The sequence below is a fragment of the candidate division KSB1 bacterium genome, assembly GCA_024655945.1.
Lineage (GTDB): Bacteria > Zhuqueibacterota > Zhuqueibacteria > JANLFK01 > Oleimicrobiaceae > Oleimicrobium.
In genome coordinates, this window is sequence record JANLFK010000008.1 from 57,672 (window position 1) to 153,717 (window position 96,046).

The 96,046-nt window shown below is 62.1% G+C and carries 63 protein-coding genes and 4 pseudogenes (1 of these 67 running past the window's edge); 6 read left to right on the forward strand and 61 right to left on the reverse strand.

The window, feature by feature from the left end:
* Positions 1-2,092, forward strand: the 3' portion of a protein-coding gene (locus NUW13_10950; GenBank protein ID MCR4439541.1) for a DUF5110 domain-containing protein. It extends 1,142 nt beyond the left edge of the window; 2,092 of the gene's 3,234 nt are visible here — the last part of the coding sequence; its start codon lies beyond the left edge, outside the window; it ends in the stop codon at positions 2,090-2,092.
* A gap of 24 nt (positions 2,093-2,116) precedes the next feature.
* The gene (locus NUW13_10955; GenBank protein ID MCR4439542.1) at positions 2,117-4,522 is read left to right on the forward strand and encodes an SMC family ATPase; all 2,406 of its coding nucleotides are present in this window, start codon (positions 2,117-2,119) and stop codon (positions 4,520-4,522) included.
* Here the strand turns inward: NUW13_10955 and NUW13_10960 are convergent.
* From NUW13_10960 to NUW13_10975, 4 genes are all read right to left on the reverse strand, one after another.
* Complete coding sequence (locus NUW13_10960) at positions 4,519-5,574, reverse strand: flippase-like domain-containing protein (GenBank protein MCR4439543.1); 1,056 nt, start codon at positions 5,572-5,574, stop codon at positions 4,519-4,521. The genes NUW13_10955 and NUW13_10960 overlap by 4 nt on opposite strands.
* Before the next feature lie 53 nt (positions 5,575-5,627).
* Positions 5,628-6,719, reverse strand: coding sequence for a redox-regulated ATPase YchF (ychF, locus tag NUW13_10965; protein ID MCR4439544.1), 1,092 nt, complete (start codon positions 6,717-6,719; stop codon positions 5,628-5,630).
* A gap of 287 nt (positions 6,720-7,006) precedes the next feature.
* On the reverse strand, positions 7,007-9,670 hold the full coding sequence (locus NUW13_10970) for a T9SS type A sorting domain-containing protein (GenBank protein MCR4439545.1): 2,664 nt from the start codon (positions 9,668-9,670) through the stop codon (positions 7,007-7,009).
* A gap of 73 nt (positions 9,671-9,743) precedes the next feature.
* Positions 9,744-11,054, reverse strand: a complete 1,311-nt coding sequence (locus tag NUW13_10975) for a dicarboxylate/amino acid:cation symporter (GenBank protein MCR4439546.1) — start codon at positions 11,052-11,054, stop codon at positions 9,744-9,746.
* Positions 11,055-11,238: 184 nt separating this feature from the next.
* On the opposite strand from NUW13_10975, the gene pyrF reads away from it, so the two are divergent.
* The 3 genes from pyrF to NUW13_10990 are packed head-to-tail and all read left to right on the forward strand — an operon-like array spanning position 11,239 to position 13,645.
* The gene (gene pyrF, locus NUW13_10980) at positions 11,239-12,075 is read left to right on the forward strand and encodes an orotidine-5'-phosphate decarboxylase (GenBank protein MCR4439547.1); all 837 of its coding nucleotides are present in this window, start codon (positions 11,239-11,241) and stop codon (positions 12,073-12,075) included.
* Between the two features lie 42 nt (positions 12,076-12,117).
* Positions 12,118-12,690, forward strand: coding sequence for an orotate phosphoribosyltransferase (pyrE, locus tag NUW13_10985; protein ID MCR4439548.1), 573 nt, complete (start codon positions 12,118-12,120; stop codon positions 12,688-12,690).
* Between the two features lie 40 nt (positions 12,691-12,730).
* Positions 12,731-13,645, forward strand: coding sequence for a diacylglycerol kinase family lipid kinase (locus NUW13_10990; GenBank protein MCR4439549.1), 915 nt, complete (start codon positions 12,731-12,733; stop codon positions 13,643-13,645).
* Between the two features lie 60 nt (positions 13,646-13,705).
* On the opposite strand, the gene NUW13_10995 is transcribed toward NUW13_10990, so the two are convergent.
* From NUW13_10995 to NUW13_11130, 28 genes and pseudogenes are all read right to left on the reverse strand, one after another.
* On the reverse strand, positions 13,706-14,563 hold the full coding sequence (locus NUW13_10995) for an RNA polymerase sigma factor RpoD/SigA (GenBank protein ID MCR4439550.1): 858 nt from the start codon (positions 14,561-14,563) through the stop codon (positions 13,706-13,708).
* Between the two features lie 195 nt (positions 14,564-14,758).
* Complete coding sequence (locus NUW13_11000; protein MCR4439551.1) at positions 14,759-15,136, reverse strand: hypothetical protein; 378 nt, start codon at positions 15,134-15,136, stop codon at positions 14,759-14,761.
* A 529-nt stretch (positions 15,137-15,665) separates the two neighbouring features.
* A pseudogene (locus NUW13_11005) lies at positions 15,666-17,471 on the reverse strand (DUF3387 domain-containing protein).
* The gene (locus NUW13_11010; protein MCR4439552.1) at positions 17,468-18,085 is read right to left on the reverse strand and encodes a hypothetical protein; all 618 of its coding nucleotides are present in this window, start codon (positions 18,083-18,085) and stop codon (positions 17,468-17,470) included. The pseudogene NUW13_11005 and the gene NUW13_11010 overlap by 4 nt, the downstream one beginning before the upstream one ends.
* Positions 18,086-18,120: 35 nt before the next feature.
* Positions 18,121-18,438 (reverse strand): annotated as a pseudogene (locus NUW13_11015) (type I restriction-modification system subunit M N-terminal domain-containing protein).
* 522 nt (positions 18,439-18,960) lie between these two features.
* On the reverse strand, positions 18,961-21,702 hold the full coding sequence (locus tag NUW13_11020; protein ID MCR4439553.1) for a T9SS type A sorting domain-containing protein: 2,742 nt from the start codon (positions 21,700-21,702) through the stop codon (positions 18,961-18,963).
* A gap of 366 nt (positions 21,703-22,068) precedes the next feature.
* Positions 22,069-23,616, reverse strand: a complete 1,548-nt coding sequence (locus NUW13_11025; protein MCR4439554.1) for a hypothetical protein — start codon at positions 23,614-23,616, stop codon at positions 22,069-22,071.
* A gap of 32 nt (positions 23,617-23,648) precedes the next feature.
* Positions 23,649-24,449 carry a PQQ-like beta-propeller repeat protein gene (locus NUW13_11030; GenBank protein ID MCR4439555.1) on the reverse strand — a complete coding sequence of 267 codons (801 nt, stop codon included), beginning with the start codon at positions 24,447-24,449 and terminating at the stop codon, positions 23,649-23,651.
* Between the two features lie 224 nt (positions 24,450-24,673).
* Entirely contained in the window at positions 24,674-24,886 is a 213-nt protein-coding gene (locus NUW13_11035) for a hypothetical protein (protein ID MCR4439556.1), read from the reverse strand.
* Positions 24,887-25,088: 202 nt separating this feature from the next.
* Positions 25,089-26,267: a hypothetical protein gene (locus NUW13_11040; protein ID MCR4439557.1), complete on the reverse strand. Its 1,179-nt coding sequence runs from the start codon at positions 26,265-26,267 to the stop codon at positions 25,089-25,091.
* Between the two features lie 263 nt (positions 26,268-26,530).
* Positions 26,531-27,385 carry a T9SS type A sorting domain-containing protein gene (locus NUW13_11045; protein MCR4439558.1) on the reverse strand — a complete coding sequence of 285 codons (855 nt, stop codon included), beginning with the start codon at positions 27,383-27,385 and terminating at the stop codon, positions 26,531-26,533.
* A 6-nt stretch (positions 27,386-27,391) separates the two neighbouring features.
* Complete coding sequence (locus NUW13_11050) at positions 27,392-28,048, reverse strand: hypothetical protein (protein ID MCR4439559.1); 657 nt, start codon at positions 28,046-28,048, stop codon at positions 27,392-27,394.
* A 53-nt stretch (positions 28,049-28,101) separates the two neighbouring features.
* Positions 28,102-30,243: a T9SS type A sorting domain-containing protein gene (locus tag NUW13_11055; protein MCR4439560.1), complete on the reverse strand. Its 2,142-nt coding sequence runs from the start codon at positions 30,241-30,243 to the stop codon at positions 28,102-28,104.
* Positions 30,244-30,271: 28 nt separating this feature from the next.
* Entirely contained in the window at positions 30,272-32,989 is a 2,718-nt protein-coding gene (locus tag NUW13_11060; GenBank protein ID MCR4439561.1) for a DUF3160 domain-containing protein, read from the reverse strand.
* A gap of 346 nt (positions 32,990-33,335) precedes the next feature.
* The gene (locus tag NUW13_11065) at positions 33,336-34,499 is read right to left on the reverse strand and encodes a hypothetical protein (GenBank protein ID MCR4439562.1); all 1,164 of its coding nucleotides are present in this window, start codon (positions 34,497-34,499) and stop codon (positions 33,336-33,338) included.
* Positions 34,500-34,551: 52 nt separating this feature from the next.
* A complete protein-coding gene (locus NUW13_11070; protein MCR4439563.1) occupies positions 34,552-35,784 on the reverse strand; it encodes a serpin family protein in 1,233 nt (410 codons plus the stop codon).
* Between the two features lie 19 nt (positions 35,785-35,803).
* Positions 35,804-37,627 carry a hypothetical protein gene (locus NUW13_11075; protein ID MCR4439564.1) on the reverse strand — a complete coding sequence of 608 codons (1,824 nt, stop codon included), beginning with the start codon at positions 37,625-37,627 and terminating at the stop codon, positions 35,804-35,806.
* An 88-nt stretch (positions 37,628-37,715) separates the two neighbouring features.
* On the reverse strand, positions 37,716-38,681 hold the full coding sequence (locus NUW13_11080) for a hypothetical protein (GenBank protein ID MCR4439565.1): 966 nt from the start codon (positions 38,679-38,681) through the stop codon (positions 37,716-37,718).
* A 221-nt stretch (positions 38,682-38,902) separates the two neighbouring features.
* Positions 38,903-40,291 (reverse strand): peptidylprolyl isomerase, encoded by a 1,389-nt coding sequence (locus NUW13_11085; GenBank protein ID MCR4439566.1) that lies wholly within the window; start codon positions 40,289-40,291, stop codon positions 38,903-38,905.
* A gap of 149 nt (positions 40,292-40,440) precedes the next feature.
* Positions 40,441-40,602, reverse strand: a complete 162-nt coding sequence (locus tag NUW13_11090) for a DUF5989 family protein (protein ID MCR4439567.1) — start codon at positions 40,600-40,602, stop codon at positions 40,441-40,443.
* A gap of 14 nt (positions 40,603-40,616) precedes the next feature.
* Entirely contained in the window at positions 40,617-41,207 is a 591-nt protein-coding gene (locus NUW13_11095) for a PqiC family protein (protein ID MCR4439568.1), read from the reverse strand.
* Positions 41,208-41,224: 17 nt separating this feature from the next.
* Entirely contained in the window at positions 41,225-42,124 is a 900-nt protein-coding gene (locus NUW13_11100; GenBank protein ID MCR4439569.1) for an MlaD family protein, read from the reverse strand.
* A gap of 1 nt (position 42,125) precedes the next feature.
* Complete coding sequence (locus NUW13_11105; GenBank protein MCR4439570.1) at positions 42,126-42,923, reverse strand: ABC transporter ATP-binding protein; 798 nt, start codon at positions 42,921-42,923, stop codon at positions 42,126-42,128.
* Positions 42,924-42,939: 16 nt separating this feature from the next.
* Positions 42,940-43,722, reverse strand: coding sequence for an ABC transporter permease (locus NUW13_11110; protein MCR4439571.1), 783 nt, complete (start codon positions 43,720-43,722; stop codon positions 42,940-42,942).
* Entirely contained in the window at positions 43,715-44,071 is a 357-nt protein-coding gene (locus NUW13_11115; protein MCR4439572.1) for an STAS domain-containing protein, read from the reverse strand. Before NUW13_11115 ends, NUW13_11110 begins: the two co-directional genes overlap by 8 nt.
* Positions 44,055-44,522, reverse strand: coding sequence for an ATP-binding protein (locus tag NUW13_11120; protein ID MCR4439573.1), 468 nt, complete (start codon positions 44,520-44,522; stop codon positions 44,055-44,057). Before NUW13_11120 ends, NUW13_11115 begins: the two co-directional genes overlap by 17 nt.
* 94 nt (positions 44,523-44,616) lie before the next feature.
* Positions 44,617-47,310 (reverse strand): DNA polymerase I, encoded by a 2,694-nt coding sequence (polA, locus tag NUW13_11125; GenBank protein MCR4439574.1) that lies wholly within the window; start codon positions 47,308-47,310, stop codon positions 44,617-44,619.
* Positions 47,311-47,432: 122 nt separating this feature from the next.
* Positions 47,433-47,582, reverse strand: coding sequence for a hypothetical protein (locus NUW13_11130; protein MCR4439575.1), 150 nt, complete (start codon positions 47,580-47,582; stop codon positions 47,433-47,435).
* 301 nt (positions 47,583-47,883) lie between these two features.
* On the opposite strand from NUW13_11130, the gene NUW13_11135 reads away from it, so the two are divergent.
* Positions 47,884-49,695 carry a peptidylprolyl isomerase gene (locus NUW13_11135; protein ID MCR4439576.1) on the forward strand — a complete coding sequence of 604 codons (1,812 nt, stop codon included), beginning with the start codon at positions 47,884-47,886 and terminating at the stop codon, positions 49,693-49,695.
* Positions 49,696-49,797: 102 nt separating this feature from the next.
* Here NUW13_11135 and NUW13_11140 read toward each other — a convergent pair whose 3' ends face one another.
* The 29 genes and pseudogenes from NUW13_11140 to NUW13_11280 form a co-directional block, all read right to left on the reverse strand.
* A complete protein-coding gene (locus NUW13_11140; protein ID MCR4439577.1) occupies positions 49,798-50,493 on the reverse strand; it encodes a transglycosylase SLT domain-containing protein in 696 nt (231 codons plus the stop codon).
* Positions 50,494-50,877: 384 nt separating this feature from the next.
* Entirely contained in the window at positions 50,878-52,086 is a 1,209-nt protein-coding gene (locus NUW13_11145) for a hypothetical protein (GenBank protein MCR4439578.1), read from the reverse strand.
* A 62-nt stretch (positions 52,087-52,148) separates the two neighbouring features.
* Positions 52,149-53,441, reverse strand: coding sequence for a hypothetical protein (locus NUW13_11150; protein ID MCR4439579.1), 1,293 nt, complete (start codon positions 53,439-53,441; stop codon positions 52,149-52,151).
* Between the two features lie 48 nt (positions 53,442-53,489).
* Positions 53,490-54,146, reverse strand: coding sequence for a zf-HC2 domain-containing protein (locus tag NUW13_11155; protein MCR4439580.1), 657 nt, complete (start codon positions 54,144-54,146; stop codon positions 53,490-53,492).
* Positions 54,136-54,732, reverse strand: coding sequence for a sigma-70 family RNA polymerase sigma factor (locus NUW13_11160; protein ID MCR4439581.1), 597 nt, complete (start codon positions 54,730-54,732; stop codon positions 54,136-54,138). Before NUW13_11160 ends, NUW13_11155 begins: the two co-directional genes overlap by 11 nt.
* 122 nt (positions 54,733-54,854) lie before the next feature.
* Complete coding sequence (locus tag NUW13_11165) at positions 54,855-56,141, reverse strand: glucose-1-phosphate adenylyltransferase (GenBank protein MCR4439582.1); 1,287 nt, start codon at positions 56,139-56,141, stop codon at positions 54,855-54,857.
* Between the two features lie 686 nt (positions 56,142-56,827).
* A complete protein-coding gene (locus tag NUW13_11170; GenBank protein ID MCR4439583.1) occupies positions 56,828-57,301 on the reverse strand; it encodes a DUF4276 family protein in 474 nt (157 codons plus the stop codon).
* Between the two features lie 2 nt (positions 57,302-57,303).
* Complete coding sequence (locus NUW13_11175) at positions 57,304-58,464, reverse strand: ATP-binding protein (GenBank protein ID MCR4439584.1); 1,161 nt, start codon at positions 58,462-58,464, stop codon at positions 57,304-57,306.
* Positions 58,465-58,668: 204 nt separating this feature from the next.
* Positions 58,669-60,333: a ribulokinase gene (locus NUW13_11180; protein MCR4439585.1), complete on the reverse strand. Its 1,665-nt coding sequence runs from the start codon at positions 60,331-60,333 to the stop codon at positions 58,669-58,671.
* Between the two features lie 30 nt (positions 60,334-60,363).
* A complete protein-coding gene (locus NUW13_11185; GenBank protein ID MCR4439586.1) occupies positions 60,364-61,458 on the reverse strand; it encodes an ATP-dependent 6-phosphofructokinase in 1,095 nt (364 codons plus the stop codon).
* Between the two features lie 330 nt (positions 61,459-61,788).
* Positions 61,789-63,597: a family 16 glycosylhydrolase gene (locus NUW13_11190; GenBank protein ID MCR4439587.1), complete on the reverse strand. Its 1,809-nt coding sequence runs from the start codon at positions 63,595-63,597 to the stop codon at positions 61,789-61,791.
* Positions 63,598-63,639: 42 nt separating this feature from the next.
* Positions 63,640-65,190 carry a hypothetical protein gene (locus tag NUW13_11195; GenBank protein MCR4439588.1) on the reverse strand — a complete coding sequence of 517 codons (1,551 nt, stop codon included), beginning with the start codon at positions 65,188-65,190 and terminating at the stop codon, positions 63,640-63,642.
* Positions 65,191-65,198: 8 nt separating this feature from the next.
* Entirely contained in the window at positions 65,199-66,269 is a 1,071-nt protein-coding gene (locus tag NUW13_11200) for a PorV/PorQ family protein (GenBank protein MCR4439589.1), read from the reverse strand.
* Between the two features lie 35 nt (positions 66,270-66,304).
* The gene (locus NUW13_11205; protein ID MCR4439590.1) at positions 66,305-69,766 is read right to left on the reverse strand and encodes a hypothetical protein; all 3,462 of its coding nucleotides are present in this window, start codon (positions 69,764-69,766) and stop codon (positions 66,305-66,307) included.
* Between the two features lie 67 nt (positions 69,767-69,833).
* Entirely contained in the window at positions 69,834-72,524 is a 2,691-nt protein-coding gene (locus NUW13_11210; GenBank protein ID MCR4439591.1) for a TonB-dependent receptor, read from the reverse strand.
* A gap of 172 nt (positions 72,525-72,696) precedes the next feature.
* The gene (locus NUW13_11215) at positions 72,697-75,297 is read right to left on the reverse strand and encodes a T9SS type A sorting domain-containing protein (GenBank protein ID MCR4439592.1); all 2,601 of its coding nucleotides are present in this window, start codon (positions 75,295-75,297) and stop codon (positions 72,697-72,699) included.
* A gap of 193 nt (positions 75,298-75,490) precedes the next feature.
* Positions 75,491-77,794: a hypothetical protein gene (locus NUW13_11220; GenBank protein MCR4439593.1), complete on the reverse strand. Its 2,304-nt coding sequence runs from the start codon at positions 77,792-77,794 to the stop codon at positions 75,491-75,493.
* Positions 77,776-78,567: a hypothetical protein gene (locus NUW13_11225; GenBank protein MCR4439594.1), complete on the reverse strand. Its 792-nt coding sequence runs from the start codon at positions 78,565-78,567 to the stop codon at positions 77,776-77,778. The genes NUW13_11220 and NUW13_11225 overlap by 19 nt, the downstream gene beginning before the upstream one ends.
* Before the next feature lie 6 nt (positions 78,568-78,573).
* Complete coding sequence (locus NUW13_11230; GenBank protein MCR4439595.1) at positions 78,574-80,196, reverse strand: sodium:solute symporter; 1,623 nt, start codon at positions 80,194-80,196, stop codon at positions 78,574-78,576.
* 126 nt (positions 80,197-80,322) lie between these two features.
* On the reverse strand, positions 80,323-82,569 hold the full coding sequence (locus NUW13_11235) for a glycoside hydrolase family 3 C-terminal domain-containing protein (protein MCR4439596.1): 2,247 nt from the start codon (positions 82,567-82,569) through the stop codon (positions 80,323-80,325).
* A 39-nt stretch (positions 82,570-82,608) separates the two neighbouring features.
* Entirely contained in the window at positions 82,609-86,040 is a 3,432-nt protein-coding gene (locus NUW13_11240; protein ID MCR4439597.1) for a GH116 family glycosyl hydrolase, read from the reverse strand.
* A gap of 6 nt (positions 86,041-86,046) precedes the next feature.
* Positions 86,047-88,056 (reverse strand): cellulase family glycosylhydrolase, encoded by a 2,010-nt coding sequence (locus NUW13_11245; protein MCR4439598.1) that lies wholly within the window; start codon positions 88,054-88,056, stop codon positions 86,047-86,049.
* Positions 88,057-88,244: 188 nt separating this feature from the next.
* Positions 88,245-89,705: a sigma-54 dependent transcriptional regulator gene (locus NUW13_11250; GenBank protein ID MCR4439599.1), complete on the reverse strand. Its 1,461-nt coding sequence runs from the start codon at positions 89,703-89,705 to the stop codon at positions 88,245-88,247.
* Positions 89,677-91,194 (reverse strand): ATP-binding protein, encoded by a 1,518-nt coding sequence (locus NUW13_11255; GenBank protein MCR4439600.1) that lies wholly within the window; start codon positions 91,192-91,194, stop codon positions 89,677-89,679. The genes NUW13_11250 and NUW13_11255 overlap by 29 nt, the downstream gene beginning before the upstream one ends.
* Before the next feature lie 12 nt (positions 91,195-91,206).
* Complete coding sequence (locus NUW13_11260; GenBank protein ID MCR4439601.1) at positions 91,207-92,565, reverse strand: extracellular solute-binding protein; 1,359 nt, start codon at positions 92,563-92,565, stop codon at positions 91,207-91,209.
* A 1,016-nt stretch (positions 92,566-93,581) separates the two neighbouring features.
* Positions 93,582-93,950 (reverse strand): annotated as a pseudogene (locus NUW13_11265) (GyrI-like domain-containing protein).
* A 43-nt stretch (positions 93,951-93,993) separates the two neighbouring features.
* The gene (locus NUW13_11270) at positions 93,994-94,674 is read right to left on the reverse strand and encodes a DNA alkylation repair protein (protein MCR4439602.1); all 681 of its coding nucleotides are present in this window, start codon (positions 94,672-94,674) and stop codon (positions 93,994-93,996) included.
* A 213-nt stretch (positions 94,675-94,887) separates the two neighbouring features.
* Complete coding sequence (locus NUW13_11275) at positions 94,888-95,631, reverse strand: hypothetical protein (protein ID MCR4439603.1); 744 nt, start codon at positions 95,629-95,631, stop codon at positions 94,888-94,890.
* 88 nt (positions 95,632-95,719) lie between these two features.
* Positions 95,720-95,998, reverse strand: a pseudogene (locus NUW13_11280) (DUF86 domain-containing protein).
* Positions 95,999-96,046 lie beyond the last annotated feature (48 nt).

The following is a 96,046-nucleotide window of genomic DNA, read 5'->3' on the forward strand; positions in this document are numbered from 1 at the left end:
GATTGCCTTCACACCCACTGCCGGCAATGTCTTGGTCCCTTATTGGACACACGACATAGGCGGCTTCTTCGGCAACAGGCTGGATGACGAACTCTACGTGCGGTGGGTGCAGTTCGGGGCTTTCAGCCCATTTCTGCGCTTGCATAGTGACCATGGCATTCGCGAGCCGTGGCGGTACAGCCGCGCTGCACAGCGTGTCGTACGCGCCTTCTTCCATTTGCGCTACCGGCTACTCCCTTACATCTACACTTACTCCCGGCAGGTCCACGAGCAAGCCTTGCCTCTGTGCCGGCCTCTCTACCTCGAGTGGCCCCACCTCCAGGAAGCGTACGCTTACCGTCACCAGTACCTCTTCGGGCGCGAGCTGCTGGTAGCTCCCATTGACGAGCCTGGAGAGTTCGGCGTGGCCGCCAAGGAGATCTACTTCCCGCCGGGCACATGGGTGGACCTGTTCACCGGCAGGCGAATTGGCGGACCCAAGGTGGCGGTCTGGCGTACGCCTTTGGCACGGATGCCCCTTTTCGCCCGCGCGGGGGCCATCGTGCCCCAGGCGCCCCTGGACATGCCGCGCGAGATGCTGGTCGTCGACGTTTACACCGGAGCCGAGGGCGAGTTCGAACTGTACGAAGACGACGGGGAATCCCTCGGCTACCGCGACGGTGCATACCGCACAACGCCAATACGCTATTCGATGGTAGCTGGCCAGCACTGCGTGGATGTGGGCCCTGCGCGGGGAACGTACCAGGGCGCTCCTGCAAGTCGCGCGTACCTGATCCGGCTACTTTCCCTTCCTCGACCAAAGGTGGTCGAGCTCGATGGCCAGCCCCTCCGGCACGTGCGAAGCAAGAAGGCCCTGTCCGCGAGCCAAGGGGCCTGGCGTTATGACAGGGCCAGGCACTGCATCGAAGTCAAAACGCCACTCCGCGACTCCTCGGCGCCCGTCAAGCTCGCCGTGCACACGCATGCGGATGCCGCTTACCTCGATCTCCTGGCCGCGGCCGACCGGCACGTGCAGCTCCTTTCCGACCTTCGCCAAGCGGCTGGGCAGGTAGCCGCTCGCGGACCTCTTCCGGACAAGCTCGCCGCCTTGCTCACCCGGGCAGAGCAGCACCGGCTGCACGCCGGAGAAGGCACCGTGACCACGAGGCAGTTGCACGAGGCCCTGGCAGCCGTGGAACAGGACTTGCGCGCCCTGGCGGGCGAAATTGCCTGCCAGGACACAGTGCAGAGCCGACGGCGAGTGCTCGAGGCGCTCTTTGAGTTGGTGGTCTGTGCCCGCGCCGGCGAGATGCATGGCGACCAGGCAGTTCTGCCCATCGTCTGCACCTTTGCCTCCGGCGAATTAGCGCCCCCGCTGCGGGTCACCAGCACCTTGCGCGCCCCCCAGGAATGGCTGCAAGGGCTGCAGGGGCCAGCGGTCATGAGCGGGGAACTTGCCCCCGGTGGTGTGTTCACCGCAAAGTTTCTGCTGCTGGCGCCATCTCGTTTCCCGGTGGACAGAACCACCTTCAAGGTGGACAATCGCCTGCATTGGAACGGCAACGACTTTCAGTACCCGGCAGTCTTCGAGTTCCCCGCCACCTTCCTGCAGGCCTACCACCTCATTGGGCCGTTCGACAACGCAGATCATCAGGCCCTTGACCGCGCAGACCCGCCGGAACGGGAGATCGACCTTGCTGCCTGCTACCCTGGCAAGTCAGGACCGGTGCACTGGCAGAAGTGGCAGTGGTGCCCGCCGCGGCGCACCACCGGCTCAGTGTTCATCAACTTGCGTAACACCATCTACTCCGGCCACGACGTGGCAGCCTACGCGGTGACCGATCTGCACAGCCCGCAGGACATGGAGGTCCTCTTCGCGCTTGGCTCAACTGGCGGCTACCGCCTGTGGGTCAATGGCGAGCTCGTCCATGTGCATCGCCAGCAGCGCTCCGCAGTGCCAGGGCAAGACAAAGTCCCGGCCCGACTGCGCGCTGGGCGGAATCGGGTGCTCATCAAGTCCGTGCATATTGGTGGGAGCTGGGGCTTCTTCCTGGAGGTGACCGACCTGGCAGGGAGGCCTGTCCCCCCCTTGGTAAACGCCTACGTGGAGTGAGCGTCCCACTCCGGAGGCACGTCCATGGTGATCCAAACTCTGCGCTTACGCAACTACCGGCGATTCCGCACGCTGGAACTGGAGTTTCCGGAAAACGTGATCGGCATCATCGGCCGCAATGGCGTGGGCAAGACCACCATCGTCGAGGCCCTGGGCTGGGCCCTGTATGGCAACCGCGTCAAACGCACCGACAAGACCGACATCCGCTCGCAGTTTGCCTCCCCCAAGGAGGTCTGCGCTGCGGAGTTGCTGTTCACCTGCGGGGGTGAGCACTACCGCATAGTGCGGCAGCTGCGGGGAAAGGACGCCATTGCCGAAGCGGCGGCATATCGCGGTGCAGCAGAGGCGCCGGTTGCCGTGCTAGACACCGGCGTGACCGAATTCATCGAGAACCTGCTCGGCCTGGACTACCAGTCCTTCTTCGCTTCGGTCTTTGCCCAACAGAAGGAGCTCGATGCTCTCTCCCGCCTGAAGACTCCTGCCGAGCGCCTGAAGTGCATCAACCGGCTGATCAACATCGACCTGGTGGATCGCGCACGGGAGCTGGCACGCCAGGACTGGCGAGATCGCAGCAAATACGTTGAGGGCTTACGCAAAGGCCTCAAGGACGAGGCTCTGCTCCGCCAGAACCTTGCCCAGGCTGCGGCCGCCCTTCAGGAAAAGCGCCGATCAGAGGAAACGGCAAAGGCGGCACTCGCTGCGGCAAAAGAGGCCTTGCACCGCGCCAAGAACAAGCTCGACGCCCTCAGCGCCACGCGCGATCGCTTCATGCAGCTATCCTCCCGCCGCGAATCCTTGACTCAGCGACTGGCCGAGGCGGAGCAATCCCTGCGAAGGGCACGAGGTGACCTTGCCACCATCGACGAGGCAGCCGAAAAGCTCAGGAAGATTGCCCCGCTGTTCGACGAGATAGCACGCGTCCGTCCCGAGAAGGAGCGGATGGACAGCGCCGCAAGAGAAGCCGCCATGCTCCAGGCAAAGAAGGAGGAGCTCGCCCGCCTCCGCCCGCAGATGGCTGAACTCCAGCGAAAACTTGCCGATCTCCGGGAGAAAGCCGCCACTCTGCAGCAGTTGGGCACCGACCTCCAGCAGGCCCGCACAAAGATTTCCCACCTGGAGAAGGAAGTTGAGCAGGCCGAGGAGCAACTCCGCCAGGTGGCTGCGGACCGGGAGGCAATCGCTGCCAAGGGCCGGGAGGTGCGCGGCAAACGTGAGCAGGTAGAAAAGCTCGGCCCCTCGGGCCCCTGCCCGGTGTGCACCCGTCCCCTCGGTGAGCAGCACGCGGCCGTGTTGCACAGATACGATGAGGAGCTGAAGCAGCTCCGCGAGGAATACCACGCTCGCCAACAACAGGAAGAGCTGGCCAAGCAAGGCCTTGCACAACTGAAGCGGCAACTGACGGAAATGCGGGAGGCCGAACGCGGGCTTGCGCTCCGGGAGCAATCTGCTGCAGAAGCGGCACGCCAGCTCCAGGAGGTTGAGCGACAACTGACACAGTGGGATCAGCACGGCGCGCGCTTGGAGGAGGAAATCGCCTCCTTGAGTAAAGTGCAGTACGACCAGACCACGCATCAAGCGCTCAAGCGGCGCCTGGATGAACTTCTCGAGGTAGAGAAAGAGGCATCCGCACTCCGTGCCGAGGCGCGGCGGCGCGAAAGGGTGGCGGCGGAAATCTCCCGCCTCGAAGCGAGCGTTCAGGACCTCACTGCACAACTTGCAGAAGTGGAACAAGACTTGGCCGGTGTCGCTTTTGACGAGGACCAGTACCGGCAGGCGCAACAGCTGGTCGAGCGGTGCTCACAGGAACAGGACCAACAGCAGGAAGCACACACCCAGGTGCGCGAAGAGCGGGCTGCCCTGGAGAAAGGACACAAGGACCTTGTTGCTGACCTCGAGGAGCACCGCCGCCAGGTACAAGAAATCGCAACCGCTGAGGAGGAAATGCACTACCTCGAGCTTCTGGACCACCACTTCGACTGCTTCCGGCAGGAGCTTGCCAACCGCCTTCGCCCCCTGATTGCCAGTCGCGCCTCCGAGCTCTTGCGCCTGACCACCGAAGGCCGCTATTCCCTCCTTGAGCTGGACGAGGACTACACCATCCGCCTTTATGACGGAACGACCCCCTACCAGTTGGAGCGCTTTTCCGGAGGCGAACAGGACCTCACCAACCTCTGCCTGCGCATAGCCATCAGCCAGGTTGTGGCCGAGCGCAGCGGGGTCACCCCGATGAACCTTATGGTGCTGGACGAGATCTTTGGCTCCCAGGACGAGCAGCGCCGCCAGCTGATTCTCAGCGCCCTCAATCAGCTCTCCACGCGCTTCCGGCAGATCTTCATCATCACCCACATCGAGGACGTGCGGGACAGCCTGCCCGTGGTCATCGGCGTTGAGCAAGAAAACGAACAGGAAAGTGTGGCCCGCTTCCTTTAGCCCTTAGCAACCTCGGTCGCAGACTGGCCCGCGGCGGCAAGCTCCTCGCGATGCGACATGGTGGTTATGGTCACCCCTTCCTTCCAGGCGCATGCCATGCCGACCAGAGTGACGGTGAGCACGGCAGTGGCGTGCGCAACCACCGCAAAGCTCAGCGCCGTGCTCTTGTCCACGCCAAACAGGCTGAGCGAAAGCACCGCCAAGTAGTGGTAGGTGCCCACATACCCGGGCGAGGAGGGGACGACAATGCTGATGGTAGTGATTACCAAGACCACCAGCGCCGCAGAAAGTCCCACCCCGTAAGCCGACAGACCGAAGGCGAGAATCACACAGTATAGGTTCACCAAATAGCCCGCCCACACCAGCCCAGAGGTCAGTGCCACCACGAGGTAGTCCGAGGGTCGCGCAAGGGGGACCAGGCCCGTGACAAAGTCGCGCAGCAGCCGCTGCCCCCGTTCTGCCAGTCGCCGACCCAATGGGCGCAGCGGCAGCCCGACAAGGCGTAACGCGATCTCTGTCCTCATCTTGAGAAAGAGCAAGAAGGCAAAAAGCAGTGCGGTGGCGAGGAACATAAGGTAGCCGCTGGTGGTCACCTCGTCGGGTATGGCCACCGTGCGCGGAAACGGCTTGAGTGTCAAAGTGAGGGCGGTGATGAGCAGCAACGACAGCATGTCGATAACCCGCTCTAAGGCGATAGTGGCAAAGGCCGCGCTGCCGGAGATCTTCTCGCGGCGGCCGATGACGTAGGCGCGCACCAGCTCGCCTAGGTGGGCAGGCAGGAGCGTGTTGGCAAAATAGCCCACCATCAGCGCGGAAAAGAGTGGCCAGACGTGCACGCGCTTAATGGGATCCAGCAGGTAGCGCCAGCGCAGCGCCCGTAACCAATGCGCCACAAACAGCACCGCCACCCCTGGCAGCAGGTACCAGTAGTCCGCCTCGCGAAAGGCCTCCTGCATCCTGTGCACATCGACCTTGCGAAAGGCCACCCAGAGAAACAGCACGCTGAGCGCCACGCCCACCAGCATCTTCCACCGATTTCCCGCGCGTGCCACCTTTGTCCTCCTCTGCTCCTATCCTTGGGCGCTGCTGCCCGCTTGCTTCTCCTCTACACGTGGAAGCGGAAGGTGATGACATCGCCATCTTGCACAATGTAGTCCTTCCCTTCCAGGCGCAGGAGCCCCAGCTCGCGGCAGCGGGCCAGAGAACCGTGCGCGTTGAGATCCGCGTAGCTGACCACCTCGGCGCGGATGAAGCCCCGCTCGATATCGGTGTGCACCGCTCCCGCGGCCAGCTTGGCGGTCGTGCCCCGGGGGATTGTCCAGGCGCGCACCTCCTCGCTCACATAGGTGAAGAACGTCACCAAGCGCAGCAGCTCGTATGACGTGCGCACCAGGCGAAACATGGCCGGCTCCTTAAGGCCCATTTCCTCTGAGAAGACCTGTGCATCTTCAGGCGCCAGCTGGGCAATCTCCATTTCCAGCTTTGCAGAGACTGCATCCATTGCGCACCATGGCCCACCTGCCATGTCGGCATGGGAGGCGACGATGGCCTGAGCATCAGGTATCTGCTCTTCGCCGAGGTTGAGCACGATGAGGAGCGGCTTCAGGGTGAGGAATTGATAGGGCCGCGCCAGGCGCTCTTCTTCATGGCTCAGGATGAGGGCGCGCAAGGGGCGCTCATTTTCCAGCTCTTCGAGGCAGCGCTCCATGAGCTGCAGCTCCTGTTGTTCTTCCAGGCTATGCGTCTTCAATACGCTCTTGCGAAGCTTTTCCAGGCGATGCTCCACGATGCTCAGGTCCGAAAGCACAAACTCCGTGTGGAGGATGGAAAAGTCCCGCCGCGCGTCGATGCTCCCTTCCGGATGTAGGACCTGCGCATCGGCGAACAAGCGCAGCACCACCAGTAAGGCATCCACGGTGCGCAGCCTGCCCAGCAGCTGGTCGCCGAGACCGCTCTTCTTGCTCACGCCCTTCTCGAGGCCGGCCACATCAACGTACTCGACAGTGGTGGCGGTCACCTTCTTCGGTTGGAACAGTTGCGCCAGAAAGTCCAGGCGCGGATCGGGCACTTTGACGACGCCGACGTGCGCCTCCTCCTTGGCCCCCAGGAAGCTGTCCACCTTGACATGCCCCCTGGTAAGGGCGTTGAACAGGGTGGTCTTCCCTGACAGTGGCAAACCGACAATGCCTATCCGCACGGCAAGCCCTCCTACACTGATAGGCCAACCGCCCCGTGACGGCCTAACAGAGCCTTCCCGAGCTGGCTCCCCGGGAGGCCCATTTCTCTTGTTTTGTACAGGCAACAGCCCACCGGCGCGTGCCAATTCTCTGCCGAGCGCCTGGGAAAGATCGCAAACAGGCAGGTCAGCAAGCGCACCCTGGCCACTCTTCAGCCGCCAAGACGCGTACCAGCTCATGCTGACGGCACTCACGTTTGCCCCGTCACCAACAGAGGGACTCGCGCAGCTGGAAGAGCCTTTCCCGCTCAGCGGCAGAGCACTATCTTCTGCTGCGCCTGACTGCCGGCGGCGCTGAGCTTGAGCACATAGACCCCGCTCGGCACAGGCACTCCCGCCTGGTCGCACCCCAGCCAGTGCACCGTGTGCAGCCCTGGGAAAGCGGCGGCAAGAGACAACGTCCAGACCGTCCGTCCATTGGCATCGTAGACCGCCAGGCGCACAGGACTCTGCGTGGGGAGCACAAATCTGATGGTTGCTCTGGCGTTGCACGGGTTGGGAAAGGCCGGGTACAGGCTCAACTGCCGCACCTCGTGCGGGGGGAGCTGGTCGCGGCGCACTCCGGTGAGCACCTCCCCATTGAGCGCGTCGAGCACAACTTGGAGGGTGGCACCTCCATCCGGCGCTCTGTAGCTTACCACCCACAGCGTCCGTTCCCGATAGGCTGCAAGCCAGCCCCGCGCCAGCGTAGCCGAGCACAACGCGCCAGGATAGACGGCGCGAAACGCCTGTCCTCCACCGGCCTCGGCTCGGGCAAGGGCCTCTGGGCTGTCGATGCACGCAGCCGGAATCTGGCCCTTCCCCGGCAGCGACGGCGCGAAATACTGCGCCACCAGCATGCTATCGGCAGCAACGAGAACCAGGCAACTGTCCACCTGGGGGCGGGCAAAAAGATACGCCCACCCAGCACAGGCACCCGTGGTGTCCACGTCCTCGCCCCAGGAAAGCGCACCCACCAGGGTAGTGCGCGCGCCCCAGCCTCGTGCCCGTTCCTGTGCCACAGCAAGACCGTGGTGCGCCGCGCTCGGCCCATGTCGGAAGCGATGCGTCACGGCCGCACGCAGCGGGTCAACCAAGAAGAGCAAGAAGTCGTGCCCATCCTCCGTGGCGAAGGTCATCCGCCAGAAGCTGGTGCTCGTGTCGCTGCCGATCGCAGCTGGCACCAGCTCTATCCCCCAACCCTCCAGCAGGCCACGTGGCACAGGCACACGCACGGCAGGCGCCAGCTCCGTGCAGACTTCGAGGGGACTTTGCGGGTCGACTCGGAGGAGCTCGGCCGCAACGACCGCCCCTTGGTGACCCTCCAAGAATTGCTCTCCGCCTGCGGCCAGCGCTGCAGCCAGGGCCTGGTCGCTATCGAGCCAACCAGCAGCCAAGGGTCCCTCTTTTAATCCGACTGCGAGGGTGTCTGGCCGCACGCCATACGGGGAGACGCGCACATCAAGTCGCCCTGCTGCACCCAGAAAGCCAAACGACCACCGCCAGGCTGTGCCATCGCCCTCTACATGTGCTCCCGCATAGCAGCAACCAACTTCGCCTTCCGAGAATTCTTTTGCCGCTTGCGCCGCGCTTGTGTACGCCTCCCGCGCCGTGAGTGTCATCCGGTTGAACGTCCTCAGGTGGCGGCCGCTCAAAGCGTCCAACACCACCGCACAGAACTCATCTTCCGCGCCGAACCAGGTGACTCTCCACAGGGCCTCCAGTTCCTGGCCCCAAAGGGCCTCACCGCCTGCATAGGGCAGCGGCAAGTGTCTGCTCGACCAGCCCACCTCCATGACCACGCTGTCAAAGCTTGCCTGCCGGACAAACTCGGCGGCGTGGGCGCGGGCGCTGTCGAGCACCACCGGGCTATCCATCCAGCCTGAAGGGAGAGCGGCAAGGCGCTCGCCATGCCGCGGGCCCGGGGCGTATCCCGCCAGCTTTCCCACAGAAGCTAAAGAGACCGCGGCGTTCTGGGCCCCACATGCGAACTGGCCGCGCCATTCCCAGGCTTTTCCCACGCTGTCAGGGTCACGGCCGGCCAGGAAAAACAGCCTCGCATCGGCTGCCCAGCCCGTGGCGACCATCGACTGCCGTTCCGCCGCTTCCCGCGCTGTGACCGGCACCAACAGGCGCGCCACGGTCAAGTCAACCTCTGTGCGGGCCTCGCCTTCGACGAGCACGAGGCTGTCCGGTCGCAGGTCAAGGTCGGCGTCCAGAAAGCCCCAGGCATCATCGAAGAGGCTCAGCTCGCCGTCGCCGTTGAGGTCCTTGGCGGCGAGCGGGTACCATGTCCCTGCCGGCACATAGTCAATCGCGTACTGCCCGCCGCCGTGCGTCACCACTGCCGCGCACACTGCCTGTCCGGCGTGCACATAGAACTGACCGCCGTGCGCTATTGCCGCCAGCGACCTCCCCTTGAATGGGTCCTCTTGATACAGCGCCACGAACGTCCCCCACGGCGAACCGCCTGGACAAGTCACCACTCCGGAGACGGAGCCGCTGGGCATTATCGCACCGGTGGTGAAGGCCAGAGTGGAGGGGCGATCGAGCCTCTGCCCATCAGCGCTGCGGGCGCCAAGCAGGGAGTATTGGACGCGACTCTCAGGGGCCAGCTTGAGCTGAACGAAAAGCGTGCGACGGTCACTGCTGAGGCTGAGCGTCGGAGGCGCCGTAAGCGCCCCAGGAGGCGCCGGCCCAGCGTTGACAAAGGTGCCGCTACTCGCAAAGAGCGCCTCTGCGTCGAGCGCCTGCGTAAAGACCATGACCACGGTCATGCTCGTGTTGACCCCTACACAGCCATGCTGGGGCGTCACCGACAAAACCTGCAGTTGCGCCTGGGATGAGCGAGCACCAGCGCACACTATTGCCCACCCCAGAGCTGCGCAAAGGACCCACTTGTGGCCCACTCTGCGCTCCTTTGCCTTAGCCATCCTCACCACTCCTTCCCTCCGCCCTCAGAAGGTAGATCTTCTGCCGCAGTCTCGGCCCCGTGGGTAGCCCCCTCTATTCGCGAAGGGTAAACCCCTCGGAACGGGCGACGTACGCGGCACAAGTGATGTCGCCGGTCACGTTGAGCACCGTGCGGCCCATGTCCAACAGCCGGTCCACCCCAAGGATGATGGCAATCCCTTCCGCCGGCACGTGCACCATGCCCAGGACGATGATGAGCAGCGGGATCGAACCCGATGGCACCCCAGCCGCACCGACCGCGGTCAGCACACTCATGATTATCACGATAATCTGCATCGTCAGCGAAAGGGGCACGCCAAAGACTTGGGCCAGGAAGAGAACCGTTACGCCCTCAAACAGCGCCGTGCCGTTCATGTTCATCGTCGCCCCAAGGGGCAAGACAAAACCGGCGATCTTCTGCGGAATACCCAGGTTCTCCTGGGCGACCGCCATGGTCGTCGGCAGGGTCGCGCCGCTGGAGCTCGTCGAAAAGGCGGTAAGCATCACGGTCTCCACCTTGCGAAAGAACTTCAGCGGGTTGTAGCGGCTGAACAGGCCCACCAAGACTGAGAACGTCCCGAACAGGTGGATGGCAAGTCCAGCTACCACCGTCAGGACGTACACCGCCAGCGCAGAGAGCAGGTCATAACCAAAACGCGAGGTCACGCTGAAGATCAGGGCTGCCACCCCGTAGGGAGCAAGGCGCATGGCAATGCGGATCAACACAATGGTGACGTCGTTGATTGCCTCGAGGAGGTGGATGAGCGGCAGAGCGCGCGGCTTGGCCACCAGGGTCAGAGCGATGCCCACCATGAGCGCGACGAATATCAAGGCGAGCATGTCGGGATTGGGCCGAGCAATGGCGGCAAAGGGGTTGCGCGGCACAATGTTCACCAGGGTCTGAATGCCAAACTGGGTCTGCTCGGCAGCTCCCTTCACCTCCGCTGCCTGCGTGGAATAGGTCGCCAGCAACTGCTCCTTGGTGCTCTGCGGCAGCCGATCGCCCGGCCGTATCGCGTTCACCAGCACCAGGCCAATGACCACGGCCACCGCCGTCACTGTCAGGAAGTAGACCATTGTGCGGAGCCCGACCCGCCCCAACTGGCGCAAATCGCCAATCTGTGCCACCCCCAATGCGAGACTCGAGAAGACCAAGGGGATGACCACCATGACGAGCATGTTCAGGAAGATCCTCCCCAAGGGGTCGCTGAGGTACTTCTGCACCGCCTGCACCACCGGGGCGTCCGGGAACAGGGCATTGCAGAGCACACCGGTGCTGGCTCCCACAATCAATCCCAAGAAGATCTTCGTGTGTCGCTGCATGCGACGACGGGGCGGCCTTTCAAGAGTTGCTGTCTCGCTCATGAGTGACTCCCATGCTCAGCTTCTGTGACGAACAGCGGCGACCTTTGGCCGGTAGAATTTCCGGAAAATCCGACAAAGATGCAAGGGAAAAATCCTCCGCGCATTTTTCTGTTGATTATTTGGGCCGATTCTGCTAACTTGACATCGGGGCGAACGCGGTACGTTCAGAATAGAGACGGCAGAGATGGCGACCAACTTTGTACAAGATCTTCAACAGCTGGCGCAAGAAAAGGACAGCTTGCTCTGCGTGGGCCTGGACATCGAGCAGGAGCGGCTCCCCAGGCATTTGGGACAAGGACATGCGGCGATGGTGGACTTTGGCCGTGCCATTATCGACGCTACGGCCGACCTGGCCCTGGCCTACAAGCTGAACTTTGCCTTTTTCGAGGCCTATGGCCTCGACGGGTGGCGAGCCTTGGAGCAGCTCAGGGCTGCCATCCCCTCCGACTGCCTGGCCATTGCCGATGCCAAGCGGGGCGACATTGGCAATACTATGCGCATGTACGCCCGCGCCATCTTTGCCACGCTCGGCTTCGACGCCACGACCGCCAGCCCCTATCTGGGCCGCGACGCAGTGGAGCCGCTGCTTACCGATCCCAGCCACGGGGTCTTCTTCCTCTGCCTCACCTCCAATCCCGGCGCCAGAGACTTCCAATACTTCTCCGACGGCCGCAAGCGCCTGTTCGAGCACACCGCGGCCACGGTGGCCAGCTGGAATAGCGCCGGCAATTGTGGCCTGGTCGTTGGCGCCACGCACTCTGAGGAATTGGCAGGCGTGCGCACCTTGGCTCCGGCTCTCCCCTTTCTCATCCCCGGCATCGGGGCGCAAGGCGGCGATCTGGAGATGGCGGTCCTCTACGGTACCGACGCCCGTGGGGAGTTGGCCCTATTCAATTCGAGCAGGGGGATCATTTTCAAGTCCTCAGGCCCAGACTTTGCGGAAGCGGCACGGAGTGAGGCGCAAGCCCTTCGCGACGCCATCAATGCCGCACGCGCCCCCAAACGGCGCCCGCCCGCCTGATGGGCAACGCCAGCAAGCAACATCCAGCACAGGAGGCTCATGGTGGAAAAGGAACAGGTGATGCGCATCTTTCGCAGCAGTGGCGGGTTGTTGGAAGGCCATTTCCTGCTCAGCTCCGGGCTGCACAGCCCCCAGTACTTTCAGTGCGCCAAGGTGCTGCAGTACCCTCACTACGCCGAACTGTTGTGCGGCGAGATCGCCGAGCACTTTGCCGGCGAAGATGTCGACGTGGTCATTGCGCCGGCCATTGGCGGCATCGTAGTGGCGCAGGAGGTGGGACGCCAACTGTGCAGACGTTCCATTTGGGCCGAACGCGAAGAGGACAAGATGAGCCTCCGCCGCGGCTTTGAACTGCAACCGGGAGAACGAGTGCTGGTGGTGGAAGATGTGGTTACCACGGGTGGTTCGGTACGTGAGGTGGTCGCGCTGGCGACTGACGCCGGATGCGAGGTCGTCGGCATCGGCGCCATCGTGGACCGCAGCGGCCGTAAGGCCACCTTCGATGTTGACCTCTTCTCCGTGATGAAGCTGGAGGTAGTTACCTACCCGCCGGACAAATGCCCCCTGTGCAAACGAGGCGTGCCCGTGGTAAAGCCCGGCAGTCGCAAGCGATAATCCCACCCACCGTGGCCGTCATCGGGAGGCGCTGTTCCCCATGCCTGCGTTCATCATCGTCAATCCCAAGGCAGCAAACGGCAGGGCCGGCCGCATTTGGCCTGCGTGCGCAAGACTGCTCGACGAAGCGCTGGGTGGCCAGTATGAGGCCCGCCTGACTGAGGGGCCCGGGCACGCGGTGGAGCTGGCCAAGGAGGCGGCAGCACATGGCTATGAGCTGGTGGTCGCCGCTGGCGGCGATGGTACGGTCAACGAGGTGGTCAACGGCCTCGCCGACGCCCTCGCCCGCACCCAATTGGGTATCCTTTCCCTGGGAACCGGCAAAGACCTGATCAAGACCCTTGGCATTCCTGCGGACCTGCGGCAGGCAGCCCAGGTGCTGGCCAGCGGCACGGTGCGCCACATCGATCTCGGCCGCGCCCTGTTCGTGGACCACCATGGTCGCCGGGCAGAGCGCCTGTTTGTAAACGTCGGCGATGTGGGCTTTAGCGGCGCTGTGGTGCAACGCGTCAACCGCTCCAGTAAGGCACTCGGGGGCTTTGTCTCCTATCTTGGCGGGCTGGTGGCCACCCTGGTCACCTACTCCAACAAGTTGGTGCACATCACTGTGGATCAAGCAGTCGACGAAATTCTGGTGGCAAACGCCGTGGTGGTGGCCAATGGCCAGTACTTTGGCGGCGGCATGTGGGTCGCCCCCAGCGCCAAGGCTGATGACGGCCTGTTCGAAGTGGCGGTCATCGGGGATGTCGGCAAGACGGAGGTCATTGCCAACGTGCCTAGGTTGTACCGCGGCACCTTAGCCTCTCACCCCAAGGTGCGCTACTTCCGCGGCCGCACGGTGACGGTCAACTCCGGTGATGAGGTGCTGCTGGACCTGGACGGCGAGCAGCCGGGGCGCGTCCCCGTCACCTTCGAACTTCTCCCCCAGGCACTTGCCTGTCTCACGCCGGCATGAGTCAGATCTCCGCAAACGAAAAAGCCTCCACCGCCTGTGTGGAGGCTTGACCGATTTGGGCTATCCTAAGTACTTACGCAAAGGTTCAAGGCGTGAGCGGTGGCGGAGACGATGCAGGGCCTTCTCCTTGATCTGCCGCACGCGCTCGCGGGTGAGGCGGAAGTGGGCGCCAATCTCCTCCAACGTCAGCGGCCGGTCCCCGTCGAAGCCGAAGTAGAGGCGGACTATCTCCGCCTCGCGTGGCCGCAAGGTAGCCAGCACCTTGTCGATCTCGTTGCGCAGGGACTCGCGCATCAAGGGGCCGTCCGGCGGGTCGTAGCGGTCGCTCTCCAAGACGTCCAAGAGACTGGTGCCCTCGTCTTGCTGGAAGGGCTCATCCAGTGACACATGGCGGGCGGCGTTTCTTAGCACTTCGGCCACCTCACGCGTGCTCAAGTCCATCTCATCGGCAATCTCCTCCATGCTCGGCTCGCGGCCGTAGGCCTTCTCCAACGCCTCAAAGGTGCGCCCCACCCGGTTGATGGCGCCCACTCGGTTCAAGGGCAGACGGACCACACGCGCCTGCTCGGCAAGGGCTTGGAGAATGGACTGCCGAATCCACCACACGGCGTAGGATATGAACTTGAAGCCGCGCGTCTCATCGAAACGCTGCGCCGCCTTGATGAGCCCCAAGTTCCCTTCGCTGATGAGGTCCTGCAGCGGCAACCCCTGCCCCTGATACTCCTTGGCGACGCTGATGACGAAACGCAGATTGGCTTTGACCAACTGTTCCAGCGCCTGCGTATCCGAGTTTCGAATGCGTCGCGCCAGCTCGATCTCTTCTTGTGGAGGGAGCGGAGAGAAGTTCGCGATCTCCTCCAGGTACTTCTCGATGGACTGTTTGAAGGGAGGTTCCGTATCCTGTCTCTTCTTGGCCATAGACCTACCTTGGGACAAAACCGCAGGGTCTTGTTGACCCGTTCTGTCTGTGCTCAGAGTCGCAACAATCGCTTCACAGCGTGCGGCTCACAACTGCGGTAGGGGGCGGCTTCTCACCTCCTTTGCTCAGCTAAGGCCGGTTTTCCAAAGGGGAGGAGTGCAACGAAAGGTTTTCCGGCATCTCTCCCATTGTCCTCAGGGGATGCCCAGGCTCTCAATGAGCCTCTTTTCACCAAGGCGGGAGAATGCAACCACGATCATGTGCTGTCCACCGCTGGTCACCTCCTTCCTAATGACTTCCCCCGTGTCGTCCCATTTCGGATGGTACACAGACTGACCGATGGCAAAGGTAGCGGTAGGGTCGTATTCGGTCACGGAGGACTGCCCTTCGGGTTGACGCCCGGCAATGAGTTCCTCCCACTCCCGCGCGTTGACAAGAGTCATCTTGCCGCAGGCGGTGCAGCGCAGCCAGATGATTTCGCCAGCAAGTCCTCTGCCTGCGCGCTTCATCGGGCGGTCTGCTCGACACCGCTTGCAGAACGCAATGACCGCCTTCTTGCTTTTTGTTCCCATGAGGCCTACCTCGGCCTGAAGCACACTTGCCAGAGCAGAGAATCGTGTAAGGCGGACGACGTGCCGCATTCGCGCCGACGCGGGCGGCGGCACGCACGGGCATCTAAAAATATAGTAAACTCCTGCCGGTTTGTCAACCCCGAAAACGCAAGATTGCTGGCTGGCACGGCAAGGAGTCCCTGCATGCCCTGGAGACGAATCGATTTCCCTTTGGGCAATCCCGTGGCCTGCTTTCGGCAGGTGCACCATCTGTCCACGCACCTGTGCCCCAGCACGCCTCCCTTCGCCGACCATTAACGCGGTGCATATGAGTGACGAGCTGTCTGCCGACGAGCTCCGAAGCGAGAAAGGATCCTGCTCGGCCATCGTTCAAGACGGGAAGTCCTTGACAGGCACCGTCGCGCAGGTTTGCGTGACTGCCCCAGTTCGCGAGGTGGAGAGGTATGCACATTGCCGCCCACCACAAGGGTGGTCGCAATCGCGGCCGGTGCCGGCCGTGAGGCGGAGCAGTCCAGTACCATGCGGCGACTGCCCATGCAGCGGAGAGCACCTCCGCCTGTTCCAGCACTGTCTGGGTGGCCTTTTTCCTGCTTGTCGGGTGGATAGCCATCTTTGCGCAGGACGCGCTTGACAACGCCGGAGATTCGCCCGCACCTTCTCGCGCACGGTCCAATCGATGGAAACATTCTCTGGCACCGTGTGCACCAACTCTTGAGCGACAAGCCGGAGCGTTGGTTCGCCGAACACTCTCACGGGGCTGTCATTGGTCTCCAACGCGTCGTAGAAAGCAAGCTCCTCCTCAGATAGCCCCAGCTACTCGCCGCGTCGGTCTGCCTCGCGCATCTCCTTGGCAAGGGCCACAAATTCTTCGATGACTTGTGCGGCTTCAATGGCGCGGTTCTGGTAGCGCCGAAGCGCCTGTTCCAGGAGCCGGGCAAAGGAGCGGGCCTGAACGACATTCCTCCTGCGCCGTGTGCGAATCTCCCCATCGAGGAGCTTCCGCAGGAGTTCTGCTGCCAGATGCTTTTGCTGCATTCCGCGCACCTCAGCCAGAAACTCCTCAGAGAGAATACAGATGTCGGGCTTCCTAACACCGGCGGCAGCAAAGAGGCCTAGGACTCCCTCCGTCACCTCCTCAAGATCGGGGTCGATTCTGGGCCGCTCGCGCTCGTCCAGGTCCAGTTTGGCCAGGCGGCTCTCGTAGTAGATGGGCACCGTCGCGCCGTCCTCCACCGCCCGCTGGATGTCGTAGATGCTTATGTAGTCGCCAAAGACGTGGGGCGTGTTCCGGTCCGCCAGTTCTAGCGGGGTACCTGTCAAGGCGATGGATGAAGGAGGGGTTTGGCAGCGGATCGCGCATCTGGCGGGCGATGGGGCGACCCTGGTGGTCGCCCCCTAATGGGCAGGCGTACAAATGGGCCCGGCTTTCGGCGTGGACAGACGGCTGGCGCAAGAGTTCCTGGCAGCGGGAGAAGGTGCCGAACAACTGGACGTCCAGGTCGTTGCGGTCGGTGATGACCACGACAGCCGGATCCCCAATGGCCGGCTCGGAAATGATCCTCCCTGCGTAGAAAGCAACGGTGAGGTTCTTGTCCGACCCCTGGGTATGCCAAACCACACCGATGCGTCCGTCGCCAGGTTGCCCTCCTGCAGGTCTTGGGGCCTCGTAACGACCAATGCCGTCGACTATTCTTTTCGGCCGAAGTCTGGCAGCCCGCAGAGCCTCTTCCACCGCCACCGGCACGGCGTGGAACTGGGGGTAGCCGGCGACCTTCTTCTCCAGCCTGCCGGTCGTCCTCAAAGACGATAACATCCCGGAGGATTTCCAGCAGGTACTTCCTGGCGAACACGCCTCTCAGGAGCACCTCCAGTTGCGGGACACCCCCGTCCTCAACGGCTGCGCCGGTCATCGCGCGCCAGGGCTTCAACCACTCCCGCGCCCCGCCGTGAGCGTCCCCAGGCGCGCCTCCAGGCCGCCGGAGATGACCGGAAGTTCGTTGAAGGTAAAGAGGGGGGCAATTCGGCCTTGTAGGTCTGGAGCTGGTACGCCCTCCACGAGCATGCGGTGAAAGGTGCGGTTGCGGGCCTCCAGGGTGGCGCCTTTGGGATGGGTGAGGCGGTGGAAGGCATCCTCCAGGGCCTCGGCGGGCAGGCCGGGATTGAGACGCGCCAGGGCGTCGCACAGCCGCTGGGCCAGGATGACCTCGCCGTAATCGGCGCGCTCGGCAAACGGGGTGTCCGGCGCGATGTCCGGGCCGTGTCTCACTTGCCAGCCCAGGAATTCCAGCCAGGCGGGGGCCAGCGATTCAATGTCCGATTCTGTCAGATGAGTCATGGTTTATCCTTCGGAGGGATACCGCACGGCGCCCGCTGACTTTCCCGGTCCGTTTCCCATCGCAACGGGTTGTTGAGGATGTATTCCCGGACGCGATTCAGGGATTTTTCGTTGCGGATGATGTGTTCGTAGTAGTTGCGTTGCCACAACCGGCCACGAAACGGCGGCCAGCCGCAATATTTGACGCCGTACGTGTATTGTACCGTGGTGATGGATTTGAACGCCCCCACGATATCCCCGACCGTCGGCGCAACCCCATTGTGGGCATCCGTAGCATCCGTAGGGGCGACCCTTGTGGTTGCCCCATTATGGGCAGGCACAAGACCAGCCCCTACAGGTTTGACGTCGGTGATGATAATGATAACGTGAACGTGGTTGGGCATTATGATGAACGCGTCCAAATGAATGTTCGGGAACCGGTTTGACAGGTTGGCCCATTCCCGGCGTACCATGTGGCCGACCTCATTTAGCCGCATTTGGCCATTCACAACCTCACCGAACAGGCATCGCCGATCCTGTGTGACGACGGTGATGAAATAGGCGCCGGGTTGGGAATAATCGTATTCCCGCAGCCGGATGCTGCGGCGATGGTGCTTTTCCGGGTCGTATTTCATAACCCCCTCTCCTCCAAAAACCCCTCCGCTTTGGACCGGGCGTAGTCTTTGGGGAGCACGCCTCTCAGCGAGGGGTTATCCCGCTCCACCGCGTCCATCGCTTCGTCTATGCCCTGGCCGATGGTGGGCTGGCGGGCGGCGGCCTGGAGGCGGGACCAGCGGGCCTCCGGCGGCACCCAGAAGACGTTGACCGCCGGCTACTCGTCGGGGTCTTCGGGGTCAGCGTAGGGCTCCTCCTGCAGGCGCTGGTAGTGCTTCTCAAAGGCATCGGGGATGTACTTGAGGAAGGTGAGTCCGAGGACGACGTGCTTGTACTCGGCGGCGTCCATGGAGCCGCGCAGCGCGTCGGCCATGCACCACAGCTCCGCCTCTTAGCCGACAGTAGCACCGGTGACTTGGCTGCTCAGGCCCGTGATGTCGTGCCCATGACCGTTCTCCCCAACTCCAACGAGACACGCTCGCAATGCATTGCTCGTCCAGCGATCTCCAAGCCGGGACAGCCGGTCATCTCCAACGAATCGTTCCGGCGCGTTCCAAAGCCCAAGGCTTGGTCGCACACTGCCCTGCCAGGCGCAGCAGCCTGGGCCTTCCCTTTCCCTGGTCACCTGCTCAACCACAGCAGCGTATTGCGGTTGCCACAGTCCGCAATCGCCCGTCTACTCCGCATGTCTTCCACCCTGACTTGCACATACACATAAAACCTCGCCTGGGGAGTCGGGGTCAGGTCTGAGGGTACCGATTCGCCCCCCCAGACACGAACGGCCAAAGAAAGGGCACACAAAGGACATCCTGGCACTCAGGAGTCGTCATTCCACAACACACCTGGGAATGTAGGGAATTGCCGAGAGAAAGTCCGCCTTTCGCAGGTCCGGTGGTCAACGCAGAAGCACCACCTTCTGCACCTGGCGACCGCTCCTCCCACTCAGCACACACAGGTACTGGCCGCTGGGAAGGAGCCAGCCCAGGTCGTCCTTCCCGTCCCAGGTGACCTGGTGCGTGCCCGCTGCCCTTCGCCCAGATATAAGGGTGCGCTGTTTGCGGCCCAGCAGGTCGTAGACTACCAACGTCACCTGCTCGTCGGCAGGCAGCTGGTAACTGAGCAAGGCAGTGCCTACAAGTGGATTCGGTTGCGGCGGCAGCAGACGGAACTCGCCGGGTGCGTCCGCTCCCGCGGGCGATGGTATCGCGGCCGGCAGTTCCACACCGTTGACTGAAGCAACCTCCAGCAGATAGTGGATCACGGCAAAACCGTACAGCGTCCGCTTCACCGGTCCAACGCCGGGTGCGTACCATTCCACCCAATCGTTGTCACTCCCGGAAAACCTGAAGAGGAAACGATAACAGTGCGTGAACGTGCCCGCGGGAACGGTCACGGTGTCTGAGGTGCTTTCCAGCGACACCGTCCAGCGGGCCGCGGAGCCGGGCACAGAAACCACCCATGGTTGGTCGCTGTCCGCAGCAAAGTCCAACCAGCACATCGCGATGCCGGTCGTGGCAAGTACCAATTTGTTGTCCTCTCCGAATCGCACGAAGGCCCGTCCTACCTGCGCCAGGCCATCCACCTGGAAGAAAAGCTGCCCACCGAGGCGCAGGGTATCCCTCACCTCCGAACGCTGCCCACCGGTGAACCGCCACCAGTTACCAACGGCCAGCGGGAAGTAGCAGGCCAAATCGCCGCCCTCCAGTCCCAGCACTCTCGTGAGCGCCAGGCGAGCAGAGGCGCGCACGTCCTCGTCCGGGTCACCGAAGCAGCCGCGCACCAGGGAGATGACCTCCTCACGGCGCTGCCTGACCCCCTGGCGGAGTTGGGCAAACAGCAAGGGGTTTGCCAAGTCCTCTCCAACCGAGGGGTTCGGGTAGGCGAAGAGCCGACCGATAACCTCCAGCGCGTGCCGCCGCACCCACCACTCGGGTGCACCCACTGCCAGAAGAAGCTCCTCTGTGCTCTTGAACACGGTCGCTGCGTATCGAGGCGGGATATTCCACAGGTGAATGCGCGGGGAGGAAAAATCTTGTTGCCACTCGGCAACCAGCCGTGCGGAGAGGTCGTGGCTCACCGTCACATACCAGTAGTAGCGATCAATGCATCCTGCCCGGCAGTCTCCCCATCCCTTAGAGAAGACGAAATGCCACATTTCGTCTTTCTTGAAGGCTTGGATATTGTCCCCGTCTCCGGTGTAGCCGTTTGGCTCCGCTGCCAGTACTCCGGCGCAGGCCTGGTAGAGGCGGGCAAGGAGTGGCACTTTCAGCGGCGCGGCAAAGGTGAGCACCCACCATTGTGGCTGCCCGGATGGCAACAGAGGCCGTGCGCCCGTCAACAAGAACTGGCGCCCAAGGGCATCCACGGCTTGGTTGCCCGTCCACAGCTGGCCTACCGCCCAGGCTCGTGTCCAGGGGGCATCCGCCTTCACCAGCAGTTCCGTGGGCACATACTCCGGAAAGGCATGGATCCCGTCTAGCGCACTCACCGCTTCGCGCGCCGCTTTCAGTGCCGCCTCGATTTCTTCTGCCAAGGCCATGTCCAGCGGAATGCCTTCTTGCAGTCGCAGGGTAAGGACGATGGCGTCCTGGCTGACGGGCGAAGCATGGTTCTCGTAGCGCCACACGCCGTTGTGGGATGTCGCTATGTACACGACTCCCGCAGCGAGGGGGTCGAAAACCAGGCGGACAACGCCTGAGGCGAGCCTCTCTTCCACCTTCCGCATGCGAAACCACTGGCGACCTCCGTCAAAGCTCTCCCAGAATCGGCACGAGCCGCGGCCTCCGCTCCCTGCTGCCCACACGTGCAGTGGCCCGCCCGTGTCAATGGCCAGGCCCTTGAAATCGGTCCCTTCCTCCTGCAGCGCGAAGCGCCACCCCTCTCCGCCGTCGGTGGTCTGCACCACGGCTCCGGTCATTCCCGCGAACAGGGTGTCGGAAAAGTGCGGATGGAAGGCCAAAGAAAGGCAACTGTTCGATAACAAGGGGGCCGGAGAGGGAGGAAGGAGGTACTCCCAAGTGTCACCCGCGTCCGTCGACTTGGCCGCCAAAGGGATGAAGGCGCAGGTCCCACCGCCAACCGCCCAGACGGTACGCCTCGCCGGATTCACCTTGAGGTCGTAGACCGTGGCGAAGTGCCACTCGGAGACTCTTTCCCATGCCTCACTGCCCAGTGTTCTCCGGTAAACACCCTCACCCCCGCCGGCGAAAGTCTCCCCGCAGATCCGGGGATCAAGAAAGCCGTCGAGTGCGTAGACGGCTCGCACCTCCGAGCGCTCGAGCCCCTTGTCCATGGGGGTCCACTGGGAGTCGGTCGGCGTCCAGCAGTAGATGAGGGTGGTGTCGGCGCCGGAACCAGATGGTTCGGCACCAGCGGCCACGCACCAACCGAGGGGGCCAACGTCGTGAGGATAGAGGGAGAGGACAGTGGCCCCTTCCAAACCGAGGGAGCGCCAGTTTCCGCCCTGCGCATCCCGGACAAACACGCCCTGTCCCGGGGTACCGACGAAGAGGCGTCCTTCATGGGAGGCCAGGCACGTCAGTTCGTACCCTGCCATCCCCAGGGGCTCCAAGGTCTGTGCCAAGGCTGATGTAGCAAGGCCGATGGCCAGCATCCCAACAGAAAGCCTTCCACGCATTTCACTCGCCTCCTCGAAGCCACATTTGCTCAGGCGGGAGAGGCGGTGTCTCGTAGTGGCCACTCGAATCAACGGCTGTCCACTGCCCACCTCTCGGCCCCGTCTCCTCCGGTGTAGATCGCTAAAACCGGAGTTCGGCAGCTTGTCCCGCCCATAAAGGCGCAGCTACGGGGCGCACAAGGTTCTCTGAGAGCAGCAGCCAGTGCTCATCGCGACAACACAATTCGCCTGCTCTTTCTCAATCCGCTTCTCTCAATCAGCTAGAAGTAAACACCACTTGCCACCGGCTTGCCAACAACGGAGCATCGCCCCCATCAGTGCGGCGAAGCATCGGGTTTGTCTCACGAGGGCTCTCCAGGGGCACCTTCACCGCAGCAACACAAGCTTGGTGGTTGTCGCCCAAGACCCTGCCACCAGCCGGCAGAGGTAAACCCCGCCCGGCAGGTTGCTTCCCTGTTCGTCGCGACCATCCCAGCCCACCTGATACGCACCCGTCGTCTCGGGCCGGTCCACCAGCGTCCGCACCCTCTGGCCCAGCACGTTGAGGACCTCAAGCCGCACCCCGCAGGGTGCCGGGAGTTCGTAGCGAACGACCGTTCCGGCACGGAACGGATTCGGGTGGCTCGATAACAGCGCGAAACGCCTGGGCCCGCTGGTCGCCGGCTGGTCCGCCGATTGCCCGGGGTAGATCTTTGCCATGCGCCGGTACAAGATGCGGTAGGGCGGCTCGCTGCCATCGGTCCACACCACGTCGAGGGAGTCGGCGCGGAACTGTTTGTAGCACACGCTTGGGTAACGACTTGGCACCCCATCGCGCTCGCTTACCGGCACTGGGTCAGGATGGAGCAAGGCTCCATCCCGCGCCTGCATGTAGTAGACCTCGTCCTGGCTCACCCAGACCAGCGCACTGTACTTGAGGTACACGTCATCCACGCAGACCATGGCATCTCCCCATGTGGGCACCTCGTGGTCGAAACGGGCTTGCGCGATGTCGGCAAAGAGCAGACTATGGAAGCCGCCGCCGCTTCCGTGGTCCCACACCACGTGTGCAATCTCCCCGTTCCCCACGGAAATCGCAGGGTGGCGGTGTGTGGACGCGGACGTCCCTGACGATAAGTCCAGGGCTAGGGAGTCGAGGGGAGGGGTCCAGAGATGGGTCCTCTCATCCATGTGGCGGTAACAGATTCTCTCGGCACCGGTGGCGGTCGACTCGGCCCACACGACGTGCACGCTGCCGTCGTCAAGAAAGCCGAGATTGCACGCCAGCGCGGGGAACCGCGCATCCACAGTTAGCTGGGAAATCCTCCAGAGGTAAGACCCCCAGGGCCGGAGCAAATCTTTTGGCAGCGCGGCAAAGAAGATCACGTGCCACGTACCTGCCGGGGCGGTGGCCCCCTGCTGCCAGGCGAAATATACATACCTGGCGCCTGCCTCCACCACGGGGTATTGGACGACCGGCTCGTCGTCATTAGACGATGGAATGGGGTTCAGCCGGCAGGGACTTTCCCAGGTGTCACCACCGTCGGTGCTCCGGCTACAATATATCCCTGTACTGCTTGGGTCTTGCCACAGGTCTTGCCACACCAAGAAGAGGTGGTCATGCTCATCAATGGCCAGCGAGGGAAAGCACCCAAAGGCCGGGGTCACCGGCGTCGACCAGACCTTGCCGTCACTGCTCCGCACGAAACAAACTATGGGCAGGCCGTCGCTGACGTCCTGGTAGACCAGATAACGGTTGTCCCTGCTATCCCTCACCATGCGGCGGCCGTTGTTGAAGGCAGTGGCCAGTGGCGAGGAAGAGGTAGCCACCAGCACGGGCGATTCCCCCGTTTGCTCACCCCCAGCATGTGGAGCCGCCCCCGCCGGGGATGCCACAAGGGCAAGGGCGACCGCAAAGAGCGTTTTGCTTCTCATGGTGCCTCCTTCTGCTGCAGGAGCAGTGTGTGCTACCGCTGCTGCGGCAGCGCAGCCTGAGAGGGCCGGAACGGCTTGCCAGTGGCGGCTTCGTGCAGCCAATAGGTGCCGTCCGCCAGGCCGACTTGCACATAGTCCTCGTCGCCGCTGAGTGACTGAACGGCGGAAGGGTAGTGCCTTTCCCACAAGATGTTCCCGGTTCGCCGGTCCAGGACACGCAGACCGCATTCGGTACCCAGCACGACGTAGCGCATGGAAAAGTGGCGAGGACGCTCCTCCGGCCGCAGAGGGAGCCGCCAGACCAGCTTGGCATTCTGGTCGAAACCGAAGGCGGTTGCAGAGGAAAAGGCAACCTCGATCAGCTCCTCGAGCGCCTGCACCGGGCATGCAGCCCCTTGGCGCGGCTGTGGCCACGGAAGCTCGTTGGGGCGCGTCCAGCGGGCGAGCAAATGACCAGTGCGTGGGTGCAGGCGCATGTGCACCATCGCAGTGGCAGTCTCCACGGTACAGGCCACCAGGGTACAATCGGGCGGAATGCTGTCCAGGGCGGCTCCGACCAGTAGGCCCTCGCCAGACCAGCGCCACAGCTCCTTGCCCGTCGTGGGCTCGATGGCCACCAGCACTGCCGGCACGAGGCTGCAAGCAAGCCAGATCGAGTCAGAGAAGGCCCATGTCCGAAACCCCGGCATGGGAGTTTTCCAGAGCACCTTGCCTTTCTCGTCGAACCCGAATACGAACGTTTCGGTGGAAGCGACATACGCCGGCCCCTGCGGCTGCCTGGCACAGCTGAGGCCAAGCAACAAAACGCACAACCAGCACTTTCGCGCACTCATCGGTTGCGCCTCCTGGTACAGTCTTTCCGCCTGGCCGCCTCAGGAGGACTGCCCCAGCTTGGTTTCCCCGTCTCTACGCCCCCTCGGCTCCCAGGCCACTTTCTTCGTGCGGAGGGAGAACCCCTCTGCCACACAACGCCATTCTCACTCTACGGCCACGTTTCCCTCGCTCTCGGACCGGACCCACGCTTTTTCCCCTCTCCCCTTGCGCCGCCTCTTTGCGGCTACGGCAGAAAGAGACTCTTGATCGACTTGTCGAACACCCTGCCTTTCAGGCGACAGAAGTAGACCCCCCGCGGGAGAGGGCCACCCCTGTCATCCCGGCCATCCCAGCGCAGCTGGTGCCAGCCGGCCGCCTGAAGGCCCTCTGCCAGCGTGCGCACCTTGCGGCCGGCCACGTTGTAGAGATCCACTGCGAGGTGGGCCACCTTGGCCAAGCGGAAGGAAATCCTCCTCGTCCGCAAAGTCTATGGTGATAAGCTCGACAGCGGACCACCGACACTGCTCATGGGTCGCGTACCTCAGGTCCGCGTTGTCGCGCCGGGTGCTTTCTCACATAACAATCGCACAATCCCCCGCCAACTCGAGCACCGCATTCTGATCCGTCGCCGGATCGAAGGCGAGACACAGCGGCTCGCCTCACGCAGTCTGTCCCGTGCGGCCATGAGCGAACAGTCCTGCGTTCCCGGGCTTTACTTGCCAATCATAGGGCAAAGAATCGTGTCCACCGCACCCAAGAACCCTCTGCAGAAGTAAGGGTGCCAGTCGTCCTTGGGCCATTGGGCAGGCGGGACAACAGGCAATGGTCCCGAGGACTGGCCTGACACTTCCGCCAAAGAGAGCACGACGAGCGGCAGCAGGTGAGTTTGTCTGTGCGACACTGGTTTCCTTCTTGCTTAGCTGCTCCCCGCCTAGTCCTGGGAGTGTGCCTGCCAGAATGGTGCGAGCAAGGCCACAAGCACCACCAACGAACCTCGCATGCGCTTTTCCTCCGGCACTCGAGTTCACGTAATTCCTCCCTCGGAGCCCCCAACCGCCTCCTTGGCGGGCCTCGAAAGGTTTGCCGGTGGCCGCTTCGTGTCGTCGGAAGGTGCCATCCGCCAGCCTTATTTCCACAAAATTGCCGCCATCTATGACGCCTGTGATCTTCTTGTCATAGCTGGCTTGCCACGCCACTTTCCCGGTGGAGCGGTCTACCACCCGCAGCCCGGTGCCGTGCCTGAGAACCACATGCTGCGCTGTGGACAAGCAGTGGGTCTCCTCCGGCAGGAGCGGCAGTCGCCACACCAGCTTGGCGTCGGGATCAAAGCCAAGAGCGAATGAGGAGGAGCAGCAGACGTGCACCTGTTTTTCCAGTGGCGCCGCAGGGCAGGCGGCGCCAGCCCGGGGTTCGCGCCAGGGGCGCTCGTTGGGGCGCATCCTGCTGGCCAGTAGCTGACCAGTGCGAGGATGGAGCTCGACGTGCTCCACCTCTGTGGCTCTTTCCACAGTGCAGGCCACCACGGTGCAATCGGGCGAAATGCTGTCTGTGCCCACTCCGACGAGCACCCCTTCGGCAGTCCAACGCCACAACTCCTTGCCGGTCCTCACGTCACCAGCCACGAGCGATGCCGGTTGAGACCTCCCGGCGAAGAAAACCGAATCGGTGATCAAGCGCACGTGGAAACCGGGCAGAGACCATTTCCACATTAGCTCCCCTTTGTCGTTGAAGCCGAATACCAAGTTATCGGTCGCGCCGACATAGACTCTCTCTTGCCGCTGGCAGCCGGCGGCAAGGCACAGGAGCAAGAGTGTGACGAGCGATGTTCGCATCTTCATGACGCACCTCCCCGTCTGGTGAGGGTTCTTCACGCCGCTGGTGAGCAGGCGCAACGTGCTCTGCCTATGCGGCGTGGGCCTGTCAAGAGGCAGCGTCATCACCGCAGTGCAGAAGACCAGGAAGCGTCCTCGCTGCACATGCCCGCAAGGGGGAACGTCCGGAGCGAGCCCTCATCCGGTCAGTCTGCGCCCACGTGTAATGACCAGCGTGCAGTCTTTCTACTTCAAGCACTTGTCGCAGCACACCGCACGAAGCGCCATTCCTAGGGCAGATAAAGCACCTGGATGGCCTGCTGCGCGCCACCCGCCCAGAGTCGGCAGGAGTAAACGCCGGTGGGCACGGGCCTTCTGCTCTGGTCTCTGCCGTCCCAGCGCACCTGGTGGCTCCCTTGCGCCTTCCATTCCTCCGGCAGCGTGCGCACCTTCTGCCCGAGGATGTTGTATATTTCCACCCTCACCAAGCCCGGCGTACGCATGTCGTACCGGATTGCCGTGGAGACGTGGAAAGGGTTGGGATAGTTTTGATACAGAACAAGGTCACCTGGCACCAAGGGCCTCTCGTCAACCACGAGGCCCCTTTGTTCGGGAATGCCCGCAGCCAAAATGTCCCAGTTGCCATCGCGAAAACTCTCCCAGGCGTCCCAGCTGGTATCAGGAGGATTGGGGAAGGGGAAGGCGACGGAAATGATCGGGGAGCGGTCCGGAAAGGCGTCTTGGGTAATCCGAAACTCTGGAGACATTGTGCCACCATAGATGTCAAAATGGCCATCGATGTTTGAAGCCCATACCAGCAGCGGGGAGCCAAGGCAGCCAAAAGGCAAGAACAAGCCATAGGGATCAATGTCAACGGCTTCGTTCTCGGTCAGCTTTGTCGTCTCCCACAGGTAGACGGAATCTTCACAGCTCCACCATCTCCGTGCATAAAGCTCTTCATCGCCATCTGCATCGGATTGCCATACGACGCTCCTCGCACCCGCATCGAAAGGCCAGCCCTCGGACAGGAGTACCGGGTGGGAATCCCGATGGCCGCCGGGACTCAACGGCAGCGGAGCAGCCCACTGCTGGTTGTTGCCCCTGCGCAGCCAGCTCCCCCAGATCTGAGAGCTGGCGCCTTCCACGAGCTCTCATGCTATGAACAGCACCTCCCCCCGCGAGAGGAAGTCTGCCAGCAGAAAGGCATTTCTTTGCACCCCCGACTGCGGCGCCACTGGACCGACAATGCGCCAGTCTTCCCCGCCATATTCGCCCCAATAGAGTTGACCAGCGCGCTCCCAAGCCAGCACCAGCCAGGGCTTGCCGTTTAAACAGGGCGGATAACGCCAGTGGGTGGGGTGACGATCATCGATCTCATCTCGCCTTATGGACTGTGGCAGAGACCACCCCACCGAATCATGCCTGCAGAAGACCAGCTCAAAGCTATGTTCCCCCTGCGTCTCCCATACGACAATGGGGTCATCCCGAAAAATGGCCACCGCTGGGAACTGATCCAGGCAGGGATTTTTACTCAGACGGATGCTCTCGCCCCATCCGCTAACCCCGCGAGAGCGCTGTCGCAGGAAAACCTCCGTATTGCCGCTGTCTATTTGCGAGTCCCACACGCGGTAAAGTCGGTCGGCCTCTTCGCGGCTGAAATAGGGGTGGCAATCATCACCAGGGCCCTCTGCCAGTGGGACGATCCGGAGACCAGGCAACACCGGTTGCGCGCCACCCTCGCTGGCGAGTGCGCAGAACAGCATAGCTACCGGCACCGCACGCGGCAGCACAAAAGCCCTTGCCCACATGTCTGTTTTCCCCGTCTGTGTGGAGACATCAGCCAGAGGAGGCGGATATCCCTCTACCTGACGAACACCACTCTGGACACCTGGCTCCGCCCACCGACTCTTAGGCAGCAGAGGTAAAGGCCGCTGGGCAAGGTCTCACCTCCTTCGTCCAGGCCGTTCCAAAGCACGCGGTAGCTCCCGGCCTGCGTCCACCCCGATGCAAGTGTGCGCACCTTCTGGCCGAGCAGGTTGTAGATCGCCAGCTCAGCCACCCCAGGCTCTGACAATTCGTAGGACAGCACCGTCACCGAATTGAAGGGGTTGGGGTGAACAGCGACGAGCCGAGAACGACGCGGCAGAGGTGACTGGTTTTCTGCGACCGCGGTTTGCACGCCAAGTAGCCAGGCCAGCCGCACCGGGTCCAGGCGTCCCGCACCATGAAGGCTGCCGTCATAGGTGAAGGCACCGTGCTCCAGTGCGTGGACGGCGATGTACGGCACGTCCAGTGAGTCGCTTCGGGTGGGGTTCACCAATCTGGCAAAGCCCATGTTCACCCACTGGCCGCACACGGCGCACTGCTCCACCCCGCGCTGCAGGTAATGGCGCAGGTAGGGGCCATCAGGCCGCGGCTCGGTGGGCAGACCCTGGAACGCCTGGTGCAGTTCCCAGGCAAGGGCCGCGCCGTCTGGGATCCCATCGCCGTCGGTGTCGCGTGCAGTGGGGTTCGTGCCAAGTCCGGCCTCTTCGTCATCCTGCAGGCCATCGCCATCGGCATCGCCGGCAACGGGCTGCTGGTGGTAGCCGCCGGGCGAATGGAGCACGCAGTCGAGGGTACGCGGCTCCTCCAGGCCACGGCCATGCACGTCGCCCTCGTAGGCAAAACTGCCATGTTCCAAGTAGTGCAGGGCGATGTAGGGCATCTCCACTACGAATCGCTCCATCGGGTTGACGATTTCCACGTAGCCCATGTTGACCAGTTCCCCGCAGATGGCGCAAGTCTCCAGACCTTTGGCTTGATGCTCGATGCGGTAGACGCGATCCCCAGGAGGCGCGCAGCCGCACGCGCTGGGCAGCGCATTGATCTCCGCCGCCCAATCCAAGCTCACTTCCAAGCCGTCGACCACGCCATTGCTATCGGTGTCGGCCACCTGCGGCGAAAAGCTGAGGCGGGCCTCGGCGGCGTCCACGAGCCCGTCGTCGTCCCCGTCTGCGGAAGGCTCAACTTGCAGCACGTGGACTCGATCCGACAGGCCCAGAACCCGGAGGAGGCGCAGCAGGTGCACGCGTCCCTGATGCAGCTCTCCGGAAAAGGAAAAACTCCCGTGCTCGAGATAGTGCAGGGCCATGTAAGGAAGGGTAATCGCCTCCTTCAAGTTGTCATTGCTGATCAGCACAAACCCCATGTTGACGTCAGCACCGCAGATGCTGCACTTTTCCAGTCCATACTGCGGGAAGTGCTCGATGTAGATCCCTCCAGGCGTCTGGCCCTGGGGCAGAGCCGCGATTTTCTGCATCACCATGCGTGCGAGGCTGCTGGCGGTGGTGTCGGGGGCCAGACCGAGGAGGCCTTCCTCCACGCGGTCAAGCAGGTAGTTGCCGTTGCGGTCTAGGCCTGAGGCAAGGGGGAGCCAGTGGGCATCCTGGGCGAACAGGCGGTCCAGGGCACCGGCGGACAGGGCAGCCACCATCGCCGCAGCCGCAGCTAAGCGGGGCAGCCTTGGCCAACTGCGGCCGGTCTCGGCTTGAGAACGGAACTCCTGCTGGCACTCCTCGAACACCGCCCGGTAGTGCGGCACCAGCAACGGGGTCACCGGGCAACCGGCACAGGCCCAGTGGAAGAAGAGCCGCTGCTCCTCTGCCGCCAGGCCGTTCGGCTGGTAGCCATTGCGGATGAAGGATTCCACGCAGCAAGGCGGATAGCCGAACAGGAACCCTTCCACGCGCTGCTCCTCAGCCGACTTGGTGATGGGGCGGCCTGCAAAGCGGTGCAGGTAGAGACGGATGGGGAGCTCGACGCGCGCGAAGATCAGTTCGGTAGTGCGGCCCCCGTTCTGCAGGAGCCGTTCGGCAGTGGCCGTGCGCAGGCCCAGGCGGCGAAGAAGGCGGTGCCCCTGCGGCGCAAGCGGCTTCTCCCACCTGCTGAGCGGCTTCAACCCGGCCTTGGTGAGACGCGCCAGATAGACAAAGTCGAATTCGAGATTGCAGGTTCTCGCCATGACTTCACCTTTCTTGTTGAGCTCCTGTTCAGCGGGTGACAATTAGCTTCTGCCATGCCTTCTGCGTACCTGCGCGGAGACGGACCAGGTAGACCCCTGCCGGGACGTCCCGCGCATCCCAAGCCGCCACATGTTCGCCTGCAGTCTGCGGGCCAACTGCCAGCGTGCGCACCATCCTACCTTTGAGGTCAAACACCACCAGCTCCACTTCTTGCGCAGCAGGGATCGTGTAGCGCAGGGCAGCCACGCCAGCCGTGGGATTCGGATAGCCGGGGAGCAGAGCGAAACCTGTAGGCCCCTGCCTCTCCCCTTCGACTCCTTGCGCCCCGCGTACCACAAAGCTGGTGCGGTAGCCGAGTGTGTCGGGCATTTCCCAGCCACCGGGCAGGGTAGCTACCACGCTCACCCAGATTCGCCCGCACGGAAAGCCAGCGGTGGGGATGGTAGCCACATAGGCATCGCCCTGTGCCGTGGCGCGCAAGGACATCAGCACGATGCCGTCCCGGGTCTCAGCCGTCACCTCGGCCCCGCTCAGCCGTGGGTAGCCAAAGTTGCTCTGGATGCTCACCTGCACCGCGCCTCCGGCTGCCACACTGTCCGGGTTGACCGCCACCAGCAGGGCCACCATGCCCGACTTGTGCGGGTAGTAGGCCATGGGGTTGCTGTTTGGCCAGCCGGCCTCAGCTACAAATGAGGCCGCCCACTCCGGATGGGGCGGCTGCTGGCCCTTCTTCAACATCTCCCGCCACTGTTCGTCGGTCAACCGTTCGGGAGAGATAAACTCGTAGTAGGCAAATCCCACGCCCTTGGCGATCTTTAGCTGGCCCTCCACCGGGCAGATGGCGTAGATGGCGTACGGATAGCCGACGCCCACCTCGAGGAACCGAGCGGTGTTGTGCTCGGTGTGCACATCGGCGATGACGGGCATTTCGTCCTCCTCTCCGAAACCAGGGCCTCCTCCGGGCCATAGGGAGAATGTGACGATGGTCTCGATGGTTTCGCCGATGTTGCAGATGAGCCGGTACTCGTCGAAGGTCAGGGATTCGGCGCGGAGTTCCTTCTCCGCGATCCCCTTCAAGTTCAGGAGTAGGTCCTCCATGCTCTGCAGGGACGGCCGGAAGTTCTCAAACAGGAGCCCGCGTGCCTGGAGCCCGGCCCTCAGGTAGCTGGCCAAGGCCGCCAGGCGGGCGTACAGCCAGGGATTCGGCTCCACGTAGCCTTGCTCCAGCGCGTTTAGTGGGCGCACCCCAGTCTCGGTGCCACTCTGCTTGGCATAGAGAATGGTATCATGGCGGAGCTCGGCCCAGGAGGCCAGCGCGGCAAACAGCTCCTTATCCACCCAGGCAAGGGCTTGCATGAACGCGGGAAAGCCCTGACCCTTGGGGAAGAGCAGCGGCAGCAGGCAGTAGAGCCAGTTCCAGTAGACGTTCTGCGCCCAGGTAGCAGGTGGATAGGCAGCAAACTCGGCGCGCAGTTCGTTCAAGCGCTTTTCATAGCCGGTGAATGTTCGTCGATCATGCGCCAACAGGTCGTAGGCGCGCTGCGAGCCAAGCACCGCCATGACGTCCAATCCCCGGGGCCAGATGCGGTCGGGTAACTGGTTGTAGACCAACTGGTCCATGACCCAGGAGTCAGGGATGAAGCGCTGTCCCATCAAGCGGAACCCCTTGGGAATGGTATCGCCGCTGACGATCTTCGAGCCTGGCAGCTTCTGCGCCAGCCGCATGAAGGGGCCGAGACCCGCGCTGTCGGCCAGCGCATCCACGTCCAAGGCTGTGTACTGCGACCCGTAAACGGCCGCTGCCAGAGAGTCGTACTGGTAGAAGTTGATGTCATCGCTCTTGCCCACGAAAAAGACCGTGGGCAGATAGATGTCCTCCCACACCTCCTGGCCCTGCCTGGAGCCGACCGCCAAGTTCCTGAGGCAGCGGGTGAGCAGGAGCGCGCCGAGGGTCTTGTCCGCCTCTGCGCAAGCAAACGTCATTCGCCCCAGCCACATCATGGCGCGGAAGTAGTGCTTGAGGGAATCGCTCCTGGTGTAGTGGCCACGTGGCTTGTATTGCGTGTAGTCTTCCAGGTAGTCGGGGCCAAACAGCGGCGAGGGCCACTGGGTGCAGCCAGGCGGGTGGTAGATGAGCTCCAGTTCCTCATCGTAGAGGCGCGCCTCGGGCGGGAGAACGTTGTCGTCCTTGGCAAAGTTCGTGTCCAGCAAGGCCTTGGCCACAATCAAGTAGTTGACGTTGAGCGCGGCAGCCTGCCGGGCAAGAGCGAGCGTGGCGCTCTGGTAGTCGCGTGTTGCCTGGGCCAGAAGCACAGCCAGGAGCTCGTTCAGGTCACCAAAGAAGCGCTGCTCCTCGCAAGTCTTCAGGATGTAGTCGAAGCAGAGATGGAAGGTGTGCAGCATGGCGTCAGTCGTGACCAGGATGGGAATCCCCTGTTCGCGGCACTCATTGTACAGGTCATAGACCTCCTTGTAACCTGTCCCGCCGCCGGTGAGGCGGCGAGGGGTGACCACGAACTGGTTCTGCCGCAGCAAGGCGAGCTCCTCAGCGGAGAAGGCAAAACGCGAGAAGTTGCAGACATTGCTCAACTCAGGTGCCAGCGTGTACGGCGGGATGGCCGGCACCACCGACACCGGGTACGGCCGGTAGATACCGAACTCTGTCTGCACTGGCGCGGTGATCCCAGCGAGCATCTGGGCATCAGTCGCAGCGGCAGGGACCAGCATGGCCATCACCGCCAGCACGAAGGCGCAAAGCCACCTGTTCCGCAGGGAACTATCCTCCCCTGTTTTGTCCCGAAAACCGCAGCGCGGGCCGCTCTTCCCTTCGGCGCCTCTTGCCCGGGAAGAGAAACTGGCCTCAAAGGGCCGCCAACGGCTCAGGTCATGCGCGCCCGCCGCCGGCTCGCACCGCATTGATCGCGCACGAACCTGAAAAGTCCGGCCTGTTCCTTGCTTGGGGCAGATGTCCCCTCGAAGGGCAATGGGCCGCGAGGCGTCGCTACGGCTCCGCTTACAGGCTGCTCGACAGACCAAAGCTGACACTGAGTTGAGTTCGCCTGACCTCAAACCTTGAGGTCTCCACCATCACTCAGGACCACGGAGGAGCCAGCAGGTGCTCGCCCACCGCAAACGAGCTACGCAGCCACTGTGCCATGAGGTGGAGCGCCCACCTCTTCATCTTTGCCGAGGCGCCCAGGGTCAGTTCGTAAACCACGAGGTCATCGTCGGTGCGGGTCATCTGCAGGAATTCCGGCGGGTCCATCCCCTGCGCCTTCGGCATTCGCACGATGCCATAGGAAATATACGCAAGAATGGTGAGTTTGTCAAGGGCAAACTGGTACTGCACTCCTGCGGAGACTTTGCCGGCTCCACTCGCTCCCCTGTTGGCGCGCCACGAACTGCTGCGCGTCTGGAAAGTCGAAGCCCTCTGCAGCACGGCGCTGGTTGCCACTGCAAAGCGATCCCCCTTGGCGTATCCTATGCCAAAGTCGACGGCTCCCGGGAACTCCTGGCGGTGCAAGTACTCCACCTTTGGTCCCCACGGCGGCATAGCGCGTGCCTCGCCACTCATCAGGCGGTGCGGCAAGTGGAGGACAATGCCGGCCGCCAGACCCGCCCCGCGCGTCTGTGCGCCGAAATGCACGCCCGTTCCTCGATAGTGCTGCCTGACCTGACCAGTCTGCTCGCTCGAGGGGGCGGACAACTCCCAGCGCGTTTCGCCGACCCACCTGGTAAGGCCAATGCCAAAGGCTGCCCTGCGCGAGAGCAGCCATGCCGCGCCCAGGGAAATGGAGAAGGCCGAACCCTTCCTGGCCACCTCCGTCTTGGTGGGCGCGTGGGTGCCGTCCCATTCCATGGCGGCCGGGCCGTCGTAGGTGGCGCTCACTGCCATGTGCTGTCCAACAAGGCGCAACGGAATGGCCGCGCCCAGGGAGCTGGGCCAGAGCCATTCCGCAAAAGTCTCGTCTGCCGACTCGCGGGTTGTGGTCTTGCGAAACGAGAGTGAGGTCAAGGCAACCCGGCCGCCCATCGCCACTGTGACGCGGTCGATACCGGCACTGCCGGCGGGATTGCCCAAGCCGGAGGGCACCTCCTCCGCCCACACCGGGGAGACACCACCCATGCTCTGCCCAGGTGGCTGGCGGCCGGCATAGGGTAGGGCCGGCGCGAAGTAGGGGCCCAGCTGAGCCCATGCCACCCCCATGGAGCAGAAGGCTGCGCAACAGAGGAGCCGTGCGCATGCGAGCTTCATCAGGAACCTCCGGCTACAGTCCCTGACCATGCTCTCGCGAGCCACATGCTCCTCAGGCCAGGCTCAGAATCCTGCCGACGAAGAGAATTGTGCCCGAGTGGCGCTCGCGGATGGCAAAAAGGAACGGCCGGTCCACGCGCATGACAAAGAAGCTGGGGTCAACGCTGGTTACCCTAATAATCACCACGGCGGTCACCGCCGCCGCCTCGGTCCCTTTCTCGTCCACCTCCACAAAGCTCTTGTGCTTCACCTCGCTGATGTACAGCCCTCCCTGCGGGTTGATGCACGTGAAATTGGCCCTGACGGTAAAGGCCTCCGCCATGCCCAATGCCGCCAGTGCTCGGTTCAGGCTTGCCTCATACTCAAGCCTGAACTTGGGCATCTGCACGCTCCCCTTACGCGTGGCAAAACGCCCCATCCATTGGTTCCAGCGCTCGGCATCGAGGGCGCCGCTCAGCGCCTGCAGCGAAACACCGCTCTTGGGCAACACCACGACCATGCTGAACATGCGGTTGCCATAGGGAAGATCTACGGCCTGCACTTCCTCATCCTCAAAGTAGGAGAACTCGCCCTCCTGGGCCATCATGCGACATGGTGCCATGGAGCCATCGGCGGCAGTGAACTGGTCATCGCGGGTGAGGTCGGGGTCGAACTCCCGCGTCCACGTCCCTTTGAAGTAAATGGCATTGATGAGGTAGAGCATGGCCCCCGGATTGATGCGGTCCACAATAGAGGAGATCTGGCCGCGCGTCTTGTCACGGACCCAGGCGTTGATAATTCCCAGCGCAGCGGGGGAGGCAAAGTCCAGGCTCCGCACTTCGGCGTTGAGGTAGGTCTGGTTGAGGCGCACGAACTCCTGCTCCACGGCGAATCCCAGGCGGTACCAGACCGAATTGGCGATCTCCATCGTCACCGAGGGATCGAGCTGGCTCAGCAGGCTGAGTAGGCTTTGAAATGAGGAGTTTATTTCCGCAGCGGACAGCTCCCCAAACTCGAGGGTATGGCGGAGCGCCCCCTCGGTGGTACCCGCGGCGCCGTTGTAGGCCATGCCGAGCGCCAGAGCCACACTCAGCGGTGAGATGAACACGTTCTTGCCCAGATCCTCCTTTGCCAGCTCGGCAAAGAGCTTGAGGCCGAAGCGGTTATCGGCCTCGGTGAGGTGCTTTTCCAGCGGCGTGAGCTCCCGTGCCTGCGATTGCACCGGCTCCACCGAAAAGTCCCGCGTGCAGTGAAGCACAAGGAGCGCCGCTGCCCACAGCATGGTCATGGCTCGATGCGTCAGCATATTGCCTGCCTCCTGCAAGTTACATCGTGAGCGTGAGGGCCAACCACCACTGCATCTCGCGCAGGGTCATGCCCGCTGGCGTCGAGGCGTAGTGGGGCACCGCCAGCAGACGCGCGCCAAAGCGCGCGGAGGGCCGCAGCGTCACCCCGGCCAAGAAGGTGGTCTGCACCTCGCTTCGTTTCTCACGCGGCTCCGTGTAGCGCTCGCCGAAATCGGTCTTGCGCGACCTCACGCTGTCTTCGGTGACCTCACGAAAGGCAAAGATCGCCGTGGTCACATCGGTGATCTCCCACTGCTTCATGGAACGGTTGAGGCCAAGGAGCAGTTCCACGGGCTTGCGCGGCTGCCAGGTGAGCACCACCGGAAGCTGCACGGCCAGCTTGCGCACCCGAAAGTCCCAGTGCAAGGTCTTGTCCTCGTCCACGCGACTGGAGTAGTGCCACTCCGAGGAACTGCTCCCCCCGTGGCTGAAGCTGCTGTGGCGACTGGCGAGCACGCCCTCGCTGCTAGCGATGCTCCTGCGCTTTTCCTCATACTGTACGCCCAGGTGCAGGCGCATCTGCCTTTCCAGCTGCCAGTGCAGGGTTGCGGCCAGGCGGTGGAGCTTGAGAGGGGCGTCGCCCGCACCGCTGCGCACGTCATGCAAGGCCGATTCCCCGTGGCCCTTGTACCATTCGCTGTCCCAATCGGAAAAGTAGGCGCTGAACGAGGTGTCGTGGGCCCAGGAGCTGACCGCGATATCCGTGCGCTGGGACAGGTACATGTAGTAGCCCACCAGTTGGTGCGTGGGACTGAGCTCGGCCCACAGGGTGACGCCGCCGTAGGTGGTCTTTCCCCGGTGATCCCAATCCTGTTGCGCGGCAGCGCCTTGCCCGTAGCGGCTGGAATCGCGAGCCCCTGGACTCTTGTAGTACCAGTACGAGCTGTCGCTCCTGGTCAGCGACTGCACGGCGTCACCCCACAGATAGCCCACCGTCGCTCCCACCTGGACCTTCTTGCTCACACCCCAGGAGAATCCGCCTGCCATGTCCCAGTGGTCATAGTCTTGCGTGCGCTCCTCGCTGTTGCGCCATAAGGACTGGCCGGCACGTGGCGATACCTCCCAGAGGTTCCGAGAGCCGAAGGAGCCGTCCCGTGCAAAGAGCGTACGATTCACCTTAGCTCCCAAATAGAGGCGGGGTAGTAGCTTGTAGCCAGCAAGGGCAGCAAGGAAGTGGCCGGCCTCGTGCATTTCGTCGCTTCCTTGGTAGCAGTCAACCACCGGGATATCCTCGGTGCGCGCCACGCTGTTCCCTGCATAGTCCAGGCCCACCCGCGCGCGGTAGATGTCCTGCGGGATGCTGTAGTAGGCCTGGTCCTGCAGCAACGCCTGATAGGTGAGGCCGAGGGAAAGCTTCTGGCCGAAAGGCTGCGCCAGCACTGCGCCGGAGAACACCGGCTCGGGCAGTCGGCGCGTCTGCAAGAAGAAGCAGGGGTAAGGCGGCACAAAGTCGGCCGCCGCCGGCCCCTCCACGTAGAGCCCAGGCCAGCGGTACCCTTGTTGTTCCTCCACCAAATGCGTGTTGCGAAAGTCCAGGTAGAGATAGGGGCGCTGCAGCTCCGCGCGGCACAGGTACGCAGGATTGACCGCCACGTTCAATAGCGGCTCGTCGATGAGGCCCGGCGCCACCCTGCTGAACGCGCCCAGGCCATAAGGGAGGACATCATTGGGCAGAAAGAAGAACTCCGTCTGCTCGAAGGACTTTTCCAGCACCCGTCCGCCCCAGTACTGGGCATGTGCCGGGAGCGCGGCGGTGACTAGCGCCACCGCCGCCGTTATGCAGCAAAAACGCCTGCGTCCCATTAGCTTTCTCCTATGTCTCGCACCGGCATCTGTCCTGGGCAGTCCATCTTATGTACTCGTGCGGCGCATGCTTCGTCTGCTCTGTCGCCTACGGGCGGCCGCGCGTCAAGGGGAGGATCATGTTGAGGCCCATCTCAATCCTGGCATCAGCAATGCCTTCGAAGTTGCTCTGGTAGCGGACGCCGGTGTCCCAACTCAGCCAGGAGCCGAGAAAGAACCGCACGCCACCAACCGCTCGCCATACACGGCGCACCGCCACCGTGCGCTCTTCGACCAGGTAGCGGATTTCAGGAACCGGGCCTGCTTCCACCATGAGGTGCGTGCGCGGATTCATGGCCACCGTGACTCCGCCAGCCGGGCCAACGATGTTTCTCTGCAGTTCGGGGATCTCCACGGCGGTGGTGGTGTAACTCGCCTCGTTGTAAAGCCACTGGATGCCGCGGCGCGTGCGCACATCGGCCAGGCAGAGGCCGACATGGACACCGGCCACTGCCCCCTGTTTGCCCACGACGAGGTAGAGGGTGGTGACGCGGCTTTCCAGTGCCGCCGTGGTGAGGCGATTGCCCAAAGCGTCCATGCGCTTGTTGTCGGGGCTGACATAGTCGCCGCGGCGCATCAACTCGCCCCAGTTGGAAGTGCACAGCTGCAGGGCTACATCCGGGACGTACCAGCGGCCGCGCAGCCACTCCGGCGTCAAGCCCATCTTGAAGGCCCGCGTGGGCAGGCGGGTGGTCTGACCGCTCATCTGGTTGGCCACCTCTGCCGAAGAGAACTCCACTTCGGCGATCCCGCCCAAGCCAAAAGATGCTCGGGCCACGGTCCCGCCGCCATTGGCCACACCGTAAGAGCTGCCTGCCGAAAGGGAAATCTCGAAGGAACGGAGCACTGCACCGGTGGGAAGCGCAAAAAGACGGGCCGGTCTGGAGGCACCTGTAAGAAGGCTCGGCAGGTTAGCAAGTTTCACCTGGCCACGCTCTGCCGGCACTTGCGCGAAGACCAGCGGCACCAGGGCAGCCCACCCCACGGAAACCAGAAACAACACACGTCGACGCATATCGGCCTCCTTTGCTCTCCCCCGTCAGGCCGACTTTTGCAACCCTTGTGCCACCATCGCGGTCCCTCATGGTGTGCTCAGAGCGGCGGCACAGTGCGGGCGGAGCGTCTCCGCGTTCACAGATTTCTGAGGGAACTCTCAGTTTTCCGTCGTCGCACGGCTGGCCTTGCACCACTGGGGCAGCGACGCCCCGAGGGGATCGGTGCCCTGGTCGTTGGGCCTCACGGTTTCACCGGCATCACTTTGATGAACGCCGCATGGTCTCCCCCCACCTCGGCGAAGGCGCGTTGATAGGCGTCCGGATTCTCCCGGATTCGCGCGCGCAGGCGGAGTTGCGCAGCGAAGGAGGCAACCACGCTGTCGGCCTTGGCACGCCAGGCGTCCTCACGCAGCACCTCCAGCGCTTGCGGGGTAAGCTGTTCAAGAGGCGTAGATAGGCGGTAGCGCTGTTGCCGCTGCGCATAGTAGAGTCGCAGTTCCTGGTCGCTGAGGTTCACCGTGTCGGTCAGCAGGCTGCGCATGCGTGCCGCCAGCAATATGCGGCGCCAGCGCTCCACCTCCGCCTTCACCTGCGGCTCCTTTGCCATGCCCTCCCTCGCCGCCTGGTCGGCCAGGAACTCGTCGCGAATCAAGTCCTGGAGCTCTTGCCGGAAACGGTTGGGGCGATGCATGTGCGGGCGCTGCTCCAACGGCATGGCCTGCACAAGGCGCAAGAAGTGGCGCAAGGTCCACTGCCTCTCGCCCATGGAGACAAAGACCTGGTCCATGCGCTCGTGCAGGGCGGAGGCCATCCTGCCCAGTTCTTCGTCCTGGAGCACCGGGAGCTGTCCTGGCAATTGCCCGGCCGAGTCTCTGAGCGCTGCGCGTGCCGTGTTCACCAAATAGGCGAAGAGCTCGCCGTTGACCCGCGCCTGCACCCCCTGCAGAAGGCCAGCTGCGTAGTCGCGCGCTATTTTGTCCTCCTTGCGGGCCCGGATGATCCGCTCTATGCTGCGTCTTTCCGCCTGAAAGTCTTCCTCGGTGAGGATACCCTCCCTGCTGACATCCTCGACGCGGATGATGTGATAGCCCCACCCGGTCTTGACCGGCGCCGACAGTTCCCCCACCTTCCACTCGTACGCAGCCGCCTCAAAGTTCGGGTCCAATTCTCCCCAGCGGCAAGCAATCGGCTTGCCTGATTGAGCAACCATGCCAGGGAGCGGAGGCAGTTGCCCGGCCACCTCCTCGAATGACGCGCCAGCTTCAAGGCGGCTGCGCAGTCGCCAGGCTTCCTCTTCGCTGGGCGCCACTATGTGGCGAACCTGCAGCGTGGTGTGGCGCCGCAGAAAGGCCTGCCGCAGCTCGGCCTCACTGACCTGCACCTGCTCTTTCACCTTCTTGCGATAGAGCTGCTCCCTCATGGCCTGCCGCCGCACCCAGTCCAGGCGCAGAGCAATGCGCTCGTCGCGGTGCAACTTGCGCCTCTCTGCCTCCTGGGCCAACAGGCGTTCCTCCATCATTTTCTCGTACTGTTCCCGCACGGCCTCAGCCCCCTTGCTGTCGGGGCGAAACTTCGGCCGGAAGAGGAACTCTTCAGCGAACTCGGCCACGGTAATCTGCTCTGCATTCACTTGCGCAAGAGAGGACTCCGGTAGGGGTCGCTTCGCGCAGCCACTGGCGAGGAAGAAAAAGAGGGACGCTCCCCACAAGGCCAGGCGAGCGCACCGCAGACAGGAGTTCATCACCCTCCCACCTTTCGCAAAGATTGTGACGGAGGTGCTTAGAACAGAGCGTAGATGAAAGGGGCCAACGCTGACCCTTCCGTCAACAGAATGAGAACACTGAGCAGCACCAGGACCACCAAGATCGGCCCAAGCCACCATTTCTTGCGTATCCGTAGGAAACGCCACAGCTCGCCGATGAGCCTCAGATACTTTCCCATCTAACTTCCTCGCTTCATCGTGCTGCAACGTGCTCACCAAGCTCATTGAGGATGTTCTGCGAGGCGCGTTGCAAACAGCGGGTGAGGGCTTGCACCACACCGGCGGGAGAATGCTCACGGGTCATCTCCCGCTCGCTGATTCTCCAACTGTGGAGCAGCTCCAATGCCTTGGGTTTGCCCAGCTCACATTGCAACTCCAGGCAGGCAAACCAGGATTGGCCCTCGTCCCACTCCTCCAGCCGCTCGATGCGCACGCTCAGAACATAGTCCACCGACCGGTGTCCCGGAAAGGGGACCACCTCCCGGAACCGCTGCGACTGCGCCAGGTCGCGGAGCAGGCACCTGCGCACCAACTGCGCCGGGTGCTCCACCCAACGGTGGTAGTGGTAGAACTCCACCTCGTGGCGCGAGCGGCGAAAGACCAACCGCTCCTGGTCATAGGGCGGTACCACCTCAACGCTTGCTATCCCTATGCTCACCGGCAAGGTCTGCCCAGGCACGGAGGCCCGCTCATAGTCGAAAAGATAGTAGTGGGTCTGCGGCACGTGTCCGCACCCCAACGTGCTGGCCAAGAGCACAGTGGCCACCATTGCAGTCCGCATCATATACAACCTCGCTCTGGTCAGTCTGGCAGCTCTCGATCTTTTGGCCCGGAGGCGCGCAGGAGCGACCACGGCCTTTCCCGAAGTGTTCGCGAGAGCTCCTCCAAGTTCGTGGCCGTGGCTCGCAGGTCTGCCATCATCTGCGCATACTCTGCTCCGTTGGCGACAAGGAGCTCATCAAGGTGGGAGCTGGCTGCCGCAATGCTTGCCAGTGTCGCCGAGCTCTGCGCCAGCACCTGCGGCAGTTGCACCACTGCCTGGCGAACGGCCTGTTCATTGTCCGTGATGGCCCCATTCCAGGAGGCGGCAGCTTGTTGCATTTGCTCGGCAACGCCGTTCAGCCTCGCCAATAGCCTCGGGAGCTCCCCCTTCTGCGGACCAAGCAATGCGTTGGCGTTCTGCAACAAGGCGGCAACGGCTTGTTGGTTCTGCTCCCCGAGCAACTGATTGAGCCTGGCGACGAGCTCGTTGAGCCGCTCGCTCACCGATGCCAGGCTGCCGGACATCTGGGCAAAAGCAGTGACCTCGACGCTCCTGATTGTGCTGCCACTGGGGAGCAAAGGTGCATCCGGGGAGCCCAAGGTGATTTCCACATAAAGTGCGCCCATCAGTCCGATGGTGGTGATGAACGCCTCCGAGTCGACTCTGATCGGCGCATCGCCCCGCACCTCCAGCACCACTTCCACCCGGGAGTCGCCGTCCGCAGGGATGCGCAGGGCAGTGACCCGCCCGACCTCCATGCCGCCAACGCGCACCAGCGAGCCCCGCGTGATGCCACCCACGTAGCGGAAACGCACTGAATAGCGATGCGTGTCGCGCTTGAGGTCCAGGCCGCTGATGGCAATGATGAACGTCAGCAGGATCAGCAGGCTAACGATGACGAAAACGCCGGCCTTCACTTCGCTGCGGCGGTAAGTCATCCTAATCTCCTGGTTCTTGCGTCAGGGCGCGAAAGTACGCCTTGGGGTCGAGCTCCTCCTCATCGGCCTCGCGGTTGAGGAACTGCTGCACCCGGCGGTGCGTGCTGGCGCGCAGCTCATCGGGGGTGCCCACGGCAATGATGCGCCCGCCATCGATCATCGCGATGCGATCGGCAATGGTGAAGATGGAGGCCAACTCGTGCGTCACCACCACCATGGTCATCTTGAACGCCCTCTTCAGGCGCAGCAGAAGCTTGTCGATGCCCATGGCCACCACCGGGTCCAGGCCCGCCGACGGCTCGTCGCAAAAGAGGTACTCGGGGTCCATGGCGATGGCCCGCGCCAGGGCGGCCCGCTTCTTCATGCCCCCTGACAGCTGCGCCGGCCAAAAGTGCTCAAAGCCGGCCAGCCCCACCGCGTCCAGCTTCATGCGCGTCATGATGCGAATGGTCGATTCCTCCAGGCGGGTGTGCTCCCGCAACGGCAGGGCCACGTTGTCGCCGATGCTCATTGAATTGAACAGCGCCCCGCTCTGGAATAGGACTCCCATCTTTCTGAGGAGCTCGTTTCTGGCCTTGTCGTCCGCGCTGGTGATGTCGATCCCGTCGATGAACACGTGGCCGCTGGCCGGCTGGTCCAGGCCAACCATGTGGCGCAGCAAGGTGCTCTTGCCGCACCCCGAGCGGCCGACAATGACCATGGTCTCGCCCTTGCGCACTTCCAAATTGATGTGGTCCAAGATGACGCGGCTGTCGTAGCGCGCTACCAAGTCGCAAACCTGTATTGCCACCTTTGCCATCGAAGTCCGACAACCGTCACAGTGTGGAATAGAACAAGGCCGTGAATGCCAAGTCGGCCAAGATGATCAGAAAGATCGAGCTCACCACCGAGGTCGTGGTGGCGCGCCCCACCCCTTCTGCGCCCCCGCTCACTCTCAGGCCCTGGTAGCTGCCCACCTGCGCGATGATCAGGCCAAAGAAGAGGCTCTTCACCAAACCGGTGAGCAGGTCTTTCATGACCAGAGCGTCGGCGGTCTCTTTGAGGTATTGCACCGCGGAGAGCTTCAAGGCCGTGACCGCGATGCTCAGGCCGCCGGCAATCCCCACCGCGTCCGCGATCAGCGTCAGGCAAGGGACGGCCACCATGAGGGCCAGGGTACGCGGCACCACCAGCAGATGAATGGGGTCGATGCCCATGGTGCGCAGCGCGTCGATCTCCTCCGACACCTTCATGGTGCCCAGCTCCGCAGCGATCGCCGACCCGCTGCGCCCGGTGACGATGATGGCGGTGAGCATGGGGCCCATCTCCCTGGTCATGGACACCGCCAGCAAGTCGGCCACGTAGATGGTGGCCCCAAACGGCTCCAGTTGATAAGCAGCCTGCATGGCCAGGATCAACCCCACCAGAAAGCACATCACCGCCACGATGGGCACGGAATCGGCGCCGGTGCGTACCAACTGCTGGGTCGTATGGCTAAGGCGCACCCGCGCCAGCAGAATGCGGGCACAGGTACGCCAACAAAGGAGGGCCATGCTTCCTGCATGGCCAGCCGTCTGCAAGGTGAGCCGCCCGACACTACCGCATGTCGACTTAACCACGCCCATCGCCGCCTGGCCTCAGGCTTGCCAAGGCCTGTGCCACATCGTCATGAATCTCGAACACATCCACCAGCCGCGTCAGCTCAAAGACCTCCAGCACCTCCTCCCGCAGGGAGGCAAGTTTGAATTCCCCCTGGTGGGCCCGGGCCATCTGCAGCCCTTCGATGAGAGTCGCTAACCCCGAACTGTCCATGTAGCTCACTCGGGCAAGATCCACGATAATCAGCGGAGACCTCTTCTTGGCCAGCGAAAGGAGAGCCTTGCGCACCTCCGGCGAGGAAAAGAGGTCCACCTCCCCGGCTACCTCCACGATGTCCGCCCCACCTTCTTGCCTAACTCTTACTTCCACCACGCCGCTCCTCAGTGTCGCGCTTGTGTTTCACCAGTAGCAGATGATTGCCTAGCACCGGATCGTTGCTGTACTGCACGGTGTCCATGACCGTTCTGATCAGGTGCAGCCCAAAGCCGCCTGGCCTGACGCGGTCAGTGGCTGGCGCCTGCACTCTTTGCAGGTCCGCCTTTTTCCCATAGTCGCGCAGCCGCACCTCCAGGCGGTCAGGAAACATGCGGCAGCGAATCTCGATCGGGTGCCCATTTTCGCCGCCGTAGGCGTGCTTGATGATGTTGGAACAGGCCTCGTCCACCGCCAGGACCACGCTGTTCTTCTCCAAGTTGGTGAAACCCATGATGGCGCACAGGTGGCCAACGCCTGCCCGGACGATTTTCAGCATGCGTGGGTCGCTGGGAATGGTGAGAACCACCTCGTCGCCGCACTTTTCGCCAACGTTGCCTTGGTTCATCTCTGATCCCATGCGCTGTTGTTGAGGCAGCCCCAAGCCTGCCCTCCTCGTGAGTGTCCCTCAGCCCCTCAGCGGCCGTCCCGCGCGCGGCAATTCAATGCGCCTCAAGCCAATTCCTGCCCACCCCGATATCCACCTTGATCGGCACGTCCATGGTGATGGCGTGCTCCATTTCGTGCCGCACCAGGGTGCGCACCTGCTCCACCTCGTTTTTGGGCACCTCAAACACCAGCTCGTCGTGCACCTGCAAGATCATCTTGGTCTTAAGCCCTGACTGGCGCAGAGCGCGACTGATATTGATCATCGCCACCTTGATGAGGTCCGCAGCCGAGCCCTGAATGGGCATGTTGATGGCGGTGCGCTCGGCAAACTCCCGCATCCGCCGATTGTCGCTATTGATTTCCGGCAGGTACCGCCGGCGGTTGAGGAGCGTGGTCACGTAGCCCTGACGATGCGCCTGCTCCAGCGTCTTCATGATGTACTGGTGCACGCCCGGGTAGGTGGCAAAGTAGGTGGCAATGAAGGCCTCGGCTTCTTCCACGGGGATGTCCAGGCGCGTCGACAAGCCATAGGCCCCCATGCCGTACATGATGCCAAAGTTCACCTCCTTGGCCCGCCGCCGGTGCTCCGGAGTGACCTCCTCTGGGTCCAACTTGAACACCAGGGCAGCAGTGCGCCGGTGCACGTCCTCGCCATCGACAAAGGCCTGGCGCAGGCGTGGGTCGCCGGACAGATGGGCCATGATGCGCAGCTCGATCTGCGAATAGTCCGCGTCCAGAATCACGTGGTCATCGTCCTTCGGGATGAAGGCCTTGCGGATCTGGCTGCCCATCTCCGTGCGAATGGGAATGTTCTGGAGGTTAGGGTCCGAAGAGGAGAGGCGTCCCGTGGCCGTCACTGCCTGATTGAACGAAGTGTGCACCCGTCCGGTACGCGGGTTGACCAACTTGGGCAGCGCATCCACGTAGGTGGACTTCAGCTTGGCCAGCTGCCGGTACTCGAGGATGGTGCGCGGCAATGGGTGCTCTTTTGCCAGCTCTTCCAACACCGCCACGTCGGTGGAGTAGCCGGTCTTGGTGCGCCGCACCTTGCGGAGCTTCAGCTTCTCAAAGAGGATCGTGCCCAGCTGCTGCGTGGAGTTGATGTTGAACTCCTCCCCTGCCTGGTCGTAGATCTGGGCCATGAGGCCGTCCATCTGCCGGCTCAACTCCTGGGACATCTGCTCCAAGAAGGGCACATCCAGTGACACTCCGTCCAGCTCCATCTGCATGAGCACCGGCACCAAGGGCATCTCCACGCTCTCGAACAGCTCCCACAGCGCGGCCTCATGCAGCTGCGGCGCCAACTTCTCCTGCAGACGCCAGGCAAAGTCGGCATCCTCGCAGGCGTATTCGGCGATCTGGGCCAGGGGCACTTCCGCCATACTCCGCTGCTTCTTGCCCGAGCCGATGAGCTCGCTGATGGCGATCTTCTTGTGGCCGAAATGCTCCAGCGCCAGCGAATCCAAGTTGTGCTGCCGGCCCGAGGGATTCAGCAGATAGGAGGCGATCATGCTGTCGAACTCCACGCCTGCCAGGGTCACGCCGGCCATCTTGAGCACCGCCATGTCGAACTTGACATTCTGACCACACTTCTTGAGGCCGGGGTCCTCAAGCAGAGGTTTGAGCAGTGCCAGCACCTCCGCAGCAGGAGCCCAGGGGGTAAAGTCCAAGGCCGGCGCCTGCACGGGAACGTAGTAGGCCTCGCCCGCCCGCCAGGCAAAGGAGAGGCCGACGATCTCGGCGTCGATGGGATTCAGCGAGGTGGTCTCCAGGTCAAGAGCAAACTTGCCGGCGGCGCGCAGCTGGGTAATGAGCCACTCCAGTTCCTCCCGAGTGAGGATGGCGCGATAGGTCACCGCCTGCTGGCCACGTTGGGCAAACTGGTCGGCCAGCGACGCGAATTCTAACTCATGGAACAGCCGCATCAGGCGCGGGGCATCGGGCTCCCGTCGCACCAACTGGTCGAAGGTCAAGTCGACGTCCACGTTGCAGTCGATGGTCACCAGCTTCCTGGAGATCTCCAGTTCCTGTTGATGCTCCACAATGGCCTTGCGCACCGCATCGCGCTTGATGTTTTCGACGTTGCGCATGAGGTTTTCCAAGTCACCGAACTCCTTGAGCAAGGCCGCCGCCCCTTTCGGCCCGATGCCTGGCACTCCTGGGACGTTGTCCGAGGCATCGCCTGCTAAGGCAAGATAGTCCACCACGCGCTGCGGGGGAACGCCGAGCTTCTCTTCCACGCCCGCGACGTCCAGCACCTCAACGGCTTCGCCGGCGCGACGGGGATTGTAGACCTTGATAGCCGGCGAGACCAGCTGCAGCAGGTCCTTGTCGCCGCTGACCACGTAGGTCTCCAGACCCTGCTGCTCAGCGCGCTTGGCCAGCGTGCCGATGATGTCGTCCGCCTCGAACCCCGGCTTCTCGATGATGGGGATGCCCAGCGCTTCGACCACCTCGCGCACGCGCGGCAGTTGCTCGATGAGGTCGACGGGCGCCTCCTGGCGCGTGGCCTTGTACTGCTCATACAGCTGATGCCGGAAGGTCGGCTCCGGCCGGTCGAACACCACTGCCAGGTAGTCGGGCTGTTCCTCCTGCACAATCTTGAGCAGGGAGCGCGTCACGCCAAAGACCGCGCTGGTGTTCTCTCCCTTGGAATTGATCAACGGGTTGCGGATGAACGCGTAGTAGGAGCGGAAAACCAGTGCCGATCCATCCACAAGAAACAGCCGCTTGCGTTCTGAGGTCACCTTGGTCCCTTTCGCTCACTCCTCAGCCCCCGCGAAAGCGGAGAAAATGTAATAGAAATTTGCCGGAATGTCAATTGGTCTTTTCTCCAGGAACGCGCGGGTAGCCAGGCGTGGATCGGCCACTATCCGACCATCGTGGTGCTGCAGCGAAAGGCCTGTGCGGTCGAGACCATGTTGCGCACCTGCTCCGCAGAGCAGCTGAGCATTTTCAGGCGCAGGGCCAGGGGGTCTCTGGAGTCATGCAGGCGCTCCCAATAGGGTTCAGGGCTCATGGGTGGTCCTCCGGGGTGGGTGGTGGAATATAATATTCCTGGGGCAATCGTGCAACCAGATCCTTGGTTTGGCGCAATGACAACCAGGCCACCGCACAGGGACAGAACGACTCGAAGCTATCCCTGATCACCTCACCTAGGTGGGAAGGTTTTGCCTGGTCCCTACACTGCAAAGGGAAAAAGACCTTGCATTTGTGCGGGGCTAAGCATATATTTCAAACGTTTTGCAGCAAGGGCCCGGATGTTGGGGCTCGCAACGAAGGACAAGTGACGTCGCGAAAGGGAACTGCATATGCCTGTCATGACCAAGATGCGGCAGAGCATGAAGACCATTCTCATGATCCTGGTGCTGGCCTTCCTCGCCACCATCGTCTTCGAATGGGGCATGGGTGGGCTGAAGTGCGGCACCACCACCAGGTTCCAGCAGGGGGTGATCGCCGTGGTCAACGGCCAGGACATCACCCGCGAGCAGTACGACGCTGCCTTGGAGAATGAGCTCACCGCTTACCGCCAGCGCACCGGCCAGGACGTCGACGATTACGGCATGGAAAGCATTCGCAGCAGCGTCTGGGACCGCCTGGTGGAAAATGTGCTCTTGAGCCAGGAGGTCAAGAAGCTTGGCCTGGAGGTAACTGACGAGGAAATCAAGCACCACATCTTCGAGCAGCCGCCCGACTTTGTGCGCGAAGTCGAAGTGTTCAAAGGCGAGGACGGCAACTTTGACCTGCGTCGCTACCAGGCAGCGCTGCAGGACGAGCGTTTCCGGGAGTACTGGATACAGCTGGAGCGACTCCTGCGGCTCTACCTGCCTCAGCAAAAGCTGCAGGACGCCATCACCGCCAGCGTGCGCGTCACCGACGACGAGGTACGCCGGGAATATCAGCAGCAGAAGCAGCGGGCGCGCGTGAAGTACATCTTCTTCGACCCCACGGCCCACGGCCAGGAGGAGCCGGAAATCTCGCCTAAAGAAGTGCTCGAGTACTACCGGAAGCATCGCCAAGACTTTACCGAGCCGGAGAAGCGCAAGATCGACTATGTGCTCTTCAGCACGCAAGCCACAGCCGCAGACACGGCCGAGGTGTGGCGCTTGGCTGAAGAAATTCTCAGTCGAGCACGACAGGGTGAGGACTTTGCCGACCTTGCCGAGACTTACTCTGAGGACCCAGGCACCTCGGACAAAGGGGGTGACTTGGGGTACGTTGAGCGCGAGGCCATGCTCGAGGCCTTCTCGGATGCCGCCTTTGCCGCACCGGTGGGCGCAGTGGTCGGGCCGGTAAAGACCATCCATGGGCTGCACATCATCAAGGTCGAGGACAAGAAGAGGGAGGACGGTAAGGAGAAGGTCAAGGCGCGGCACATTCTGCTCAAGTTTGGCCCGCTGCGCACCACCATCGAAAACGCCAACTATGCGGCCCGTAACTTTGCCGACCGCCTGCGCGAGGGGGAGGACTTTTACGCCCTGGCTAGGGCAGAGACTCTTGAGGTTCATCACAGCGACTTTTTCCCGGCCGGGGGATTCGTCCCCGAATTGGGGCGGGATCCGCAGACCTCGCGCTTCATCTTCACGGCCCGGCAGGGCACGACCAGCGGTGCCATTCGCACAGACCGGGGCTTTGTCGTCCTGGTGGTGGCCGGCATCCAGAAGGAACACGTGCGGCCTGTGGAAGACGTAGAGCCACAGATCCGCGCCGTGCTCACCCAGGAGCGCAACCGCGAGCGCTCCCGGCACATGTGCGAGCAGGCCTACCAGAAGGTGGCCGCAGGCATGACGCTCGAAGAGATCGCCGCCCAGGACTCCCTGCAAGTCAAGACGACCGACTGGTTCACGATGGCCGGCTTTGTGCCGGGAGTGGGTCGGGAGCCGCAATTCCTGGGCGCAGCTTTTGGGCTGGAGAAAGACAAAACTTCCAAACCCATCGAGGGCAGGCGCGGCTACTATCTTTTGCAGGTGGTGGAGAGGGAAAAATTCAACACCGCGGAGTTCGAGGCGCAGAAGCAAGTGCTCAAGCAGCAGCTCCTGCAGCGCAAGCGGAACCGGGTGTTCCAGGACTGGTTGGCGGACTTGAAGAAGAAGGCCTCGATCAGGGACTTTCGCGGCTACTACGGGTATTGAGAGCCCTAGTATGAAGAGAGGCCGGTGGAATTCCGCTGGCCTCTTCTTTTTTCCGGAGCAAAACAGTCGTAGGTATGCGCCCGCAGAGCAAAGGGAGAATGCTCAGAAGCGCATGTTGGCGAACTCCTCGTACAGCGCGAGCACGGCGGGCAGATATTCCCTGGTCTCGCGCGGCAGCATGCGGTCGTCCCTGCCGCTCTTCACCCACAGCGCCGCCCACTTCTCGCCACCATTGTAGGCAGCCAACCCGCCGTCTACGTCGTAGTAGTCGATCTGGCTTGCCAGAAAGCGGGCGCCCAGCCGGACGTTGTAGACGGGGTTGAACAGCACCTCCTCCGGCGAGCTCCAGTTGAGGCCTTCGTAGCTTGCCAGGAACATGCCGGTGGCGGGCATGATCTGCATGAGCCCCATGGCCCCGGCCGGGGAAACGATGTCCGGGTCCCAGGTGCCAGCAGTTTCGTGGGTGATGGTCGCGCACAACAGATCGACGTCGAGATTGGTGTACTTTAGGGTCATGTTGTAGATCTCGTTGGCGATCTCGTAGCGCTGACTCGAGGGCATCTCCGGATTGTACATCTGGATGATGGCCATCACCTTCTGGATGTGGTACTGCCGGATGCTGTCGGCATTGAGCGATGCCCGCAGCTGTTGCAGCGACTGCTCCAGCTCCCGTACGCGGTGCCTGGGGCCCAGGTCCAGAAGTCGAAAGAGCAGGCCGCCGGTGGCCAGCAGGGCCACGACGATCACTGCACCGAGCGCCACGCGCGGACGCCGGTGGTTTGTCCTCCGATTTGCCATTTTACTCCCTCTCACACTTCTCAGCACTTTGCTGCACACGATACACAAAAGGCAAGTCGCCCGCCGTTAGGCTGGTGGCAGACTTGCCGGTCCTCATCTGCAGAGGTGCTCGCCCCCTACGCGCCCTTTCCGCGAACCTCCTACACCTCATCCGCCGCAGTCGGCACAAAAAAGAAACCGAGCATTGATGTGAACCGGGATTAGGGGGGTTACCGGTTTCGGAGTATCAAGCTCGGCTTCTTGAATCGTAACCAAGCCTTGAACTTGAACCGGGATTAGGGGGGTTACCGGTATCAGGGGGTCTGGCTCGATTACGGTGCAAATATACAAAACTTGCCCCCGCGTGTCAAGTGTTTTTTTGTGCGCGCTGATTTTTTTGCGGCCTTATTCCAGGAGGATGGCCGCAAGGCTGCGGAACTGCGCCGGAGAGATCTCCTCCCTGGCCAACCGCCTCACGTCGCGCATCTTTACGGCGATTTGCAGGCGCGTAGCCTGTGGGGCGCCATAGGTGCCGACCTCCAGGAGCACGACGACAGATTCGCCCTCCGGAACGGAGCGCAGCGCCGGACAATAGCGTCCGAGGAGGTCAACCACCTCATTGGCCAAGCTACGCAATTGCTGCTCGCGGGATTCCTTCTCCTTCCGGCCGGCCTCGGCCTTCTTCGTGCCACTCTTGGGCTTGGCGGGTTCGGCCGGTGGGCCGGCGCTCGTGTCCTGCGCCACAGTGTCGGCTCGAAGAAGTGCCAGGAGATAGCCGTCCATGGCCTCCCGGTAGCTCTTCATGGCCTGTTCGTAGGACTCCCCAAGGGGGAGCAAGGTATTGGGGCCGGAACCAGGGGGCAGGCGCGAGCCGCAGACCAGCACCACGCCCAAGTGGGGCACGCGCAGGGCACGCGTCGATTCACCGAAGGGAATGCCACCCAAGGAAGTGCGCAGATGGGTATCCAGGATGTCGGCCATAATGGCCAGCTCCGACTCTGCGGCTTCCCCGCCCTTCTCCTCGGTGAAGCGAACGGCGCGCTGCAGCGCCACTAACGGCGCGGTCCCTTTGCGCAAATTCAGGATGTCCGCGAAGCGCGCCGCGGCGACCAGGCGACGGGTCATGTCCCTCGCCCCTTTTGGAAAGGTGACGCCCACGGGCTGAAAGTCGACCACCACCGTCACCAGGTGCTCGGGCTGGAGGCCAGTTATGGCCCCGGCCCATCGGGAAAAGAATACCAGCAGCGCCGACTTCACCGAGTCCACTGCGGCGTGCGCAGTTGCAGGTCGGAACCGCTGCGTGACCTGGTAGTAAAGAGCAGGAAGGTCGGGGTACATTTTGCTCCATCTGGTCGCAGTGTCGGGCTCTACAGCATAGGTAAGCAGCGTGTAAGGGACGCTGAAGAGAACGCCGTGGCCTTCGAGCCTTACCCCTCTGGTCTGGGTGCGCCCGGAAGGCGCTTCGCCCAGCACGAGACGGTCAAGTATCCGCTCCATGGTCCTGAGGTCGGTAGTGGCCGCGCTTTGGGCGGTGCACGCAGACGGCACTAGCACCAGCCCGACTGCGCCCCAGCCCACAACAATGACGGCGCAAAGCCACAGCAATTGCTTCATCTCCTACCTCCTCATGCTCAACTTGCCCTTCTTACGAACGGAGGGTCCTTTCCCCGCACCTCTCACATGCGAATTATTATCCCTTGCGTTTCGAAACGGGGGTTGACGATCGTGCTGTACACGGAGCCAAAAGTGTAGCTTATGCCAAAGGAGACAAAGTAGTTGTAGGAGGTCTCCAACAGGCGTTGGCGGAGCAGCACCTCTTCCAGCGAGGCACCGCGGCGGGGCAGCGACAGCTGGTCACGCAGGAAGGTCACGTAGCCGCCAGTGGTCAGCCGCAAGCCCTTGAAGACTCGTACCTCCAGCGAGCCGTAGAGCTCCACGTGATACTTCTTGGCGTCGTGCAAGTAGTTGGCCGCCTCGAGGCTGGTGGTCACCGATCCCCACGGGCGTTTGATCACGTAAGAAGCGGTCAGGCTCTGATCAAAAAGGTTCTCCACCGTCTTGAAGAAGATGGTCTCTTCGTGGTACCGGCAGTTCTGTGCGCCGAGGGCGTATTGGAACGTCAGCTGGCGCTGCGTGGATTGGCTGTAGGGGAAGATGTCGAACTCGAAGGCCGGTGCCACCCGCACCCCGAGATCGACGTTGTCATAGGTTGACCACCAGGCCGAGGCGCGGCCACCCACCGACCAGTGGTCGTTGATGCTGCGCACGACCATTGCCTTTGCTCCGCCGCCACGCCGGATATTGACCACGGCGTAGGCGTCGCCGATCTCGTAGCGGCTCTCGGAGTAGTAGTCACTTACCGAAAGCCGGATCTTCCACGTTTCGGTGGTGCGATTGGCCGAGGCCCTGGTGGAGAGGTAGTAGTCCTTGTAAGAATTCTCCCCGCTGCCAGAACCCGTCAGGTGGATGCTAAACGTCCAATAGTTCCAGGGGTCGACCACCTTCTTGGCAGCAGTGTCCGGTGGGGCGGTGTAGGAGACACCCAGCCTATCGAACGTCTCTGTGTGCACGAGGTATGGGACGAGGCCGATTGCCATGTAGCGCACCAGGCCACGGCGAATCTCATCTTCGGTGGCCCGATGGCTGGCCACATAGCGCAGGGTGTCCTCTCGTCCGGCAAAGGCACGGAGTCCAATGAAATTCAGCGTGAACTCCACGCCCCCACTGCCCGTCTCCTGGGAAGTGATGAGCACGTGCACATCGGCATCTTTGCGGTCACGCACGTGGTTGACGTAGCGCAACTCGGTGCGGAAAAAATCAAAGTCGCAGAAGTAGTCGGGACAATCGATGAACACGTTGATTGTGGCCGGTTGCTGCTCCTGAGCAAGGGAACAGTGCGCGGCCACGACCGTGGCGAGCACAGCAGTAGCCCACAGCAACAAGAATCCGGTCCGTTTTGCCTTAGCCACAGGTCGCCTCCTTGGTCTTTTGCCATCGAGCCATGCAGCGCACTTTCCTTAGTCCCGCAACCTCTGCTCATAGGCAGCGAAGCGCGCGAGCTCTTCGAGGAAGCGATCTGTGCGCTCCAGCCGCGTGAGGGTGCGCATGTGCAGTTCTTCCAGCCCACGCCCCACCAGGCCGAGGTCAGCCTGGCGCTGCATCGCAACCTCCCGGGCGAACTCTTGGAGGGCCCGGGCAAAGTCCAGGCGCTGCCGCTGTTCGCTGGACTGCACCATCTCCTGAACCATGGCGAGAGTGGCCTTTTGCAGGGCAAGAACCTCTTCGCGGCTGATTGCCGGGGCCGGACGTCGCCACAGGCTGGCGCTGAACTCGAAGCCGCCGCCTTTGTACGAGACAGAGGTGTTGCTGACCGCAAGCCCTACCAGGAGCGCTGCCAGGGCAAAGCTCACGGCCAAGCCCGCACGTTGCCAGCGGCGCAACGCGCTCCAGGCCTGCGGGAGTAGGGGTTGTCGTGCAGCGACAAAAGTGAGGCGCAGGCCCGGATCTTGGTCAGGCCAGGCGACCAGCACCTTCTTGGTGGCCCGAAGCTTCTGCAATTCCGTCCGGCACGCAGCGCAAGCCTGGAAGTGCTCTTCCAGACGTCGCGAGAGGTCTTCTTCTATCTCGTCGTACAGGTAGTCTGCAATGTGCTGTTGACACTCCTCACATTTCATGGTCCAACACCTCCTGGGCGACACCCCATTCCTCCAATATCCGGCGCAGCGCCACCAGACCGTGGTACAGGCGCGACTTGACCGTGTTGACCGGCTGCGCCAGCACGTCGGCGATCTCGCGGAACTTTAGTCCCTGGTACTGCTTCATGATGATGACCACCCGCTGTTCTTCGGGCAGGGAGAGGACGGCCCGCTTCAACACTGCCGCCAAATAGCTGTTATGGGCCACGCAGTCAGGTCGGTTTTCGGGAAGGTCTGACAGCTCCGAGGGCAAGGAATGGCCTTCCTCTGTCGCGCAATGCTCACCGTCCAAGGACAACAAAGGCCGCCTCCTCTTGAGCTCGTCTCGACTGAGGTTGAGCGCGATCTGGTGTAGCCAGGTAGAAAAACATGCCGTATTCTTCAGCCGGCGCAGTCCGGTGTACGCACGAATGAACGTTTGCTGGGTCACCTCTTTGGCTGCTTCGGCGGTGCCCACATAGCGGAAGACAAAGTTGTAGATCGGCTTTTCCCAGCGCCACACCAGCGTGTTGAAAGCGGCCACGTCGCCGGCAAGGAACCGTTCGATCAATGCCTGGTCATCCATAATTCCTCGTCAACCGATGGGGCGGCTACCGTTCCTAAGACGGCGAACATCGGCAAAAAGTTGTCGGCGACCGGCCCACGAAAGCCGTTATCTTGGCTCCCTGCACAGAGCCGGACGGGAAGTTAACCGATGATGGTCCCGGGCAGGATGATGGCGTTCTTGGGCACGATGAGGATGCCGTCGCGAATGACAAAGTTGTCGGCTTTGACAAAGCCCTCGCGATGGCGATTCAGGATCTGCACGTTGGCGCCGATGCGCGCGTTCTTGTCGATGATCGCCCGCTCGATGAGGCAATTGTGGCCAATGCCAATCTCCGGGATGCCCTGCGCAGCCGCTGCCTGCCGCTCCTGGTCGGTCTCGTAGTAGTCGGCGCCCATGATGATTGATCCGTAGATGCGCGTGCCGGAGCGCACGATGGAGCGGATGCCGAGAATGGAGTCCTTGATCTCGCATTGCTCCACGATGGAGCCGTCGGCGAGGATGGTGCGCTCGATGAGGCTGGAGGTGATTTTCGCCCCGGGCAGATAGCGTGGGCGCGTGAAGATGGGGGCGCGCTGGGTGTAGAAGTTGAACTTGGGCACCGGGCGGGTCAGGTCAATCATCGCCTCGTAGAAGGAGCTGATGGTACCGATGTCCTCCCAATAACCATCGAAAAGGTAGGCGTAGACTCTGCGTGTCTTGATGGCATAGGGGATGATCCCCTTGCCAAAGTCTTCCTCCCTGCTTTCGTTGAGGATGTCGAAGAGGGTCTGGCGTTCAAACACGTAGATGCCCATGGAGGCAATCAGTTCGCGGCCGTTGCTTTGCACACCAAAGTTGCGCAGTACCTCGGCTAGCACACGCAGCGACTCCACCTCTGCCGGGTCATTGGGTTTCTCGACAAACTTGATGATGCGGCCGCGGGTGTTCGTCTTGAGAATGCCGTAGCGGTGAGCCACCTCGCGGGAGACGGGAATGGCGCTGACGGTGACCTCCGCCTTGCTGCGCACGTGCCAGTCGATGAGCTTGCGGAAGTCCATGGAGTAAAGGTGGTCGCCAGCCAAAATCAGGAAGCGCTCGTTGCTGGGTGCGTCGAAGTATTGCAGGTTGCGGCGCACCGCGTCGGCAGTGCCCTGGTACCAGGCGGCGCTTTCCGGCGTCTGTTGCGCCGCTAAGATCTGCACGAACCCGCCGCGGAAGGGATCGAAGTGGTAGGTGGCTGCCACGTGCTGATTGAGGGAGCGCGACATGTACTGCGTTAGCACGAAGATGCGATTCACTTCCGAGTGGAGGCAGTTGCTGATAGGGATGTCGATGAGGCGGAACTTGCCGGCGATGGGCACTGCAGGCTTGGCTCGCTTGGCGGTGAGCGGCCACAACCTCTCGCCGGCTCCCCCGGCCATGATGATCGCGGCCACGTTTCTGGTCATGTGAGACTCCCGTTTCTACCTGTGCCTAAGACTAAGTAATGATCTCATGGCATGGCGGAGCGGTGCAAGTGCGCCCGACCGGAAGACTGCTTGTTGTGGCCGGTGAACCTCCAGAGTATCGTGCACTCTGTCTAGGTTCCGTGCGACGTCCGAGCGCAGGCTGCCGCATCTGCCCCGCGCAGAGTGCCTGGTCCCATTCGCGGAAGAGGCGGTGCTTGACGAGACCGCGCCCACGCCCCTTTCCCCCGTTTCCGGTACCAGTCTCGGCACGGACAAATGGCAGAAGCAGCTCACGCTGGTACCAGTCTGCAAGGGCGCAGCGGGAGTCAGGGACCTGAGAGTGCATCCGCCGGCGCTTGGCCCACGTGGGAAGGCCTCCCGCAGTGCACAGGAGGGAGACGCTGGGAGCTGGCCAGCTGGCATGGCACCCGCCACCATTGAGGTGCCCTCCGTGGGTGCGTGGTGGACCTGCCGATGTGCCGCCTCGCCCACGCCGAGGTGAGGAACCTGAGGACGCGGACCACATGCCCGCAGAGTGGGAAAGCAGTCCTTTTTCTCTCCAGTGATCATCGTCTTGCCTGGACGAGTTGTTCGACACAGCGGATGGCGCGGTGCAGGCTTTCGGAATGATGGCGTGCCACCTCCGGACGCCAGTGTCTTGAAGCGAATTCAATGAGTCGGGACGCCTAGGCTGGTCCTTCGCGCCGGCCACTTCCCGGACGCGGCACCATGTCATCCCGGATCTCTCGACGACGAGAAGCACGCGCCAAGTTGATCATTACCGCCTTCGGATCCTCCTCGGTCTCAGGACAAACAGGAACCTTCTTGCGCTCAATTCCCAAGAAACTGGCCAGCTTCTCCGCGTCGGCAAGCAACCAAGCCTCAACGGCACGTACAGCCACGCGAAAACACAGAAACCTGGCTCTGTTTGGCAGCCACTCTTTGCACAGGAGCGGCGCACATGGGAAATCGCGATCAAGGTCCACGAGCACAATCCACGGGGTCCGTCGCGCGGCGATGTTGAAGCCCTTGATACTGTCGCGCAGGTAGCGCTTGCCATTCTTGCCGTAGACGTGGCCTAACGTTCCACCGGCGCAGTCAACGAGGCGGCGTACCACTGCCTCATCCACGATGCCCTCTACGGCGGCGTCGATGTACATCCTCACAGCTCTCCAAACAGAGACAGGTGCTCCGCTCTGTCCGGCGCTGTCTTTGGAATGACCGCTTCCGCAAGGGAAATCCCTCCTTCCATGAGGTCCCGGATGTCCTGGAAGTCGCCCGCGGGCTTCACCTCGGTGCCGTCCGGACCCGGGCAGAGAAGCAACACCTCGTCCAGTGCTATCCCATCGTCTCTCAACAGGTCACTGCAATGAGTGCTCACAATGATCTGTCTGCCGGTCCTCCGCTGCATCCGGGCAAACATCTGGGGAACATACCGCACCACCTCGGGGTGGAGTGAGAGCTCTGGCTCCTCCAAAAGCAGCGGGCCGGTGCCAGCCATGATTGCCCATAGCAGGCCCATGAGGCGTAAGGTTCCGTCGGAAAACTGCTCCTCCGTCTGCCAGGCCCCCTGCGGGCGCCAGTGCTCATACTTGCCCCGCAGGTGGGGCGTGCCGCGGGCGTCGCGCCACAGGTCAATCTCAGCAAGCTGCGGCACTGCAACCCGGAGCGTCTCCTTGATGCGCCGCAGCCGCGCGCTTCGCGTCTTTTCTTGCGTCTTCGCGATGGTCTCGAGAAAGTCGCCCCCAAATGGGTCATTTGCACGGCCCACGGAGCGGTCTGGCTCCCTCACAAGCTGCGGCACGATGTGAAGGTACCGGACCGACTCAAAAAACGACACCAGTTCGCGAAATGGCCGGTTCACATTCACTTGCTCAAGGTGGGTTTGGGTGAGAAGTTCAGGGTCCTCAATGTCCTCCTGGTTGGGACGGTCGAGAAGGACTCCTACGTGGCACCTCACCCTTTCCCTCCTGATGATTGGCCGCTGTTTGTTCTCCTGGTTGAACACCAGTTCGTATTCCCATGGCGGTGCCGATGGCCCAGATGCCACAGTGACCCGCACCTCAATGGCCGAATAACGTCGAGCCGCCAGGCACCTTAGGGCGCTGACACCACCGCGGCGGCGGATTGCCTCTTGAAAGCCGCCGCCAGGCGTAGCAAGGTCGCGCAGAAACCGAAAGACGTCGAGGAAGTGCGACTTGCCCGAAGCATTGGGGCCGACCAAGAATACCCGTTCTTGGAGAGGGACATTGATGTGGGCAAAATTCTTCCAGTTCCGAAGCTCGAGGCTGGAGAACAAAGGAGTGCGAGTCTTCTCACGCATAATGAGCGGCCTCCCTATGCTTCTTGCTTAGCCCACCTTGCTCTTGCGATCGCTGCTACGGAGAGGGCCATATGCATCGATCCTTTCTGCATGGTGCGCGACTATTGCGGGGGCCAGCGTCAGCACACCTAATGTCCCCATGCGCTCGACCGAGCATTTGGTTGTCAAGGCCTTTCGGTTTCGTTTTTCCCACACTCGACGTTTCTATTCCCCCCGTGAGGCCGCTGCCCTGAGGCGGCGGAGCACCTTCATGGTGTCGTTCACCCCGCGGCCAAAGTAGTCGTGCAGCCGCACGTATTCCGCGTACAGTTGGGCGTAGATTGCATGGTGGGCAGGCACCGGCCGGTAGACGGTCTCCTTCTGCTTGGCCATGCGCCTTGTCGCTTCGGCAAAGTCGTCAAAGCCGCCGGCGGCGCGACCGGCGGCAATCGCCCCGATGATGGCCGCCCCTAACGCTGTGGCCTGGGCCGAGGCGGCGAGGCGGATCTCCCGCCCGGTCACGTCCGCATAGATCTGCATGAGCATTGGGCTCTTGTCGGCAATTCCCCCGCAGGCATAAAGCTCCTGCACGGGTATGCCTTGCTCTTCGTGGTTGTCGACGATCTTTTTGGTACCGAACGCCGTCGCCTCCACCAAGGCGCGGTAGACCTCCTCTGGTTTGCTGGCTAAGGTGAAGCCGACGATGAGCCCAGACAGCTCCGCGTCCATGAGGATGGAGCGGTTGCCATTCCACCAGTCCAGCGCCAACAGGCCGCTTTGCCCAGGGCGGAGGCGTGCAGCCCGCTGCTCCAGCACCTTGTAGGGATCAAGACCGTTGCGCGTGGCTTCTTCGTGGAGCTCTACCGGCAGGTGCTGGCGCACGTACCAGGCGAAGATGTCGCCCACGGCTGCCTGGCCAGATTCGTAGCCCACGTATCCGGGTACGATGCCGTCTTCCACTATGCCTGCGATGCCCGTGGCAGTCACTTTGGGCCCCAGCACCATGTGGCAGGTGGAAGTGCCCAGGACCAGCACCATCTTTCCCGGCTCCGCCACGCCGGTGCCGAGCACCGCGGAGTGGGCATCGATGATGGCCACGCCCACAGGGGTGCCTGCGCGCAAGCCGAGACGCTGGGCCACTTCGGCGCGCGTGCCCACCGGGTAGATGCTGGTGCTCAGCTTGTCAGCAACCACGTCTCTGAAGCGGGAATCCAAGGCGGCGAAAAAGTCCGGCGAAGGATAGCCTGCCTGCTTGTCCCAAAGGGCCTTGTAGCCCGCCTGACAGGCGCTCCGTTTTTCCTCGCCCGTGAGGTACCACACCAGCCAGTCGCCGCCCTCGATGATGCGGGATGCGGCCTGGTACACCTCCGGCGCCTCGCGCAGCATCTGCAGCGCCTTTGGGAAGAGCCATTCAGAAGCGATCTTGCCGCCGTAGCGAGCCAGGAAAGATTCTCCCCGCTGCGCGGCCAGGTGATTGATCTCGTCTGCCTCAGGCTGGGCAGCGTGATGCTTCCAGAGTTTGGGCCAGGCATGGGGTTGCACGGCAAAGGCTTCCGTCAGGCAGGGAGGAGTGCCGTTAGCAGTGGTGGGCAGCACCGTGCAAGAAGTAAAGTCGACGCCAATTCCCACCACCTGCTCCGCTTCGACCCTTGCCTCCCGGATGGCGTGCGGCACGATGTGCGCCAGGGCGTGCAGCCAATCCCCTGGGTGTCGCACTGCCCACTCGTCGCCCAATTTCACGCCGGACTCGGGGAGCTCCTCAGTGATGACCCCGTGGGGATACTGCGCGACTGCGGTGGCGAGCTCCTCCCCGGAAGAGAGATCGACCACCACCGCGCGTGCCGATTCGGTGCCAAAGTCAAGCCCCAGGCTCACCAGCCTTCTGTCCATGCGTCTCTCCTGACGGGTTGTGGTGCGGGATCAATCGCCCAGGCAGCTGCCGACACTGCGCGCCACGGCAATCAATGGCGAGTCCAAGGGGACTTTGCGGGTCTTGCCTCCCACCTCCTTAATGGGCACGTGCTTCAGCTCGCCACCCTGGATGCCCACCATGTGGCCAAAGTTGCCGTTCACCACCATCCTCACCGCTTCGACGCCGAAGCGCGTGGCGAGGATGCGGTCGTAGGCAGTCGGCACGCCGCCCCGCAGCAGGTGCCCCAACACCGTAACCCGCGTCTCCACTTTGGTGCGTTGCTCGATATCTTTGGCCACCACGCTGCCGATGCCGCCCAAGCGGATCTTGTCCGGGCTCCCTTCGATCAGCTCGCGCACCACCATCTTGCCCCCTTTGGGGGCCGCCGCTTCTGCGACCACGAGAATGCTGAAACGGCTCCCGCGGAAGTTGCGCTCTTTCACTCGTTCGCAGACGATATCGATATCGTACGGGATTTCCGGGATGAGGATGATGTCGCCACCCCCGGCGATGCCGATGGTTAGGGCCAACCAGCCGGCATAGCGGCCCATCACTTCCACGACCATCACGCGGTGGTGCGACTGAGCAGTGGTGTGCAGGCGGTCAATGGCTTCGGTACCTGTGGCCACCGCCGAATCGAAGCCAAAGGTCACGTCCGTGCCGTACAGGTCGTTGTCGATCGTCTTCGGCACTCCGACCACCGGCAGGCCCTTGTCCATCATGCGTGCCGCTGCTGCCATGGTGCCGTCCCCGCCGATGCAGACCAGGGCATCCAATCCCAGGTTTTCGAAGTTGTGCATCGCCTGGTCGGAGCGGTCGCGATAGACCATCTTGCCGCCTTCGAGCATCGGGTAGTTGAAGGGGTCGGCCCGGTTGGAGGTGCCAAGGATGGTGCCGCCCCTGGTCAGGATGCCGGAAACCGCTGCATAGTCCAGGTCCATATAGCGGTTCTCGAGCAGACCTTCGAACCCATCCACGAAGCCCACCACTTCCATGTCGTATTCCAGCAGCGCCGTCTTGGTCACCGCACGGATCACAGCATTGAGGCCGGGGCAATCGCCACCACCGGTCAGCACCGCCAGTCGCATCCGTTTCTTCGGCATCTTCCTCTCCTCCACGTCCTCAAGTTCGGTGCAGGTGCACGGATCCCTTTCACGTCGTCCAGCGATCTGGCTCCGAGTAACTGGACGCCGCGAAAATATACACAGTTACGGCCCCAATATCAAGGAAGAAATGCCCGCGGCTGGAGGCGGCTTGAAGCGGAGGAGTCCGGAGCCTTGTGATTGGGATTCGCCCCATTCCCACGCCCGCACGCCGACTCCGAACAGTAGGAAGGTGAGCGAGGGCGCCAGGCTGGAGGAGCGGCTGCCAAGCATCTTGGTAGTGAGGAGTTGGGCCCGCAGGCCGCGGTCAGCGGGAAAAACGGAGGATGGTCACCTGCTGACAGTAAACTTCTTGAGGATGGCGCTGCGGGGCGTCTCCACCCGCAGGAAGTAGATGCCGCTGGGCAAGGGGTATCCTTGGCTCCCAAGGCCGTCCCAGCTGAAAATGTGGAGGCCGGGCGCCTGTTCGCCTGCAAACAACTGGCGGACCACTCTGCCGAGAGGGTCATAGACCGACAGGCGCACCTGCCCTGGTGCGGGAAGGGCGTAGCGGATTGCCGCCGGTGGCACAAGCGGGTTCGGGTAGAGCTGGCAAGAAAGCCCGTCAGCTGGCACATAGCTCTGTCCGGGTCCAACAGCGGAGGAGGCCTCCTCCACGATCAGCCCGCACAGCAGGGTAGAGTCGCGGCCGGCAGCAAAGTGGACATCCAGGACGCCATCGGTCACCGGCACCTGGTCGGCCACCAGTTGGAAGGCGACGCCGTTGCCGGCCTGCGCGGCCAGGTCCAAGTCGCGAGCAACGCTGCGCCCTTCGACTACCACATCGAAGCGGCGCTGCCCTGGAGCCGTCAGGCGCGTCTCCGCGAAGAGCAAGGTGACGCGGTAGTTGCCGGGCTGCAGCCGCACCATGTAGCGCACCAGGCCACGGCGCTGCGCACGATAGACCGCAGGCACCTCGGTCTGGGCAATTGGCACAGAAGCTGGCTCCTGCACCTTTTTGCCATCGGCGTAGCCATACTCGCTGCGCTCGTTCCACCCCTGGTCGGGCAGAAAGTCTCCGAAGGCATCCCCGCCCACGTTTACCTTTAACGGCAGGGTAAGTGGCGTGGCAAAGATGAGGTTGACTACCTGGCCGGTGAGCCTATTGGGCTGCGGCGCCCGATCCTTGATCCCCATGACTACCAGAGTGCCCGTGCTGTTTTCGAGCCCATGCGCCTCGAGGGTGACGGTACGGAGATCTTCGCCGAGCGAGGCGCGGGAGATGGTGGCCCCTGGGACGAGAAAATTCCCCACCCTTTCGGCACTTTCCCTGTCCACCTCTTCACAGAAGCGGACCAGGACTCTTTCCCTTTCTGCCCTGGCCCAGAGGACCGCGGGTGGCTTGTTGTCCACATACCCAAGGTTGACCGGATCGGTGAGACAGAGAATCATTAGGCCGTCCTTGAAGACCACATTCTCCGGCACAAAGTCGCAGTCGTTACCAGGAAAGGTATGGGTGGCCTTCTCCCACCTGGTCTGGTCCCAAGCGTCAAAGTGGTCCGTCCACTGATGCGTAAAATTGTGGTCAGTGCCGGTGTCGCCGACGCCCGGCGTGTAAGAGGCGTAGCTGACATAATCGTAGAAGGCAAAGCGGGGCAGGATAGAATCCGACCATGGTCCCACCCAATCGTGGTATGCCGGATTCCAGATGTTCATCATGATCTTCTGAGGTCGGCGCAAGGTGAGCACATGTTCCTCGGTCTGCCGATACACTTCTTCTCCATCCACAAACCAGGCCACATACTCCGGCGTCCACTCGATGGCATAGACATGAAAGTCCACATGCGGGTTGAAGGGCACCCACTGGTGGCGGAGGTGAATCATCTGCCGCGGGGTGATGGTAGTAATTTGCACGTCGTCTGTGTACCGGCCATGGATTTCGATGTCGATCTCGTTCCAGCTCACCGTCGGGTCGATGTCGTTGTAGGTGAAAAAGGTGGAGACGTGGCCCTCGCCTGCAGAGGCTTTGTAGCACACCTCAAAGCGGCCGTACAGATACGACTCTCGCGTGCGCAGCTCGGCCCCTTTGTAGTTCTTGGCAGTGCTCGGTGCTACAAACAAGGCCACAAGAATGACGGAACAGGAAACTGTCCACTTCATGGCAGGTCCTCTTGTCCACACACCGGCAGAAAGGGGAAGGCGTTACCCTCCCATCTTGTGCCCGTAGTCGAGAGGGTGGACTGTGGTGAGCAGCGGGAACATGGGTACCAGCACCGGGTACGGCGCCCCTCGTTGCAGCACTAACATGTCCAGACGCGTGAGTTTCAGGCGCTCGAAACGGTCCGTGTCGATCTCAATCTGGTCGCTGTACTTCTTTTGCAGTTCTCGCACGTAGGGGTTGAGGTGTTGTTCGATCACCGCCACATCGACCCGCGACAGGTCACCTTCCTGGCCTCGGGCCCGGAGGAAGAGGTTGCGCTGATAGAGGGCCAGAATGTGGTCTTGCCACATCTGCACGTTGCGCTGCACAGGAAGGGCCCTGTCATATCCCCGCTTGTAAGCTTCCTGGGCAATGTACTTGTCGCGGATGAGGTCAGCGATGGCCAGGCGCAGCTGGGCAGGAAACTCGCCTTTCTTGATGTGCCGGGTGCGGAACACCAGCGGATGCGCGTCCAGCTCCTTTTCCAAGTCCGCCACGGTCCATGTCGTGCCATCGATGCGCAGCAGCGGCATGGTGCGCAGCTGCGCGATGTCGTCGCCCAACCGGTCCACGACCAGCTCTTCGTCTCCCTGTTGCCAGAAGCCCCGATTGAAGGCTTGCCTCTTCTCCTGTGGCGACGCCAAGAAGAGCGGAGCCAAGGTGGCGGCCAAACGGTAGAAGGTGTCCTCCACCAACACCATCTTCTTGCCGCGCATGGCCTTCTGGACGAACTGCAGGTACGCCTGCTCGGCGCGTTCCTGGCGGACTGCCTCCTCCACATCGCTCCACTGCTGGCGCATCTGGGTGTCCGAGAGGAGCAGTGCCTGCTTCCACCCCTGCACTTGCATCACGGTGTACAGAGTGTCGTCGATACGCACCGGCCCGACGACGTCTCCCTGGACGAAAGGCTTCGAAAAGAGCGCCCGCTTGATGGCTTCGTGTTCGGCGCGGCTCCAGGCCACTTCGCGCTCGGGTATCAGGCCAACACCTCCCACCAAGGGGAAACCCGCGGCGAATGACCGACCCGCGGAAAAGTGCTCGCGCAGCAGCTGAGCCAGGCTGTCGCCACTGAAGGTGTAGTAGGCCACGCGATAGGTACGCGTGGATGCCTGGAAACGTGGCGCAACGTCCTTTCGTTTCAGCCTGATTTGCGCGTAAAAGTCGCGATAGAACAACCACTGCCGCATGGCCTGCTCCTGGCGGCCGCGCAGATAGGCGCGAAACTGGGCGTTGTTGGCGAGCTCATTCTCTGCCCCGGCCTCCATGGCGAGCAGCTTTTCGGCAATCAGGGTGTTCAGGACGATCTTGCGGTGCACGTAACTGTCGCCCCGGCAGTACGGGGGACGTGGTGTGTACTCGGCACGGCGGAGAAACTCATCCACCGTGATCACGCGCTCGCCCACGCGCGCCAGCGGCACCTCAGCGGGCAATTCAGGCTGCTTGTGGCAGGCGAGAATGACGAGCGCCCCCGCAAGCAGGGCAAGCGACGCGCTTACCAGCCAAGGCCGCGGAGGCGGAATTGCAGGGCCGCTCTGGTCAGCCTTTCTGCGCATGGCAAAGTTCAAAACAGGACTCCTATGGTGTACGCATGCACCTTGCCGAGGATGCCCAGGCCCCGGTAGGCGTACTCAAGCTTGAGCGCCGTGTTGTGCATCATGTAGATGGTGGCGCCGCCACCAAGGGCCAGACCGTATTCCGAGTCCTCCATGAACAGCGCCTTGTAGCCGGCACGAAGGAAGAAGGAGCCTGTTGCCGGCAGGATCCATTGATATTGCGCCCCCACATTCACCGACTCGCTGTTGTTGTTGGGATGCAGAGCGTCGATTGCCAAGGTCAAACGGTGACGCTCCCGCACCACGGGATTGACGGCGACGCCAATCCTGAAGAGCAGGGGCAACTCCCAGGACTCCAAGCGGAACTGGCCGCGCACGTCCCGGTAGTTGCCTTGCTCCAGCGGCAGGATGTCGATGGGCTGCAACAGGTCCATGCCGTCGTAGCGCATCTTGGTGCCAAAGTTAGCGAGGCTCATGCCGATGCTCATGCCGTCGGAGCGCTCGCCCGTCGGCGAGAAAAAGTGGGTCTGCACCAGCACGCCCAGATCGGCAGCCACGGCGTAGGCGCCCACGTGCCAGATTTGGGAAGAGACGTACTTTGCGGAGGCGCCAAATGAGAACCACTGCGCCAGGCGCCGCGAATAGGAAAAGGCGAAGGCAAAATCAGTGGCGCTGAACGTTTCGCCTGTCCCCTCCTGGCTGGCTACAGTGGTGACCTCCATTTCGCCGTAGCCGGTGTGGTAAAGGCTCAGGGCAAAGGTTCCAAGGCGAGGCAACACCAAACCAACGGCCGCGGCCGAGGTGTTGATGTCCAAAAGCCACGGCTGATAGGTGAACTGTGCCTCGCTGCGCGTCATGTAGCCCAGCCCGGCTGGGTTCCAGTAGGTGGCCGAAAGGTCGTTGGCGACGCCCACGTAGGCATCGCCCATGGCGGCCCCGGCGCAGCCGAAGCCTATCTCCAAGAAATTGGCGGCCGTGGTCCCCGCCCGGTGCGGTTTCTGACCGTAGGAGAGTGAGCTCCAGGCCAGACAGAGGACCGCCACCGCCGTCCCCACTCGCTGCCAAGTGCTGTTCATCATGTCGCCCTCATGTGTTAATTGGTCTTGCCCTTGGGTCACTTGATGATGGCAAATTTGCCCATCTGCTCATCGCCCGTGGCGTGCGCCTTCACATGGTAGAGGTACATGCCGGCAGCCACTTCCAGACCCTCCTTGGTGAGCAGGTCCCAGTGGGCGGTGCCGTCGTCGAGAGGATTGTCCACTTCCAGCACATCCACCAGCACGCCGCTGACCGTGAAGATCTTGATCGTGCATCTGGCGGGCAGGTGGGTAAACATCAGACGACGACGTTGGTTCAGACGCCAATTGGACACTGCCGGCTCCATGGCATTGGTGGCCACATACGGGTTGGGCACGACTTTGATAGTGCGCATGGTCTGGCGCAGCGCGGCCACATCTAAGGGTCCGGCCTCATTGACCGTGAACGACAGGGTGTCGCCGGAGAAGAACGGCCGCCTGAAAGTGACCCGGTACACATCGTTGGGCTTGGGCAGTCTGCTGCTGTCGCCAGCAGCGCTGAAGTCAAGAATGAACGCCGTGCCTGCCCACTTGCTGTCGGTCGTGACCGGGCCCACCAGCACGCGATCCTGCAGAATATCGAAGCGCAGGTTGGCATTCCTGTCGTGCACCACAAGGTCCAACAGCTCTGGGGTGCCTCCCTGGCCGGCAAAGGAGCGGTTCACCACGTAGAAACTGAAGGGAAGGTTGACCAGCAGCGCGGAGCGACTGATCCGCTGGCCGGTCTCGTCGCGCATGGTCTTGGTACTCACCCTGCCCACATAGGCGGAGTCTTTCCCGGTAAAGACGATCTCATAGTCCCACGGGAACAGGTTGCTTTCGGGCGTTTGCACCAGCCGCATGGGGCTTGAGCCGACCAACCACCCGCTGCGCGTCCCGTCCAGCTCCGCGGTGATCACCGGGTGGAGCATTTTCAGGCGTACGCCGTCAAAGATATCGGTGTAAATCTCCCTGCCAGCGACAAAGTGCGAATATGGCTTGAGGACGGAATCCACGCACACGATGTTATTGTAGGCGAAGCGTCGCGCGGTCTCCTCGTAGACCAAGGCATTGTCCGCGCTGGCGTCGAACACGTGAATACCGCTGGTGGTGTAGAGGAGGCCGTGGGCATAGTTGGTCACCGCCGTGAGCGTGTCGATGCTGAAGGTCACCTTGTAGGTGTGGCCGGTCTTTAGGCTTCTCTCGGCCAGGATCTCCGGGACGATGGAGCCGCAACCGAAAAGGAGGCCTTCGCTCTGGCTTCCTACGGTGGGCGGCACGTAGCCGGCAGCAGTCTGATGCGGAGTCACAATCTGCACGTTTTTGCCGACCGCGCGCACCTCCTCGGCCTCGTCCAGATCGATGTAGATGCTGTTTTCCGACGGAGCGATGCCGGGCCCAATGTTCACCGCCCCGGAGTCGTAGGCCACCAGCGCGTAGTAGTAGGTGCGCCCGTTCTCCACTTCGCGGTCGATGAAGTAGTGGGTGATGCCCGAGTCGTCGCCGAGGTAGTAGCCAGCACCGTTCACCAAGCCGTAGTTGGTGAAGCCGCGCTTGCCGTCTTTCAGGTCACACTGAAAAATGGGCTTGCGGAACATCGGCGTGCCGTACCCGTCAGTTATCACCTCGCAATCGGACATCTTCTTATCGGTGGCGCGGAAGAGTTTGTAGCCCTGGAAGTCGTTGGCGTTCTTGAGGAATGGGTCGCGTGTGCGGGTCTCCGCGACGTTGTCCCAGGTGAGGATCACGTAGCCATCTCCTGGGGTGGCCGTCAACGTGGGCATCTCCGGCGGCTTGGCGAAGCGGTAGTCGCTTTCGTAGACGACCTGGACGATGCGTTTGACCTCGAAGAGGGCAGGTGCGCTGTGCTTTGGCGAATTCAAGCCTTCCAGGGGGTCGTAAGAATGGAGCTCGGACATGGAGATGCGCTCGGTGCGCCCTTTGTACAGCGGGAACGGCCCCGAGGCGAAAACCTCGATGAGATTGGAGATCTTGCCATAGTACTCGATGAGCGTGTCTGAGGCCATGATCTCCCACATCGACTTGTCGCCGCGGAACCAGCGGTAGTCAGAGGCGTGGCTGGGCACTGGGAAGAGCAGGAACGCAGTGAGGCCGATCATGTCGGATTCGGAAACGTCGGTCTCGGCAAAGTTCGGCTCCGCTCGCCCCTCCACGCGGTCAGGGCGGTGGTTGCACTCGCCCTCGTCGGGCCCGGTGTAGTTCAGCTCGGCAGGGCCGACGCCGTCCAGCCCCACGTCGTCGCCTGGATTCTCGGTGATCTGGTAGACGCCATCGCCGTTGAGGTCCTCGCCATCCTGCCAGTCCTGGTCCTCGTCGGCATCCCAGTGGGGGCGGAGGTCCTCGACCTTCAGGTTGTAGAAGGAGAGGAAGGCGCTCAGGTTGGCGATCCCGTCGGTAGGCCCGATCAGCCTGGTGGCGTCGTTGTCGCGCTTTTCGTCGATCAGTCCGTCCTCGTCGTTGTCCACCCCGTCCCAGCCAATGCCTGGGCTTTCCAGGTAGGCAAAGCCCATGGTGCCCGTGGGCAACCCTCCCTGCCCGATGCCGTCCACGTCCCAGGAGTAGGCCATGTCCACCTTCTTGTCGAAGAAGCCGAGCTCGTCGTCGCTTTCGCCGCCGACGGCGTTATCGACCCAGTAGCCGAAGCAGACCTGGGGCAGGTCGTAGTCAGAGATGTTAGCGATGGTGTACTCCCAGAAGATGGCGTCGCGTGCCTGGGGGTTGTTCCACTGGAAGCCGCGCTGTTCGACACGAACGCCGATGCCGCCCCACGGTTTGCCCTTCTGGATGGTCACCTGCGGGCGGATGTCGCCGATCCAGACGCCGGGGCGGGGATAGTACTTCACCCGGTCCTCGGGGCCGAGGTACTCCTGGTCCTGGGCGTCGTTAGCGACGAAGTAGGTCTCCAGGTCGGCTTCCATTTTGCCGCGGCCGAATCGCCCGTCCCATTCACCGGGCCAGTGGAGGAGGCGACCGGTGTAGGGCCATCCCTCGGGGGGCCACGAGTCCGGGCGGTTGCTCATGGCCGGATATTCGCCTGCTGCGTTGAAGTAGCCGAACACGGGATACAGACCCCATTCGATGGTGCCGGTAGGGTCACGGTCCATCTCCTCGCGGTAGCTGGTCTGCAGAAAGTAGAGCGTGTCCAAGTCCTTGCGCGTGCTGATCTGCACCGGGTCGGTGACCGGGATGGAATCGTTCTCCACGAAGACGCGCGCCCCGATGAGCAGCCCCACGCCGTCGGTCATGCGCACACCGCTCATGTTGTTCGGCCAGCGTGACCACTGCGAACCTACCACGCCCGACACCCACTTGGCCAACTCGGTCGTATTCTTGAAGTAGATAAAGACCCGATTGCCGGTCATGTACCCCTCCCTTATGGCGGCAATGTCGCCGGCAGGGTCATCGGGCCCTTCGTACTTTCGCCCTTGAGCGAAGAGCACACTGCTCAACGCGCAGAGCACCACCAGGGCGATTCCTGCGAACTTGGCTGACTTGAGCATTTGGCATTCACCTCGTTGTCTGAACGACCTTGTTTTTCACCACAGCCCTTCCTGCTGCGCCGTCTCGTTAGAACACCAGGCCGATGCCGAACTTGACTAAGCGCGGCGCCGCGAACATCGAGGGGTTGTGCACCCGGTCCATGTAATCGTTAAAGTCGCTGCGGTGCCCTGCAATGTCAGAGGGACGCACCACCGCCGTGTAGGCCCGACCGGTCTGGCTGTTCACCCACACCTCGTTCAGCCGGTCCAAGAGATTGTAGACGTTCAGCGTCATGCGGCACTTGAACGAGGCGGACAGGGGAATGGTGTAGAAGCTGCTCATGTCGACGCTCACCCGTGCCGGTCGCCAGGCGTTGTTGGGATAGAGGTTTACCCGCGCCAGCATGCTTTCGGGCAAAGGGTCCCAGGTGTACGGTGCACCCGAGTTGTAGTAACCGGTAAGCGTGGCCCCGTAGCGGGCAGTATTGTAGCCCACGGTGACATTGAGCGTATGGCGCTGGTCCCAGCTCATGGGGATCAACCGCACGACGGGGTCCATGCTGTTGCCGGCGCGGTCGAAGGTTTGCGTCGGGTAGTCGGCGTTGCCGCGCGTGTACTGCAGCGTGTAGTTGAGGTAGGCGGAAAGAGGGCCACGCACAAAGTCGTACTTGACCTCCAAACCCTTGGCGTTGCCATAATCTTTGTTGCTGTAAAGGCCGTATTCGATCTGGTTGAAGGTGGTGATGACCTTGGCACTGAGGAGGTCGTAGATGTCACGATAGAAGAGCGCGACCTCCAAGCCCATACCGGGGATGAGCTCCTGCCAGAGTCCGACCTCGTACTGCACCGTCTTTTCGGCCTTCAGTTGGGGGTTGCCCATGACGGTGACAAAATCGGTGGGCGCCACCCGGAAGTCATGGTTCTGGTAGAGTGCATACAACGGCGGCATCTGGAAGAAATGCCCATAGCTGAAGCGCAGGAGGGCGGTTCTTCCTAACTGGTAGGAAAGGCCGAAGCGCGGGCTGACCTGGACCTTTGGGTCGGCCTTTGGATAGGTGGACATCCGGGACGGGTCATCGAACGTCAGCTGGTTGGCAGGATTGCGGGGTTGCGAGGGGTAGACCGTCTTCGGGTCGAAGTAGTCGTAACGCACCCCTAAGTTGATGACCATCTCGTCGAATTCCATCTTGTCTTGTAAATATGCGGAGAACTCCAGAGGCCTGACGCGGTACAGGTCGGTGTAGATGGAAGAGTCGGGCAGCACCACAGGCTGGTAGAGTACGCTTTCCAGGTCGGTGTTGTAATAGAGGTTGCGAATCTCTTTGTACCGATTGTGCAGGTCGTAGCGCGTCACCTGGAAGCCACTTTTCAGACTGTGGCGAGAGGTAGCTTGCCAGGTCAGATCATATTTGATGGACTGCTCCCGCATCAACCGCTCGTCGTGGCCTTTCTGTTGGCCCCCCGTGAAAAAGCCGGGGCCGGTGTCGCGCAGGAACTTGTCGTGCACATATCGCTTGTCCAACGGGTCTTTGAACACGTACCAGCCGTGGTCGTGGTAGAGGGCCGAGAGCTTGAGCTCGTAGAAAAGACGAGGCGAGAGCATGTGGTTGAGTTGCAGCGCACCCATGTGCGCGTCGCGGTGGGTGGCGGCCATGCCGTCAGGATTGTACTTGAAGGCATGGTTATAGTCGTGCCACTCGTCCCGGTTGAGCGTGTAGAGGAGGCCTACCTTCAGGTTTGGCGACGGACGCCAGGAGAGCTTGCCCATCAGGGAGAGGTTCTTGCCGCGGTTCATGGGCACGTAGGCACTATCGCCGGCATGCTCTGAGTACCACTGCGCTGGGTTATCGGATTCGAAGTTGCTGTAATCGGAGGGGCGAAAGCGGCGCACGCCGTTGAGATGGTTCTTGTTGTCCTGATAGCGAAAGTCGGCGAGAAAAGTGAGGCGCTCGCCCAGCAGCGGCCCGCTCAGCTGCGCCTTGTAGTCCTGGTTGCGCGTGAGTTCCTCGTCGCGCAGCCCAATGAAGATGTCCTTGTGCGCGGTGAGGAAATTAGCCAGGTCTGCGGAGAGCGCGCCGTGCAACTGATTGCCGCCGTCCTTGGTGACGGCGTTAACCACGCCGCTCATGGCCCTGCCATACTCGGCATTGAAGGTGCCGGTAATGACCTCGAGGTCGGCAATGGCGGTGGGTTCAAGGTAAACGTGTCGGCCGGAGCCGCCGAACGACTCGGTCACCTTCATGCCATCGATCAGGTAGGCCACCTCGGTGAGGCGTCCTCCCCGAAAATGGCCTTCCACCACGCCGGCCTGCAGGCCGATGACCGCGCCGACGTTCTCCACAGGGAGAATGTCCATGAGCTCGGAGGAGACGTTGCGGATGGAGCTGGTCTGGTCCTTCTTGATGACCACCCTCTCTGCCTGCACGACAACCTCTTTGCCCTCCAGCACCGTGGGGCTCAGGCGGATCGACACCTCCTCGGTGCGGTTGACGGAGACACGAACGTTCTGCAGGCGCACGGCCTCGTAGCCGATCATCGTGGCCCGCAGGGTGTAGGTGCCGGGTGGCATGTTGAGAATGAAAAACTGCCCATTCTCGTCGGTGGCGGCTCCCCTGGTGGTGCCTTCAACAATGACGTTCACCCCGGGCAGCGGGCCGCCCGTGCTGGCATCCACGACCCGGCCGACGATCTTACCTGTGGTTTGCGCCCACGCCAGTGGGGCAAGACCGAAGAACACGGCCACCAGCACGAAAAGCGATGTCATCTGTACACGGCGCATAGCTCGATCCTTGCATGGTACGCTCACCTGGACTCCAGAGGAGTCGGTTTCTTATACGGGAAGACGACAGTTCGTGCGTCATCTGATTTTCAAGCCTTGGCGCCCCCAGCCTGGTCAACCCCGCCGCGTGGCGACGGGGTTGACCACTACGGCTGACTGCAGGAGGCAGCACCTAACGCATCAGCACCATCTTTTTGGCCTGCACAAAGTCGCCCGCCCGCAGTCGATAGATGTACACGCCGGACGGCAACCCCTCAGCGTTCACGGTCACCGTATGGGTCCCTTCGGGCTTGAGCTCGTCCACTAAGGTCCTCACCTTCTGCCCCAGGGGGTTGTAGAGCTCCAGCTTCACCACCCCTGGCTTCTGCAGTGTGAAGGTGATGACGGTGGCAGGGTTGAATGGGTTCGGGTAGTTTTGGCGGAGCTCGTAGGCCAGCACCGTCGGGGCCTTCGGGGCTGTCGGCACCTCGGTGCGGACAAACATGGTGTCGCCAATCCAGGTGTAGGTCCACTCCTGCGGGTTTTGCCACTGGTGGTCGGTGCTCACCGGTGACAGGCCGAGGTTGCCCTGCCAGGTGCCCCCATCGTTGTCGTGGAAGTAGAGGTCGATGGGGATGCGCATGCCGCGCACCGGGTGGAAGCGGACGTCGTTTTGCACCGGCAGCGCGTCCAGCGGTATCTTGGCCTCTATCACATAGTCTCTACCGCCGAGGTCGGAGAAGTAGTAGTTTTCGTGCTCGGGGGTGTAGAGCGTGCCTCCACCCGAATAGTCGAGCTGCAGGTGGTCTTGCACGAAGTAGATAATGTAGTCGGGTTCGGCACCGCGCTTGATGGCGCTGTGCTGCACGCCCCGCTGGTCGTAGAGGCCGATGAACATCTGGAAGGCATCCTGGTCCCACCAGTTGCCCGGGCCGTAGAAGTAGGAGTCATCCACCACATCGGCGGCGACGTAGAGGAAAGTGTCGTCCACCGCCAAGTAGACGGTGCCGGTCAGGTCGGCTTCATCCTTGACGTCGCCCACCGGGACGTGGTGTGTCTCCGGCTTGATCACAAACGGCATGATGCCGCTGGCGTCCCACTCAGCCAAATCGCCGTCGGCGGCAAAATTAGTCGGCGGCTCAAGCGAGATGGTGGCGATGCCTTGCGCGGTGTTGGTGGCTGGTCCGGACAGGCCCAGGGCGCTGACGTTGCCGGCAGCATCCTTGCACTCCACGGCATAGTAGTAAGTGAGCTCCTTGTCCACCAGGGGATGGTAGAGCCAGTGCGTCACCGCCTGGGTATTCTCCGGCACCTTGGCTGCCACCACGTCCAACGCCGCTAAGTTGGCGGGGTCGATGGGCTGCAGGCTGGCGTAGACCGTGTAGGTCTCGTCCCTTTCCCCGGGGACATCGCGCCACACCACCAAGTTGTAGTAGGCTCCAGGGACGCCACGGACATTCTCCGGCGCCTCTGGTGCCGTAATGTCAATGGCCGGGTTACCGGTCCAGATGTCGTCCAGGTGAACCTCCTTGCCCAGGCCGCTGGCCTGCTTGATGTTGACTTTGAGACCGGCGACTTTAGTGCAGTCCATCTCGCCCCCTTGCCACTGGTTGGTGGTGGGGTTCCAGCCGCCGGCAAAGCGGTTGAAGTCCTTGAGGGCGATTTTCACCTGCTTCCAGGTGCCGTCGTAGCCCACCGCCGCTTCATCCAGCAGGTAGATGGCGTTGTACTCGAGGTCCGGTTCCACGCCCCAACCATCTTCATCCGGGTCGAAGAGCACCACCTCCAGCTGTCCCAGGCCGGCGTTGGCTTTGATCTTGAACTGCAGCGAGTCGCTTCTCCAGGCGGCCTGAAGGTTCTTGGGCGAAGTCAAGAACAGACCCATGCCGTCGCCGACCGCCCAGTCGGCAGAGGGTGTGCGCCACAAGATGGAGCGCGTGCCCGGGGTGGAGGCCTCGACGTCGGTCACCTCGGCGGAGCCTGTCCCGCTCCAGCCTCCCCACAGGGTCACATTGCTGGGCACCTCCCGCCCATTGAAGAAGATGATCTCCACGCGCGTGGGCGAGAAGAGGGCCAGGTGGTCCAGGATCACGGTGCCGGTGCACACATCTCCTGCGCCGCTCCCGCTGATGGAGAACTCCAAGGAGAAACCCTTGATCTTGTCCAGGTCGAGGATGTCGTTTCCCTGGATTCCTGCCCATCCGGTGCGGTTAAAAGCGCCACCGCCCCACTCGTCCAGATTGGGGTCAAATCTGCCGTCCAGCAGCGGCATGGCGATGCGATACCAGCCGGGGGCGTTGTCCAATACGTAATGGAACGAGTAGTAGTACTCGGACTCCATGACGTTGTAAGTCCTCACCCCGTTGGGCGAATCGCTCACGTCGTGGAGGTTAAAGCGCAAGTGCACGCGGCCGGGCAGCGACTGCGGCGTTTCGTTGTAGTACCAGAACATCACCGAGTCGTAGGCCGACCAGTCGTAGAGCCCGTTGGAGTCGGGGTTCCAGTGCTCCAGCTTCACGTAGCCGCCCCAGCTCTCGATGTCGTGCGCGCTGTACTCCAGGCGCATGGCGCCAGCCCCCTCTTGTACCGGATTCGGCACGTAGCTGACCTTCAGCCAGCACTTGGCAGAGTCGGCGTGATCGCTGGTCTGATAGTGCTGCCCGCCGTGGTTGGCGAAATAGGCCCAGTAGTTGGTATCGGCCGGTGCCGCATCAAAGCTGTTGATCATATGCTCCTGGGCAACAACCAGAACGGGCGCCGCCAGCAAAGCCGCAACGAGCAAGACTGTCTTCATGGCTCCGACCTCCTGTTTGGTTTGGCGTCATTTAACAGCAACGCTTCACACTGTGTGGAACATCAGGCCGCCTCATCACCTCCTTTCTGGATCCGTTACCCCAAGCCTTGGCATACGTCGAAGAGTCCTCGCTCTCACCTCCTTTCGTCCGCCTGGTGCAACCTTCAGCGTGCTGCTCTCCATTTCCCTGGGCTCATCGGAAGTAGACGCGCAAAGTATCGAATATGGCCCTGGCCGCCAGCGAATCGATGTCGCCCGCTCTACGGCTGACGCGGAAGATACCCCACCACTCTTCGTTGGAGAAGCCGTCAGGGTGAGCAGAGGAGGCATATCCTCCGAGGTCGTGTGACCAGGGATCGCCGGCTTTCCACCACTCGTCCGAATAGGCCATCAGCGTGGCGCCAATGCAAAAGGGGTGCCGCCTCATTTCCAACAGCCTATTCTTGGCAAAAACGGCTTGTGTCAGCTCGTACTCGCGATGATTGCGGTTGTCATAGGCATCGATGCCATATTCCGAAATCCACAGGGGCTTGGAGGAGAAGGCCGAGTACAGGAGGAAGGTCGGCCCAAATCCCTCCCGGTCGGACTTGTAGAGGTTCATCCCCCACATGTCGAGATACGGCAAATCGCTATCGCGCGCCAAGTAGTCGGCCAGGCCAATGCGCGTGCGGTCGCCGTTGGGACAGGCAACCGGATGGTAACTTGCCCCTTCAGCAAGGAAGGCAGTCACCGCCAGGTCCTCCACCAGGGAGTACCAGGCCCAGTTGTCGCCATTGGTCAGGTTTTGCTCGTTGCCCAACGACCACGCCAAAAGCGCCTGGTGGTCCTTGATGCTGCGCACGTACCGCTCGAATTCTTCGATGATTGCCATGCGTTCGCGCGGTGCAAAAAAGTCTGCTTCGGTGGACACCCAGAAGCCGGCCAGCACTTTGATGCCGCAGAGGCCTGCCTGGTCGAGGAGGAGCTGCTCCGCCTTGCCCCACGTGCGAATGGCGTTGCAATTCATCGTGTGCAGCAGTGGCATGTCTCTTGCGTACACCCGTTCCGGATAGACCAGATCGCCCCAGCTCCCTATGGGCACTGGCGAGTACCCGACGCCTTTGATGACAAAGGGCTCATAGACTGTGTCGCCGTCGAAATCGACCTCCAGTCGCCCGTTTGCCACGCGCACCGGGCCGCATGAAAGAGGCTTCGGCACTGGCACAAGCCGTCGTACAGCCAGCGGGCCCACATCGAGCCGCTCCTGGCCTTCGACTTGCAGCGCCAGTGTGTCGCTTGCGTAGCCGGGGCGCCAAGCCCAGAGGAGGTAGGAGCCCGCCGGAACTGCCGGGAAGAGCACCTCCCCCCTGAGGTCGCTCAGCGCCCGGCGGCGGCAGTCCAGCCCGTCGATGGTGACGACCGCAGCCGGAAGTGGCTGCCCTTGCTCGGTGAGGCGCACTCTCACCTGGGTGCTGGGTGGCTCGTACAGGCGCCCGTACAAGAGGAGATTGTCGATCCACAGGGTAACTGCCCTATCCCGGGAAGCTTCGTCGGCTTTGAACTGCACGGCCTGCAGGGTGTCAAGAACATCGTCGATGCCCTCGCGCTGGCCCCAGGAGGGTTGGTGGAAATCCTGCCGGAAGTCGAATTCATACACTCGCCACTCCCTCGACACCTCAGGGATGCGCACAAAGTATTCGGCCCAGTCATCTGAAGTGACGGCGGCTTTCAGAGAGACGATGAGCGGCTGCCCCTCTCCTCTGAGGGCGACGATGAGGCCCTCGTAACCGCGGGCATCGAAGGTGACCTGGTCGTTCTGTCCAAACAGGAATCTGATCAAGGCAAACGGATACTGGACTGTCGAGCCAAGCACATAGCGAAACTGATACGCGCGCGAGGAGAGATAGCCCCCGGCGCTCGGCCCCACCGCGACTCCTGGCGCAGGCAGCGTCGTCGATCCCTGGTCTTTGTGCGTCTGCCATCGTCCCTGCGGCGGGTAGACGACCGCCGGGCCGGTATGCTCGGCGTCATCGAGGAGGACAAAGGAGCGCCAATGGCCTTCGGCTTGCCAGCAGGTGTCGTACCACGCCTCGAGGTCCTGCACCGAGAGCGCGCTGTCGCCGTCAGCGTCCAGAGGGTCGTTGGCTGCAACCGGGCCGAGGCGCTGCACCAGCGCTATGGCGTCCCACAGGTCCAGGCGGCCGTCAGCGTTCTCGTCGCCAGGGACAAGCTGCACGTCGAGCACAGCGCTCCCTCGATCCACCCTCACTTGCCGCCGCTCGGCGAGCATGTGGGGAGCAGAGACGTGCAGCAGGAAGCCGCCGGGTCCTGGCGGCCTGAGCGTGTAGCAGCCGGCGCAATCGGTCCTGGCCAGGGCAAAGTCTGGCAGCAGCACCACCGTGGCGTCGGACACAGGCCTGTGCCCTAAACCGGTCACCCGCCCGGCGAGCTGTGGGGCGGCCAGCGAAAGCGCAGCGCCTATCAGCTGGCTGAAGACCGCTATCGTAGCAGCACGCATTTTCCTCTGAGCTCCCTTGCCCCAATTCTCAGGCGATAGAAATAGGTACCGGCAGGTAACGGTTGCCCGGAGGCATCCACACCGTACCAGAGCAGTCGTGCTCCACCCGGGGTCACCGGATCTGCCTGCTCCCACACCAATCTGCCGAGGGCGTCGTAGAGCGACCAGCGAGCCGAGCCTGCCTCGGGCACGCCCGTCACCCGCAGCACGACGACCCCCTTGCACGGATTGGGGAAAGCCGCCGCGCCCAGAGTCTCCCTTGCCTCTGCCTCTTGTTGCCCAACAGAGCTTGCCTGGGCAATCACCGCAGGGAACACGCCGCACGGCGACTCTCGCAACGCCTCGTCGATGGCCACGGGGTAGCCAGTGCGCAGACCCACGCTGCTCGCCTGGGCGCCCACGCGCAGGCAGCGCAGCACCACGAGAGTGTCGCCGTCGGGAAGGGCGACACCGGTAGTGGCCTTGCTCAGCATGAGCGCGGTCACCGAGGGCCCTGGGTCAGCCACTGCCTTCCACCGCACCCAGTCAAAACGGCGCAGCGCCACGGGCTCGATGCCCCGCACCTGCACCGCCAGCGTATCGATTGCTAAGCGCAGGTCAATCGCCACCAGACGCGGAAAACCCCTTGCCCAGACCACCACCTGAAACTCTTGCCCCACCTCCGGACTGGCCGGAATGCAGCCGAAGCGTATCTCGCCGCCGGCTACTGCCGCGCTCCAGGCGGCCGCGCCGACCATCGCACTGACCAGGGCTGTGGCTATGTGGCGTCTCATCGCTCCTCACAGAAAGCGCGAGTACAGGAAAAGCACTGTTATGACCAACAATACCGAAAAGGCGATATTTGCCCGGTGCCGGGTGTGATTGCAGTTGTTGCCAGCGCCGGCATGTTGGCTGGCAAGCACTCCGGCTGGTACAGACATCAATCCGCTGCTAAGATGGGCCGGACGCTGCCCGGTGGACAGACTGACACCGACCAGCACGATGGCTGATAGGGCAAACAGCAGAGCCGCAAAGTGCAAGAAGTGGATCTTGGCCACTTGCTCCAGCGGGGCGCACCGGAGGTGCCCAGCTTTGTGCAGCAGTTCCAGAACAAGGCGTAGGGCGCCGGCCACTGCACCCCCGCACAGGGAGCAGATGGCCCCCTTGGCGTTGACGCCCGGCCAGAGAATGCCGACGACAAACACAGCCGCTATGGGCGGGCCCACATAGGCCTGCACGCTCTGCAGAAAGGCAAAGATTTGCAAGCTGATGTAGCGCATGAAGGGCACCCAGAGAATGGCCAGGATGACCAGCGCCGTGGTGGCCAGCCTGCCGACTAGCACCAGCTCCTTCTCGGTCACTTGCGGCCGGAACTGACGGTAGAAATCGAGTGTGAAGAGGGCCGAGCTGCTGTTGAAACAGCTGGCAAGGGAGCTGATGAGGGCAGCCATGAGACTCACCACAACCACTCCTTTGACGCCAGGCGGCAAAAGAGTGCAAGTTGCCAACACCGGATAGGCTCGAGCCCCCAAGCCCGAGTCGCCCGAAAGCGCGTGAGCGACTAGGCCGGGAAGCACCAGCACGAAGACGGAGAGGATCTTGAGGAACCCTGCCAGAACCGCACCGCTCCTTGCCTGGTCGATGTTCCTGCCGCTCAGTACCCGTTGCACCGTGTATTGATCCGTGCACCAGTACCAGATGCTGAGGATGGGTGCACCCAGCAGGATCCCTGTCCACGGGAAATCGGGATCGGAGGGCGGCTTCATCATGTGGAAGAACTCCTGCGGCACCCTGTGTTGCAGCCCATGCCAGCCGCCCACTTCGCGCAGCCCGAACATGGTCAGGAGGGCTGCCCCAGCAAGCAGGACCGCCGACTGGAACACGTCCAGATGCACGATGGCCTTCAGCCCGCCTGCCACCGAATAGATGCCGGCCACGCACGCCATAACCACGGCAGAGGTCGCCATGTTCCAGCCCACCATCTGGCGAAGCAGGAGACTGCCCGCGAAAAGGATGACCGACATGCGCGTGAGCACATATGCCACGATGGACACACTGCTCAGGTAGATGCGGCTGGCCCTGCCGTAGCGCTTCTCAAGGAATTCAGGCGTGGTGGAGACGCCCGAATTGAGATAGAGGGGTACGAATACCCAGCCCAGCGCGAGGAGCACGAGGCAGGCCTGCCATTCGAAGTGGCCTATGGCCAGGCCGCGGCTTGCCCCAGAACCAGCCAAGCTGACAAAGTGCTCGCTGGAAATGTTCGAGGCAAAAAGAGACGCGCCGATCACTACCCACCCCGTCCCGCGTCCTGCCAGAAAATAGTCCGTGCTGGTCTTTTCGCGCCGCGAGAAGTAGCACGCCAATACCAGCAGCACGACGAAGTAGGTGCCGACAAAGGCCATGTCCAGCTGGGCCAAATTCATGGACAAGTCACCGTCGCATGCTCCGTTGCGTTGCGACTTGGCCGCTCATCATTAAGTCTGGCGCTCCCAGGCAGGGCGAAGTCGCTGCCATGCCTGCCACGTTGCCAGACGTCGATCGGCAAGCACTTACTCCAGGACAAAGGTACGCTCCAGGTTCCCGACACGCACGGCAAATTCCCCAGGCTCCACCGTCGGCCGATTGTCAAGGCCGATGAAGCTCAAATCAGACTCGTGGAGAGTAAACTGCACGGTTCTCTTCTCTCCCCGGTTGAGGTCCACTTTCGCGAAACGCTTCAGGCGCCGCACCGAGGGCGTCACCGAGGCGTATAGGTCGCTGAGATAAAGCTGTACGACCTCCTTCCCGCTTCTCTGGCCCACGTTCTGCACGGTGACGGTCACGGTCAAGGAGTCGCCACGCGGCAACTTCTCTTTGTCCAGAATGAGGTCGGTGTAGGCGAACGAGGTGTAGCTGATGCCAAAGCCAAACGGGAAGAGCGGATGGTAGCGATTGAAGGAATTGGCATTCTCACTGTGCTTGTGGTCGTAAAGCGTCAGGTCATTGCACGCGCGTGGGTAGGTGATGGGGAGCTTGCCCGAAGGATTGACCAGGCCAAAGAGGACCTCGGCGATGGCCTGCCCTCCTTGCGGCCCCGGCAGGTAAGCCACGAGGATGGCTGCCGCCTTGTCGGCGATGCTGGTGATGATGCGCGGCCTCCCCTCCACCAGCACCACGACGACGGGCACCTTCGCCCCCGCCAATGAGGCGACCAGGCGGAGCTGGGGCTCCGGTAAGGTCAGCTCCGAGATGTTTCCGGGCGTCTCACAGTACGGGTCTTCGCCGAGGCAGACGATGGCTACATCGGCTTTGCGAGCTGCCTTCACCACTGCCTTGATGTCTCTGTCGCGGTGCACTTCGACCCCTGGCAGGTATGTCACTCTCTCGCGGCCGGCCATGGCCACAATTGCCTCAAGAATGGTGGGCGTGTCCTTCGGGTAGAGTTCCTCACGGTCTCCTTGCCAGGTGATTGTCCAGCCGCCATTCAAGCACGAGCGCTTGGCGGCCGTTGGCCCGGTGACCAGCACTCTCGTCGAAGGAGAGAGAGGAAGGAGCTTGCCACTATTCTTGAGCAACGTGATGGACTCGCGGGCTGCTCGCAGGGCGGTTTGCCGGTACTCGGGCGAAGCGAAGCGCCCTGACCCCTCTCTTGGCGGATACGGATTTGCAAACAGGCCAAGGTCGGCCTTGAGTTGTAAGATTCTCCCCACCGCTTCGTCGATGCGCGTCTCGGGCACAGCGCCCTCGCGCACTAACTCCAAGAGGAGCTCGTAGAAGCTATAGTCCAAGGGGACCATGCTCATGTCGACGCCAGCCATGACGGCCATGCGCACGGCCTCCTTGGCAGTGGAGGCGACGCGGTCCCGCTCATGGAGATTTCTGATGTCAGCCCAGTCGGAGACGATCACGCCCTGAAACCCCAGTTCACTGCGCAGAAGGTCGCGCAGGTAGAAAGAGCTGGCGTGCACGGGGAGGCCATTGATTTCTGAGGAATTCACCATCACGGTTTTCACCCCGGTCTGCACCGCCGCCTGAAATGGCGGCAGGAAGTATTCGCGCAGCATGCGTTCGGGAATCCAGGCCGGGGTGCGGTCTTTGCCGGTGAGTGGAAAGCTGTAGCCCAAGTAGTGTTTAGCGCAGGCGGCAGCCCGTGTGTGAACGTCCAGGCGACCATCGCTGCCCTGCAGGCCGGCCACGTAGGCCTTTGCCATGACCGAAGCCAGATAGGGGTCCTCGCCGAAGGTTTCCCACAGGCGCGGCCACAACGGTTGCCGCCCAACATCCAGCACCGGACTAAAGTTCCAGGGAATGCCGCAGGCACGAATTTCGTAGGCCGTTATCTCCGCCTCCTTGCGCACCAGCTCCGGCTCCCAGGTTGCGGCCATGCCCAAATGCTGCGGGAAGAGCGTCGCCCCGAGCGTGTAGCCGGCGCCGTGGACGGCGTCGATGCCGTAAATGACCGGAATGCCTAAGCGCGTCTCTTTGGTCGCCACATCCTGGATGGTGGTGATGATCTCCTGCCAGCGCCCCAAGGGGTGTGCGGAGGTGCCCACGTTCAGTATCGACCCCACGTGGTACTCCAGAAGGGCGCGCCTGAGGCTGGGCAGGTCGATCTCCAGCGGCTCCTGCGTCAGAGGGTAGCCCTTGCACACCAGCTCCAAAGAGATCTGGGTCATCTGGCCTACTTTCTCTTCCAACGACATCTGTGCCAGGAGCGTGCTCACCATTGGGCTGGGCCCAGCGCCGGGAGTCGCCGTCCTTGCCATGGTCACGGTTCCAAGGGCCAAGACGAGTAGCAGCGCCTGCGGTGATCTCATCCCTTCCTCCTGATCAGAAGAGTGCCTGCCGAAATTGCCTCACCTGAGACGTACCATTTTCATCGTCTTGACAGCCTCCCCCGTCGCCGTCCTTACCCAGAGCCGGCAGAAGTACACCCCACTGGGTGCCGGGTCGTCCCACAACACGCGATGGGACCCCGCATGCTGTGTGGCGTTGACTAACTCCCCAAGCAACCGGCCGGCCACGGTGTGCACGGTGATGACCACATGCCCTTCCTCCGGCAGGTGATAGGCGATCACCGTGCCCGCATTGAAGGGGTTGGGCCAGTTCTGCTGTAACGTCGGCTCGCGCGCTACGCCGCGGTATCCTCCTACCTCTTCGACGACAGTAGAGAGGGTGTCGAAAGGATTGGCGATCTCCAGCAGGAGCTCCCACACGGCGCGCGGACGCTGATACTGTTCGGCGCGGTACTGCGCCGGATCGGCATAATGCCAGGCCTCCGGCGTGTTGAAGAGGTAGGCTGTCCTTTCGTTCACCCACGTCTGATAGTACACGCCATAGGCCGTTTGCAAGGCCCTCTGCATGAGAGTTTCGTCGCCGAGCTCCTTGCCCCAGTGGTACATGCTTGCCGCGACGAAATAAGAAGAGCCGGTCCACACCTCGTTGGGTTGTCCAGAGGGGAGAGGACTGCCGTCGGCATTGCGACCATTCACGGCCCCCATGTCGCCGATGCCGTCGCCGGTGTAATCGGCCAACGGCGCGACACACCGCTCGAACACCTGGTGGAGATGGGAAGCGACGCGGCCGGGAGGCAGAATGGGCTCCAGGCCCGTGGTCTCGCAATAGCGCTGGCCATTGAGTCCGTCTGCCATGATGGCCGTAGAATGGGCATCCAGTCGGTAGTAGTGCAGCTCCTCCTGCCAGAACAGGTTGTCCAGCACCTGCTTTGCCACGGCCAGGGCTCTTTCCACTTCCGCCTTGAGTCCTGTCTCCCCCACGGCTGCCGCCAGCCGGGCCATGGCCTGCAAGGCGCCGACCCACAGGCCCCCGCAGAGGAGGTTGTCTCCCACGAACCCCCAGGTATCGTAGGTCGTGTTCCCATGGTCAGGAAGGGTGTTGCCATTGGCGTCCTTGGTCTTCATGTAGCGGTAGGTCTTTTTGCAGGCCGGCCACACGAAGTTGAGAAAGGCCTGATCGCCCGTCTTGCGGTAGTACGCGTAGACCTGCTGAATGAATTTGCTGGGCATGTCTTGCCAGTCGCCCCCATAACCACTGAAGCGGAAGAAGGGGTCCTGCGCAGGCATGCCGGCGTCGTGCGGGGCCTTCCCCTCCGGGTCATTGGCGATATAGTCGGCAAACCAGCGCAGCACGTCGCGCTCGATCTCCGGCCACAGCTCAAGATAGTGGCGACACTCGTAGTGGCGCACGTCAAAAGTCTCGCACATGGGATACGCCTGGCATTCCATGCAAAAGTACTTGTGGTCGTCAGCAGGCAGGGTACCGTACGACGACTCGGCAGGACGGGTGATGCAGCCGTTCTCCCAGAAGACGCCGCCGAAGGTGTCGTAATAGAGCTCGTTGAGGGCGGCCTGCTTGAGCCATTGCGGGTAGTGGGGATTGTCGACGATCAGCCGCTGCCAGCGGTCGACCTCTGCCTCCCACTGCGCCAAGTTTGCCAATGCCTCGCGGGCCACGGCAAAGGAGTGGCCAGTTTCGGTGCCGAAATATTCTGTGTAGCGGCGGTACCATTCGGTGCCCTCGCCGAAACGCACGCGGGGGAAGTACCACGTGAGCACGAAGGGCACGGTGGCTTCGTCCCCGGGGGCCAGCTTCAGGCTGACCGCTACCGCGGCGGCAGAGCCGGAGCCATCCAGAGCCACGCCGCTGAGCCTGCCGTCGGCAAAGTCGTCGTAGATGTCGGCGCCGGTTCCCGAGCCGTTCCAGGAGGGGCAGACGCTCACCGTCCAGCCGGGCTCCTTGCGGGTGGCGATGCACCATTCGCTGCCTTGGGTTACAGAAGTGTTGAGCGGGCTTTCGGCGCGGAGCACCACCCCGATGAGCTCTGCTTCCGCCTCGACCGCAGTGCGCAGGCCGGTGCGCACCTCGTCGGCATAACCCGCGTTGGGGAAGGTGAACATCAGGGCGAGCTCCAAAGTGTCGGCGCCGGGATTGGCCGCCCGAAACTGGAAGACCCCCACGGGAAAGCTGGTCTCGCGGTAGTTGTGCGGGATGATGGGGCTGAACTGCTTGAGGGACAGGTCGGCCAGGTTGCCATAGAAGTCAAACCACGCCTGCGGGTAGAGGGCATAGTAGCGCCCATCGCCCTGGTTCAGGGTTGACCAGGCGGGCAGAAGACCCTCGGTGGCAAGGGTACGCGCGCGCGCTGCTTGCCCGGGGATCTTCTCAAACAGGTGGAAGGCCCCCTGGGGCAAGAACTTCTCTTCGTGCACGCCGGTCTTGAACTCCCAGGGGCCAAAGGTGCCGCACAGATTGAACATAAAGTTGCCGGCACCCACGCCACCCAAGGGTACGCCCCTCTTGGTCCTGCCTGTAGCGCCCCGGGGATAGTCGCCAAGCGGCCGTGACCACGCACAGGAAGGCACTGGCCACATGCTTCGCGGCGCGCGGGCTCTTGTGCCTACCACCACGGCGGAAGGGGCACTTTCGTTGCCCGAGGCATCCACTGCCTTCACGAAGTAGTGCCCGGTCGTCCCTGGCGGGACCTCGCCATCGGTATAAGCCAACACGGGCGTGGGGGCCTTGATGAGGCCGGTGGTGCAGGCCTCATAAGGGCCGGCAGGCGTAAGAGCACGAAACAGGCGGTAGCCTCGGATATCGTTCTCCACGTTGCGCCGCCAACTGATACGTACCCCTTCAGGAACAGAGGAACATTGCACCCCCTCAGGGGGAAGGGGCGGTACGTCGTCGCCCACGGTCGGCGTGATGGCGATGGCCGCTATTTTCGCATAATCGGCGTCTACTGCCGGTACGGCGATGGTGATGCTCCCTCCTTCCGGGCAGGTGGTAAAGCAGGTGTCCAAGGCAACGTCGTGTCCCACCAAGGCGAAGATGTCCAGGTTGTCTAAGAAGAGGAGGTCATTGATGGCCACGTCAAAGACGCGACTGCCGCGGGTTGTCCAATAGATCTCGCAAAGCTTAAGAGTGACTGAGTAGAGCCCGCTATCCAGGCCGTCATAGCGGTAGGCGATGGCGGGACCGTAACGCTCCGTCTGATAGAGCGGGTCGTCTTCGGTATTAGCGATGGCATGGGCAGTGGAGGCCACGCCCACTCCAGGGCTCAGGAAGCCCCAGCTCCCTGGGGCGTATCGCTGGTCCGGGTGCCAGAGGTTGCCGGCGCGATCCACGTACGGCGCGGTAAAGCCGCAGCGGTGGCGAATAGCTACCCCCGACTCTCGCCGCAATGGACTTGCCAGCATGGTCCCCAGAGAGAGGGCCATGAGCACCCCGACAATCCTTACAACGGAGGATGTGCACACCCGTAGCGGCATGGCATACTACCGTCGCAGTACTAAAGGTGTGCACCGCCCGACATCGCCCACCAGGAGTTGTCCAAAGTACAGGCCCGAGGCGAGTCGCTGCTTGCCAGAGCCGGTGCCGTCCCAGACCAGGGTGGTGTGGCCCGCAGGGAGCGTGCCGTCCACAATCGTGGTGACCAGGCCGCCGTTGATATTGAAGATGCGCAGCGCCACGCGCTCCGGCTGGAGCACGAGAAGAGAGAAGGCGGTGCGCTCGGCAAAAGGGTTGGGGTGGCAGCGGGTCCAGCTCACCTTGTCCGTGACTCGCTCGAAGCGGCTTCCCTGGCCGGCGCCGCTTTCCAAAAAGCTGAAAACCAGCTGGCTAATGTTGAAGCCGCCTGCGGCGATGCTGAGAACCAGCGCATGTTCTCCAGCGGGCAGGGAGGCCTGGCCGCAGTCCATGTCCGTCCACTGCTGCCAGCCACCAGTGGCAGCGACACCCACCTTGCTGGTGATAGGAGTACCGTCCAGGAGGAGTTCGAAAGCACCGCCGCCACTGGGTGCGGCCACCCGTGCCTTCACTTCATAGTCGCCGGCGAGGAGCACTGTCACCGTATACTGAAGCCACTCGCCTGCCTCTAACCACCCCAAGCTGTAGGGCGGGCCGCCGGGGTCGCTGCAGGGCTCGATGTCCACCCCGTCGTTGCGGTAGGCCCCGCCCCTGTTCCAGCGTGGGCCTCCAGGTCCACCGGTGTTCTGGTAGTCGCGATCGTAGTAGGCCACGCCCAGCGCGCCCAGGTCATAGTCGGCACAACCAATGACGCCGGGAAGGGTGTGCGCGCGCAACGGGATGGCCCGTGCGTCGTGGTCGGGCCGGGTGAGCGCATCGTGGATGTCGGGTCGGAATTGGCAGCTGTCAATGCGCAGGCTGCGCGCCATCTCCATGAGGGCAACGGCCGCATACTCGCGCGACGGCCTGCTGGCAGTGCCGGCCCAGTAGTCGAGTACCCGCTGGTAGAGCGGCGAAATTGGCGCCGAGTACGGAGAAGTAGTGGTTTCCACCTTCTTGTGCGTCCACCAGCTCCAGCCGATGCCCTCCTCTTCCATCAAGCGCAGACAGTCGCGCAGCCAGACATTGGAGTTCTCGCCCGTCTCGCCAAGCCACAAGGGCACGTTGTAGTGGCTGCGAAGGCGAAGATATGGCAGAATCGCCTCTCTGCTGTTCTCGTTCCAGTACTTGTGGAAAGCATAGGCCATGTTGCCGTCGAAGGGGGGAGTCAGCGAGGTAAAGTCGGTGCTGTACCAGTTGCCCTCGATGAACAGCAGATGGTTGTTATCCACTTCGCGGATTGCCTGGGCCAGGCGCATGTAGAGCAGGCGCAGCTCGCTGCTTGCGTGGCCGGTCGGGAGCACCGGCTCGTTGAGGAGGTCGTATCCCCCGACCCATGGCTCCTCGGCATAGCGAGCAGCTATGGCCCGCCAGATCGCCACAGTCAGGTCCTGGTTGGCAGGGTCGGTCCAGAGGCGAGCCTCCACGCCGTCGCTATCGCTAATGTTATCCTTATTCTGCCCCCCAGGCGCGCAGTGCATGTCCAGAATCAGGTAAAGGGCGTGCGCCTTGCACCAGGCAATTACCTGGTCGAGGAGCTGAAATCCCTCCTCGCGAAAATGGTCTCCTTCCCACAGCAGACGGTAGTGAAACGGCAGGCGGACGGAATTGAATCCCCAGGCGGCAATCTGGGCGATGTCCTTTTCGGTGACGTAGTTTGCCGTGTACAGGCGAAAGAACTCTTCGGTCTGTGCTTCGCCAAGCAGATCGGCGATGCGATTGCGGATGAAAGAAGGGGAGCCAAACCCGGGGATGTGCAGCTGGTAGCCTTCGGGGACGAGCCATCCACCAAGGCCGAACCCACGCAGTAGCACTTCCTGCCCGGTGGCGTCGACGATCACCCGCCCCTTCTGGCGGAGGAAAGAGCTGGCTGGCGCCGACCACACCAGCCAGAAACTAACCGCCACGGCCAGGAAAGTCCAACGGCGAACCCTTGGCACAGGACCTCCATACGGGAGAACTTTATCCTGTTCCGCCCTTACAAGATTTGGGCCAGGGCAATGGGCGGTTGGGTCGGCTTGAAAATGTGGCAGTTAGCAGCATAATCCAGAGGTAACGACAAGAGGGCGAGTTATCACGGTGATAATGGCTGTTATCCCCAGGAGAATGGCGAGCGCCAACAGGCCTTCTACTTCAGCCCGAGCTCCTTGCAGAGGCGATGGAAGTTGGATGGCGCCAATCCCAACTTCCGTGCGGCCAGCGCATCTGAGGTGGTCTGACTGCGCACGAAGCGCAGGTATTCGCGCCGGAATTGCCGCTCCATCTCCCGCAGCGGCATGATGTTCTGCGCATCCCAGGGCCAGGGCCGCGCTTGGCGCTCGCCTTGCTGCAAGGCGGCGTGCGGCCCTAAGGCCGCCTGCACATCGCCAAGGGTAATGACCGCACCGCCATTGATCAGGAGACGTTGCAGCACGTTCTGCAGTTCGCGCACATTGCCTGGCCAGCTATGGGCCGCCAAGGCTCGGAGCGCGGCTTGCTCGAGGTGCGGGACGGGCCGCCCCATGTCGGCACTGAAACGCCGCAGATAGTAGTCGATGAGCACAGGGATGTCTTCCGGGCGCTCCCGCAAGGGCGGAGCGGTGATCGACAGAACGTTGAGGCGATAGTAGAGGTCCTCGCGGAACCGCCCCTCGCGCACCAGCCGCTCCAAGTCTTTGTTGGTGGCGGCAATTATGCGCACGTCCACCTTGTGTCTGGCGGTTCGACCGATTTTGTCAATATCCCCCTCTTGAATCACGCGCAACAGAGTGGATTGGGCCGCTAAGGGAATTTCGGTGATTTCGTCCAGAAAAAGCGAACCGTTGTCCGCAACCTCAAAGAGCCCCTTCTTGCGCGCCATCGCCCCGGTGAAGGAGCCCTTCTCGTAGCCGAAGAGCTCGCTTTCGATCAACTGTTCCGGCAGGCTGCCGCAATTCACTGGCACAAAGGGCTCGCTCTTCCGGCGGCTGAGGTAGTGAATGTTAGCCGCGATGAGCTCCTTGCCCGTGCCCGATTCCCCGCGCAGCAAGACCACCGCGTCGGTCTCGGCACAGCGTCGTATGGCCTGGCGCAGCTCCGTCATGGCCCGCGACACCCCGATGATCTGCTTCCTTTCCAAAATCTCCTGGATGGTGTTCTGCAGCCGGGTGTCGGCGCGGCGCCGCGCCTTCTCCAGCAAACGCCTCTCGTAGGCATTGAAGATGCTCAGCACAAAATCGGTGGGCTGGTAGATGAACTCCTCGATGTCATAGGGGTACTTGGTGCAATACCACATCGCCCCGGCTTCCAAGAGGCTATTGGCAAAGTCGAAATCGGTCACATTGGTGGTCATCTTGGTGATGACGATGATTTGCACGGTGGGGTCTACTTCTCGCAGCTTGCTCACCAGCGCCTCCCCCTTCAGACCGCCGGCAATCTGGTAGTCCATGATCACCACGTCATAGTCGCTCCCTTGGGTGAGCAGGTCTACCGCCACCTTGCCGTTGGACACGGTGTCGACAATCTGGATGCGGTCTGCCACCGGGCGCAACGTGCGCTGAATGCGCCTGATGTCATAGTCCTCGTCCTCGATGAGGAGGACCCTAATTGGCTCGTGGGTGGGAAGTTTCATCTACTGCCTCGTGTGGTATGACGATGGTGAACTGGCACCCGCCTTCGGGCAGGTTCTCCACGTCAATGGCCCAGCCACAGCGCTGCGTGCATAGCTCGTGGGCGATGTAGCAGCCGTAACCGGAGTTGCCCTGGTTGCTCTTGGTGGTCACGTTTTCCAGGAAGAGGCGGCGCACGCCCCGTTCGTCCGGTTCGAGGAGGTCCTGGCGCACGCCCGGCCCATTGTCGGCAATGGTGAGCAGCGTCCGCCGCTGGTCGGCTTGATATGAGGAACTCACCCGGATTACCAAATGGTCGTTGCCACTGTGGTCGATGGCATTTTGCAGCAAAGGTTCGATGATTTCCCAGACCACGAACTCGTTGATGGCCACCGGCGGCACGCGCTCGTCCAGGTCCAGCTCGATGTGAAACTGTTGCTGGCCCGAGGGGAGGCGCAAGAAGATGTTCTGCACCACAAAGCGCACCACATCGTTGACCGAAGTGCGGAACGCAGGATTGCGCACCGTGTGCAGCGGGGGCTCGTACCACTTCATGTCGTAGATGACCCGGGAGATAAAGTTGGCGTACTTGCGCACCCGCTCGCGCACCTGCTCGATGTTCGCCGGGGAGAGCAGTTCCAAGTCCTCTTTGATGAAGCCCATGACCTTCTCTGCCTTGTGATGGGTGTGGTAGATGCGCTTGGCAAAAAGGGCCTCCTTCTGGTAGTGCATGTGCTCGCGGATCTGCCGCTCTCGCTCTTGAAAGAGGAGCTGTTGCGCCTCGTCCCTTTCCCGAACTGTGTAGGAGGAGATATAGAACATGGCAAGAAAACCCAACAGAATAAGAGCAATGGAAATGAGGCCGGTCTCGTTGTAGCCCGCCAGGATCTCTGCACTCACCAAATGAAACTGCGGGGTGCTGAGCATGTACAGAGCGCCAAAGTATTCACCCTTGGGCACGAGCGGCACAAAGACGTGAAAGTTCTGCCCGCCCTCCACACGGCTGAGGGTCTGCTCGGAGGAGATGAGCTGGGACGCCAGCTGCTGATAGAGCTCTACCGCCCGGGGGTGCGGCCGGTCTGGCGGCAAATGGGCAGTGTGGCCGACCACGTACTCAAACAGCACATGCCCATTGTCGATGGGCACTACCCGGGGCCCATCAGAGACCAGGATGCACACCTCCTGGACATGCTGCTGGAGAAGTTGCTGGCTGAGGATGATGTTGAAGGCCTGCACGACCTTCTTGACGCTCGTCTCCTCAAGGCGGCGGTTCTGCAAGGCAGTCTCCAGCACCAACTCGAAGGCGGAGGCGGTGAGGTTCGCCTGGCGTTCGGCAAAATCGCGTTGGTACCACTCCTGGGTGTCGTAAAGGAACCCCTTGACGGCCCGTTTTTGTGCTACCGTGGCGAAGAGCTGGAAGAGCACCAGAACGGCAAAGGCCACGGTGAGGTGACGCAACTGGAAGTGATATTTGCGCACCTTGGCGAGCAAGCGGTGGGGAGCGCCTGCCATTGTTTACCCCTCTTACTTGATGAGCACCTGTCTGCTGTTGATGTGTGACGTGGCCAGCCGCAATGCCTCTTGCACAGGGAGCTCGTTGCGGATGGCCAAATGCGCGTAGTAGGCGATGATATCGGAGATCTTCGTGTAGTCGACAAGGTAAGGGCGATGCACGCCCATGCTGAGCAGGTCAAGGTAAAAGGCTAATTCCTCATGCTGCCTCATGAAGGCGGTGTCCGCGTACACGGCCTTGTTGATGGGGATGTAGCCGCCCTCCGTGAACAGCAGCTTCTGGTTTTCCTCTCGCAGGCAGTACTTGGCGAAGGTCACGGCGGCCTCCGTCTTGCTCGAGTAGCGGGGGATCATGAAATTCCATCCCCCGTAGACAAAGGCGCGCCGCTGTCCGGCAAAGTGGGGCAAAGCGGCCAGCCGCAGGTACTGGAACTTGCTGGTGTCCTTGACCGCGTTGCGATAGTGCTTCACAAACCCGGGCCAGCCACGGATGAAGAGCGCGTCGTGCTCTAAGGCATACAGGTAGCCTTCGTACTCGTCGAACTTGGTCACTTCGAAGGGCGCCAGGTGGTAGCGATGCACCAAGTCTCTGAGGAGCTGAAGGCTACGCGTGACCTCCGGACGCGTGAGATCGACTGTCTCGGCCGCGTCCAGGGTGGCACCCTGTCCCGCCATCCCCTCGTAGAGGCTGCAGACAAGACCCTCATAGTTGTCAGCGGGGAAGATGTACAGCGGGTTGTGCATGCCTGCCTCATCGCAGCGACGCTGGAGGGCGATGAGCTCCTCCCAGGTGATGGAGGAGCGCAGCGAGTCGACAATAGCCGCGGCGCCGGGAACCTGCTCTAAGAGGTCCTGGCGGTAGTACATGAGCCCAACGTCGGTGTAGAGGGGGATGGCCACCAGCTGGCCGTCCCAATAGCAGGACCGAAGGGCGTGGTCAAGAATGGCGGCGCGGTCCTCGGCGCTGAAGAAATCCTCTAGCGGCTTGCACCAACGGGCAAAACGCGGCACCCAGATGATGTCCACCGTGAAGATGTCGATGCGGCCGCTCTTGCTGCGCATCGTGCGCGCCAAGAGCTCCTTCCGCTCATTGGTGCTGAACTTGGTGAAGGGAAGGTCGATGGGTACCACTGCGATCCTCCCCTGGTACTCGGCATTGAAGCGGTCGATGATGAGCTGGTGGGCGCGGGAGATGTTGTCGGCATAGTAGAGCGTGACAGGGCCCCCTTGCAACGCGCGGTGGTCCGAGGTGGGCAGGAAGACAAAGGCCGCAAGGACGATGGCCGCCAGTCCCAAGGAGAGCACGAGGTAACCAGAGGTGCGCAAAAGCTTACCACCTGCTGCGCGCAAATCGCTCAAGGATACAGCCATGTGCTTGCTTCTCCGGCCATCTGGGACCACTCGCACCGCAGAGGCTCCTCAGACAGCGTGGCAGAGACAGCCCAGGTGCGCACTCGAAATATACAAAGCTCTCCCCTGGGAGTCAAGGCAATTTGTCGCTTGTGCTGGAGAGGTCAAGAATCTCCCTCTACTGTCGTAGCACATTGTAGCCCTGGGCAAGCTGACAAGCAAGGCCGTGCGGGCGCTCACGGAAGGCACTCAAGGTTGCCAATGTTACCCAACGAACGCCGAAGCTCCGCGAGGTTGGCCCGCCAGGTCGCCCTGCCCGCGTGACTCTTTCCAGGCCCCCAGAACCCTCCGGAGGCTGCCTGCCCCAAAGTCGTGGCTTACGAGCCCCGAGCGGGCACAGCAAGCGGCAGCACTACCGGCCCGCGACGCGAGAGGGCAGGCCAGGGGCCACGCGCGAAGTCGAGTGAAGCAGAAGCGGAATTAGAGTGGAGTTAAAGTGGGGTTAAAGTGGAGCAAAGGTCGGACAGCTCCTCGTGCAAAAAATGACCGTGGCTTGCCGGAATGGCCTCGACCGCATCGCGTATCGCCATGGGGAACGCCGCTGTAGAGGCCGTCCAGCCCGGGCCAAGGAGTGTGAGTGCACCCGGACGTTGCGGTCTACTGCACCATAATGTCGGCGATTGAGCAGCTTGGCATTATCGAATCGCCAAGTGAGCGGCATGGGTGCGCAGCGACCAGCACGGCACCGGTGGGGTGGGAGCCGCCTTCAACACCGGCGTCCCCCGGGAACTCCTTGACCCTGGACCCCGTGCAAGGGTCACGCGAGTGGATGCGTCGCTTGCCAGCCGCCAGGCCCGCGTAGTACAGCTGTAGTTCGATCCTGCGATGTGCAGGGGGCTGGTAGCTGCAGTAAACGGTAGTGCCAGGGCGGGAGACAACAGGGCCGGCGGAATGGGCTGGCACTTGGGCTTTCTGTCGGCATGCGGTTGCGCCGCCGAGGGGAGCAAGATCGGCTCCAGCCGCGTTCGGGCGGCAACTCAGGTCCGCCTACAAATAGGCTGGCGTAGCACCGTCTTCAACTTCTCTGGCGCAGTCCTTCGAGGATCGCTCAGGTATATCTCGTGATGCCTTCCGTTTAGTTCGTAACCGTTTCCTCTGATAAAACTATGTAGCCTGGCTATTGTTGCCTCTTCTGTAGCATAAGGCCCAGCATGCATAATTTGAGCCGATAGCCCTTCCTGATAGGCTTCGAATCGAACTCTCTCCAGAGCAGGAAGACCTTTCTTCTTCCTGACTTCGTCCAGAGCTTCCGCAACCATCTCAGCCACAACGAATTCTGGTTGCATGATCATCGCGGTCCACTTCCAGATTGCCTTATTGCTCATACTGAACTGGCTTGGGTCATCCGTCCACCACCCAGGTGGTCAGTCCGCCGAACAACGATACGGCTTACGCGCCTAGCCTCTTCTGCACCGCCTCGCTACTGAGTTCCTTTTTCATATCTGAAGCTATCCAGCGAGCTGCCCTCGTATCCATTTGCCCAATGTCCTCTGCCACCTCCAACGCTGCTCTGTTCAGTTTCCTGTTCCTCTTCCCAATATTGCGTAGCGCCCAACTTACCGCCTTCCTGACATAGTTGCGCTCGTCTGTCGCTCCTCGCTTTATCACCGGAAACAGCTCGCCAAGTCTCTGGTCTTCCGCCTCTTTGTCATACCAGGCCAGACAGGCGATCAGTGCATACGCAGCCCGCTTCACATACTCCTCTTCTCGCTCTGACCACTCAATGATCTTCTTCCAGGCCAATGGACTCCTCCTGAATAGGTTCATACACACTTGGTCGCATACATCCCATGAGTTGAAACCCGCTACCCACTCATCCATCTGCTGCTCGGTCAACTCCTCAGGTCGGTCAACCAGACAAGCCACGATCCTTGCCTCAGGTATCCCTATCTCCCACAATCGTAGCGCAAGGTCATGGTCTTTGCCAGTCTCTTTCGCTATCCTGCGCATATCTGGGACAGATACTCCCAGTCGGCGCTCAGCGGTCATCCCATACCTGGCCATACCTTGCACCTTATCGGGCATTGCTTGGGAGTCCAGTTTCTTGAGTACTTCCTCCACAGAAGCCATGTCTTGCCTGCAAGCCGTTCTTATTTGGGCCGCCGAGCATGAGCCCCTCGCCCGCTATGCTTCGCAGTCCAAGAAACTTTGAGCAGACCAAAAACGACCGATTTCGCGCCGCTCGATCACCGCCGAAAGCGGATCGTACGATCGCAGGGTTGGGCGAGCATCGTTTTTGCGACGATGCGGCCTTCCTCCTTCATGTGACCAGTACCGGACTGCCTATTCCGACTTGTGTAATTGATGTAGCACCTCGTGAGCGATTTTCCTTGACTTCGGGCTTGCTTTCTCGTTGGTAATGTATACGCTTTTGTAGAAATCGGAGACCTCTTCTATCTCGATGAGATTCACGCTTTGCCACTCCATCGCGAATACTGTAATCATTCCCAGACTTTTCCCCAATAGGCTGGCGTCTAGAAGTGTTAGAAACTCCTTTGTAAAAGCGTCTTGCTGATCAACTAGGTTGCCGGAAGAATGCAAGTCTTTGTCCATACAAAAACAATAGAGCAGCCGGTTGATGCGGTCTGATGCTAACGATCTGACAGCCTTGAGTAATTGGCTCGCCCATCTCCCCACACTGTCGCCGTGGTCAAATTCGAGCGCGATCACTTGGCTTGGAGTTATTATTATGCCATCGGGCAATGTCCAAAGTCGTTTGCCCCGTCGCCGGCATTCTGTGATAGAGAACCCGAACTGCCAAACTATCGAGCTATCCTGTTTTTCAAGGTGCAAACTTGTCCCGTCAGCGAAAAGGTCTCTTGCGCGACTGATCAATCGCAGCTTGTACTGAACTGCTTGGTCCCAGAGTTCCAGCGCGTGGTTCGGTTTCACTCTCCGAGTAGTTCGTATTAGCTCGCTAGCAAATGAAAATGACTCGCCAAGCGCAAAACGGAATGCTTCTCCCTTACCGTCAGCAAAGAGATGGGCAAGCGCATTGACATCTGTGCCTGATCTACGTATGTGCATCTCTTCTCTTGTCCTATGGGAACCCAACGGCTTGTCGGTCAGCCGCGCCGCCGAAGGCGGCGTCGGCTGCAGCGGCGGGTTGGGCGGCTCACTCTTTTTCCGAAGGTTCTTTCGGTAAAAACGGCTCCATCCTGTTCAACAAGTCAGGCACGTCTCTCGTTGCCGCTCTCCATACTTCGTCCCAATCCACTACATCATCGCCGTGAATCAGGTGATCACGCATGCCAGCCATCAACGCCCACGGGATTTCGGGGTGTTACTGACGCAACTCAAAGGACAATCGCTTGACCGCTTCGCCTATCACAATCAACTGATAAAGCACGGCCGATTGGGTCTTGAAATCTTCGAGGAATTGTTCCCTCTGCAAGCCTGCGTAAATGTCCAAACTGCGCGCGCGGCTTTGGCAATATCCAAT

Bases quoted from the DNA above. Each gene is read 5' to 3' on its own strand.
- NUW13_10955 (MCR4439542.1), top strand. From the start codon at position 2,117: ATGGTGATCCAAACTCTGCGCTTACGCAACTACCGGCGATTCCGCACG.
- NUW13_10970 (MCR4439545.1), bottom strand. From the start codon at position 9,670: ATGGCTAAGGCAAAGGAGCGCAGAGTGGGCCACAAGTGGGTCCTTTGC.
- NUW13_10975 (MCR4439546.1), bottom strand. From the start codon at position 11,054: ATGAGCGAGACAGCAACTCTTGAAAGGCCGCCCCGTCGTCGCATGCAG.
- pyrF (MCR4439547.1), top strand. From the start codon at position 11,239: ATGGCGACCAACTTTGTACAAGATCTTCAACAGCTGGCGCAAGAAAAG.
- NUW13_10990 (MCR4439549.1), top strand. From the start codon at position 12,731: ATGCCTGCGTTCATCATCGTCAATCCCAAGGCAGCAAACGGCAGGGCC.
- NUW13_10995 (MCR4439550.1), bottom strand. From the start codon at position 14,563: ATGGCCAAGAAGAGACAGGATACGGAACCTCCCTTCAAACAGTCCATC.
- NUW13_11000 (MCR4439551.1), bottom strand. From the start codon at position 15,136: ATGGGAACAAAAAGCAAGAAGGCGGTCATTGCGTTCTGCAAGCGGTGT.
- NUW13_11010 (MCR4439552.1), bottom strand. From the start codon at position 18,085: ATGAAATACGACCCGGAAAAGCACCATCGCCGCAGCATCCGGCTGCGG.
- NUW13_11020 (MCR4439553.1), bottom strand. From the start codon at position 21,702: ATGCGTGGAAGGCTTTCTGTTGGGATGCTGGCCATCGGCCTTGCTACA.
- NUW13_11025 (MCR4439554.1), bottom strand. From the start codon at position 23,616: ATGAGAAGCAAAACGCTCTTTGCGGTCGCCCTTGCCCTTGTGGCATCC.
- NUW13_11030 (MCR4439555.1), bottom strand. From the start codon at position 24,449: ATGAGTGCGCGAAAGTGCTGGTTGTGCGTTTTGTTGCTTGGCCTCAGC.
- NUW13_11040 (MCR4439557.1), bottom strand. From the start codon at position 26,267: ATGAAGATGCGAACATCGCTCGTCACACTCTTGCTCCTGTGCCTTGCC.
- NUW13_11050 (MCR4439559.1), bottom strand. From the start codon at position 28,048: ATGTGGGCAAGGGCTTTTGTGCTGCCGCGTGCGGTGCCGGTAGCTATG.
- NUW13_11055 (MCR4439560.1), bottom strand. From the start codon at position 30,243: ATGGCGAGAACCTGCAATCTCGAATTCGACTTTGTCTATCTGGCGCGT.
- NUW13_11065 (MCR4439562.1), bottom strand. From the start codon at position 34,499: ATGAAGCTCGCATGCGCACGGCTCCTCTGTTGCGCAGCCTTCTGCTCC.
- NUW13_11070 (MCR4439563.1), bottom strand. From the start codon at position 35,784: ATGCTGACGCATCGAGCCATGACCATGCTGTGGGCAGCGGCGCTCCTT.
- NUW13_11075 (MCR4439564.1), bottom strand. From the start codon at position 37,627: ATGGGACGCAGGCGTTTTTGCTGCATAACGGCGGCGGTGGCGCTAGTC.
- NUW13_11080 (MCR4439565.1), bottom strand. From the start codon at position 38,681: ATGCGTCGACGTGTGTTGTTTCTGGTTTCCGTGGGGTGGGCTGCCCTG.
- NUW13_11090 (MCR4439567.1), bottom strand. From the start codon at position 40,602: ATGGGAAAGTATCTGAGGCTCATCGGCGAGCTGTGGCGTTTCCTACGG.
- NUW13_11095 (MCR4439568.1), bottom strand. From the start codon at position 41,207: ATGATGCGGACTGCAATGGTGGCCACTGTGCTCTTGGCCAGCACGTTG.
- NUW13_11100 (MCR4439569.1), bottom strand. From the start codon at position 42,124: ATGACTTACCGCCGCAGCGAAGTGAAGGCCGGCGTTTTCGTCATCGTT.
- NUW13_11105 (MCR4439570.1), bottom strand. From the start codon at position 42,923: ATGGCAAAGGTGGCAATACAGGTTTGCGACTTGGTAGCGCGCTACGAC.
- NUW13_11120 (MCR4439573.1), bottom strand. From the start codon at position 44,522: ATGAACCAAGGCAACGTTGGCGAAAAGTGCGGCGACGAGGTGGTTCTC.
- NUW13_11130 (MCR4439575.1), bottom strand. From the start codon at position 47,582: ATGAGCCCTGAACCCTATTGGGAGCGCCTGCATGACTCCAGAGACCCC.
- NUW13_11135 (MCR4439576.1), top strand. From the start codon at position 47,884: ATGACCAAGATGCGGCAGAGCATGAAGACCATTCTCATGATCCTGGTG.
- NUW13_11140 (MCR4439577.1), bottom strand. From the start codon at position 50,493: ATGGCAAATCGGAGGACAAACCACCGGCGTCCGCGCGTGGCGCTCGGT.
- NUW13_11145 (MCR4439578.1), bottom strand. From the start codon at position 52,086: ATGAAGCAATTGCTGTGGCTTTGCGCCGTCATTGTTGTGGGCTGGGGC.
- NUW13_11155 (MCR4439580.1), bottom strand. From the start codon at position 54,146: ATGAAATGTGAGGAGTGTCAACAGCACATTGCAGACTACCTGTACGAC.
- NUW13_11160 (MCR4439581.1), bottom strand. From the start codon at position 54,732: ATGGATGACCAGGCATTGATCGAACGGTTCCTTGCCGGCGACGTGGCC.
- NUW13_11165 (MCR4439582.1), bottom strand. From the start codon at position 56,141: ATGACCAGAAACGTGGCCGCGATCATCATGGCCGGGGGAGCCGGCGAG.
- NUW13_11170 (MCR4439583.1), bottom strand. From the start codon at position 57,301: ATGTACATCGACGCCGCCGTAGAGGGCATCGTGGATGAGGCAGTGGTA.
- NUW13_11175 (MCR4439584.1), bottom strand. From the start codon at position 58,464: ATGCGTGAGAAGACTCGCACTCCTTTGTTCTCCAGCCTCGAGCTTCGG.
- NUW13_11180 (MCR4439585.1), bottom strand. From the start codon at position 60,333: ATGGACAGAAGGCTGGTGAGCCTGGGGCTTGACTTTGGCACCGAATCG.
- NUW13_11185 (MCR4439586.1), bottom strand. From the start codon at position 61,458: ATGCCGAAGAAACGGATGCGACTGGCGGTGCTGACCGGTGGTGGCGAT.
- NUW13_11190 (MCR4439587.1), bottom strand. From the start codon at position 63,597: ATGAAGTGGACAGTTTCCTGTTCCGTCATTCTTGTGGCCTTGTTTGTA.
- NUW13_11195 (MCR4439588.1), bottom strand. From the start codon at position 65,190: ATGCGCAGAAAGGCTGACCAGAGCGGCCCTGCAATTCCGCCTCCGCGG.
- NUW13_11200 (MCR4439589.1), bottom strand. From the start codon at position 66,269: ATGATGAACAGCACTTGGCAGCGAGTGGGGACGGCGGTGGCGGTCCTC.
- NUW13_11205 (MCR4439590.1), bottom strand. From the start codon at position 69,766: ATGCTCAAGTCAGCCAAGTTCGCAGGAATCGCCCTGGTGGTGCTCTGC.
- NUW13_11210 (MCR4439591.1), bottom strand. From the start codon at position 72,524: ATGCGCCGTGTACAGATGACATCGCTTTTCGTGCTGGTGGCCGTGTTC.
- NUW13_11215 (MCR4439592.1), bottom strand. From the start codon at position 75,297: ATGAAGACAGTCTTGCTCGTTGCGGCTTTGCTGGCGGCGCCCGTTCTG.
- NUW13_11220 (MCR4439593.1), bottom strand. From the start codon at position 77,794: ATGCGTGCTGCTACGATAGCGGTCTTCAGCCAGCTGATAGGCGCTGCG.
- NUW13_11225 (MCR4439594.1), bottom strand. From the start codon at position 78,567: ATGAGACGCCACATAGCCACAGCCCTGGTCAGTGCGATGGTCGGCGCG.
- NUW13_11230 (MCR4439595.1), bottom strand. From the start codon at position 80,196: ATGAATTTGGCCCAGCTGGACATGGCCTTTGTCGGCACCTACTTCGTC.
- NUW13_11235 (MCR4439596.1), bottom strand. From the start codon at position 82,569: ATGAGATCACCGCAGGCGCTGCTACTCGTCTTGGCCCTTGGAACCGTG.
- NUW13_11240 (MCR4439597.1), bottom strand. From the start codon at position 86,040: ATGCCGCTACGGGTGTGCACATCCTCCGTTGTAAGGATTGTCGGGGTG.
- NUW13_11250 (MCR4439599.1), bottom strand. From the start codon at position 89,705: ATGAAACTTCCCACCCACGAGCCAATTAGGGTCCTCCTCATCGAGGAC.
- NUW13_11255 (MCR4439600.1), bottom strand. From the start codon at position 91,194: ATGGCAGGCGCTCCCCACCGCTTGCTCGCCAAGGTGCGCAAATATCAC.
- NUW13_11260 (MCR4439601.1), bottom strand. From the start codon at position 92,565: ATGGCTGTATCCTTGAGCGATTTGCGCGCAGCAGGTGGTAAGCTTTTG.
- NUW13_11270 (MCR4439602.1), bottom strand. From the start codon at position 94,674: ATGGCTTCTGTGGAGGAAGTACTCAAGAAACTGGACTCCCAAGCAATG.
- NUW13_11275 (MCR4439603.1), bottom strand. From the start codon at position 95,631: ATGCACATACGTAGATCAGGCACAGATGTCAATGCGCTTGCCCATCTC.